Source organism: Stenotrophomonas sp. STEN063, from assembly GCF_056854515.1.
Map to the genome: position 1 here is coordinate 1 of NZ_JBXFWF010000008.1, position 85,397 is coordinate 85,397.

General features: G+C 64.4%; 69 protein-coding genes, 2 tRNA genes and 1 pseudogene. 41 read left to right on the forward strand and 31 right to left on the reverse strand.

Annotated features, from left to right (window positions below):
- The first annotated feature begins 293 nt into the window (after window positions 1-293).
- Window positions 294-1,238, forward strand: coding sequence for a TraB/GumN family protein (locus AC1VWL_RS03665; protein WP_482985802.1), 945 nt, complete (start codon window positions 294-296; stop codon window positions 1,236-1,238).
- Between the two features lie 333 nt (window positions 1,239-1,571).
- On the opposite strand, the gene dxs is transcribed toward AC1VWL_RS03665, so the two are convergent.
- The 4 genes from dxs to AC1VWL_RS03685 all read right to left on the reverse strand — a co-directional run bounded on the left by dxs (window position 1,572) and on the right by AC1VWL_RS03685 (window position 6,957).
- Window positions 1,572-3,482 (reverse strand): 1-deoxy-D-xylulose-5-phosphate synthase, encoded by a 1,911-nt coding sequence (gene dxs, locus AC1VWL_RS03670; protein ID WP_482985803.1) that lies wholly within the window; start codon window positions 3,480-3,482, stop codon window positions 1,572-1,574.
- Between the two features lie 166 nt (window positions 3,483-3,648).
- Window positions 3,649-4,314 carry an HNH endonuclease gene (locus AC1VWL_RS03675; protein ID WP_282266789.1) on the reverse strand — a complete coding sequence of 222 codons (666 nt, stop codon included), beginning with the start codon at window positions 4,312-4,314 and terminating at the stop codon, window positions 3,649-3,651.
- A gap of 338 nt (window positions 4,315-4,652) precedes the next feature.
- Window positions 4,653-6,443: an acyl-CoA dehydrogenase C-terminal domain-containing protein gene (locus AC1VWL_RS03680; RefSeq protein WP_482985804.1), complete on the reverse strand. Its 1,791-nt coding sequence runs from the start codon at window positions 6,441-6,443 to the stop codon at window positions 4,653-4,655.
- 37 nt (window positions 6,444-6,480) lie between these two features.
- A complete protein-coding gene (locus tag AC1VWL_RS03685; RefSeq protein ID WP_481532999.1) occupies window positions 6,481-6,957 on the reverse strand; it encodes an LEA/WHy family protein in 477 nt (158 codons plus the stop codon).
- 185 nt (window positions 6,958-7,142) lie between these two features.
- Here AC1VWL_RS03685 and AC1VWL_RS03690 point away from each other — a divergent pair, with 185 nt between their 5' ends.
- Genes AC1VWL_RS03690 through AC1VWL_RS03710 form a run of 5 tightly spaced genes read left to right on the forward strand, consistent with a single transcriptional unit; the run spans window position 7,143 to window position 15,422 of the window.
- The gene (locus tag AC1VWL_RS03690; protein ID WP_482985805.1) at window positions 7,143-10,508 is read left to right on the forward strand and encodes a TonB-dependent receptor; all 3,366 of its coding nucleotides are present in this window, start codon (window positions 7,143-7,145) and stop codon (window positions 10,506-10,508) included.
- A gap of 52 nt (window positions 10,509-10,560) precedes the next feature.
- Complete coding sequence (locus tag AC1VWL_RS03695) at window positions 10,561-11,148, forward strand: RNA polymerase sigma factor (RefSeq protein WP_296253322.1); 588 nt, start codon at window positions 10,561-10,563, stop codon at window positions 11,146-11,148.
- Entirely contained in the window at window positions 11,132-12,136 is a 1,005-nt protein-coding gene (locus tag AC1VWL_RS03700; RefSeq protein WP_481533001.1) for a FecR family protein, read from the forward strand. Before AC1VWL_RS03695 ends, AC1VWL_RS03700 begins: the two co-directional genes overlap by 17 nt.
- 14 nt (window positions 12,137-12,150) lie before the next feature.
- The gene (locus AC1VWL_RS03705; protein WP_482985806.1) at window positions 12,151-13,962 is read left to right on the forward strand and encodes an amidohydrolase family protein; all 1,812 of its coding nucleotides are present in this window, start codon (window positions 12,151-12,153) and stop codon (window positions 13,960-13,962) included.
- A 17-nt stretch (window positions 13,963-13,979) separates the two neighbouring features.
- Window positions 13,980-15,422, forward strand: a complete 1,443-nt coding sequence (locus AC1VWL_RS03710; protein ID WP_482985807.1) for an amidohydrolase — start codon at window positions 13,980-13,982, stop codon at window positions 15,420-15,422.
- A 564-nt stretch (window positions 15,423-15,986) separates the two neighbouring features.
- On the opposite strand, the gene AC1VWL_RS03715 is transcribed toward AC1VWL_RS03710, so the two are convergent.
- Window positions 15,987-17,078: a putative capsular polysaccharide synthesis family protein gene (locus AC1VWL_RS03715; protein WP_482985808.1), complete on the reverse strand. Its 1,092-nt coding sequence runs from the start codon at window positions 17,076-17,078 to the stop codon at window positions 15,987-15,989.
- 539 nt (window positions 17,079-17,617) lie between these two features.
- On the opposite strand from AC1VWL_RS03715, the gene AC1VWL_RS03720 reads away from it, so the two are divergent.
- The 3 genes from AC1VWL_RS03720 (at window position 17,618) to AC1VWL_RS03730 (ending at window position 18,603) form a co-directional block, all read left to right on the forward strand.
- Complete coding sequence (locus AC1VWL_RS03720) at window positions 17,618-18,016, forward strand: hypothetical protein (protein WP_482985809.1); 399 nt, start codon at window positions 17,618-17,620, stop codon at window positions 18,014-18,016.
- Between the two features lie 185 nt (window positions 18,017-18,201).
- Window positions 18,202-18,277, forward strand: a tRNA-Ala gene (locus AC1VWL_RS03725).
- A gap of 250 nt (window positions 18,278-18,527) precedes the next feature.
- A tRNA-Phe gene (locus AC1VWL_RS03730) sits at window positions 18,528-18,603 on the forward strand.
- 105 nt (window positions 18,604-18,708) lie between these two features.
- Here AC1VWL_RS03730 and AC1VWL_RS03735 read toward each other — a convergent pair.
- The 9 genes from AC1VWL_RS03735 to AC1VWL_RS03775 all read right to left on the reverse strand — a co-directional run bounded on the left by AC1VWL_RS03735 (window position 18,709) and on the right by AC1VWL_RS03775 (window position 29,316).
- Window positions 18,709-19,674 (reverse strand): ABC transporter substrate-binding protein, encoded by a 966-nt coding sequence (locus tag AC1VWL_RS03735; RefSeq protein ID WP_482985810.1) that lies wholly within the window; start codon window positions 19,672-19,674, stop codon window positions 18,709-18,711.
- A 26-nt stretch (window positions 19,675-19,700) separates the two neighbouring features.
- The gene (locus AC1VWL_RS03740) at window positions 19,701-21,290 is read right to left on the reverse strand and encodes an amino acid ABC transporter permease/ATP-binding protein (protein WP_482985851.1); all 1,590 of its coding nucleotides are present in this window, start codon (window positions 21,288-21,290) and stop codon (window positions 19,701-19,703) included.
- A gap of 122 nt (window positions 21,291-21,412) precedes the next feature.
- Complete coding sequence (locus AC1VWL_RS03745; RefSeq protein WP_482985811.1) at window positions 21,413-21,943, reverse strand: GNAT family N-acetyltransferase; 531 nt, start codon at window positions 21,941-21,943, stop codon at window positions 21,413-21,415.
- Window positions 21,940-23,118, reverse strand: coding sequence for a M20 aminoacylase family protein (locus AC1VWL_RS03750; RefSeq protein ID WP_482985812.1), 1,179 nt, complete (start codon window positions 23,116-23,118; stop codon window positions 21,940-21,942). The genes AC1VWL_RS03745 and AC1VWL_RS03750 overlap by 4 nt, the downstream gene beginning before the upstream one ends.
- Window positions 23,119-23,127: 9 nt before the next feature.
- The gene (locus AC1VWL_RS03755) at window positions 23,128-24,504 is read right to left on the reverse strand and encodes an LLM class flavin-dependent oxidoreductase (RefSeq protein WP_482985813.1); all 1,377 of its coding nucleotides are present in this window, start codon (window positions 24,502-24,504) and stop codon (window positions 23,128-23,130) included.
- A 45-nt stretch (window positions 24,505-24,549) separates the two neighbouring features.
- Window positions 24,550-25,647: an MsnO8 family LLM class oxidoreductase gene (locus AC1VWL_RS03760; RefSeq protein WP_482985814.1), complete on the reverse strand. Its 1,098-nt coding sequence runs from the start codon at window positions 25,645-25,647 to the stop codon at window positions 24,550-24,552.
- A gap of 8 nt (window positions 25,648-25,655) precedes the next feature.
- Window positions 25,656-26,018: a DUF3088 family protein gene (locus AC1VWL_RS03765; protein WP_482985815.1), complete on the reverse strand. Its 363-nt coding sequence runs from the start codon at window positions 26,016-26,018 to the stop codon at window positions 25,656-25,658.
- Window positions 26,019-26,237: 219 nt separating this feature from the next.
- Window positions 26,238-26,804, reverse strand: coding sequence for an FMN reductase (msuE, locus tag AC1VWL_RS03770; RefSeq protein ID WP_482985816.1), 567 nt, complete (start codon window positions 26,802-26,804; stop codon window positions 26,238-26,240).
- A gap of 28 nt (window positions 26,805-26,832) precedes the next feature.
- Window positions 26,833-29,316: a TonB-dependent receptor plug domain-containing protein gene (locus AC1VWL_RS03775; RefSeq protein WP_482985817.1), complete on the reverse strand. Its 2,484-nt coding sequence runs from the start codon at window positions 29,314-29,316 to the stop codon at window positions 26,833-26,835.
- A 200-nt stretch (window positions 29,317-29,516) separates the two neighbouring features.
- On the opposite strand from AC1VWL_RS03775, the gene ftrA reads away from it, so the two are divergent.
- Entirely contained in the window at window positions 29,517-30,545 is a 1,029-nt protein-coding gene (ftrA, locus tag AC1VWL_RS03780) for a transcriptional regulator FtrA (protein WP_482985818.1), read from the forward strand.
- Between the two features lie 71 nt (window positions 30,546-30,616).
- On the opposite strand, the gene rnd is transcribed toward ftrA, so the two are convergent.
- On the reverse strand, window positions 30,617-31,699 hold the full coding sequence (gene rnd / locus AC1VWL_RS03785; RefSeq protein ID WP_482985819.1) for a ribonuclease D: 1,083 nt from the start codon (window positions 31,697-31,699) through the stop codon (window positions 30,617-30,619).
- A gap of 84 nt (window positions 31,700-31,783) precedes the next feature.
- Between rnd and AC1VWL_RS03790 the strand changes: the two genes are divergently transcribed.
- The 3 genes from AC1VWL_RS03790 to AC1VWL_RS03800 all read left to right on the forward strand — a co-directional run bounded on the left by AC1VWL_RS03790 (window position 31,784) and on the right by AC1VWL_RS03800 (window position 36,014).
- The gene (locus AC1VWL_RS03790) at window positions 31,784-33,733 is read left to right on the forward strand and encodes an SUMF1/EgtB/PvdO family nonheme iron enzyme (protein WP_482985820.1); all 1,950 of its coding nucleotides are present in this window, start codon (window positions 31,784-31,786) and stop codon (window positions 33,731-33,733) included.
- Between the two features lie 66 nt (window positions 33,734-33,799).
- Window positions 33,800-34,714, forward strand: a complete 915-nt coding sequence (locus tag AC1VWL_RS03795) for a M48 family metallopeptidase (protein ID WP_481509276.1) — start codon at window positions 33,800-33,802, stop codon at window positions 34,712-34,714.
- Window positions 34,715-34,799: 85 nt separating this feature from the next.
- Window positions 34,800-36,014 carry a virulence factor family protein gene (locus AC1VWL_RS03800; protein WP_482985821.1) on the forward strand — a complete coding sequence of 405 codons (1,215 nt, stop codon included), beginning with the start codon at window positions 34,800-34,802 and terminating at the stop codon, window positions 36,012-36,014.
- Here AC1VWL_RS03800 and xseA read toward each other — a convergent pair.
- The 3 genes from xseA to queG form a co-directional block, all read right to left on the reverse strand.
- Complete coding sequence (gene xseA, locus AC1VWL_RS03805; protein ID WP_482985822.1) at window positions 36,005-37,375, reverse strand: exodeoxyribonuclease VII large subunit; 1,371 nt, start codon at window positions 37,373-37,375, stop codon at window positions 36,005-36,007. The two genes, AC1VWL_RS03800 and xseA, sit on opposite strands and share 10 nt — an antisense overlap.
- Window positions 37,376-37,460: 85 nt before the next feature.
- A complete protein-coding gene (locus AC1VWL_RS03810) occupies window positions 37,461-37,835 on the reverse strand; it encodes a DUF6559 family protein (RefSeq protein WP_296248743.1) in 375 nt (124 codons plus the stop codon).
- Between the two features lie 53 nt (window positions 37,836-37,888).
- A complete protein-coding gene (gene queG / locus AC1VWL_RS03815) occupies window positions 37,889-38,971 on the reverse strand; it encodes a tRNA epoxyqueuosine(34) reductase QueG (protein ID WP_482985823.1) in 1,083 nt (360 codons plus the stop codon).
- A 23-nt stretch (window positions 38,972-38,994) separates the two neighbouring features.
- On the opposite strand from queG, the gene AC1VWL_RS03820 reads away from it, so the two are divergent.
- From AC1VWL_RS03820 to AC1VWL_RS03845, 6 genes are all read left to right on the forward strand, one after another.
- Window positions 38,995-40,467, forward strand: a complete 1,473-nt coding sequence (locus tag AC1VWL_RS03820) for an NAD(P)H-hydrate dehydratase (RefSeq protein WP_482985824.1) — start codon at window positions 38,995-38,997, stop codon at window positions 40,465-40,467.
- An 8-nt stretch (window positions 40,468-40,475) separates the two neighbouring features.
- Complete coding sequence (gene tsaE / locus AC1VWL_RS03825) at window positions 40,476-40,955, forward strand: tRNA (adenosine(37)-N6)-threonylcarbamoyltransferase complex ATPase subunit type 1 TsaE (RefSeq protein ID WP_482985825.1); 480 nt, start codon at window positions 40,476-40,478, stop codon at window positions 40,953-40,955.
- Window positions 40,956-41,035: 80 nt separating this feature from the next.
- Entirely contained in the window at window positions 41,036-42,646 is a 1,611-nt protein-coding gene (locus tag AC1VWL_RS03830; RefSeq protein WP_482985826.1) for an N-acetylmuramoyl-L-alanine amidase, read from the forward strand.
- 307 nt (window positions 42,647-42,953) lie between these two features.
- Window positions 42,954-44,816, forward strand: a complete 1,863-nt coding sequence (gene mutL / locus AC1VWL_RS03835) for a DNA mismatch repair endonuclease MutL (protein ID WP_482985827.1) — start codon at window positions 42,954-42,956, stop codon at window positions 44,814-44,816.
- Window positions 44,816-45,757: a DUF1684 domain-containing protein gene (locus AC1VWL_RS03840; RefSeq protein WP_482985828.1), complete on the forward strand. Its 942-nt coding sequence runs from the start codon at window positions 44,816-44,818 to the stop codon at window positions 45,755-45,757. The genes mutL and AC1VWL_RS03840 overlap by 1 nt, the downstream gene beginning before the upstream one ends.
- Entirely contained in the window at window positions 45,754-46,689 is a 936-nt protein-coding gene (locus AC1VWL_RS03845; RefSeq protein ID WP_482985829.1) for a TraB/GumN family protein, read from the forward strand. The genes AC1VWL_RS03840 and AC1VWL_RS03845 overlap by 4 nt, the downstream gene beginning before the upstream one ends.
- 143 nt (window positions 46,690-46,832) lie before the next feature.
- Here AC1VWL_RS03845 and phaR read toward each other — a convergent pair whose 3' ends face one another.
- The 3 genes from phaR to gluQRS form a co-directional block, all read right to left on the reverse strand.
- Window positions 46,833-47,357, reverse strand: coding sequence for a polyhydroxyalkanoate synthesis repressor PhaR (phaR, locus tag AC1VWL_RS03850; RefSeq protein ID WP_481533023.1), 525 nt, complete (start codon window positions 47,355-47,357; stop codon window positions 46,833-46,835).
- 160 nt (window positions 47,358-47,517) lie between these two features.
- Complete coding sequence (phbB, locus tag AC1VWL_RS03855) at window positions 47,518-48,258, reverse strand: beta-ketoacyl-ACP reductase (protein WP_282266756.1); 741 nt, start codon at window positions 48,256-48,258, stop codon at window positions 47,518-47,520.
- A gap of 56 nt (window positions 48,259-48,314) precedes the next feature.
- A complete protein-coding gene (gluQRS, locus tag AC1VWL_RS03860; RefSeq protein WP_482985830.1) occupies window positions 48,315-49,202 on the reverse strand; it encodes a tRNA glutamyl-Q(34) synthetase GluQRS in 888 nt (295 codons plus the stop codon).
- Between the two features lie 92 nt (window positions 49,203-49,294).
- Here gluQRS and htpX point away from each other — a divergent pair, with 92 nt between their 5' ends.
- Both htpX and AC1VWL_RS03870 read left to right on the forward strand, forming a co-directional pair.
- Window positions 49,295-50,161 carry a protease HtpX gene (gene htpX, locus AC1VWL_RS03865; protein ID WP_296248767.1) on the forward strand — a complete coding sequence of 289 codons (867 nt, stop codon included), beginning with the start codon at window positions 49,295-49,297 and terminating at the stop codon, window positions 50,159-50,161.
- 283 nt (window positions 50,162-50,444) lie between these two features.
- Entirely contained in the window at window positions 50,445-51,236 is a 792-nt protein-coding gene (locus AC1VWL_RS03870) for a hypothetical protein (protein WP_481533025.1), read from the forward strand.
- A 204-nt stretch (window positions 51,237-51,440) separates the two neighbouring features.
- Here the strand turns inward: AC1VWL_RS03870 and AC1VWL_RS03875 are convergent, their stop codons facing one another.
- Window positions 51,441-52,268 carry an inositol monophosphatase family protein gene (locus tag AC1VWL_RS03875; RefSeq protein ID WP_282266749.1) on the reverse strand — a complete coding sequence of 276 codons (828 nt, stop codon included), beginning with the start codon at window positions 52,266-52,268 and terminating at the stop codon, window positions 51,441-51,443.
- 119 nt (window positions 52,269-52,387) lie between these two features.
- On the opposite strand from AC1VWL_RS03875, the gene AC1VWL_RS03880 reads away from it, so the two are divergent.
- The 3 genes from AC1VWL_RS03880 to AC1VWL_RS03890 are packed head-to-tail and all read left to right on the forward strand — an operon-like array spanning window position 52,388 to window position 56,277.
- Window positions 52,388-53,155, forward strand: a complete 768-nt coding sequence (locus tag AC1VWL_RS03880; RefSeq protein ID WP_482985831.1) for an RNA methyltransferase — start codon at window positions 52,388-52,390, stop codon at window positions 53,153-53,155.
- Between the two features lie 60 nt (window positions 53,156-53,215).
- On the forward strand, window positions 53,216-54,133 hold the full coding sequence (locus tag AC1VWL_RS03885; RefSeq protein WP_482985832.1) for a phosphate/phosphite/phosphonate ABC transporter substrate-binding protein: 918 nt from the start codon (window positions 53,216-53,218) through the stop codon (window positions 54,131-54,133).
- Window positions 54,130-56,277: a putative bifunctional diguanylate cyclase/phosphodiesterase gene (locus AC1VWL_RS03890; protein ID WP_482985833.1), complete on the forward strand. Its 2,148-nt coding sequence runs from the start codon at window positions 54,130-54,132 to the stop codon at window positions 56,275-56,277. Before AC1VWL_RS03885 ends, AC1VWL_RS03890 begins: the two co-directional genes overlap by 4 nt.
- Window positions 56,278-56,319: 42 nt before the next feature.
- On the opposite strand, the gene epmB is transcribed toward AC1VWL_RS03890, so the two are convergent.
- Window positions 56,320-57,348 (reverse strand): EF-P beta-lysylation protein EpmB, encoded by a 1,029-nt coding sequence (gene epmB, locus AC1VWL_RS03895; RefSeq protein ID WP_482985834.1) that lies wholly within the window; start codon window positions 57,346-57,348, stop codon window positions 56,320-56,322.
- Between the two features lie 100 nt (window positions 57,349-57,448).
- Between epmB and efp the strand changes: the two genes are divergently transcribed.
- The 5 genes from efp (at window position 57,449) to AC1VWL_RS03920 (ending at window position 61,812) form a co-directional block, all read left to right on the forward strand.
- Window positions 57,449-58,015 (forward strand): elongation factor P, encoded by a 567-nt coding sequence (efp, locus tag AC1VWL_RS03900; RefSeq protein WP_282266739.1) that lies wholly within the window; start codon window positions 57,449-57,451, stop codon window positions 58,013-58,015.
- A 307-nt stretch (window positions 58,016-58,322) separates the two neighbouring features.
- A complete protein-coding gene (locus tag AC1VWL_RS03905; protein ID WP_481533030.1) occupies window positions 58,323-59,660 on the forward strand; it encodes a TRZ/ATZ family hydrolase in 1,338 nt (445 codons plus the stop codon).
- Between the two features lie 43 nt (window positions 59,661-59,703).
- Entirely contained in the window at window positions 59,704-60,426 is a 723-nt protein-coding gene (ubiG, locus tag AC1VWL_RS03910) for a bifunctional 2-polyprenyl-6-hydroxyphenol methylase/3-demethylubiquinol 3-O-methyltransferase UbiG (RefSeq protein ID WP_282266737.1), read from the forward strand.
- On the forward strand, window positions 60,423-61,112 hold the full coding sequence (locus AC1VWL_RS03915; protein WP_482985835.1) for a phosphoglycolate phosphatase: 690 nt from the start codon (window positions 60,423-60,425) through the stop codon (window positions 61,110-61,112). The genes ubiG and AC1VWL_RS03915 overlap by 4 nt, the downstream gene beginning before the upstream one ends.
- Window positions 61,113-61,131: 19 nt before the next feature.
- Window positions 61,132-61,812: a phytoene/squalene synthase family protein gene (locus AC1VWL_RS03920; protein WP_482985836.1), complete on the forward strand. Its 681-nt coding sequence runs from the start codon at window positions 61,132-61,134 to the stop codon at window positions 61,810-61,812.
- Window positions 61,813-62,088: 276 nt separating this feature from the next.
- Here the strand turns inward: AC1VWL_RS03920 and AC1VWL_RS03925 are convergent, their stop codons facing one another.
- The 3 genes from AC1VWL_RS03925 to yidD are packed head-to-tail and all read right to left on the reverse strand — an operon-like array spanning window position 62,089 to window position 64,560.
- Entirely contained in the window at window positions 62,089-62,940 is an 852-nt protein-coding gene (locus AC1VWL_RS03925; RefSeq protein ID WP_482985837.1) for a M23 family metallopeptidase, read from the reverse strand.
- Window positions 62,940-64,286, reverse strand: coding sequence for a dihydroorotase (locus tag AC1VWL_RS03930; protein ID WP_482985838.1), 1,347 nt, complete (start codon window positions 64,284-64,286; stop codon window positions 62,940-62,942). Before AC1VWL_RS03930 ends, AC1VWL_RS03925 begins: the two co-directional genes overlap by 1 nt.
- Before the next feature lies 1 nt (window position 64,287).
- On the reverse strand, window positions 64,288-64,560 hold the full coding sequence (yidD, locus tag AC1VWL_RS03935; protein WP_282269833.1) for a membrane protein insertion efficiency factor YidD: 273 nt from the start codon (window positions 64,558-64,560) through the stop codon (window positions 64,288-64,290).
- Window positions 64,561-64,819: 259 nt separating this feature from the next.
- On the opposite strand from yidD, the gene dksA reads away from it, so the two are divergent.
- Window positions 64,820-65,962, forward strand: a complete 1,143-nt coding sequence (dksA, locus tag AC1VWL_RS03940) for an RNA polymerase-binding protein DksA (RefSeq protein ID WP_482985839.1) — start codon at window positions 64,820-64,822, stop codon at window positions 65,960-65,962.
- 284 nt (window positions 65,963-66,246) lie between these two features.
- Window positions 66,247-69,273: an ATP-binding protein gene (locus AC1VWL_RS03945; RefSeq protein ID WP_482985840.1), complete on the forward strand. Its 3,027-nt coding sequence runs from the start codon at window positions 66,247-66,249 to the stop codon at window positions 69,271-69,273.
- 16 nt (window positions 69,274-69,289) lie between these two features.
- Here the strand turns inward: AC1VWL_RS03945 and AC1VWL_RS03950 are convergent, their stop codons facing one another.
- Together AC1VWL_RS03950 and AC1VWL_RS03955 are read right to left on the reverse strand one after the other, a co-directional pair.
- On the reverse strand, window positions 69,290-69,820 hold the full coding sequence (locus AC1VWL_RS03950; RefSeq protein WP_482985841.1) for a TetR family transcriptional regulator C-terminal domain-containing protein: 531 nt from the start codon (window positions 69,818-69,820) through the stop codon (window positions 69,290-69,292).
- A gap of 124 nt (window positions 69,821-69,944) precedes the next feature.
- A pseudogene (locus AC1VWL_RS03955) lies at window positions 69,945-70,232 on the reverse strand (TetR/AcrR family transcriptional regulator); the annotation flags it as partial.
- A gap of 235 nt (window positions 70,233-70,467) precedes the next feature.
- Between AC1VWL_RS03955 and AC1VWL_RS03960 the strand changes: the two are divergent.
- Entirely contained in the window at window positions 70,468-72,780 is a 2,313-nt protein-coding gene (locus AC1VWL_RS03960; protein ID WP_482985842.1) for a beta-glucosidase family protein, read from the forward strand.
- Between the two features lie 65 nt (window positions 72,781-72,845).
- Here the strand turns inward: AC1VWL_RS03960 and AC1VWL_RS03965 are convergent, their stop codons facing one another.
- From AC1VWL_RS03965 to cysS, 3 genes are all read right to left on the reverse strand, one after another.
- On the reverse strand, window positions 72,846-74,081 hold the full coding sequence (locus AC1VWL_RS03965) for an MFS transporter (RefSeq protein WP_482985843.1): 1,236 nt from the start codon (window positions 74,079-74,081) through the stop codon (window positions 72,846-72,848).
- On the reverse strand, window positions 74,078-74,515 hold the full coding sequence (locus AC1VWL_RS03970; protein ID WP_481533038.1) for a SufE family protein: 438 nt from the start codon (window positions 74,513-74,515) through the stop codon (window positions 74,078-74,080). The genes AC1VWL_RS03965 and AC1VWL_RS03970 overlap by 4 nt, the downstream gene beginning before the upstream one ends.
- Window positions 74,516-74,721: 206 nt before the next feature.
- Entirely contained in the window at window positions 74,722-76,089 is a 1,368-nt protein-coding gene (gene cysS, locus AC1VWL_RS03975) for a cysteine--tRNA ligase (RefSeq protein WP_482985844.1), read from the reverse strand.
- Window positions 76,090-76,253: 164 nt separating this feature from the next.
- Here cysS and AC1VWL_RS03980 point away from each other — a divergent pair, with 164 nt between their 5' ends.
- From AC1VWL_RS03980 to AC1VWL_RS04020, 9 genes are all read left to right on the forward strand, one after another.
- Entirely contained in the window at window positions 76,254-76,811 is a 558-nt protein-coding gene (locus AC1VWL_RS03980; RefSeq protein WP_482985845.1) for a hypothetical protein, read from the forward strand.
- Between the two features lie 302 nt (window positions 76,812-77,113).
- The gene (locus tag AC1VWL_RS03985; protein WP_481533041.1) at window positions 77,114-78,124 is read left to right on the forward strand and encodes an N-acetylornithine carbamoyltransferase; all 1,011 of its coding nucleotides are present in this window, start codon (window positions 77,114-77,116) and stop codon (window positions 78,122-78,124) included.
- 149 nt (window positions 78,125-78,273) lie between these two features.
- Window positions 78,274-79,464 (forward strand): argininosuccinate synthase, encoded by a 1,191-nt coding sequence (locus AC1VWL_RS03990; protein ID WP_282269815.1) that lies wholly within the window; start codon window positions 78,274-78,276, stop codon window positions 79,462-79,464.
- 159 nt (window positions 79,465-79,623) lie between these two features.
- Window positions 79,624-80,721, forward strand: a complete 1,098-nt coding sequence (locus AC1VWL_RS03995; protein WP_482985846.1) for an acetylornithine deacetylase — start codon at window positions 79,624-79,626, stop codon at window positions 80,719-80,721.
- 72 nt (window positions 80,722-80,793) lie between these two features.
- Window positions 80,794-82,122 carry an acetylglutamate kinase gene (locus AC1VWL_RS04000; protein WP_282269811.1) on the forward strand — a complete coding sequence of 443 codons (1,329 nt, stop codon included), beginning with the start codon at window positions 80,794-80,796 and terminating at the stop codon, window positions 82,120-82,122.
- The gene (locus AC1VWL_RS04005) at window positions 82,119-82,733 is read left to right on the forward strand and encodes a GNAT family N-acetyltransferase (RefSeq protein ID WP_482985847.1); all 615 of its coding nucleotides are present in this window, start codon (window positions 82,119-82,121) and stop codon (window positions 82,731-82,733) included. The genes AC1VWL_RS04000 and AC1VWL_RS04005 overlap by 4 nt, the downstream gene beginning before the upstream one ends.
- Window positions 82,730-83,683: an N-acetyl-gamma-glutamyl-phosphate reductase gene (gene argC / locus AC1VWL_RS04010; RefSeq protein ID WP_482985848.1), complete on the forward strand. Its 954-nt coding sequence runs from the start codon at window positions 82,730-82,732 to the stop codon at window positions 83,681-83,683. The genes AC1VWL_RS04005 and argC overlap by 4 nt, the downstream gene beginning before the upstream one ends.
- Window positions 83,684-83,765: 82 nt before the next feature.
- Window positions 83,766-85,064, forward strand: a complete 1,299-nt coding sequence (locus tag AC1VWL_RS04015; protein ID WP_482985849.1) for an argininosuccinate lyase — start codon at window positions 83,766-83,768, stop codon at window positions 85,062-85,064.
- 7 nt (window positions 85,065-85,071) lie between these two features.
- Window positions 85,072-85,296 (forward strand): hypothetical protein, encoded by a 225-nt coding sequence (locus tag AC1VWL_RS04020; protein ID WP_482985850.1) that lies wholly within the window; start codon window positions 85,072-85,074, stop codon window positions 85,294-85,296.
- Window positions 85,297-85,397 lie beyond the last annotated feature (101 nt).

The following is an 85,397-nucleotide window of genomic DNA, read 5'->3' on the forward strand; positions in this document are numbered from 1 at the left end:
TCGGTTGTGCTGTTCCGCCTGTGCTGCGTCGCTCTCGCCCTCCCCCTCCCCGCCATGGCCCGTCGCCGGTCCCCCCCCCCCCCCCCCCCCCCCCCCCCCCCCCCCCCACTACATGGTTGGCTGGCAATTTATTGCACTTGAAGAACGATGTTCTAACGCATCGATGCAACGAAATGGCTAATGTCCCCAGCCAGATCGTCCCAGGGAAGACAGGTATGTCGGTAGTGCAGGGCTTGCGTGGTTGCTGTCTGTTGATGTGCTTGCTTGCAGGAGGGGCTTCGGCGCAGGAGGTGATGGACGTGCCTGCGGATGCGGGAGCGGCACCGATCCGCGATATGGAGGCGGTCGTCGTCCATGGGGTGCAGCCCGGGCCGGGCTTGTGGCGGGTCAGCAAGGACGGGCATGTGCTTTGGGTCCTGGGCACGGTGTCGCCCTTGCCCAACCAGATAGATTGGCGGGCCGATGAGGTACGAGCGGTTATCGCGCGCTCGGGGCAGGTGTTGCTGTCACCTGGCGTGGTGTTTGATGCCGACGTGGGCTTCTTTGGCAAGCTGGCGTTGGCGCCATCGGTCTGGAAGGTGATGCGCAACGAAGACGGCGCAGAGCTGGCCGATGTGCTGGCGCCGCCGCTGTATGCGCGCTGGCGTGCGGTGAAACAACGTTACCTGCCGCGCGATGGCGGGGTCGAGCGCAAACGGCCGATGTTCGCGGCCGGTGAGTTGCAGGCGGCCGCGATGAAATCCATCGGCCTCGGTCAGAAGCCGGTGGTCTGGCCGGTGGTGGAGGCTGCCGCGAAGGCGGCAGGCATCACGCCGACGTCAACGAGCTGGAAGATCAAGATCGAGGACCCGAAGGCAGCGGTCCGCGAGTTCCGCGAGGGTGGCATGGACGATGCGGTGTGCCTCGAACGGACCGTGGACTTGGTCGAGAACGATCTGCCGACCTTGGTCGAGCGTGCGAATGCCTGGGCAATGGGCGATGTGGAGGCGTTGCGGCGCTCACCGTATGAGGACGCGAGTGCGGCCTGCATGCAGGCGATCACGCAGTCGGGCTTCGTGCGCAATCGCGGTTTCGGTGATCTGAAGGCGGGTGTGCGCCAGCATTGGTTGTCGATTGCGGAAGCCGCCGTACAGCGCAATGAAGAAACGTTTGCGATGTTGCCGGTGGATCGGTTGCTGGAAGCCGATGGCTATCTGGCAGCGCTGCAGGCGCGTGGGTATGAGGTTGAGTCGCCCTGAAAAGCAGTTCTGTGGTGACAGCGCGGAGCTGATGCAAGGACTGTGGGTACAGTCCAAGTAGCCCGGGTAAGCGGGAGCGCACCCGGGGCTGTTCGCGGTGATCTAGGCGGCCGCTGGAGAATGACTTTCCCGGGTGCGCTGCGCTTACCCGGGCTACGGTGTTGCTGGTTTAAGGGAGCGGCGTAAGCCGCGAAGCTGGGATAGCTCGAGCAGCCAGTTTTCGTATCGCCGGATGGTGCTTTTGCTTCGCGGCTTACGCCGCTCCCACAAAAGAAAAAACCGATGCCAGGGGCTGGCATCGGATTTCGGGATACTCACTAATTGGAGTCCAGCTCAGCTCGCTGCACTCAAAGGTGCCGTGCTGTCCTGCAGCTTCGGCCAGCGCTTCAGGATGGCGGCGCGAATACCTGCTGCATCAATCCCGGCCTCGGCCAGCAGGTCTTCGCGGCTGGCGTGGTGCTGGTAGCTGTCGGGTAGGCCGAGGTGCAGCATCGGCATCAGCACGGCTTCGGCGTTGAGCAGTTCGGAGACGCCCGAACCAGCACCGCCGGCAACCACGTTGTCTTCAACGGTGACAAAGCCGTCGTGCGTGCGCGCCAGATCCAGCAGCATCGCCTTGTCCAGCGGCTTGATGAAACGCATGTTGACCACGCTCAGGCCCAGCTCGCGGCCAACCTGTTCGGCTGCCGGCACGCTGGCGCCGAAGGCGAGGATGGCGATGCGGCTGCCTTGCACGCGCAGCTGCGCCTTGCCGATTTCCAGCGTGGACAGGTCGGTGCCAACGGCTGCGCCGGGACCGGTGCCGCGCGGGTAGCGCACCGCCGCCGGGCCCTTGTACTGCAGGCCGGTGCTCAGCATCTGCCGGCATTCGGCTTCATCGCCTGGCGCCATGACCACCATGTTGGGCACGCAGCGCAGGTAGCTCAGGTCGAGATTGCCGGCATGGGTGGCGCCGTCCGGGCCGACCACGCCGGCGCGGTCGATGGCGAAGAGCACATCCAGATCCTGGGTGGCGACGTCATGCACCAACTGGTCGTAGGCGCGCTGCAGGAAGGTGGAATAGATGGCGACCACGGGCTTGGCGCCCTGCGTGGCCATGCCAGCGGCCAATGTCACCGCGTGTTGCTCGGCGATGGCAACGTCGAAGTAGCGCTGCGGGTATTCCTTGCTGAAACGCACCAGCCCTGAGCCTTCGCGCATGGCCGGGGTGATTGCCAGCAGCTTCGGGTCGGCTGCGGCGGCGTCACACAGCCAGTCGCCGAAGATGTCGGTATAGGTCGGCTTCTTGGGCGCGCCCTTTTCCGGCAGGCCCTTGCTGGGGTCGAACGGACCGACGGCGTGGTAGCCGATCTGGTCGTCCTCGGCCGGCTCGTAGCCTTTGCCCTTGGTGGTCATGATGTGCAGCAGGTGCGGGCCCTTGGCGTCTTTCAGGTGCTTTAGGGTCGATACCAGCAGCGGCAAGTCATGGCCATCGATCGGACCGGTGTAATGGAAGCCCATCTGCTCGAAGGCTGTGGAGGGCACGAACATGCCTTTCCACTGTTCTTCCCAGCGCTTCACGAAGCGCGCAGGCGGGCTGTGGCGCTTGTCGCCGAGGATCTTCTTGCCGCTCTCGCGCAGGGCGTTGAGCGTGCGGCTGGCGGTTGCCCGGCCCAGCATCTTGGTCAGTCCACCGACGGCTTCGGAGATGGACATGTTGTTGTCGTTGAGGATGACCAGCACGTTCGGCTCGTCGTCCATGCCGCCTGCGTGGGCCAGCGCTTCAAACGCCATGCCGGCGGTCATCGCGCCATCGCCGATCACCGCGATCACCTTGCGATCATCGCCCTGGCGCTGGCGCGCGATGGCCATGCCCAGTGCGGCGGAGATCGAGGTCGAGGAGTGGCCGACGCCAAAGGTGTCGAACTCGCTTTCCTCGCGCTTGGGGAACGGCGCTACGCCGTCCTTCTGCTTGACGGTGTGGATGCTGTCGCGACGACCGGTGAGGATCTTGTGCGGGTAGGTCTGGTGGCCCACGTCCCACACCAACTGGTCGACCGGGGTGTCATACAGATAGTGCAGGGCAACGGTAAGCTCGATCACGCCCAGGCCGGCCGCGAAGTGACCGCCGCTCTTGCCCACCGATTCGATCAGGTAGGCGCGCAGTTCGCCGGCAATGGCCCCCAGTTCGCTCTCGTCGAACAGACGCAGGTCATCGGGAGTCTTGATGCGCGACAGGCGCGGATAGCTGGCAGAGTCGATCATGGTCTTCGCGTTTCACTCGAAACGGTATTTTCCCCGTCCGGAGAGGGTGGGGCAAGCAAAGCACATCATCAATGAGTGCCGGATGAGGTGGTTTGGCACCAAGCTGAAGGCCGTGTTCAGTCTGGATGGCAGTTTCGCATGAATACGCGAGACCGCAGCGTGGGGCTCAGAGCCCGCGTTGCAGGGCTTTGCGCGGCAACTGCGACTTCAGGAAGGCCATCTGGTCGGCGAGGATGTTGCGGTTGGACAGGATCAGGTGCTCGATCCAGCTGGGCCGGTACGGCACTGCCAGCAACGGCATATTGGCCTGGGCCGGGGTGCGGTTGCTCTTGCGCGAGTTGCAGTGGAAGCAGGCGCTGACCACGTTCTCCCAGGTGTCCTTGCCGCCCTTGGAGACGGGCAGGACGTGGTCGCGGGTCAGTTGCGGGCGGCTGAAGTGCTGGCCGCAATACAGGCAGAGCTGGGCGTCGCGCGCGAACAGCGCAGGATTGGTGAGGTTGGGCGTGGGGTCGATCGCGCGCGAGCGGGCGTGGCCGCGCGAGGCGATGATCGGGTGCAGGTCCATGCCGCTGCGCAGGCCGGTCAGCCGCGATATTGCGCCGTGTACGTGCAGGCAGGGATCGCCCATGGTCCAGGCGACGGCGCCGCGTGCATACAGGCAGGCGGCATCCTGCCAGTTGATCCAGTCCAGCACGCGGCCATGCGCATCCAGCGACAGCAGTCGCACGGAGCCGAGGCGGTGCAGGGAGGGCGGAAGTGAAAACCCGTCTGTCGGAGCGGAAGTCCCGGCTCCGGTATCGATCAGACTACGCGGTGTAGTGTCTGTCTCCATCGGGTTAACAGCTTATACACGATGCGTGACAGTTTGTGTAAAGGCGGGTGAAGCTCAGGTTTTGTGGGAGCGGCGTTAGCCGCGAAGCTGATGGTGTTTCGGACGCCTGAGAGCTTACCCCTCCCCAGCCCTCCCCTCCGCCTTCGGCGCAAGGGAGGGAGCTAAGCAAGAGCTGCCCTCACCCCAACCCCTCTCCCGCAGGCGGGAGAGGGGCTCCAGGGTCGCAGGCTTTCCTGATCGTTCCCTTCTCCCGCGTGCGCGACTGCAGCCCCCTTCTTGGGGGAAGGTGCCCCGAAGGGGCGGATGAGGGGAGCTTTGCCCCTGCTTTCGCTTCCGGATCAGTCGCCGAAGCGGACCGAATCCATGTCCATCAGCGAGTCGGCGCCAGCGGCGATGCCGGCGGCGTGGCTCAGGGTGCGCGGCAGGATGCGGGCGTAGTAGAAACGCGCGGTCTCCAGCTTGGCCTGGTTGAAGGCTTCCGGGTGGCTGGAAGCCTGCGCGGCGACCACCGAGCGGGCCCACCAGTAGGCCACGGCGACGTAGCCGCTGTAGAACAGGTAATCCCAGCTGGCCGCGCCCAGTTCTTCCGGGTTGGCGGCGGCGCGCTGCAGCACGTCGATGGTCAGCTTGCCCCATTCCTTGGCCTTGCCGCCCAGCACCGGCAGGAACTCGGCGACGGCCGGGTTGCTGGCATTGGCGGCGATGAACTGCTCGATCTCGGCCAGGAACAGCTTCAGGCCGGCGCCCTGCGAGGCGGCGGTCTTGCGGCCGATCAGGTCCAGCGCCTGGATACCGGTGGTGCCTTCATACAAGGTGGTGATGCGGGCATCGCGGGCGTACTGCTCCATGCCGTGCTCGGCGATGTAGCCGTGGCCGCCGAACACCTGCTGGCCGTTGTACGTAGCCTCGATGCTCCACTCGGTCAGGCAGGCCTTGACGATGGGGGTGAGGAAACTGACCAGCGTGTCGGCGTCGGCGCGTGCCTGCGCATCGGCGCTGCTGTGTGCGGCATCGAGCTGGGTGTAGGCGTGTGCGGCGAGCAGGCGGCCACCTTCGGTCAGTGCCTTGGTGGTCAGCAGCATGCGGCGCACATCGGGCTGGGCGATGATCGGATCGGCCGGCTTGTCCGGCTGCACGGCACCCTTGGGTGCGCGCGACTGCAGGCGCTCGCGGGCATAGGCCAGTGCGCCCTGGTAGGCACGCTCGGACTGCGCCAGGCCCTGCACGCCAACGCCGAGGCGGGCGGAGTTCATCATCACGAACATCGCCTGCAGGCCCTTGTGCGGCTGGCCGACGAGGTAGCCCTGGGCGCCGTCGAAGTTCATCACGCAGGTGGACGAACCGTGGATGCCCATCTTGTGTTCCAGCGCGCCGCAATGCAGTTCATTGCGTTCGCCCTGCTTGCCGTCGCGGTCGACCTTGTACTTCGGGGTGACGAACAGCGAGATGCCCTTCGGGCCGGCCGGTGCGTCGGGCAGCTTGGCCAGCACCAGGTGCACGATGTTGTCGGCGAGGTCGTGCTCGCCGGCGGTGATGAAGATCTTGGTGCCGGTGATTGAATAGCTGCCGTCGGCGTTCGGCTCGGCGCGGGTCTTGAGCAGGCCCAGGTCGGTGCCGGCGTGCGGCTCGGTCAGGCACATGGTGCCGGTCCAGTTGCCGGCCACCAGCGGCTTGAGGAAGGCTTCCTTCTGCCAGTCTTCGCCGTAGTGCTTGAGCGCTTCAACAGCGCCGTGCGACAGCATCGGGAACAGGCTCCAGGCCAGGTTGGCCGAGGACACCATTTCGCTCAAGGCCATGCCCATGGTTTCCGGCATGCCCTGGCCGCCGAAATCCGGCGACGCGGTCAGGCCGGTCCAGCCGCCTTCGACGAACTGTGCATAGGCTTCCTTGAAGCCCGGGGCGGTGGTGACTTCGTTGGTGGCCTTGTCGAGCTTGCAGCCGGTCTGGTCGCCGATCGCATTGAGCGGGGCCAGCACGCTGGTGCTGAAGCGGCCGGCTTCTTCCAGCACCGCGTCGATGACGTCCGCGGTAGCGTCTTCGAAGCCCATCGATGCAAACAGGGACTCGGCCTTCAATACGTCGTGCAGGGCGAAACGGAGATCGGTAACAGGGGCTTTGTAGTTGCTCATCAGGCGGCTCTCGAACAATGCGGGAACGGATGGGGGATCAGCGCAGTACGCCGGGCAGGCCGGGGGCCTGGTTGAGGCTGTTGCGCGATTTGATGTCGAAACTGCGTTGCTTCTTTTCTTCCGGGGTGGCGCTGACGCTGCCTTCCAGTTCGTAGAACAGCGAGCGGCCACCGGCCAGTGCATCGGCCACGACGATGCGTGCCGAGGACGCGGGCTGCAGGCGGACCTTGATGACGTCGGCCGATTCCGGGCCGATCGAAAGCGCCGGGCTGGCGCTGAGCGTGCCGGCGGCTTCATCGCCAACCTTCACCGCCAGCGATACGTTGTCGAAACGCATCGGCATCGAGCTGTAGTTGCGCAGGCGCAGTTCCACTTCCCAGTTGCCGTCATTGCCGACGCTCAATTGCTGGATGCTGGCGGCCGGTTCGGAGACGCGCTTCACCGGACCATTGCCGCAGGCGGTGAGTACAAGTGCGAGTACGGCCATCAAGGCGTACTGGGGGCGAAAACGCATGGGGCGTGGTCCTCGGGTCCTGAGCTTATCTCCCAAGAATACTACGGCGTATGGCGGCCTGCTGGGTACAGGTCTGCAAGATCAGCCAATATGACGATGGGATGGCGGAACCGCCGCGGTCATGCATCGACTAGTGCAGGGGGCAGAGGTTGCCGTCATTCGCGTCATTTTCTGGGGATTCATCCATGCGTTCATTCAAGTTGTTGCCGCTTGCAAGCGCTATCCGCGGCGGTCTGGCAGTTGTGGCGCTGTGCGCCTCCGTTCCGGCGCTGGCAGCGCCACCACAGTTCGATCTTCAGGCCGGCAGCATCGAGGAGGTATTGCCGGAGTTCGCCCGACAGGCCGGCGTGCAGATCATCGCCCCGGCGCATTCAGGTGGCGCCCAGCGCATTGAAGTAGCCGAGTTGAAAGGGCAGATGGAGCCGCGCCAGGCGCTGGCCCGCCTGCTTACCGGTACCGGCCTGAGCGTGGCCTCGGACGACGGTCGCACCATTACCCTGCGCGCGGCAACGCCGATGCTGGCCTCACTCGGTGGTTTGGGTGGACTTGCCGCAGGGCAGGCTGCAGCGCCGGTTGCGCCACAGGAAGCCGCTGAACCCGCGCCGGCAGCGGCCAGCCCCAGCGTCAGCACGCTGGACCAGATCACCGTGGTCGGCAGCCAGATCAAGGGCGCCAAGACCGCCGCGATCCTGCCGGTGGCAACCTTGCAGGCCGAGCAGATCGAGGCCACCGGCGCTGTGTCCGGCGACGAGTTGTACCGCTCCATCCCGCAGATGGGCGATGTCTCGTTCAGTGGCACCAATGGTGGCAACAGCTCCAACTACGCCCGCGGCGACATCGCCTCGGTCAATCTGCGCGGCCTCGGTGTCGGCAATACCCTGCTGCTGATCAATGGCCGCCGCACCGTGGTCCATCCCACCAGCCAGGCCGACGGCAACCTGGTGCCGGTGCTGACCTACAACGCCAATGCGGTGCCGGTGTCCAACCTGCGTCGCGTTGAGGTGCTGCTGGACGGCGCGGCCGCCATCTACGGCACCGATGCGGTGGCCGGCGTGGTCAACAACGTGCTGCGCGACGACATGGACGGCGGCACCATCAGCGTGCAGAAGGGGTTCGGTGAAGGTACCGACCTGCGCGATATCGGCGTCAACGGCATGTGGGGCAAGAATTCCGAGGACCTGCGCTCCAACATCACCATCGCCTTCAATTACTACAACACCACCGGCTTGAACTCGCTGGACCAGGACTGGACCAAAAACGGTAACCGTGCGGCCGACTTCCTCGGCACGCCGTTTGAAGGCCTGGCCGGCACCGACAATCGCAATACCAACAGTCCGTGGGGCAACTTCACCGTGGTTGGCCCGCGCGTGTCGCAGAACGGAACCTGGCTGACCACCACCGCCGGTGCCTTCCATGTGCAGCCGACCAGCAACAGCGGCTGTGCGGCGACCATTGCCGATGGCCTGTGCGTGCAGTCCGGCAGCAAGGCCACCTCGGGTGCCGACGCCAATCTGCGCGACAACCAGCAGGGCCAATATCCGCTGTCGATCAGCCCGGACGTGCGTCGTCTGAACCTGTTCGTCACCGGCAAGCATGATTTCGACAACGGCTTGTCGTTCTTCAGCGAGGCTGGCATCTACAACTCGCGCGCCTACAGCCTGCAGAACGGCGTCAACACCATCACCGCCTTGCCGATGACGGTGGCAGCCAGCAACTACTGGAACCCCTTCGGCGCGATGTACCTGCCCGACGGTTCGCTCAACCCGAACCGCCTGCAGGGCTTGAACATCGACGCCAACGGCGTGCCGGTGACCATCACCAGCTACCGCTTCGAGCGACCGACCCGCATCGAGGTCAACAACACCCAGGTGCGTGCCTTGGCCGGCCTGCGTGGCTTCCACTACGGCTTTGACTGGGAAAGCGCTGCGCTGTACTCGGCGGCAAGGGTCAAGGACACGCAGGATGCAGTGAGCATGTCGCTGTTCCAGCAGGCCCTGGCCAATCCCACCGCATCGGCTTACAACCCGTTCTGCGGCGGCTGCAATGACTGGGACAAGCTGGACCAGTTCTTCTACAAGGCACAGCGCCAGAGCAAGACCGAGCTGTTCCTGTGGGACTTCAAGGCCTCGCGCGCGGACCTGTTCAAGACCTGGGCCGGCGATGTCGGCATGGCCGCGGGCCTGGAAGTGCGCCACGAAACCCAGCGCGATGATCGCGATGCACGGGTCGATGGTTCGGTGACCTTCACCGATGCGATCACCGGCGTTGCCTATCCCAGCGACATGTACGGCGTCAGCCCGACCCCGGATACCTATGGCTCGCGCACCGTCGCCGGCCTGTTCGCCGAGTTCTCGGTGCCGCTGGTATCGCCGGAAATGAACATCCCGCTGGTGCGCTCGCTGGACCTGCAGGTGGCCGGCCGCGCCGAGCGCTACAACGATTTCGGCAATGTCGCCAAGCCGAAGCTGGCGCTGGGCTGGCAGGTGTTTGATGGCCTGACCCTGCGTTCGTCCTGGGCCAAGGGTTTCCGTGCGCCCAACCTGGAGCAGATCAACGCCACAGTGGTGAGCCGTTCCAACACCCGCACCGACTACATCCAGTGCGAGGCGGACAAGCGCAGCGGTGCACAGCCGGCGTTCGCCAACTGCGGCGGCTACAGCTACTCCACCACCGCACGGCGCTCGGGCAACCCGGACCTGAAGCCGGAAACCTCGACCAACACCAGCGCCGGCCTGGTCTTCCAGCCGCGCTTCATCCCGGAAAACTACGGTCGCTTCACCTTCGCCGTCGATTACTACAAGTACGAGCAGGAGGGCATCATCGGCCTGTTCGGCGAAGGCAATGCGCTGATCCTGGACTACATGCTGCGCCAGCAGGGCGGTAGCAACTCGGCGGTGGTGCGTGCAGATGCGACCGCTGACGACATCGCCCGCTTCGCCGGCACCGGTCTGGCTGCTGCCGGCAAGGTGCTGTACGTCACCGACCAGTACGTCAACCTGGAGCCGCAGACCCTGCGCGGCGTGGACTACAACTTCAGCTGGAACTCGCCGGAAACCGCGATCGGCCGCTTCGATCTTTCGGTCACCGGTACCCACCTGATCGAGTTCTACCGCCAGCGTTCGCCGGCACTGCAGGCGCTGGAAGATGCCAAGTCCGCAGGGCTGGTGGATCCGTCGATCCGCATCACCGGTGGTGGTGACCTGATCGGCAATGGCGGTAACCCGGAATGGAAGTGGTCCGGCACGCTGACCTGGCGTTACCAGCAGCTGTCGGTGGGCGCGAGCGCGCGTTATGCCAGCTCCTACGTCGAGAACGGCCTGACCCTGGCCGATGGCACGCCGTGGACGGTGAAGTCGCAGACGCTGGCCAATGCCTTCGTCAAGTACGACTTCGCACGCGAAGGTTGGCTCAACAACGTGGCGGTCAAGGTCGGTGCCAACAACATCGCCAACAAGCGCCCGCCGATCTCCGACGATGTCTTCGGTTACCCGTCGGGTGTTTACCAGGCCAATCCGCGTTACTGGTACGTCAACGTGAGCAAGGCGTTCTGATGCAGAAAAAAGTTTCATTCCGCCACGTGGCGGGAGCCGGGCAGGTGCCGCGATGAACGCGGCGCTTGCCCGGGAGCGTGCCGGCTGGTTGGCCGAGCACATATTGCCTTGCGAGCCCGCGCTGCGGGACTGGCTGCGGCGGCGATTGTCGCTGCGCCAGGACGTGGATGACGTGATCCAGGAGACCTACGCCATCCTCGCCGGAATGGCGGATGTATCGCACATCCTGCAGCCCAAGGCCTACGTGTACTCGGTCGCCCACTCGGTGGTGCTGCAGCAGTTGCGGCGCGCGCAGGTGGTGTCGATCGAGGCCGTTGCCGAGATCGACCGTGTCGCCATTGTTGGCGACGAAGTCAGCCCGGAGCGGATGGCGTCGTCACGACAGGAGCTGGCGCGCATAGGCGCCTTGATCGAAAGCCTGCCGGACAAGTGTCGGCAGGCGTTCGTGCTGCGGCGTGTGGAGGGCTACTCGCAGCGCGAGATCGCCGAACGCATGCAGATCAGCGAGAACACCGTGGAGAAACACATCTGCAAGGGAATCCGGGTATTGATGGATTCGATGAAGCGTGATGACGACGTAATGCAGAAGAGTAGTGAGCGGTTCGCCGCGGAAGGAGCAAGGCATGCGCGTCGGCGCTGATGCGAGTATTGATGATGTAGCCGCCAGTTGGGTGGCGCGCGAGGACCGCGCGCAACTCACGGTGGAGGAACGTGCGCAACGTGATGCCTGGCTGGAAGCCGATACGCGCCACTTTGGCGCTTATGCCCGCGCCCATGCAGTGCTGGCACGTACTGATCGCGCACGCGCGCTGTCGGCCGGCGAAATGGACCGTGCATTCACCGCACGCGCGCCACGACGGGCGCGGCGCGTACTGCGCTGGGCAATGGGCCTGGCTGCCGTGGTTGGCGTGCTCGCCATCGGCGTGCAACGCCAGGACGATGGGGTCGAGTACTTCGCCACCCGCAAGGGCGAGATCCTGCGCGTGCCGCTGCAGGACGGCTCGGCGATCACACTGGATTCGGACTCGCAGGTGCGGGTGCAGTTCAGTGCGACCCGCCGTGATATCCACCTGCTGCAGGGCGAGGCCTTGTTCGACGTGGCCAAGAACCCGCAACGCCCGTTCGTGGTGCGCGCGGAGGAAACCGATGTCACCGCGGTAGGCACCAGTTTCGCGGTCAGCCTCACCGAGCGCCGCAGCGGTGGCGTGGAAGTGCTGGTGCGCGAAGGCATCGTCGATGTGACCGATACCCAGGGCGCGGTCGCTCCAGCACGATTGGTAGCCAACTATCGAGCGCTGGCCAACCGCAGCCACGGCATTCGCATCGAGGCGGTGCCCACGGATGATGTGGATCAGCAGTTGGCCTGGCGCGAAGGCATGTTGTCCTTCAACGGCGACACCTTGTCGGTCGCGGCGGCGCAGTTCCTGCGCTACAGCGATACCCGCATCGTCATCGATGACCCGCTGGTTGGCAGTCGCCGCATCGTTGGCTTGTATTCGGCCAGTGACCCGCGCGGTTTTGCCAACAGTGTCGCGCTGAGCCTTGGCCTGGTGGTTCAGCAGCGCGGAGACGTGGTGCGGCTGAGCTCCCCTGATGCCGCGCCGCAGGCGGCGCGGTCCATGCAATGAATCTGGATAAGAACATGCATTACAACAGCAAGCGTGGTTTCGCCTTGGCGGTGCTCGCCGCGGCATTACTGGGGGCAGGGCAGGCCAGCATGGCCGCTACTGCCGGCGACAAGGCCGTGTTGATCCGCGACGCAATGGTCTTCGATGGCACTGGCCGCGCTCCCTATGCGGCCAGCGTGCTGGTCAAGGACGGTCGCATTGCTGCGATCGGCGCTGAACTGACGGCCCCCAAGGGCGCACGTGTGGTCAATGCACGTGGCCAGGCGTTGCTGCCGGGTCTGTTCGATCTGCACACGCACTGGACGCCGAACGCCACGCCGTCGGAACTGCCGCAGGTGGCGAATCTCTACATGGCGGCCGGCGTCACCACGGTCAGCGATTTCCACGAGCCGCCGGAGGCCTATGCGCCACGCCGTGCCTGGCTGGCCTCGATCGCCGCACCCGACGTCAAGTTCGCCGCGCGCATGAGCACGCCGCTCGGCCATGGCGCGGATTGGGGTGACGAGAACACCACCCGCTGGGTGAACTCACCCGAGGCCGCGCGTGCTGGCGTGCGTGCGGTTGCCGCCTACAAGCCGGACTTCATCAAGGCCTTCACCGATGGCTGGCGCTATTCCAATGCTGCCGACAACAGCAGCATGGACGAGGAAACCCTCACTGCGCTGGTCGACGAAGCCCACAAGAACGGCCTAAAGGTGTTCACTCATACGGTGATGGTCAAGCGCGGCAAGGCCGCCGCTCGAGCGGGCGTGGACGTGATCGCACACAGCGTGCAGGACGGTGCGGTTGACGATGAGTTGATCGCGTTGATGCGTGAGCACGGTACCGCCTATGCCCCCTCGCTGGCGGTGTATCTGCCCGAGCGCGTCGATGGCAGCGGACGCAACAACGCCAAGCCGGATGTGCTGGCCCAGCGCGAGCAGAACTTCGCAAATGCCTTGCACAACGTCAAGACGCTGCACGATGCGGGTATCCTGGTCGTGGTGGGTACCGATGCAGGCATGACCGGTACGCCGCATGGCACATCGACCCTGCGCGAACTGGAGCTGCTGGTGCAGGCCGGGCTGACCCCCAGCGAGGCGCTGCTGGCTGGTACCTCGGCCAGCGCCAAGGCGCTGGGCGTGAATGATCGCGGCAGCATCGAGGTCGGCAAGCGTGCGGATCTGTTGCTGGTAAGCGGTCGCCCGTGGGAGCGTATCGGCGACGTTCGCAATACGCAGCAGGTGTATGTTGGCGGTCGCCAGGTGCAAGGCAAGGGCGCTGTGTTGCCGGCCGGCAACAAGGCCTTGGCCTTGCCAGCGCAGCCGGTGCAGGCCCTGGTTGATGACTTCGAGCGCAGCGATGGCCGTACCGCCCTGGACACGCTGCGCGTGGACGAGGCCGATGGCGGTAACGACCGCACCGCGCAGGTCACCGAGATCGTCGCACGCGAAATCGGCGGCAACGCGCTGGCAACCCAGGCCAAGCTGTCCAGCAAGGACACTGCCTTCGCTGCGACGATCCTGCCGCTGAGCCGTGGTTCGGTGGCGCCGGTGGATGCGCGTGCCTATCGCGGCATCCGCTTGGAGCTGCGCGGCAGCGCACCGGAATTGCGGCTGGAGGTACGGGCCTTGGGCAACCGTCGTTTCGTTGCGCCACTGCAGGCTGGGGCGCAATGGCAGACGGTGGAGATTCCCTTCACCGCACTGCAGGGCCAGCCCCCGTATCGCGCCAAGGCACCCGTGGCGGTGTGGAAGGGCGATGACCTGCAGCAGCTGGTTGTCTCCGGCAGCGGCGAACCGGGCAGCAAGCTGTGGTTCGAGATCGACAACGTCAGTTTCTATTGATGCGTGAGGCTGGCTGGATGAAGACCCGTTATCTGCGTGCCGCGTTGCTGGCAGCGTTGCTTCCTCTTACAGGAACCACGCTTGCCGCGGACGTGATCAGTACGCTGGACAGCTACGCGCAGCGGCAGGCTGAGGTTGGGCAACAGTTGTGGCAGCAGCCCGAGCTCGGCTATCTGGAACATGCATCATCCGCGCTGTTGCAGAAGGAGTTGCAACAGGCCGGCTTCCATATCCAGGCCAATGTTGCCGGCATGCCGACGGCCTTCGTCGCAAGCTTTCGCAACGGCAGCAAGGGCCCGGTGATCGGGCTGCTGGCAGAAATGGATGCGCTGCCCGGCATGGCCCAGGCGGCGGAGCCGGTGCGCAGCCTCATCGCCGGCCAGGATGCGGGTCAGGCCTGTGGCCACAATCTGTTTGGTGCGGCATCGGTGGGCGCAGCCCGCGCCTTGGCGCAGTGGATGCAGCAGACCGGTACGCCCGGCGAAGTGCGGCTGTACGGAACGCCGGCGGAGGAGGGCGGCTCCGGCAAGGTATACATGACCAAGGCGGGGCTGTTCGATGATGTGGATGTGGTGCTGCATTGGCATCCGTCCGCGGAGAACTCAGCTGCGCAAGGCACGACGCTGGCCAACATCAGCGGCAAGTTCCGTTTCCACGGGCGTGCCGCCCACGCCGCCATCGCTCCCGAGCGCGGCCGCTCCGCGCTGGACGGCGTTGAGGCCTTCAACTACATGGCCAATCTGATGCGTGAGCACGTGCCCGATGGCACCCGCATCCATTACGTCATCAGCAACGGCGGCGCCGCTCCCAACGTGGTGCCGGATGCGGCCGAGGCGTATTACTACGTGCGCCATACCGACCCGGCGGTGGTGCGCGATGTGATCGAACGCCTGCAGAAGGCAGCCGAAGGCGCGGCAATGGGCACGGGTACCACGGCCGAATTCGAGCCGACCGGTGGTGTGTACTCGCTGTTGCCCAATGACACGCTTGGGCAGGTGATGCAGGCAGCACTGCAGCAGGTTGGCGGCGTGCAATACGACCCGGCCGAGCAGGCATTCGCAAAGAAGCTGCAGGAGAGCCTGGAAAAGCGCCCGGACCTGCAGGTGGCAACACAGCTGCAGCCCTACCGTGCGGATCAGGCGGGCAGCGCATCCACCGATGTTGGCGATGTCAGCTGGAACGTGCCCACGGCTGGGGTCAGCACCGCAACCTGGGTGCCCGGAACCCCGGCGCACAGCTGGCAGGCAGTTGCCGCATCGGGCATGTCGATCGGTAACAAAGGTGCGTTGAACGCAGCCAAGATAATGGCCCTGGCCGGCGTGCAGCTGCTGCAGTCGCCGGAGACCATCGCTAAGGCAAAGCAGGAGTTCTTGAACCGTAGAGGTACAAAATTCCAGTATGTACCATTGTTGCAACGTGACCATGCACCACTGGGCTACCGAGACAAGCCGGAAATCTGACCCGAGGGTCGTGACACTGAGATGCTGGGGGGCATGGGCTCCACTGCGGCACCGCCAAAGTTGGAGACGATCGATACTGCTGGTAGCCCATCGGCCCAGTTTCTGCATTCGGGTACCGGTCGGCATCTGCGAGGCACCGTACGCTGTTAATGCGTAGTTGGCCTTTTGTTCCAGGTACGCGAGCCGTCAAAGGGCGGCGCGTTTTTCGCTGCAAGGCTTCGGCCCAAGCGTCGAAACTCAAGAAAATTCTGAATAGCTGCCTCGAACAATCCGGTTTGCGTTGTTCGCGACGGAGCTACGCACTACAGGCTGAAAAGCGCGAGTCTGCCTGCCTGTACCCGCGTTGCAGGGCGGGAAAAATCGTCCGGCAGTACGGTGGCTCTGGAAGAATGTTGGTGGATCTCGTTCTGCTATCAGCTGTGCCAGTTCCATCGCTGCAAAGAGATGGGGCTGGTTGTTCGGGCCCGCTATGGGTAGTGGCGGCAATTGATTATTCAAGCTGCAAAGCCGCCCCTCCCCGGTCGTCATCGATCGCGGTCCGCGATTCCCCGTGACGATGGTCGCTTATCGTGGCCTGTCAGTTGCGCGAGGTGAAGACCAGTAACTGATCAGGTTTCTTCTTTCATCGTCGCTGAAGAAAAATTGCATATAGTCAGTGCTGTATATCTCCCTCAGTACCTCCTTTGGCAGGACGAACTTCCTCATGAAATATCGATAGCTTTCTCCGTAATTTTTTGAGTTTGATGCGTTGTCGTGATTTAGTCGGAGCTCTGGTAGTTCGAGGAACTGTGCCAATGGAGCTTCAATCTGGTTGATGTTCTCCTGGCGGTATAGAAATAGATCCATATGGCTGTTGCCAATGTGTGTATAGCCTTTTTGATGGTCGAAGCGATGTTTGTAGATATCAAGTCCGCAATGGAATTGGTGGTCAAACCAGCCGGTCACTACGTCGCAGTCATGCAGGAATGTATCCTCTAGGTGGCTTGTCATCCTCGCTACATCGATATCAGTTTCATTGCTTTCAAGTGATTCCATAAACTGGAATGCGCCGGAAATGACGCGTGAAACAACTTCACGGCCGGCCGAAATTACCCGCAGCGGCTTTTCGCGTTGACTTCCGAGGATGAAGGAGTAAGGGAGCGAGCATGCTGGGTGGTACAGCGCCATGTCGGAGCGCCAATGCATATGTGCTACCGAGCCCGAGAAGTTTCCTTTCAGTGCTGCAGCAATTGAATGGGATCCGACGCGCCCATGTTGGTATATGTGCAGGTCGACGTTGTACATTTGCTCGGTGTCAGCATTGGCGAATCTATTTTCATAGTAGCCAGAGTAACAGTAGTGGAACTGTGCTTGATCATCCGTTTCAAGCAGCAGTTCAGGGTAGCGTTTTCGATAGTAACCAGGGTCCAAGCGTTTGCAGCGATCGGGATCAAAAAGGCGTCCTTCACGGTAGCCGTTGTAGATAAGATGCCAGCGTGCCTGCAGGTCGCTGTCGAAACGCAGATCCGGGTACGCGCGCATGTATTCCTGCCACCGAAAATCGCGCAGAATCTCGTCTGTCCACCGATTCTGGAGCATTGTTGCGTATGCGTCGCCATGCCGAGTGGTACGGTGGACGTTCAATTCAAGGGCATCATCGGTTTTGACCAGTTCCATTTTTTTGTCCCCCTTTGTGTGGGAAATTCCCAATCTCTTATTTTGGCAATGATATGTCATCTCTCTGTAGCATGGTTTTCAATGTGACCAATTCATGATTCCGTCTGTCGCCCTTCCATGCATGATTTGTGACTATGATCAGGATTCTCGCGCTAGGATTGAAGTGCGTGAATGACCAATAAGTGGCCCACGGCGGTTACAGGTGTTCAGTCGTTGGCGGTGGACGCGCTTTTTCTTCCATATCGGGGAGGCGGATGTCAGCTGTTACACGCCGTGAACGCCAAGCTCGAGATCCTGGGGGTGTCCCTTGGGCAAAGTGCTTGTGGATGGCACGGCGACCTTCGATAACAGGTCAGCAGAACTTCGGGAGTGGTCTGGTCAGCCCATCGGAAAACTGCGACGACTGCATTGCTTGATGGTGCAGTGGCATCTGTTTGCAGTTGAGTATGTTCAAGACAGCTTTGTGCGTAGAGTTCGTCAGCGCGCCGCGGTTGGCTTCAACGAGGTATCGTGCGGTGCAGGGGTTTTCTGGAGGGTAAATGAAGCTGCCGTTCAAACTGGCTGTTCTGTTGGTCTGCCTAGCAGTCGTTGCCGTTGCCGCATGTGACTATCGCTCGACTGCGACGGTGGAAACACCGGCGCTAGCTGCTCAGCTTGTCCCCATCCCGCAATCCATCGAAGTAAGCGCTGGCAAATTGCGCTTCTCCGGGCTGGGTCTCGCGAAGGAGGGCCTGAACGCGCCCAATGCCGAGCATGCACTGGACGAGATGTTCGTCGGCGGCATCTCCAACGGCATCACCGGTGTGCCGAACAGTGATCGCGGTGCAGGCATCAGCTTCGCCCCAGGCCCGGACTTGGAGCCGTGGCGTTCGGTGGAACAGTGGATTCCGCACACAGCCTGGATGCTGTTCGCAGTGATGGCTCCCAGTGAGGACTGAGTTGCTGGCGGCTGAAACGTTGGGGCAGGATCAAAAGCGGATGCGGAGTACAGGCAACCGTTGGTGATGCTGTGAGGATAGGCTGCAGTCTGCCGCTTGGGTGCTGCCTGGAGTGAGGTGGTGAGGGAGAGGCAGCGGTCTAGTGGCGAAGGTGCCGATGCCGCGCTATGCTCGGCTGACCGTGTGGGGCGGTAGCTCAGCTGGGAGAGCGTCGCGTTCGCAATGCGAAGGTCGGGAGTTCGATCCTCCTCCGCTCCACCAAGTCTTCAAGCAAAGAAGCCGCATCGGATGATGCGGCTTCTTTGCGTTTTTGCGCTGGGAACAGGCGCTTTGGCGATTTTTTCGCCATGCGGCGGCGCGGCTTCTGCGTCTGAAGCCTCGCTACACAAGGCATTTCGAGGAATTTTCGGCGGATGTGAAAATTTTTGTGAAATTGGCTTGCCGAAACCGAAATAGCTCCGTAATATACGCCTCCTCGACGGCAGCAACGCCGACGAAAACAAGACAAAGTGGCCGAGTAGCTCAGTTGGTAGAGCAGGGGATTGAAAATCCCCGTGTCGGCGGTTCGATTCCGTCCTCGGCCACCAAAATTTCAAGGGTTCGCAGAAATGCGAGCCCTTTTTGTTGTCCGTTTGCACTGTTTTCGTGCCAGTTGCTGTGGGGTGTTTGCCCTGTGCATGGCGCTGCTGCCATTACAGATCCGCCAGCCCCGGCGGATTGGTCTGCGAACGTGGCACGGCTTCCGATTGCAGGTTCCAGCGTGCCAGCGCGGTGGCGTAGTTGCCGTTGTCGATCTGGGTGTTGAGGCTCTGGGTGATGGCCGCGGCCAGTCCACTGCCTTTGCGGGTGGCAACCGAGATGGACGCTGCGTTTGGCCAGCCACCGGGGAACAGGCCAACCTGACGCACCTTGCCGTCGCGTGCGGCGTAGGCGCCGGTGGCATTGGGCTCGAATGAGATATCCGCGCGCCCGGTGATCACCGCCAGACGGCCAACCGTCGGATCGTCGAGGTATTGATACTCCACCGGCGCCAATCCGGCGGCCACGTTCTGTGCATCCCAGCGGCGAAGTATCTGGTCCTGGTTGGTGCTGGCGCCGACGACGACCTTCAGCCCAGCAACGTCGCGCGGCTGGGTGATTGCTCGAATCGGGCCGCCGCTACGCGTGTAGACGCCGAGCAGGTCGTAGCGGTAGCTGGAAAAGTCGAACTTGCGCTTCCTGCTCTCGGTGACGGTGATGTTGGAGATCACCGCGTCGTACTTGCCCGACTCCAGTCCCAACGGCCAGTCCGGCCAGGCTACCGGAACCAGGTTCAAACGCAGGCCCAGCGAGTCAGCGATCAGTCTGGCGATGTCCGGTTCAATGCCGATCACCTGCTTGCCATCGGCGGCGTAGTCGCCCAGCGGTAGCGCACCAGGGGTGGTGGCGATGGTGAGGGCGCCGGGTGTGGCGAAGACATGGTCTTTCGGTAGCAGGGCGATTGCGGCAGCGTCGGCGTGTGCATGCGGCACCGGTTTGTCTGCTGCATCCGGCCCAGGCGCGGCGACGGCGTTGTCCGGCGCAGCGCCCACGCGGGTGTAGAGGATCAGGCCGACACCTGCGGCCAGCGCCGAGATGACGATGAGCGTGCCGAGATGGCGGCGGATGGGGGCAGGCATTGTGGGCTCCGATGGCAGAAATGGGTTCAAAGCACGCTTGCAAGAAACTCGGCGGTGCGGGCCTGTCGTGGTTGTTCGAACAGCTGTGTAGGTGTCCCCACCTCCACCACGCGGCCGCCTTCCATGAAGACCACCTTGTCTGCGATGCGACGCGCGAAGCCGATCTCGTGGGTGACGATCACCAGCGTGGTGCCCGAGCGAGCCAGTTCCTCGATGAGTGCCAGCACTTCGTTGACCAGTTCCGGATCCAGTGCCGAGGTGGGCTCGTCAAACAGCAGCACCTTGGGTTGCAGTGCCAGCGCCCGGGCGATGGCGACGCGTTGCTGCTGACCGCCAGAGAGCTGGCGGGGATAGGTGTCTGCCTTGTCCAGCAGGCCAATACGTGCCAGCAGCGCCAGCGCCAATGATTCGGCGTCTGCCTGTGTCGCGCCGCGTACCGCGATTGGTGCCTCGATGAGGTTCTGCAGGACGGTGAGATGCGGGAACAGGTTGAAGTTCTGGAACACCATGCCGATGTCGGCACGTCGCCGGCGTACATCGGCTTCTTTCAATTCATGCAGGACATCGCCGTCGCGGCGGTAACCGACCAGCTCACCGTCGACACTGACGAAGCCGGCGTCCACCCGTTCCAGGTGATTGAGGGTACGCAGCAGCGTGGATTTGCCGGCACCAGAGGGGCCGATGATGGCGGTGACGCTGCCCGCGCCAAGCTCCAATGAAACGTCATCGAGTACCTGCAGCTCCGCGTAGAACTTGTCGACGCGCTGGATCGAGATGCTGCCGCCTGCGCGCAGCGCCAACGACGCGCTGCTTGCCGCCGGCGGGCGTCGGTCCCGCTGCCTGCGGGGGCGTGCGTTGCGATTGCTCCCACGTGCGAACGCCCGTTCAACACCGACCTGTATCACCGACAGGAAGGTCAGCAGCACCAGGTACCAGACGGTGGCCACCATCAGCAGCGGCACGACGTCCAGGTTGCGGCGGTAGATCACCTGGATGGTGTAGAACAGTTCCGGCAACGCCAGTACATAGACCACCGAGGTGGCCTTGGCCAAGCCGATGATGTCATTGAAGGCGGCCGGCAGGATGCTGCGCATGGCCTGTGGCAGCACGATACGGCGAACTTCGCGGTGACGCGGCAGGCCGAGCGCCGCAGCGGCTTCCAGTTGACCTGGGTCAACCGACAGGATGCCGCCTCGGATGACCTCGGCCGAAAATGCAGCCTGGTTCATCGCCAAGCCAAGGATCGCGGCGGTCAGCTGGGTGATCAATTGTGTGGTCGGGTAGCTGAAAAGCAGGATGTCGGTGAACGGCACCTTCAACTGGATGGTTTCGTAGAGATAGCCCAGGTTGTTGAGCAGCAACAACAGCACCAGCAGCGGGATGGAGCGGAACAACCACACATAGCCCCAGGACAGGCGCGCAAGCAGTGGCGAGCCGGAGACGCGCGCCAAGGCCAGGGCAGTGCCCAGCGCGAACCCGAGCACGGTGCCGCTGGCGGTCAGCAGCAGGGTCAAAGCCAAGCCTTTGAGTACCTGGTCAGCGAAGAACCACTGGGCGAAGACCGACCAGCCCCAGCGCGGGTTGCCCAGCACCGATTGCATGATGGCCAGGAGCATGACGATGGCCGCGACGGTGCCAAGTGCGCGCAGTGGATGGCGTGCGGGCACGATGCGCGGTGTGGCGGTGAGGGTTGCGTGGTCGGCGTGCTGCCGGAGCTGCGCAAGCGTCTGTGCGTTCATCAGGCGTGGGCTCCCGCAACGGTAGCGAGGTTGACTGTGTTGCTGAGCTGCTTTTCGAACGGCAGGTGCACGACGCGTTCGGCGGCTTCATCCAGGTCGAACAAGGCTTGGTAGCCATGCTTCAGGTACAACTGCACGGCTTCGGGTTGACGGAATCCAGTGGTCAAGTAGATGCGCTCATAGCCTTGCCGGGCTGCATTGCGCTCCAGTTCGGCAAGTACGCGCGATGCAATGCCTTGGCGGCGTACGTCGTAACGGGTCCAGATGCGTTTGAACTCGGCGGTACCGGCATCGTGATGGGCCATGAAGGCGCCGCCAGCGATGGCCTGGCCATCGCGCAGCAACAGCAGGAACGCGCCGTGCGGTGCGCTGAAGGCGGCGGCTGGGTAGCGCTCAAGCTCCTCACGGGCGCTGCCACCAATCTGCTTGATGACATCGTGGTAGCGATCGCCGTATTCCTGCTCCAGGCCTTCGAACAGCGGTGCAGCCCGGGGGTCATCCACCGAGGTGAGGACGAAGTGTTCGCTCATGCCGGCTGCTCCAGGAATCGTTCGGTGAGGTGGGCCCAGTAACTGGCGGCCGGAACGATGCTCGCGTCGTTGAACACGTAGCGTGGGCTGTGCAGCGGCGCGCTGTCGCCATTGCCGACGAACAGGAAGCTGCCCGGGCGCTGCTGCAGCAGGAAGGCGAAGTCCTCGCTGGCGGTACGCGGCGGCAGCTGGTCTATCACCGTGTCGGCACCGAACAGCTGCCGTGCGGCGGTGCGCGCAAAGGCGGTTTCTGCAGGGTGATTGAGCACACTGGGGAAGCCCACCGGGAAGTCGATCTGCACGTCCGCGCCGAAGCTGCTGACCAGCGCGGTAGTCAGTGTCTTGATACGTTCGCGCAGGTGCTGGCGGACTTCGGGCAGGAACGCGCGGACGGTCAGCTTCAACTCCACGCTGTCGGGGATGACGTTGGCGGCGTTGCCACCGTGGATGGCACCGACGGTAACCACCGCCATCTCGCGCGGGTCGACGTTGCGCGACACCAGGCTTTGCAAGGCGGTCACCAGATGCGCCGCTACCAGGATCGGGTCTACGCCGGTATGCGGCTCGGCACCATGTCCGCCGTTGCCGATGATGCGAATGCCGGCCCAGTCCACCGACGCCATCGCCGGGCCATCAACAAAGCCAAGCCGGCCGGCGGCGATCCCCGGCCAGTTGTGCAGGCCGAAGATCGCATCCACCGGGAAGCGCTCGAACAAGCCGTCTTCGATCATCCGGGTTGCGCCCTTGCCGGTTTCTTCGGCCGGTTGGAACACCAGTTGCACGCTGCCTTCGAAACGACCATGGCGGGCCAGATGGTGGGCGGCGGTCAGCAGGATGGTGGTATGGCCGTCATGGCCGCAGGCGTGCATCACCCCTGGCGTGCTGCTGGCATAAGGCAGGCCCGAGTCCTCGCTGATCGGCAACGCGTCGAAGTCCGCACGCAGCCCGATGCTGCGCGTGGCGCTGCCACGGCGCAGCGTGCCCACCACGCCGGTGCCGCCGACGCCGGTGGTCACGTCATAGCCCCAGTCCGCCAGCAGATTGGCGATGCGGGCACTGGTGCGGTGCTCCTCGAATGCAAGCTCGGGATGCTGATGCAGGTCATGGCGGATGGCGATGGCCTGGTCCGCAAAGGCTGCGATATGCCGGTTGTGGGACGGGGCTGGGCTGGTCATCGGCTTGGCTCAACTCGCGGTGCGCAGGGCTGCTGGCGGCTGTTCGGCATGGCGGCTGGTCTTGTAGGGCAGGCCCAGGTGCTCGCGCAGTGTCTGTCCCGGCAGGTCCGGCTGGTGGTAGCCACGTGCCTGCAGGATTGGCAGCACGTACTGGACGAAGTCATCCAGGCCCTGTGCCTGCACCGGGAAGGCTAGAATGAAGCCATCGCAGGCATCGGCCTGGATCCAGCGGATGATTTCATCAGCGACGGATTCTGCACTGCCGATGAAGGCACTGCGCGGGGTCACCGACTGCAGCGCAACCTGGCGCAGGGTTGCTCCCTGTTCGCGGGCTTGCTGTTTGATGCTGTCGGTTGTGGAGCGGAAGCTGTTGCTGCCCAGCTCGCCAAGCTCGGGAAACGGGCCGTCCACGGGGTACTGGCTGAAGTCGTGGTGGTCGAAGAAACGGCCGAGATTGGCAAGCGCATCATCGATATCCGCCAGCGCCACAATCTGCTGATACTTGCGCTCCGCTTCTTCGGCGTCGCGGCCTACGATGGGCGAAATGCCAGGCAGCACCTTGACGTCGGTAGCGCTGCGCTGGTGGCCGAGCGCGGCCTGCCGCACCCGTTGGGTGAAGGTGCGGGTGGCCTCCAGCGAGAGCGATGGGGTGAATACCGCATCGGCATATTTGCCGGCCAGGCTGATACCGGCATCGGAGGCGCCGGCCTGGAACAGCACCGGTTGACCCTGCGGCGAACGCTGGATATTCAACGGGCCTTCTACCTGGAAGAACCTGCCCTTGTGCGCCAACGGGCGGAAACTGCCCGGGCTGACATAGCGGCCGGTTTCGCGGTCACGGACGAAGGCATCGTCATCCCAGGAATCCCACAGTTCCTGCGTCACCTGCAGATATTCATCGGCGATCTCGTAGCGCAGCGCGTGGTCGGGATGCGCGCGGCCGTAGTTGCGGCCTGAACCTTCCAGCGGCGAGGTGACGACGTTCCAGCCCGCGCGGCCGCCGCTGATCAGGTCCAACGAGGCGAACTGGCGCGCGACGGTGAACGGATCGCTGTACGAGGTGGACAACGTGCCTGCGAGGCCGAGCCTGGTGGTGGCCGTGGCCAATGCCGACAGAATGGTCAGTGGCTCGAAGCGGTTGAGGAAATGCGGGATGGATGTCTCGGTGATGTACAAACCGTCGGCGACGAAAGCGAAGGCAATGCCGTTTGCTTCGGCTTTGCGCGCGATGTCGATGAAGAAGCTCAGGTTGACGCTGGCATCGCTGGGATTGGAAGGGTGCTTCCAGGCATTTACATGGCCGCCAGGCCCTTGCAGCATGATGCCGAACGGAATGGGCCGTGATGGAACAGCGCCAGCTGCTACAGGGTTTGAGGTGGTACTCATCAGGCAACTCCAGGGCGGGGGAGGGCGTCGGTAGCCGAAGATCAGTCAGAGCAGCGCGGGTTCGGGCTGGTTGGCGGTAGTTGCTGCTGCGTTGCTTGCGGGCGATGGCGTCTGCGGCGATGTGGAAGGGGCCAGCAGCTCCAATGAGCGCAGTCGTATCTGGGCGTCGGCGACGGGAGCATCCAGTACGAATTCCTCGATGCCGAAGTAGGTATGCAGGCGATCCAGTTCGCGGCGTACATGCTGTGCCGTGCCGGCCAATACGCTGGGCTGCAGCTCTTCCACGTTGTAGTCGGTGATGCCGGCTTGCCGCGCATAGTCGGCAGCAGCTTGTGACGAGGGCAGATTGATCGTCTGCCTGTCGCCGAAGTGCAGCCTGTGGATGCGCAGCTCACCAATGTGGCGAGCGGCTTCGGCAGCGCTATCGGCGGCAAGTGCGATGACGGCGAGCAGGGGTGCGAGATTGCTGTCGCGGCGATAGGCAGAGAGCGCACGCTCGATGCTGCGGGGATCACCGTCGAACTGCCCGGCATAGACGAAGCGCCAGCCCAGGCTGGCAGCCAGCTCGGCACTTTCGACGCTGGCACCCAACAGGAAACGTTCCGCCTGGACGCCAGCGGTGGGCGTGGCAATGGCATCGGCGTGGCGATGCCACGGCGGCAGGTTGCCGCTGAGGAAGCCCTCCAGATCGGTGAGCTGGGTGACGAAATCCAGTGGCGTTTCACGACCATAGGCCAGGGCCTGGCTTGCGGCCGGCAGCCCGCCCGGTGCCTTGCCAACACCGAGGTCAACCCGGCCCGGGGCAAGATTGGCCAGTAGATTGAAAACCTCGGCCACCTTGTACGGGGAGTAGTGGCGCAGCATCACACCGCCGGTGCCAATGCGGATGCGTTGGGTCTGCGCCAGCACGAAGGCCGCCAGCACTTCCGGTGCGGGCCCGGCCGACTGCGGGAGTGCATGGTGCTCGGCAAACCAATAGCGGTGGTAGCCCAGCTGTTCGGCGCGTTGCGCCCGCACCACGCTGTCGCGCAATGCCTGCTCGGCGCTGCTGCCATCGGCAACGAGGCTCTTGTCGAGGATGCTCAGGTGATAGGTCATGGTCGCCGTGCTGGTTGGGTTGCCGACGCGTTGCTGCGCGGACAAATGGGGTATCAGGGATGTGGCTGGGCGATGCCGTACAGCTCGCCCAACGTGGCGAAGATGCGTTCGGCACCGGACACGTATTGGCGCGCGGCGTGGTGGCCGCTGGCATGTTGGCTTTGGACGTCGACAGGCAACACCAGCTTGGGCAGCGACTGATCGGCGTCACCCACAAAGTCGATCACTGCATCACGCGGGCGCTGGAAGCCGACATGGCGCACATCCAGTTGCTCGCGCAGGCCGGGCAGTTGGGTCAGCGCGCCTTCGAGCAGAAGGGAGTGGCGACAGAAGAAGCGTTGATCCTCGATGGCGGGATCCTGGAACTCGGGTTCCAGCAGCAACAGGATGGGTTTTGCAGTGGGCGTGACTGGCATGGGGCTGCTCGCTTGCGGCAGGGACAGCGTCGGCGCTGTGGATTCATCCTAGGCAAGCGCTCGGCCGGCGGCGCTGTGCAACTCGTCAATCAGCGGTCAGATCCGGCCATGACCATGCGCAGTAGGAATAAGTACATGCCATTGCTGGTTGGCGTTGAGTGTTGCGCAGCTGATGGTTGCAGTTGCCGCAGAAACCTGCAGCAGTCTGCCTAGCCGCGCTCAGGCAATCCTGCGCAACTGTGAACCCCGGGCGACACCCAGAACACCGGCCGCACGCTCGGCGGCCAGTGCAATGCGTTCCTGCAGCTGGCCTGCCGGCCGCTGGTCAGCGTCGAAGTCCGCAGCGGTTGCATAGACCCCGATTGGCAGCGTCAGTGCCTGCAGGAATCCGAACAGTGGCCGTAGCTGATGCTCGAGCATCAGTGCATGGCGCTCGCTGCCGCCTGTGGCTGCCAGCAACACCGGTGTGTTGATCAAGGCATCCATGTCGATCAGGTCGAACAGATGCTTGAACAAACCCGGGTACGCGCCGCGGTATACAGGTGCGGCGGCCAGCACAAGATCGGCATTCTCTATCCTGCGCAGCTGCAGCTCGACCTCGGCAGTCAGCTCACTGCGCTGCAGGGCGCTGCCCAGCGGGCGGGCGATGTTGACCAGCTCCACCAGCTGGATGTCCAGTGGCAGATGCTGCTGCAGCTGTTGCAGGATGCTCAGCGCAAGGCTGCGGGTGCGCGAAGCGGACGAGGTACTGCCGATGACGGCGACGGCTTTCAGTGCGGTGGACATGCGCGGCTCCAGATGAAGGGCGGGGCGATCAGAAGCGATAATTGATGCGGCCATACCAGTAGCCGCCGGTTGTGCCGACGCTGTCGACGCTGGCGTAGTTGAAAACGTAGTTGGCTTTTTCGCTGGCACTGCGCGAGGCGTCCGGGCGCTTGCGCTGGCGTTCGTCAAACAGGTTGTTGATGCCTGCATCCACACTCCAGCCGCGGCCGATGTCGTAGCTGCCGCCCAGGTTGGTTACCAGCAGCGGTGCGAGCTGGTATTTGTAGCCGTTGTTGATGCTCTTGATCGGCCCGAAGTAGCTTGCATCCAGACTCAGCTGCCATGGGCCGTTGCTCCAGTGCACGCCGGCCAATTGGGTGTAGCGCGGGGTGTGATAGCGCAGCGCGTACTCGGCCGTCTCATTGAGCAGGTCGATGTTTGGCAACTGCTTCAGGGCGGCCGGTACGCTCGCCACCTGGCGGATGTTTGTGCGGCCGAGGTTTGCCGCATAGTTGTAGCGAAGTTGTCCGATTGCGGTGTGCTGGGTGGCTTCCAGGGTGAGCTCGACGCCACGGGTACGGGTGCTGCCTACATTGGTGATGTAGCTGGCGTAATAGGCTTGGCCAGGTGTGATGCTGACGCCGGCGGCACCAAGCAGGTTGTCGATGATGGCCTTCTGGCTGGCGTCCAGCGGGCTACCGCTGTTGTCGGTGATCGCGTTGGGATTGGTGGAGTCGTAGCCGATCTGGCTGGATTGACCCAGCTGGTTGCGGATGTTGATCTGGTACACGTCCACGGCCGCATTGAAGCTGGCGTTGGGCGCGAAGGTGATGCCCAGGCTGTAGTTGGTGGCCTTTTCCGGTTTGAGCGCTGTGGCTCCGAGGGCCAGCGCCGTTGGCGAATTCACCCGCGCCACCACGGTGGTGCCGCAAGGGCAGTTGCCGGTGGCCTGGTAGAACTGTCCACCCAGACTGGGGGCATGGAAACCATTGCTGATCGTGCCGCGCACCGCCACGGCATCGGTGAAGTCGAAGCGGGTGGATAGCCGTCCGGTGGAGACACTGCCAAAGTCGGAGTGGTCTTCGTAGCGCCCGGCCAGGTCCACAAACCAACGCGCGGTGACGTTGGTCGATACGCCGGCATAGATGGCCTTGCTGTTGCGGCTGGCGTCTACGGCGTCATCGGCCGAGTAACCAACGAAGCTTGCCGCGCCATAGCCAAGGTAGGACTCGGGTTGCCCAGGCAGGCGCTTGTACTGTTCATGCTGGTATTCCGCGCCAATGCTGACTTCAAGCGGTGAAGAAAACACGCTGGTGTCGAAGGCGCGGCGCAGGTCCAGGTTGTTGACCAGTTGCTGGTAATCGACTTTTCCGTCGTACAGATCGGTGGGCGAGCCCGGGTAGGGCAGCGAAAAATTGAGCGTGTCGCGGGTATAGGTACGGATGGTGTCGCGATTCCAGGTAGCGCTGAAGTCGTAGTTCCACTGCGACAGATTGCCTTTGACGCCTACGGTGCCGCTGTACTGCTGCTCCTTGCTCTCGATCGAAGGCGAGAAGCCATCCGGGTACACCGCCAATGCGGCGGGATTGAGCGCGGCAATCGTGCCGGGAAGGCGATAGTTCTGGATGGCACTGCCGGTGCGATCCGCGGCGTTGAGCGTGACGTAGAAATCTGCTCCAGCGCCGAGCGGGTGGCCAGCGCTGATCACCGCCGACGTCAGGCGGTAGGACGGGCTGCTGAAGATCTTGTTGGCATCGCTGCCGGCGCTGCCGTCGTACCAGCTGGCCGGGTACAGGATGCGCCGGATCGCATGCTGTTGCACGGTGTTCTCCGCCGACACATTGACGAAGCCGGTGGTCCCCCATGGCAGGCCAAGATTGCCGCGTACACTCGTGCGGCTACCGTCGCCGTCGTAGCTTTGCCCGCTCTCCACGGCCAGCGCGCCGCCGCTGGCCTGTGTCTTCAGGATCACGTTGATCACACCGGCAACGGCATCGGAGCCGTAGATGGCTGATGCGCCATCACGCAGTACTTCAACGTGGTCAATCGCAGATAGCGGGATCAACCCCAGGTCGGCCCAGGAATGGCCGGGGAAGGCACCGCCATTGGCGCCGCTGACATAGGCGCTGGCGTTGCGCCGTTTGCCATTGATCAGCACCAGCGTGTAGCCCGGGGAGAGATTGCGCAGCTGGTAGCCGCGGATCAGGCTTTCCTGGTCGGATTGGTAGCCACCTACCTGGCTCAATGAGGGCAGTGCACGCTGCAGGGCCTCAAGCAGGGTGGCTTGGCCGGTAGCGGCCAGCGCGTCGGCGGAAATGACATCGATCGGGGTGGAGCTGTTCGCCACCGTGCGGGTACTGTTGCGCGAGCCGGTGACGACTACCGTGTTCAAGGTCGAGGCTGCGGCGGCCGGTGCCAGCACATCATTGGCGCTGGCGGTTGATGAGAGCACCGCGGCCAGCAGCAGTGCTGCCGATGCAGCGCGCTGGGGCGGGTGGGAAGTGGGGTTCGGCAACTGCCGGTCGGCGGACATCGTGGCGGGACTCGTCGTTTGGGGGGGGCGGGTCCTATTCAAGTTGCAGTTGACGCTGGCGAACATGCGCAAAGGCGCCAGCGGGCGGTCAAGTCCGGCCACGCATATGACGGAGCGTCATCTGTAAACAGCCTGCGGATGTAAACGATCGCATGTTCTGGATACGTGCAGGCCGCTCGCCATGCGTAGTATCGATGCCCATGAACATCCTCGCCGAACCGGATTCCTCAGCGCCGCTGGTGGCGATTCTGGCTTACGACCAGATGGGAATGTTCGAGTTCGGGTGTGCCGTGGGCATGTTCGCGCCGGTACGCCCCGAACTGCAGGTGGACTGGTACCGCACCGGCATCTTCGCCTGCGAACCCGGGCCGCTGCGGGCCTTGGGTGGTATCTCGGTAGAGGTGCCACATGGCCTGGAGTTGATCGATGAAGCCGATACCGTGCTGATTCCTGGTTGGCGCAATCCTGACGAAATGCCGCCGCCACGACTTCTGGATGCGCTGCGCCGTGCGCATGCGCGTGGTGCGCGTCTGGCCAGTATCTGCTCCGGCGCATTCGTGCTGGCGTGGGCGGGCTTGCTCGATGGTGGCAGTGCAACCACCCATTGGCGGCTGACCGAACGACTGGCGCAGCTGTTCCCGGACGTGGCGGTGCGTGCCGACGTGTTGTACGTCGACAGCGGCCAGATCATCACCTCGGCCGGCTCCGCAACCGGCATGGACATGATGCTGCACATGGTGCAGAGGGATTACGGCAGGCGGGTTGCGAATCTGGTGGCGCAGCGCCTGGTGCTGGCGCCTTGGCGCGACGGCGATCGCAGCCAGCTGGTTCCACGGGCCATTCCGCATGGCGAGCCCAGCCGTCTGGCGCGGCTGATGGAATGGACACGCGAGAATCTTTCGCAGGAGCACACGCTGGCCAGCCTGGCCACGCAGGCGCTGCTCAGTCAGCGCACCCTGCAACGGCAGTTCTTGGATGCCACCGGGGTGTCACCGATTGACTGGGTGATACGCGAGCGTGTGGCTTACGCCAAGGAGTTGCTGGAGACCACCGCGCGGCCGTTGCAGTGGATCTGCGAGCAGGCCGGGTTTGGATCACCGGAGTCATTCAGGCGGCATTTCCGGGCCGCTACCGGTACCAGTCCGGCCGCTTACCGTGCAGGTCTTGCTGTAGCGGCCGATGCTGCAGCAGGGCTGCAATCCCCGCCAGGCGTGATTGCCGCGCGCTGAGCTGCCAGTGGTGCAGTAGTCTGGCCGGGCGCAGAGGACTGCACCCGGCGCGGACGATTCGGCGCGGAGGATCAGGCGGCGGGCAACAACGGCCGCAGCACCGGCTCCAGCTGTTCGCGGCGCCAGCCGGCGAGGGCCGTGGGCCAGTTGCCACTTTCCAGCAAGGCCTCCAGGTGCTTGCGAGAGGCGAGCAGGCCGTCCGGCAGCCCCAGCTCGGCGGTGCGCTTGCTGACGGCGTCCTGCAGGCGCTTGAGTGCGCTCTTGTTGCTGTCGGTGGCCGGCAGGGCCATCGGTGCATCGGCTTCGTCGGCAAGCGGGGTGTTCAGTGCTTCCCATACCTGCTGGGCCAGCTTGCGCGGGGCCTTGGGGAAGCGGCCGAACAGCTTCAGCATGGCGTCGTAGTCGGCTGGCGGGGTGCGCGCCAGCACGTTGGCAAGTTCATTGTCCAGGATCCAGCTGCGCGGCTTGTCGCTGCTGCGGGCCTGCTGGTCGCGCCAGCGCAACAGGCGCAACAGGCGCAGCTGGGCGTCGCGCTCCAGCACCTGTGAGGAGCGCATGGACAGGTGCGGCCAATGCTCGCCTTCGTCACCCTCGACGCTGGCCAGCAGGCGTTCGCCATCGTCCTGCAGCCATTGCATGCGATCAGCAGCCTGCAGCTTGGCGCTGATGGTGTCGTGCATGGCGAACAGGTATTCGACGTCGTCGGCGGCGTACTCCAGCTGCGCGTCGCTGAGCGGGCGCTTGAGCCAGTCCGAGCGGGTCTCGCCCTTGGGCAGGGTAATGCCGGTGATCTCGGCAACCAGCTTCTGGTAGCCCATGCCGCCGCCGATGCCGGCCAGTGCGGCACCGATCTGGGTGTCGAACAGCGGCCGCGGCAGCGCGTCGCAGGCGCACTTGAAGGCCACCAGGTCTTCGCTGGCGCTGTGCATGATCTTGGTGATCGAGGTATCGGTCAGCCAGGGCTTCAGTGCCTCGCACATGCCGGGGATCAGCGGGTCGATCAGCAGGATTTCATCGCCGACCGCCATCTGTACCAGGGCCAGCTGCGGCCAATAGGTGCGTTCGCGGATGAATTCGGTGTCCAGCCCGATCCGGCTCGGGCGCTGGCGGTAGCGTTCTTCCAACTCCGCCGGGTGTTTGATCCAGTAAGCCACGTGGGGTTCCGTCAACTGCAGGGTTTGCTCAGGCAGGCGAGAATAGCCTAACGTCGGGCCGCTCCCGGGAAAGTGTGCAAGGTAATGGAGGCGTTTTTGGGTAAAACCGGCCAATTGTTGGGTCTGACGGCGCTGTTGCTGGCGCTGGCGGGGTGTAGCGGCAGCGCGCCGCAAGCGCCGTTGGCTGCGCCAAATGCCGAGCCAGCGAAGAAGCCAAGCCTGGCCGAGCGGCTGGAGGCGAGGGCTGAGGCACGTGCCGAAGCCAAGGCCGAGGCAGCTGCGGCAGCAAAGGGCGAACCCGCAACGCCGGACCCCACCCCGCAGCTTGAGGACATCACGTTGCCGGTCTGGAGCGCGCCGGAAGTCAGCCTGCAGCCCGGGCAACTGGCCGAAGCGCGCAAAGCGGCCGACAAGGCGCTGGCCGAGGACAGGCTGTACCGCGAGGCCGAGGATGCCATTCCGCTCTACCTGGCGATCCTGGCCCAGCAGCCGAAGGACCGGGCCGCGCAGCGCGGCCTGGACAAGGCCCGGCAGCGTCTGCGCGCGCAGGCAAGCGCCTTGATGGCGCAACCGGAGAATCAACGCCAGGCCCTGGCCCAGGCTGCCGAGATCGCTGGCGTAGCGGTGGCGTTGGCGCCCGAGGGCAAGGCCGAGCAGGCCTTGCAGCAGCGCATCGCAGTGGCGCGGCGGTTGCTGGCGCTGAACCGCGCCGGCGAACAGGCGCTGCGCCAACACCAGTTTGGCGAGGATGGCGGCGGCGCACAGGCGGCGTTCCGCGAAGTGCTGGCGTCCGATCCACTCAACAGCCGCGCCCGGCAGGGCTTGGCGGCGGTGGAAAGCGGCCTGATCCGCCGTGCCGAACATGCCGCGGCAATGGACTCGGACTTCGAGGCGGCCGCGCGCTGGCTGGACAAGGCCACCACTATCCGTGGCGAGGCCGTGACCTTGAAGGATGCACGTGCGCGCATCGAAGGCATCCGCACCGCCCAGCTTGATGCGCTGCGCGAAGGCGGCCTGCGTGATCTGGTTTCATCCAAGGGGCTGAAGGATGCGCGGCTGAAGCTGGCCCAGGCCGAGCGGATCGCGCGGCCCGGCGACCGCACCGTGGCCCTGCTGCGCGAGCGCATCGAGCTGGTCACCCATTACGGCAGCTTCCGCCCGGGGCAGGTGTTCAGCGATGCCCTGGCCGACGGCAGCCGTGGTCCGCAGATGGTGGTGGTGCCCTATGGCAGCTTCCAGATGGGGGCGACGGAGGGCGAGATCGGTAGCGCCGATGCCGAACGTCCGCAGCATCTGGTGAGCTTCGAGCGCGGTTTTGCGATGTCGATCACCGAGGTTACCGTCGCCGACTTCCGTCGCTTCGTGGAGGCCGCCAAGGCGCGCCCGCGCGCGACCCGGCGCGGCCATTCGATTGTCTATGACGAGCGTAGCGGCAACTTCATCCGTCGCAGCGGGGTGGATTGGCAGTCCGATTACAACGGTGCCAAGGCCGCTCCCAATAGCCCGGTGATGCATGTCAGCGTCCGCGATGCTGAAGCCTATGCGGCTTGGCTGTCCGATCAGACCGGGCGCTACTACCGCCTGCCCAGCGAGTCGGAGTTCGAGTACGCATTGCGGGCTGGCAGCCAGGGCCGCTATCCGTGGGGGCGATCGATGACGCCGCCGGAGAACGCCGGCAACTTCACTGGCAGCCTGGATGTATCGCCCAGTGGTCGGCACTGGAACAATGCCTTCGTCGGCTATGGCGATGGCTTCTGGGGCACCGCGCCGGTGGCGATGTTCAGTGCCAATGCCTGGGGCCTGCACGACATCAGCGGCAACGTCAGCGAGTGGGTGGCCGATTGCTGGCACGCCAGCTACCGGCGTGCGCCGGCCGATGGCGCGGCCTGGTACAACCCGGGTTGCCGGCAACGGGTGATCCGCGGTGGCAACTGGGCCAATGCGCCGGAGCAGACCCGTGCGGCGTGGCGGCAATCACAGGACTCGGACGTCACCTCGGCGCGCATCGGTTTCCGCCTGGTACGCGGAATTTGACCTTGCAGCGGCGTGCGCTGGCGGTACCATCGGCGAGGGCCAGCCCGGCCCAGACGGAATCCAACCATGCGACAAGATCCTTTCGGTAACCAAGGCAATGGCGGTCAACGTCGGCGTGGCGGCGGCCTGTTCGGGAATATCCGCTGGGTGATCCTGCTGGGCTTCGCGGTCTATGGCGGCTGCTATTACTTCGGCAACCGCTCGGTGGACCCGTATACCGGGGAGAAGGTGCTGATCGACAGCTCGCTCAATGCCAGTGAAGAGAAGGCGATGGGCCTGCAGGCCTACCAGGAGATCCTGGCGCAGGAGCGGCCGGTCGATCCCAATTCGCAGATCGCCCGCCAAGTGCGGGAGATCGCCAGTCGCCTGATCGCCAAGGTCGACGTGGTGGAAACCTCACTGGCGCAGGAGCACGGCCTGCAGCCGCAGCACTTCGCCAAGGACTTCGAGTGGGACGTGAACGTGCTGCAGTCCGATGAAGCCAATGCGTTCTGCCTGCCCGGCGGCAAGATGGCGGTCTATACCGGGCTGATTCCGGTTGCACAGAACGCAGATGCCCTGGCGGTGGTGATGGGGCACGAAATCGCCCACGCCTTGTTACGGCATGGCGCCCAGCGCATGGCCCAGCAGAAGCTGACCCAGATCGGGCAGATGGCTGGCGCGGCCAGCGGCATGGATGTTCAACAGCAGCAGATGATGATGTCGGCCATGGGCTACGGCTACCTGCTGCCGTATGCGCGCTCGCATGAAACCCAGGCAGATGAAGTCGGGCTGATGCTGGCCGCAGCTGCCTGCTTCAACCCGGAAGAAGCGGTGCCGCTATGGCAGCGCATGAGCCAGGCCAGTGGCGGGCAGGCGCCGCCGGAGTTCTCATCCACCCATCCCAATCCCGGCACCCGCATCCAGAACCTGCAGGCCTTGATGCCCAAGGCGCTGGAGTACAAGCAGCGCTTCTGCACCGCCGGCGCTGCAGCCAGGTAACACGCGGCGCGGCGGACTGCACAGGGACATAACGAACGCCGGAGGATGCTCGCCGGCGTTCTTGCTTTGTGGCCAGAGGTTACGGATGCGACGTGGTGCGTTGTTGGCTCTTGGTGTGTTGTTGATCGTGGTGGCGCTTGGCTGGGGCCGGGCGGCATACGCCAGGCAGTTGTCCGCAGGTCGCTACGGCCGTGTGCAGGTGGTGGAGCCGTCGGTCGCGCCGCGTGGTCTGGTGATCTACTTCGCAGACCCGGCCTTGCCACGTGCGCAGCGCAGGCAGTTTGCCGGGCAGCTGGCACACGCCGGCGCATGGGTGGCGGTGGTGGACGCAGCGCGTTATCGACAGCGGCTGCAGAAGGGCAATGGCAGCTGCCGGGCGATGGCCGATGATGCGGCGCTGCTTGCCCAGAAGCTGCTCAAACGCGAGCGTGCCGAGCAGTTCTACCTGCCGGTATTGGTCGGTCAGGGCAGCAGTGCAGGCTTGGTGCGCGACAGCGCAGCCGGTGCCGCAGCCGGCGAATTCGCCGCTGTCCTGGTTGCTGCGGATGGCGCAGCAGCGAGTGACGCGGGTTGTGTTGGCGGAACGGCCACCGTGCAGGTCAAGTCCTTGCCGACGGATGCGCTGTTGGCGGCGGTGCCGGCGGCGCTGCACGCTGCACCTGCATCGGGGGTGGCGACGCTGCCCTTGGTGGAGATGCCCGTTGCAGGCAGCAAGCGGCTGGTGGTGTTGATCTCCGGTGACGGCGGTTGGCGTGACCTGGACAAGGGGCTGGCGCACGAGCTCAACCAGCGCGGCATTTCCGTGGTCGGCTGGAACAGCCTGCGCTACTTCTGGAAGAAACGTACTGCTGCCCAGATAGGTACCGATCTGGACAATGTGGTGCGTACCTATCGGCAGCGCTGGCAGGCTGACGACGTGGCGCTGGTTGGCTATTCGTTTGGCGCGGATGTGCTGCCTTTCGCCTATCCGCTGCTCAGCGGGGAGCAGCGCAGCGCGGTACGGTTGGTGTCGCTGTTGGGGCTTGCCCACGGTGCTGACTTCGAGGTGCGCGTAGGCGGCTGGCTGGGCTGGTTCCGTGCCCAGGAAGTGCCTGTGCAGCCTGCGTTGGCCGACTTGCAGCTGGTCGCGCACCAGTGCATTTACGGCGTCGATGAGAAAGACAGCCTTTGCCGCGACCTGCGAGGTGATGCGCACATGCAGGTGGTTGAGCTCCCTGGTGGGCATCACTTCGATCGTGACCCGGGCAAGCTGGCGCGGATCATTGTCGATCGTTGGGATGCGGCGCCGGCTCAGCCCTGAGTGGAATCGCCGGGCGCTGGTTTTGCGCTGATCTGCTCAACCCTCAATTGCAGCTCGCCTTCGGCCAGACGGGCGCGCAGCTGTTCGCCGGGCTTGACCTGCTCGGCGCTGCGGACAAGGGCGCCGTCCTCAAGCGTGGTCAGGATCGAATAACCACGCGCCACGGTAGCCAGGGGGCTCACCGCTTCCAGTGAGCGGGCGATACCGCGCAGACGCAATGCATCGCGCTGCAACTGGCGCGCCATCGCCGCATGGGCGCGCGGTGCCAGGGTTGCCAGCTTCTCGGCCAATGCGTTCAAGCGTCGCTGTGGCTGGGTGCTGCGCAATACGGTGGCGGCGTGGCGGAGTCGAGATGCGCGACGTTCCTGTTGCCGCTGCCAGGTGGCGTGCAGGCGTGCGAAGGCGGCTTCCTGTCGATGCTTGAGCAGGTTCAGTCGTGCCTGCGGGCTATGCGCCTGCAGCCGCAAGGCGGCACGGTCGGCGCGCTGCATGGCCTGGCTCATTGCGTGTACCTGCAGCTGCTGCAGGCGTTGCGCCAACCGGCGTACCCGCAGCGCAAGATCGCGCTGGTCCGGGACCAGCAGCTCGGCGGCCACGGAAGGCGTCGGTGCGCGCAGATCGGCGGCGAAGTCGCTCAGGCTGAAGTCGGTTTCGTGGCCTACCGCCGAGACCACCGGCGTGTTGCTGGCGGCGACCGCACGCGCCAGCTGTTCGTCGTTGAAGGCCCACAGATCTTCCAGTGAACCACCGCCGCGGGTCAGCAGGATGACGTCGTAGCGGCCACTGGCATCGGCCTGGCGCAGCAGCGAGGTGATCTGCGGAGCGGCGGTGGCGCCCTGTACCAGCGACGGCAGCAGCTCGACTTCCAGCATCGGGAAACGCCGCTCCAGCACGCTCAGTACGTCGCGCACCGCCGCGCCACTGGGTGAGGTGATCACCGCTAGGCGGCGCACGTGCGCTGGCAGCGGACGCTTGCGCGCCGGATCAAACAGGCCCTCGGCTTCGAGCCGGGCCTTGAGTTCGTCGTAGGCACGGCGCAGCGCGCCTTCGCCGGCTTCCTCCATGTGGTCGAGGATCAGCTGGTAGTCGCCGCGTGCTTCGTACAGGGTCAACCGGCCACGCACCAACACGCGCATGCCTTCGCGCGGGAGGAACTTCAGCCACTGGCTCTTGGGCTTGAACATCGCTGCACGCACCTGGGCGCGCGCGTCCTTCAAGGTGAAGTACAGATGTCCGGAGGCGGGCCGGCTGACACTGCCCAGTTCGCCTTCCACCCAGACCGTCGGGAACGTGCTCTCCAGAAGGTCGCGCGCCAAGGTGTTGAGTTGGTTGGGGGTGAGGACGTCGTTGCTGGAGGTCATGGTTGAACTGCTATGCCGGTGGGACGCTCGGCCGCGCCGGGGGCGCAGACGAGCTGACGGCCGCTATCTTACGGGAGCGACTGTGCTAGTCGAAGAAATCGAACAGGGAGATGTCCAGATCGGGGAAATCCAGCCAGGATAGGTCGAAATCAAACCAGCTCGAGCTACTGTCGGTCGCCATCGAGCGCAGCATTTCTGCTTTCATTGCGGCGTAGTCGCAGGCTTCACCACTGGCTGCATGTAACTGGTCAAAGTCGGAATGGGTGTTGAACAGGGCGTGTGACCAACATTCGAGATCGATGTTGATCTTGCTGCGCCGGTTGGCGTCGCGCACCTGTTGCACCGAGTAGAAGTTGCGCTTGCCGTAGTGGCGAAGCAGGTCGTCGCCGACCAGTTGGGCTTGGCGGCGCTTGTCCTCAGGCGCGATGGCGCAGGGGGTGGGCAATAGTTCGTTGCTCATTCACATTCCTTGTGGCGATTGCGGGGAGCGATGGTGTTGGAATCGAAAGGGGACTAACGCTTCTGCGCCGCGTCAGCGTGCCGCTGCAGGGCCCATTGCACATGCTCACGCACCACTTCGGAAGCGTGCGACTGACGACTCAGCAGTGCGTTCTGCGCGGCAGCCGAAGGTGTTGCATTGCCCAGCGCCACGGCAATATTGCGCAGCCAACGCTCATGGCCGCTGCGGCGGATCGGGCTGCCTTCCGTGCGGCGCAGGAACTCGTCTTCTTCCCAGGCGAACAGCTCGGGCAGGGTGGCGGTGTCCAGATTGTTGCGGGCGCGGAAGTCCGGCTCGTCGGTGCGCCGGGCGAACTTGTTCCACGGGCATACCAGCTGGCAGTCATCGCAGCCATAGATGCGATTGCCCATCAGTGGACGCATTTCCAGCGGAATCGCGCCTTCATGCTCGATGGTCAGATAGGAAATGCAGCGGCGTGCATCCAGCCGGTGCGGGGCAATGATGGCGGCAGTGGGGCAGACATCGATGCAGCGCGTGCAGCTGCCGCAATGCGCGGTGGCCGGCACATCCACCGGCAATGGCAGGTCAACGTAGATCTCGCCGAGGAAGAACCAGGAGCCGCCGTTGCGGTCGATCAGGCAGGTGTGTTTGCCGATCCAGCCCAGCCCGGCATTGCGCGCGAGTGCGCGCTCCAGCACAGGAGCGGAGTCGACGAAGACCCGGTAGCCGAATTGCCCGATCTCGCCGGCGATGCGCTCGGCCAGCTTCTGCAGGCGGTTGCGCATCAGCTTGTGGTAATCGCGGCCCAGCGCGTAGCGCGCCACATAGGCGCGCTCGCCATCATTCAAGGTTGCCCAGGCCTCGGCATCGTCCTTGTGGCCGTAATCCAGACCAACCGAGATCACCCGTAGCGTGCCGGGCAGCAGTTCCTGTGGGCGTGCCCGCAAGGTGCCGTGGCGCGCCATCCATTCCATCGTCCCGTACAGGCCCTTGCCCAGCCAGTCGGCCAGGTGCGCTTCATCCTCGCCCAGCTCGATGCCGCTGACCCCGCAGCGCTGGAAGCCTGCCTCACGGGCAAGCTGGCGGATGCGCAGCGACAACTGCGCCGGATTTGCGGCGGTAACGGCTTCAGACATGGCGCAAGTATAGAATTGCCGGCATGTCAGAGCCCGTCGAATTGTTCGATATCGCCGCTGCCCGCCAGATTGATGGGCAAGCGACCGCTGCCCTGGGTGGCGATGCGTACCTGCTGATGCAGCGGGCCGGCCACGCTGCGTGGCAGACCGCACTGCAGTATTGGCCGCAGGCGCGGCGCATCGTGGTGGTGTGCGGACCCGGCAACAACGGCGGCGACGGCTATGTACTGGCCCGTCACGCCCGCCAGTCCGGACGTGACGTCAGTGTGCTGCACCTGCCGGAGGCGTCGCCGCGCACGGCCTTGGCGCAGCGCGCCTGCACCGATTACCTGGCTGTTGGCGGCCACGTTGAGATTTTGCCGCATTGCCTGCAGCAGGCCGATCTGATCGTCGATGCGCTGTATGGCATCGGCTTCAGCCGCGCGCCAGATACCGAAGACGCGGCCCTGATTGCAGCAATGAATGCTGCGTCTGCGCCGGTGTTCGCGCTGGATGTGCCCAGTGGCGTTGATGCGCTCAGCGGTAACGTAATGGGTGCCGCGGTGCGTGCGGCGCGGGTATTGCAGTTCATCGTGCCGCACCAGGGGCTGCACACCGGTGCGGCGCTGGAGCATGCCGGGCAGCGCCTGCTGGCTGATCTGGAGGTGCCCGCGGTCGCGTTCGACGGTGTCAGTGCGAGCGCGCTGCGCTGGGCCAGGCCGCAGTTGCTGTCGATGCTGCCACCGCGTCGGCTCAATACCCATAAAGGCGAATCCGGGCATGTGCTGTGCGTCGGCGGCAACCATGGCAGTGGCGGCGCGGTGATGCTTGCAGCCGAGGCTGCGCTGCGCAGTGGTGCCGGTCTATGCAGCGTTGCAACGCGCGCGCTGCATGTGGCGCCGTTGTTGGCGCGTTGTCCCGAAGCGATGGTGCACGCCGTCGATAGTTCCGAGGATTTCGCGCCATTGCTGGCACGCGCGACTGTCATCGCGCTTGGGCCCGGACTGGGCCAGGATGATTGGGCGCATGCCTTGTGGTCGGCGGTGCTGGGCAGCGGCAAGCCGCTGGTGCTGGATGCCGATGGTTTGAATCTGCTGGCCGCTGAGCCGCGGCCGCTGCCGCAGGCGATTCTCACCCCGCACCCGGGCGAGGCCGCGCGCCTGCTTGGTACCGATACCGCCAGCATCCAGCGTGATCGTTTTGCTGCAGCGCATGCCTTGGCAGCGCGCCATGCGGCAGTGGTTGTGCTCAAGGGCGCCGGTACGGTGATCGCCGCGCCCGGGCAGCTGCCGCGGGTGATTGCCGCGGGAAATCCTGGCATGGCGGTCGGCGGCATGGGCGATCTGCTGACCGGCGCCATCGGCGCCGTGTTGGCGCAGGGCCTGTCGCTGTTTGATGCGGCCAGCACCGGCGCGTTGCTGCACAGCCTGGCCGGCGATGCGGCAGCCGCCGAAGGTGAGCGCGGGCTGTTGCCGCGCGATCTATTGCCGCACCTGCGGGCGCTGGCCAATCCATAATGTCTCCCATGATCGAATTGTCATTGCCCCACGCCGAGAGCACCGACCTGCTGGGTCAGGCCTTGGCACAGACCCGGCCCGCGCAGGCGGTGGTTCACCTGCAAGGTGATCTTGGCGCCGGGAAATCCACCTTGGCCCGGGCCCTGCTGCGCGCGCTGGGCGTGCAGGGGCCTATCCGCAGCCCGACCTACACCTTGATCGAGCGTTACCCGCTGGATGCCGGCGAAGCCTGGCATCTGGATCTGTACCGGATCGGCAACGCCGGTGAGCTGGATTTCCTGGGGCTGGACGATGCCAGCGCCGACCTGTGGCTGATCGAATGGCCCGAGCGCGGGGCTGGCGGATTGCCGCCGTTGGACCTGGTGGTGGCGCTGGAGATCGACGGCCATGGCCGCCGTGCGCGGCTGCAGGCATATAGCCCGACCGGTGAGGCCTGGCTGCAGCGGTTGCGCAAAACGCAACACTTGCAGGGGCTTTCTGCCCTGTAACAACAGGAAGTTACGGCAGGTTGCGGATTATTAAGGGAAAAAATGTTGCAATTACCGAAATCCGGTGATTGAATCCGCCCATGACTACGGGAAACCGCCTGTTCGCATTGTCTGTCGCCGTTGCCGGCCTGTGCCTGGCCAGCGCTTCCGCGTGGGCCGGTGAGGTCCGTGGGCTCGGTTTGAGCGCTGGCGCAACCGGCACCCGCGCCGAGATCCAGCTGGCTGGTGGTGGCAGCTACAAGACCATCAGCTTGGCCGGCCCCAACCGTCTGGTCATCGATTTCCCCGAATCCACCGGCGTGCGCGGCCTCAAGATGCCTGCACCTGCAGGTGTGGTCACCGCGGTGCGCACCGGGAACCCGGTCCCCGGTACCTTCCGCATCGTGTTCGACCTGGCCGAATCCGTGGCTGCCTTCAAGCCGCAGATGCAGGGGCAGGGCGCCGAATCCAAGTTGCTGATCGAATGGCCGGGTGAAACCGCGCCGCGGGCAGCTGTTGCTGCCGCGCCCAGCGCAAGCTCGCCAGCGCTGGTGCCCGCTGCCGCTCCCGTGGTGAATCCAGAGCAGGCACGTGCCGAAGCCGCCCGCGCCACCGCTGCATTGACCGCTGCGGTGCGTCAGCAGGCGACCACACCGCCACCGGTGCCGGTCCAGGCGACTCCAGGTCCGGCAGCTGCAGGCGCGACGACCGTCGTCGCCAGCAGCGGCAATACGCCGGTTGCCGCTTCGACATCTTCACCGGCTGCGATCCTCAATGGACAGGGCACCCCGGTCCGCACCACCATCGCTACCGGCGTGCCCACTCCGATCGTGGCAAGTCCGGCTGCTGCAGCACCTGCGGCTGCCGCACCGGTCGCTGCAGCGCAGACGCCTGCGCCGCGCCCGGTCATGCCAAGTGACGCGTCACGAATTCGGATGGCGCCGGGAATGCGCAATCTGGTGGTTGCCATCGATCCGGGCCACGGTGGCCAGGATCCGGGTGCCGTCGGCCCCACTGGCAAGCGCGAGAAGGACGTGACGTTGGCGGTTGCACGTGAACTTGCCCGCCAGGTCAATGCAACGCCGGGCCTGCGCGCGTTCCTGACCCGCGACACCGACGTGTTCATCCCGCTGCCGATGCGCGCCCAGCGTGCACGTGCGGCCAGGGCTGACATCTTCATCTCGATCCACGCCGATGCGGCCGAGAATCGCTCAGCGACGGGTTCTTCGGTCTATGTGCTGTCGACCAAGGGTGCGTCCTCGCAGCGTGCGCGTTGGCTGGCGGACAAGGAAAACGCCGCCGATCTGATTGGTGGCGTCAGCCTCAGCCGTACCGAAGGTACCTTGGCCAACGTACTGCTGGATCTGGCCCAGAGCGGCAACATGAAGGCGTCGGAAGACGCGGCCGGGCACGTGCTCGGCGGCCTCAAGCGTATCGGCAACAACCACAAGCCCAACCTTGAGCGGGCCAACTTCGCCGTGCTGCGCACCTCCGACATGCCGGCAATGCTGGTCGAAACCGCGTTCATCTCCAACCCGGATGAAGAGCGCCGCCTGATTGATCCGGCCTACCAGCGCCGCATCGCCGGTGCCGTGCTCGATGGCGTGCACACCTTCTTCAGTCGTCAGCCACCGCCGGGCACCTTGTTCGCCGCCCGCGCCCAGGCCGAGATGGATGCTGCCGCTGGCACCGTTGCGGGTGGTAGCAAGTAAGACTGCGCTTGTTTGAAGCCCCTCTCCCTGCGGGAGAGGAGTTGGGGTGAGGGTGGGGCGAAGTAAGGATCGATGAACTACCAGTCCTTGTCCGGCTTTTCTGCTGAAATCTCACATTGTCAGCAGGCTTGCCCTCATCCGCCCCTTCGGGGCACCTTCTCCCGAAGGGAGAAAGGATTGGCGCCTTGGTCGCGGTGTTCGGTCCATGCTCGGCTATCATCGTCGGCATGCATGAAGTCAGCCTGATCCCCCGCCAAGCCTCGTTCCTCTATCGCGCCACAGCCTCGCTATTGACCGGCGGTGCGGCATGAATGCGATCCGTCCGCTGCCGGAAATCCTGATCAACCAGATCGCCGCCGGCGAAGTGGTCGAGCGGCCCGCCTCGGTGGTCAAGGAGCTGGTCGAGAACGCGCTTGATGCCGGTGCCACCCGTGTCGATATCGACCTGGAGGAGGGCGGGGTACGCCTGATCCGCATCCGCGACAACGGTGGTGGCATCGCCGCCGAGCAGCTGCCGCTGGCAGTGTCGCGTCACGCCACCAGCAAGATCGCCAGCCTGGATGACCTGGAATCGGTGGCCACGCTGGGCTTCCGTGGTGAAGCGCTGCCGTCGATTGCCTCGGTCAGCCGCTTCACCCTCGCTTCGCGCCGTGCCGATGACGAGCACGGCTCCGCGTTGCAGATCGAGGGCGGCAAGCTCGGTGATGTCACCCCGCGTGCGCATGCACCCGGCACCACGGTCGAGGTGCGCGAGCTGTTCTACAACGTGCCGGCACGGCGCAAGTTCCTGCGCGCCGAACGCACCGAGCTTGGCCACATCGAGGAGTGGCTGCGTTCACTGGCGTTGGCCCGTCCAGACGTGGAACTCCGTGTCTCGCACAATGGCAAGCCTTCGCGCCGCTACAAGCCCGGTGATCTGTATTCGGATGCGCGTCTGGGCGAAACCCTGGGCGAGGACTTCGCACGCCAGGCGCTGCGCGTGGATCACAGTGCGGCCGGCCTGCGCCTGCATGGGTGGATCGCGCAGCCGCAGTATTCCCGCGCCAGCGCGGACCAGCAGTACCTCTACGTCAATGGTCGCTCGGTGCGTGATCGCAGCGTCAGCCATGCGGTGAAGATGGCCTACGGCGATGTGCTGTACCACGGCCGGCAGCCGGCCTACGTATTGTTCCTGGAGCTGGACCCGACCCGGGTCGACGTCAACGTGCATCCGGCCAAGCACGAAGTGCGCTTCCGTGATTCGCGGTTGATCCATGATTTCGTCTACCGCACTCTGAAAGACGCGCTGGCGGAAACCCGCGCCGGCATGGAGCCAGCTGCAGTGCAGACACACCCGGCTGACCCACAGGCGCAGCCAACGCCTGGTTACAGCGCAGCTGGCTACATGCTGTCGCGCCCTGGCGGCGGCAGCGCAGGTGGTGGTGGCAATGGCAACTGGCAGGCGCGGCAATCGCCGCTGGGCCTGCAGGTGGCAGAAGCGCCCTCGGCATATGCGGCGCTGTACTCATCCGTGAATGGCGACGCGGATCTGCCGCGGCAGATGGATACAGGTCCATCCCTGCCAGCCACTTCCAATGATGCCGGTGTGCCACCGCTCGGCTACGCGATCGCCCAGTTGCACGGCATCTATATCCTGGCCGAAAACGCCGAAGGCCTGATCGTGGTGGACATGCATGCCGCCCACGAGCGCATCGGCTACGAACGCCTGAAGAACGCGCACGACGGTATCGGCCTGCACGCGCAGCCGCTGCTGGTGCCGATGACGTTGGCGGTTGGCGAGCGTGATGCCGATACCGCCGAGCGTGAGGCCGCCACCTTGGCCGCGTTGGGTTTCGAAGTCACCCGTTCCGGGCCCGGCTCGCTGCATGTGCGCAGCATTCCGGCGCTGCTGGCCAATGCCGAGCCGGAGGGCCTGCTGCGCGATGTGCTCGGTGATCTTCGCGAGCACGGCCAGAGCCGCCGCATCGCCACCGCGCGCGACGAACTGTTGTCGACGATGGCCTGCCACGGTGCGGTGCGCGCCAACCGGCGCCTGACCATTCCGGAAATGAATGCCTTGTTGCGCGATATGGAAATCACCGAGCGCTCCGGGCAATGCAACCACGGCCGCCCGACCTGGGCGCGCTTTTCCTTGGCTGAAATTGATCGCTGGTTCCTGCGGGGGCGTTGATGAAACACGTAATGGGGTGTGTGGCATTGCTCGCTGCGGTGCTGCTCGGTGGCTGTGGTGATGACGCGAAGAACGCAGCGCCGACGGCGAAGGTTGATCCGGCGTTCGCGCAGGACAATGAACGCTGGCGCGAGCAACGGTTGACCGAATTGCTGGCTCCGGATGGCTGGACCAGTCTGGTTGGGCTGCATTGGCTGGACCTGAAAGCGCATTACATCGGCAGCGGCAGTACCAGTGGCGTCCGCCTGGCGGCAGGTCCACCGCGCATGGGAATGGTCACGCGCGTAGGCGACGGATGGTTCTTTACCCCGGAAGCAGGTGTGTCGGTGACAGTGGACGGGCAGGTGGTGAAGGGCCGCATCCCGCTGCACAGCGACCATGCCGAGGCGCCAACGCTGATTCATTTCGACGAAGGCAAGGGCACCTTGAGCCTGATCGAACGCGGGCCGCGTTTCGGGCTGCGGGTGAAGCATGCCGATGCACCCGCACGTGTGGATTTCACCCATCTGGATTACTGGCCGGCAGATCCAAGCTGGCGCATCACCGCGCGGTTCGTGCCGCATGACGTCAACAAGACCATTCCGATCGTCGATATCACCGGCTTGACCACCGAGCTGGCCAATGCCGGGGCGATCGAGTTCGAGCGTGACGGACGAACCTGGCGGCTGGAAGCGCTGGGTGATGTGGGCCGCCCATTGCAGGTGATCTTCGCCGACCGCACCAGCGGCCGTGGCAGTTATGCGGCCGGGCGCTACATCGACGTGGATGTGCCGGATGCAAAAAGCCAGGTGGTGATTGATTTCAACCGTGCCTACAACCCGCCGTGTGCATTCACCCCGTTTGCGACCTGCCCGTTGCCGCCGCCGGAGAACCGCTTGGACATGGAAGTGACGGCTGGTGAAAAAGCCTATGCCAAGCACAAGCAGGAGCCAGCTGCATGAAGTGGATCACGCGTATGGGCATGTTGCTGGCCACCGGTCTGCTGCTTGCAGCACCCTTGTTGGCAAGTGCAGCCACGCCAAAGCCGGCCGCGAAGCAGCCACCGGTACCGCTGCTGTGGAAAGTGAGCGGCGGCCAGGGCAGCGATCTGTATCTGCTGGGTTCCTTCCATCTGCTCAAGGCCGATGACTATCCGTTGTCCGCCGATGTCGACCGGGCGTTCGCAGGAGCGCAGCGCCTGTTGTTCGAGCTGTCGCCGGAGGAAATGAACTCGCCGCAGCTGGCCACGCAGATGATGCAGGCGGCGCTGCGTCGTGATGGTCGCCAACTCAAGGATGATCTTGATCCGGCCACCTGGCAGCAGCTGGAACGATGGGGGGCGGCCAACAACATGCCGGTCGATCGGCTGGCTGGATTCAAACCCTGGTTCGTCGGCCTGACCATCAGCATCGCGCAGATGACCCGGCAAGGCTTGGACCCGAAGTCCGGGCTGGATCGGCATCTGATGGACCGTGCTGCGCAGGCCAGCAAGCCGGCTTCCGGTCTTGAAAGTGCGGCATCGCAGATCACCATGCTCGACAGCATGAGCATCGATGAGCAGCGCCAGTTGCTGCGCGAAGCCTTGGAACAGGTCGACAAGGGCGACGAGCAGAGCCGCCAGCTGCACGATGCCTGGCGCCGCGGCGATGATGTGATGTTGTGGCGGGACATGGCCGCGCAGATGAAACGCGAGTACCCGGGCCTGTATCAGCGGATCAACGTGGACCGCAACAATGCCTGGCTGCCCAGCCTGCAGCAGTGGTTGCAGCCAGGGCGCGGGAATACGCTGGTGGTGGTCGGTGCACTGCACCTGCTGGGCAGCGATGGCGTGGTCGAGAAGTTGCGCGCGCAGGGCTACAAGGTCGAGCGGATCTGCAGCGCCTGCAAGCGTTGAGTCTTTTTTGTGGGAGCGGCGTCAGCCGCGAAGCTCCCGCAGTTTCAGGCCTATGTGGTTTCGCGGCTTACGCCGCTCCCACAAAATGAAACAGGGCGCCACAAAGCAAAAGGCCGACGCTTGCGTCGGCCTTTTCGTTGCCCTCAGCGACCGCTGCGGGTCTTGCTTCCGGTGCCGCTCGGCGGCGGATCGGTTGGCTTGCTGGTGCCTGCCGGCGGGCGGGCGCCGCCAAAACCACCGCCCATGTTGCGCTGGAATTCCTGCCACAGCTCCAGGTTGCGCTCGGTGAGCTGGTTCATCATCGCCCACGGCGTCTGCCCGAGCAGGTTGCCCATCTGCTGGCGGAACTGCTGCTGCTGGTCCAGGAACACCTGCATGCTGCGCTCCAGGTAATTGCCCATGAAGCCCTGCAACGAGTCACCGTAGAAACGGATCAACTGGCTCAACAGCTGGGTGGACAGCATCGGCTCGCCGTCCTGCTCCTTGTCCGCGATGATCTGCAGCAGCACCGAACGGGTCAGGTCGTCGCCACTCTTGGCGTCGCGGACTTCGAAGTCCTCGCCGTCGAGGATCAACTGACGGACGTCTTCGATGGTGATGTAGCTGGAAATCTCGGTGTCGTAGAGCCGGCGATTCGGATACTTCTTGATGATGCGGGTCGCAGCCATTAAGCAGTCACTCGTCACGGTAGGTGCGCAGCATGGCGCAGTGCAGCAGGGCTTGCAACCGCCAAAAGTACAGGTTGCAAGCGTCGGGGAACTCCAGGTTTGTTGCGCAACATGAATCGCCATGGTGTGCAACATGGCGTGGGCGGTCAGCAGCTGGCTGTCACCAGCCCATGTGGTGACCACCGTTGATGTCCAGATTCGAGCCGGTGATCCAGCTGGCTTCCTCGGCAACCAGGAAGGCGACCGCGTAGGCGATCTCCTCCGGCTTGCCCAGGCGCCCGGTGGGAATGTCGGCAATGATCTTTGCCCGGACTTCCTCGGGAACGGCCATCACCATGTCGGTGGCCACATAGCCCGGCGAGATGGTGTTGACGGTAATGCCGAAGCCGGCATTCTCGCGCGCCAGGGAGATGGTGAAGCCATGCATGCCGGCCTTGGCGGCGGCGTAGTTGGCCTGGCCGTACTGGCCCTTGAGGCCGTTGATCGAGCTGATCTGGATCACCCGGCCCCAGCCGCGCTTGCGCATGCCCTCGATCACCGGACGGGTGACGTTGAACACGGAGTTGAGGTTGGTGTTGATCACCTCATGCCACTGTTCCGGGCTCATCCGATGGAAGGTGGTGTCGCGGGTGATGCCGGCGTTGTTGACCAGTATCTCCACCGGCCCCAGTCCGGCTTCCACGGCCTGGATCAGGGCGCGGCCGCTGTCCGGGTGCGCCACGTCGCCTTCGAACAATGCGATGTCATAGCCCTTGCTGCGCATGGTCTGCTGCCACTGCTGCGCCTTTTCGGCGTTGCGGTAGTTGGTGGCGACGCGGTGCCCTTGGTCGACCAGGCGTTGGCAGATGGCAGTACCGATGCCGCCGGTACCACCGGTGACCAGTGCGACGCGCGATGTCATGGGCTCAACTCCAGGGCAGATGTGCAGGGCAGTCCCCGATTCTAATGAAACTGCGCTCAGCCCGGGGGCTGCAGCGGGGCCAGAAGCGAGGTTTTTTGCAGCCGGGTCGGCTCGAAGGCGGCGGCCGCGTGCTGCAGCGCCTCGGCAACGCTGGTTGCAGCATCCAGGGCAGGCGGCGGCTGGCCCAATGCCGCCCACAGCCAGCGCAGCACGGGCAGGGGCTGGGCGCTGTCCACGGGGATGGCGGCCTGCGACTTGGACAGCTTCTGTCCGGCACTGTCCAGCAGCAACGGCAGGTGCAGATAGTGCGGGGTGGGCAGGCACAGCGCCTGCTGCAGCAGGATCTGCCGGGCAGTGGAGTCGATCAGGTCAGCGCCACGTACCACGTGGGTGATGCCCTGATCGGCGTCGTCCACCACCACGGCCAGCTGATAGGCCCAATAACCATCGGCGCGCAGCAGGACCACGTCGCCGACGTCGCGGTCCACGTCCTGTTGCTGCCGGCCCTGCAGGGCGTCGTCGAAGCTGACGTGGCTGCCGTCGGCCACGCGTAGACGGATTGCTGGTTGCGGGCGCTGTTGGCTGGCAGCGCAGTGGCGGTGGATGCCGCCCTGGCTGGCGAGGTCGGCGCGGCTGCAGTGGCAGGCAAAGGCCTTGCCCTGATCCAGCAGTTGTTCGATGGCTGCCTGGTAAAGGGCGTTGCGCTGGCTCTGGAATTGCACCGGCAAGTCCGACGTCAGTCCGAACGCGCTGAGCGTGGCCAGCTGTGAATCGACCGCGCCGGGGACTTCACGAGGGGGGTCTACGTCCTCCACGCGCACCAGCCAGTGGCCACCGGCATGGCGGGCCAGCAACCAGCTGCCGAAGGCGGCCAGCATGGAACCCAGGTGCAAAGGGCCGGTCGGGGAGGGCGCAAAGCGGCCGCGGTAGGGAATAGCTGGCATCGAAACTGAATCGTCGGTCAGATTAATGCTTGAATTCAAGCTGTCTGCGCCGCAAATTGCCTCTATCTCCAATCCTTATGGATCTGTTTCCCATGTTTACCCGTATCGGGCTGTTTCTTCTGACCAACTTGGCAGTGCTGGCATTGGCCAGCGTCGTCATGTCTCTGCTGGGGACTGACCCCTCGAAGATGAGCGGCTTGCTGGTCATGGCGGCCATCTTTGGCTTCGGTGGCTCGATCATCTCGCTGCTGCTGTCCAAGTTCATGGCCAAGCGCGGCACCGGCGCGGTCGTGATCACCGAGCCGCGCAACCAGACCGAGCGCTGGCTGCTGGACACCGTGGCCCGCCAGGCCAAGGCGGCCGGCATCGGCATGCCGGAAGTGGCGGTGTACGACGCTCCCGAGATCAATGCCTTTGCGACCGGCGCCAACCGCAACAACGCACTGGTGGCGGTGTCCACCGGCCTGCTGCACAACATGAGCGAGGACGAGGCCGAGGCGGTGCTGGGCCATGAAATCGCCCACGTTGCCAATGGCGACATGATCACCATGGCGCTGCTGCAGGGCGTGTTGAACACCTTCGTCATCGTGCTGGCGCGCGTGGTCGGCGGCATCATCGACAGTGCGCTGTCGGGCAATCGCGAAGGCGGCGGCCGTGGTTTTGCGTACTACATCATCGTGTTCGTGCTTGAGATGGTGTTCGGCCTGTTCGCAACGATGATCGCGATGTGGTTCTCGCGCCGTCGCGAGTTCCGCGCCGACCACGGCGGTGCGTCGCTGGCGGGTCGCCAGAAGATGATCGCCGCACTGGAGCGCTTGAAGCTCAACCACGGCCAGAGCACCTTGCCGACCCAGATCGCGGCATTCGGTATTGCCGGCTCCACGGCCAAGAAGTTGTTCTTGAGCCATCCGCCGCTGGAAGAGCGTATCGCCGCGCTGCGTTCCTCGACGGTGGCCTGAGCCGGCAATTGAAGCTGCTGCGCGCAGCGCGTGCGGCAACTGTCCCGGTTCCAGCACGGTTCGCAAGTGATTGACGACAACGCCCCGTAAGGGGCGTTGTCTGTTTTGCCGCCGCGGCTGTAGCTGTGCCCTCGTCGCTGACTGTGCATGCACGTAGCAGTTTTGCTTTTTGCCGTCCGTAGAAACCAGACACTTGTATTCTCGGTCCACGGGTTTGTGTCTACCCTTCTGGGCACTGCAGACGAATGGGGAGCATGTGGTGCAGGACGCGCAATATTGGGCAATGGAATTCTGGAATGGGCTGAGCGTGCTGGATTTGATCGGCGGCTCATTGCTTGGAGCGGTTCTTGGGCTGGCCTTGGGTGTGGCAGTGTGGATCGCTCTGGCGCGAAGGGGGGGCCTTGCCCGACGACGGCGTTGGCATCACTGGCTGATTGCCAGCTATGTGGTGGTGTTGCCGCTGCTGTTTGCCTTCATTGGGTTGCAGGTTGGGCTGGTTGCTGGTGGGCAGCGTGCGCTGTACAAACAGATCGATCACTTCCAGCCACATCTGCAGGCTGCGACCGAGCATTGGCTGCTCGAATTCGGGCAGTCGCTGGATACGCCGGAGTTGGAGGCAATGCTGCGCGATGATGTCACCGCGCACGATGCCGCGCGCATGGCCGTGGAGTCCTATCTGAGTGAGCATCGGCTGGCCGACGTGAGCATGCTCAGTGGCGAAAGCATGCCGCAACGCTTGGCGCGCAAGGGCATCGAGCACCTGCGCAGCGAAGTGATGCTGCAATGGGTGGAGGACAGCCTGGTGAAGGAGGTTGGTGGCCGCAGTGGGCTTGATAAAGCCGTGTTCCGCGAGGCGCTGGGCATGCGCATGAGCGAGCTGCTGCATACCAAGGGCGTGATCCGTCTATTGAAGGCGCAGATCAGCTCGATGATGCCGGGTATCTACTTTGGCTTGCTGTTGCCGCTGCTGATCGTGATGGCGCTGGTGGTGCTGGAGATCTGGTTGGCCGCCCGCCATGGCTGGGGCCGGCAGCCTGTGGCGGGTGCGGTGGTTCCTGCGGTGCCGGCTGGCTGATTGGCCCGACGTTGTGGGAGCCGCGTCAGCTGCGAAGCCGGCATTGCTGGGGCGCCGGCGGCTTGTGTCATCTGATGGATTTCCTGCTTCGCGGCTTGCGCAGCTCCCACAAGACAATCGGTGAACAGAGCTTTACCCACAAAAAATCCGATGCCAGGAGCCTGGCATCGGATTTCGAATGACTCGCTGCTTGTGGCAGCTGAATCAGAACTTCGGGTCGAACTCGGCAGCGTAGCCGGTGTTGACGATGACCTTCTGCAGGGCCTCGCACACCTTGATATTGCCGGCCACGACCTGCTGGGTCTCCGGGCCGCGCGAGTCCATGCGGTCCAGTGGCGCGCCGCGGTAGTTGCAGACCTTGCCGCCGGCTTCGCGAACCAGCAGCACGCCGGCAGCGATGTCCCATGCCTTCACGCCAGCCTCGAAGTAGGCGTCGGCACGGCCGCAGGCCACGTAGGCCAGGTCCAGCGCGGCTGAGCCGGTGCGGCGCACGTCTTCAGCCTGCACCAGCAGGGTATCGACGGTCTTGAGCTGGGTGCTGGCACGGCTGCGTTCGCGCGGGGCGAAGCCGGTGTGGATCATCGTGCCTTCCAGGTCCTTGCGGTCGGCCACGCGCAGGCGGCGGTCGTTGAGCACGGCGCCATTGCCCTTGGAGGCAGTGAACAGCTCGTTGCGCAGCGGATCGAAGATCACCGCATCGGTCGGCTCGCCGTTTTCAACCAGGGCGATGGAGACGCAGTAGTGCGGGAAGCCGCGCAGGTAGTTGCTGGTGCCATCGAGCGGGTCGATCACCCACATCATGCGGTTGACGCCCTGGATGCCACCTTCTTCACCGAAGATGCCGTATTCCGGATAGGCGCGCTTGAGTTCCTTGACGATTACCTTTTCAGCGTCGGCATCGACTTCGCTGGCGTAATCCATCCGACCCTTCTGTACCACGTTCAGGGCTTCAAGCTTGTTGATGTTGCGGAGCAGGACGTTGCCGGCGAGGCGGGCGGCCTTGACCATGACGGTTACGGCGGGTTTCTGCATGGCGAAAGGCTCCCGTGAAGGCAGAGATCGGATTGGCGGGGGAAAAGAGCGGGTCCGGCGCATTGACCGGCCGCGCAGTTTACCATCTACAGCTGTCTCGCTCCTGATTTTTTAACGCCATGTCTGTTTCCGCTCATATTCGCTTCGTTCTTGTTGGCACCCAGCACCCCGGCAACATCGGCGCGGCGGCCCGTGCGATGAAGACCATGGGGCTGGCACGGCTGGTCCTGGTGGCCCCGGAAAAGCCCCTGGACGAGGACGCCTTCCGGCGCTCGGCCGGTGCCGAGGACGTGCTCGGCGATGCGCCGGTGTTCGCCAGCCTTGCCGAAGCGGTGGCCGATTGCCGCCTGGTGATGGGCTGTACCGCGCGCGCGCGGCGGGTGCAGCTGGAAGAGCTGCTGCCGGAAGTGGCCGGACAACGCGCCGTGGCCAAGGCAGCCGAACCGGCGGAAGTGGCCTTTGTGTTCGGTCGCGAGCGCACCGGTTTGACCAATGAGGAGCTGCAGCTCTGCCATGCCGCCGTGCACATCCCGTCCGATCCCGAGTTCAGCTCGCTGAACCTGGCCGCCGCGGTCCAGGTCCTGGCCTACGAGGTTCGCATGGCGGTGCTGGAAGCGCAGCCCGGCGTGGCAGCGCCGGTAGTGGCTGAGCCTGGCCGCGACGAAGCCCCTGCCAGCCATGCCCAGTTGGAAGGGATGTTCGGCCAGCTGGGCGATACCCTGGACCAGATTGACTTCCACAAGGGCCGCGCTCCGGAATCGGCCATGCGCAAGCTCCGTCGTCTGTTCATGAAAGCTGACCTGTCCGAACAGGAGGTCAGGCTGATGCGCGGCATCCTGTCCGATGCCCAGCGCATGGCCCGACTGGCCTCGACAGACAAGGGCTGAGGACTGCATCACGCTTTGCTAAAAGCGGTACTCTGTGGGGATGGATTAGGGGGTGTCGTTTTGGGTGTCTTGCGATGGCTTTGGGGAGCCGCACTGACACTGGCTGCACTGCAGCCCGTAGCGGTGGCGGCGGTTGATCGTTCGGTATTGGTCTTGGGGCGGATCAGCGATGATCCGAAGTCGCATTACGACCAACTCAAGCCACTGCTGGACTATGTGGTGCCGCGCATGCGCGATGTCGGGATCGTCGAAGGACGCATCCTGATGGCCAAGGACGCGCAGCAGATGGGCAGCTATCTGCGGCGCGGCCGGGTCGATTGGGTCACCGAGACTTCGGGCACGGCGATGGCGCTGGGCCAGCGGGCGGGCGCCAAGCCCTTGCTGCTGACCGAGCGCAATGGCGTGGGCACGTATCACAGCGTGTTCTTCGTGCGCCGCGACAGCCCGATCACCACGCTGGAGGGGTTGCGCGGGCGTACCCTGGCACTGCAGAGCGCGCTGTCCACCAGTGCCTACCTGGTGCCGGCCATGGAGCTGCTCGACCACGACCTGCAGCCTGAAATCCTGCTGGACCCGCGCGACACCCCGGTCGAGGACTCGGTGGGGTATGTGTTCGTGCGCACGGAACTGAACATCTCCACCTATGTACACAAGCGGGTGGTGGATGCCGGGGTGATCAGCAGCATCGACTGGAGTGACGACCAGGCCATGCCGCCAGCCTTCCGCCAGGACATGCGGGTGCTGTATCGCAGCGAGCCGATCCCGCGTGCAGTGGAAATGGTGCGCGCCGACCTCGATCCGGCGGTACGTGATCGCCTGCAGCAGGTGTTGCTGCAGGCCAGTAGTGACCCGGTGGCCGGGCCGGCGCTGGCCAAGTTTTTTGGAACCACGGGCTTTCACCCCGTCGACCCGGACAACCTGCGCGCGCTGGAGCGTCTGCGCCGTGGTCTGGTCCGTATCCGGATGGAGGTGGAATGAGCACGCCCCGGTTTGGATTGCAGGCCCGCTTCCTGGCAGGCAGTGCCGTGGTGCTGCTGGTGGTGGTGGCGATTGTCGGGCTGATGCTGGTGCGCCAGGCTGCTGCCCAGCGCGAGGCCTTGCGCAACAGTGGCGAGGTGCTGAGCCAGGTGTTCGACCAGGGCGTGCGTGAGCGCGGCACCGCCCTGGCCAATGCCTTGGCCGATACGCTGATAAATCCACTGTATTACGCCGATTTTGCTGCCATCGGTGCAGCGGTGCGCAATACGGCGCGGCAGAAGTCGGTCAGCTACGTGCTGGTCTACGACCCGGAAGGGCGGCTGATCCATGATGGTTCGTTCGATGTGGCCGGTTATGGCCAGCCGATGAATGACCCCTTTGCCAACGCGGCGGTGCGTTCGCGCAAACCGCTGGTGCAGGAGTCGCCGTCGATACTCGAGGTCGATGTACCGCTGGCGATTGGTGACCAGCCGCTGGGCGGGCTGCGTGTAGGCATGAACCTGGCGCCGGTGCGTGCCCAGGAAGCCAAGTCCATGCAGGCGCTGGAACAGCGCATGCAGGAGACACAGCGGCGGGAACTGGGCTGGGCCTTGGGCCTGATGCTGCTGTTGCTCGGTTTTGTCTGCGTAATGGCGTTCTACGTGCAGTACACGCTGGTGCGGCCGATCCGCTGGTTGGGCGCGGCGGCGCAGCGTATCGAGCGCGGCGATTACCTGATCGAGGCGCAGGCGACCCGACGCGGCGACGAGGTCGGGGAGTTGCTGCGCACCTTCGATCGGATGAGCCAGAGCATTGCCCGGCACGATCGTGACGTGCGCCAGATGGCCTATACCGATGCACTCACCGGCTTGACCAACCGGCTCGCTTTCCGTGAAGCCCTGGACCACCGCTTGCTGCGCGCGCAGGCGGCTGGGCGTGGGTTGGCGCTGCTGTTCATTGATATCGATGAGTTCAAGCGGGTCAATGACACGCTGGGGCATGAGGCCGGCGACGATGCCCTGCTGCAGTTTGCGCAGCACATCTCCAGCGCCGTTGAGCAGATTGGTGGGGACGACGCCTTGCTGGCGCGGTTCGGCGGTGATGAGTTCGTCATCCTGATCAGCCAGGGCCAAAGCAGCGCTGCCGAGATCGCCAAGCAGCTGGCCGAGCGGCTGGTGGTTGATCTGGGCAAGCCGCTGCACGTGCAGCAGCGCGAGATCTTCCTCGGTAGCTCGATTGGCATCACCTTGTTCCCGGAGGATGCAGTTGACGCCACCGCGCTGCTGAAAAATGGCGATATCGCGATGTACCAGGCCAAATTGGCCGGCAAGAACTGTTTCCGTTACTACAACCTGGCCATGGACCATGCGGTGGAGCGGCGCCTGCACCTGGAGCAGGAACTGCGTGGAGCCTGGGAGCGCAACGAGCTGCGTCTGGTTTACCAGCCGATCTTCCGCACCCGCGATCGCATGCTGTGTGGCGTGGAGGTGCTGCTGCGCTGGGATCACCCGGCGCTGGGCGCAATCCCACCGTCGGTGTTCATCGACGTGGCCGAGCAGAGCGGCCTGATCCAGATGATCGGCCCCAAGGTGTTGCGCGCGGCCTGTGAGCAGGCCCAGCAGTGGCCGCGCAATGCGCTGGGCGAGGAGTTGTTCATCTCGGTCAATGTCTCGCCCAAGCAACTGCGTAACGGTGACCTGCTGCAGGAGGTTGAAAGCAGCTTGCTCGGATCGGGGCTGGCGGCCTCGCGCCTGCATCTGGAACTGACCGAAACGGCGGTCATCGGCGATGAGATGCTGGCGGTGTCCCTGCTGGAAAAGCTGCACCGGGCCGGGGTGAAGGTGTGGCTGGACGACTTCGGCACCGGCTTCTCCGGGCTCAGCCACCTGCGCCAGGTACCGGTGGACGGGGTCAAGATCGACCGCAGCTTTGTTGCCGACATGGAGCGCGATCCCGACGATCTGGCCTTGACCACGGCCATCATCGCCATGGCCCACGCGCTGGGCATTACCGTGGTGGCCGAGGGGGTGGAGCAGGAGGCGCAGTTCGAGCTGCTCAGCCAGCGAGGCTGCGATCTGGTCCAGGGTTACTGGCTGGGACGGCCGTTGGAGGCGGCTGGCCTGGTGAGCCTGCTCGAACGCGGTGCGATGGCGGCGGTGCGCTGACCTGGCCGCCTGGTTGGCCCGCGGAAACCCGGCCGCTCTGTCTCAGAGCGGTCGCTTGCTGGTGTCGCCGGCGATCTCGCGCACCAGCTTGGGCACCAGATAACCGGACAGCCGGGCCATCAGCGCGGCGTGCAGGGCCAGCGCCTGCTCGTCACTGACTTCAAAGTGGGCCGCGCCTTGTACCTTGTCCAGCTGGTACAGGTAGTAAGGCATCACGCCGGCAGCAAAGCTGCGCTCGCTCAATGCCGCCAGTGCGTCCAGCTCGTCGTTGACGCCGCGTAGCAATACCGCCTGGTTGAGCAGTTGTGCGCCGGTGCGGCGGATGCGGGCCAGGGCGGCATCCACCTGGGCGTCGAATTCATTGGCATGGTTGGCATGCAGCACGAAGGCCACCGGCCAGGGCAGGCTGGCCAGCCATTGCACCAGGCCGTCGTCCACGCGCTCGGGCAGGACCACCGGCAGGCGGCTGTGGATGCGCAGGCGTTTGATGTGCGGGATGGCGGCCAGGGCATCGGTCAGCTCGGCCAGCTTGGAGGTGTTCAGCGACAGCGGGTCGCCACCGGAGAGGATGACCTCGTCGATGCCCGGGTCGGCGGCGATCGCCGCCACCGCCTCGCGCCAGCCGCCCTTGGCGGCGTTCTCGCCGGCATAGTCGAAGTGGCGGCGGAAGCAGTAACGGCAGTTGATCGCGCAGCTGCCGGTGGTGACCAGCAGGGCGCGGCCGCGGTACTTCTGGATCACGCCGGTGGCTTTCTTGGCCGCACCGTCGCCGACGGCGTCGAAGCTGAACCCGGGCACGATCTGCATCTCGTCGGTGATCGGCAATACCTGTCGCAGCAGGGGGTCGGTCGGGTCGCCAGGGCGCATGCGGGCGACAAAGCCGCGCGGCACCCGCAGCGCGAACTGCGCCAGTGCCTCGGCCGAAACCCCGACCGCTTCGGCATCCAGTCCCAGCATGGCCAGCAGCTCCGCCGGATCGCGGATGGCCTGGCGCCAGTGCGCCTGCCAGCGGTCGTCGGGCAGGGTCAGGATGGCTTTTTCTGGAGTGAGGGCGGGGGCTGCGGTTATCATTGGCGGTCAGAAAAACAGATGGCCCACCAGACGGCGGGCGTTCCATTCTAATCCGGCCGTCCGCAACACGCGGCGGTTTTGCCAATTCAGGAGTTTCAGCATGGCCAGTTACGGCATGAACGACGTAAAGAACGGGATGAAAATCCTGGTCAACAACCAGCCGGCTGTCATCATCGACACCGAATACGTCAAGCCGGGCAAGGGCCAGGCCTTCACCCGCGTGAAGTACCGCCTGATCAAGGACGGCCGTACCCAGGAAGTGACCATGAAGTCGACCGATTCGCTGGATGCAGCGGACGTGGTCGATACCGACATGAACTTCATGTACAGCGATGGCGAGTACTGGCACTTCATGGACCCGGAATCCTTCGAGCAGGTGCAGGCTGACAAGGCCGGCATGAACGGCGCCGAGAAGTGGCTCAAGGGCGAAGAGTCCTGCGTGGTGACCCTGTGGAACGGCACCCCGATCGACGTGACCCCGCCGAACTTCGTCGAGCTGAAGATCGTCGAGACCGATCCGGGCGTGCGTGGTGACACCTCGGGCGGCGGCGGCAAGCCGGCCACCCTGGAGTCGGGCGCCGTGGTGCGCGTGCCGCTGTTCGTCAACCAGGATGAAATCATCCGCGTTGATACGCGTTCGGGCGAATACTCAGCCCGCGTCAAGTGACGTAATGGCGCGTTTGCGCAAGCGCAAACGCTTTTGCCATTACGTCATCCCCGCGCAGGCGGGGATCGCTCTTGCCTTGGCTTTGGCTCCAGCACTTGCGCTGGCTCCGGCATTTGCATCGGCTGGTCATCCCCGCGCAGGCGGGGGGCGCTCTGGCTTCGGCATTTGCCTTTGCGCGATCCCCGCCAAGGCCGGCATAGCGACGCAGGTAACATTGGGCTTCGGGCGACCTTAGGGAAGCTCGAAGCCTTTTTCGCATCCAGCCTTGGCTGGATGAATACAGCAACAGATCCAGAGGTGAGCCGGCATGAGTGATATCCAACCCCAGCAATGCGATCTGTTGATCGAAGCCGGTTACGTGGTGCCGGTAGAGCCGCATGCAGTGGTGCTTGAGGACCACGCGGTGGCGGTCAGCAACGGTGTCATCGTCGCGGTGCTGCCGCGTACCGAGGCCCGCGCGCGTTTCAGCGCCAGGCAGGTCGTATCGCGCCCGGAAGCGGCGCTGATCCCGGGCCTGGTCAATGCCCACACCCATAACCCGATGACGCTGCTGCGCGGCGTTGCCGACGACCTGCCGCTGATGACCTGGTTGCGCGAGCACATCTGGCCGGTGGAAGCGGCGGTGATCGGGCCGGAATTCGTTGCCGACGGCACCACCCTGGCCATCGCCGAGATGTTGCGCGGTGGCACCACCTGTGCGAACGAAAACTACTTCTTCGCCGACGTACAGGCCGCCGTCTACAAGAAGCATGGCTTCCGTGCGCTGGTGGGCTCGGTGATCATCGATTTCCCCAGCGCCTGGGCCAGGACCGACGACGAGTACTTCGCCCGCGCCACCGAACTGCACGATACCTGGCGCGACGATGCGCTGATCGGCACCGCCTTCGCGCCGCATGCGCCGTACACGGTGAGCGATGCCAATTTCGAGCGGGTGCGGATGCTGTCCGACCAGCTCGACAGCCGCGTTCACCTGCACACGCATGAGACCGCACAGGAAATCACCGATTCCATCGCGCTGCACGGGCAGCGCCCATTGGCGCGACTGGATCGCCTTGGCCTGGTCAACGAGCGCCTGATCGCGGTGCACATGACCCAGCTGACCGAGGCCGAGATCCACCTGTGCGGCGAGCGTGGGGTCAGCGTGGTGCATTGCCCGGAATCCAACCTGAAGCTGGCGTCGGGCTTCTGCCCGGCCTGTGCGCTGGTCAGGGCCGGCGTCAATCTGGCGATCGGCACCGACGGCTGCGCCAGCAACAACGATCTGGACATGTTCAGCGAGAACCGCACCGCGGCCATCCTCGCCAAGGCCGTGGCCAATGACGCCACCGCCCTGGACGCGGCCACCACGTTGCGTGCGTCGACGCTGGGCGGCGCACGCGCGCTGGGTTTCGGCGACCGCATCGGCTCGATCGAAGTCGGCAAGCAGGCCGATCTGGCCTGCGTGGACCTGTCCGCGCTGGAGACCCAGCCGCTGCATCATGTGCTGTCACAGCTGGTGTATGCCGCTGGCCGTCACCAGGTCAGCGACGTGTGGATCGCCGGCAAGCCCAAGCTGGTCCAGCGTCAGCTGGTCGACATGGACATTGCCGCGATCACCGCCAATGCGCGCCAGTGGCGCGACCGCATCCGTACCATCCGCGCCTGACCGCGCAACCGGCCGCCCCACGCGGCCGCACGAGGAAACCGATATGAGTGCAGCTTCCACCTCCACCAATTTCGATCAGGCCGAACTGGACAAGTTCGCCGCATTGGCCACCCGCTGGTGGGACGCCGACGGCCCGCAGAAGCCGCTGCACGCACTGAATCCGGTGCGCCTGAAGTATGTGGCTGATCGCGCGCCCCTGCGCGGCGCCAAGGTGCTGGATATCGGCTGCGGCGGCGGCCTGCTCAGCGAAGCGCTGGCAAAGGAAGGCGCGCAGGTTACCGCCATCGACCTGGCCCCGGAGCTGGTGAAGGTCGCGCGCTTGCACGGTCTGGAATCCGGCGTCAGCGTTGATTACCGGGTGCAGGCAGCCGAGGACCTGGCCGCAGAACAGCCGGGCAGCTACGACGTGGTGACCTGCATGGAGATGCTGGAGCACGTACCGGACCCGGGCGCGATCATCGCTGCCTGCCATCGCCTGCTGCGTCCGGGTGGCAAGCTGTTCCTGTCCACCATCAACCGCACCCCGGCGGCGTTTGCGGTCGCCATCGTCGGTGCCGAGTACATCGCCCGGCTGCTGCCCAAGGGCACGCACCACTACCAGGAATTCATCAAGCCAGCCGAGCTGGGCGCATGGCTGCGCGCTGCTGATTTCTCGCTGCAGGACGTCAGTGGCATGGCCTACGAGCCGTGGCGCAATCGCGCCCGCCTGAGCAGCCGCACCGACATCAACTACCTGGCCTACGCGGTCAAGCCGGAACAGGCATGAGTGCGGGCAGGTTCCCGGCAGCGGTGCTGTTCGACCTGGACGGCACCTTGCTGGACAGCGCGCCGGACTTCGTCGTTACCGCCAACCGCATGCTGCAGGCTCGCGGCATGGGCAAGGTGACGCTGGAGCAGCTGCGCCCGGCGGTGTCCAAGGGCGCGCGGGCGATGCTGACGGTTGCCTTCCCGCACATGGCCGATGCCGAACGGCATGCGCTGGTGCCGGAGTTCCTCGAAATCTACGAGGCGCTGATCGGCCAGTACGCGACGCTCTTCGATGGCGTTGAGACCATGCTGCAGGCGCTGGAAAACGCGGGCACCACCTGGGGCATCGTGACCAACAAGCCGGAGTACCTGGCCCGCCTGATCCTGCCGCAGCTCGGCTGGGAGCAGCGCTGCGCGGTGCTGATCGGTGGCGACACCCTGGCCGAGCGCAAGCCGCACCCGTTGCCGCTGGAGGTGGCTGCGCAGCGGATCAATACCGCCGCCAGTGCCTGCGTCTATGTCGGCGACGACGAGCGCGACATCATCGCCGCGCGCGCTGCGGGGATGCCGTCGGTGGCCGTGTTGTGGGGTTACCGTCCCGAAGGGGATGACCCGTCGACGTGGCAGGCCGACGGTATTTGTGAGCTACCGCAGGAACTTTGGCAGCCAGCCGCATGGCCAGCTACCCAACCGGCTTCGGCCTGATTCAACAACGAGGTTTGATGTGAGCAGTGCGCTGGACAGCTTCCTGGACAAGTGGCGTGAGCGTTGGCCGGAATGGGCCTTCGTGGAGCGCTTTGTCGATGAGGCCGATCGTGAGCGCAGCGTGGCCTGGTTCGCGCTGTTGCAGGAATTCGATGACATCTTGAACGCCAGTGGCGACACCACGCCACAGGACGCCAAGCTGGCCTGGTGGGGCGAGGAGCTGCGCAGCTGGGAGCTGCAGCGCTCGCGGCATCCGCTGGGCCGCGTGCTGGAGCCGGTGCGTGCACCGTGGGCACAGTTGGCCGATGCCTTGCCGAGCTTGATCGACGCGCGTGATCCTGTGGCCGATGCCGCGCAGGCGCGCAAGGGGTTGGCGCAGTACGCCGCGGCGGCGGCGGCGGTGGAGGCGGCGATGTTTGGTAGCAAGCCGTCACCGTCTGCTGCCGAGGCGTTGACCACGCAGATGCTGGCGCTGCGCCTGCAGGAACAGGCGGCTTCGGTGCCGCAGGCCTTCAGCAATGAAATGGAATGGGACAAGGCCCTGCAGGCGGCTTGGCCGTCGCGCGTTGCCGGCCCACGTCCACGTCGCGTCTATGCCGTGCTGGCGCGTGGTCGCCAGCAGGCGCGCATTCGTGGCGGTGAGTACCAGCCGAGCCCGGCGGGCCTGCTGTGGCGTAGCTGGTGGGCTGCGCGGGGCTGAGGCGATAGGGCGGAGTCTGCAGGAGTCGCTCCCTTCTCCCGTTTACGGGAGAAGGTGCCCGAAGGGCGGATGAGGGGGCTCTGCGCTGTTGATCTATTTGCTTCGCGGCTTGCGTTGCTCCCACGGGTAGAGCCGAGCCAAGCTCGGCTGAGGCTCTGCCGGGAAGGCCTTTTCCGAGCCTGGCTCGGCCCGACAGGTGAAGCCTTTGCCGAGCATGGCTCGGCGCTACAGGTGGAGCATCTGCCGAGCATGGCTCGGCGCTACAGGCGCTTTGCCCTATTTGCCGCGTTCCAGCACCAGCAGCGGGTCGATGCGGGTGTCGAACCAGTTCATGCCCCAGTGCAGGTGCGGGCCGGTTGCGCGGCCGGTTGCGCCAACTGCGGCGATGCTCTGCCCTTGTTCGATCCTGTCGCCGACCTTCACGTCGATCCGCGACAGGTGCAGGAAGTTGGAGCTGATGCCGAAGCCGTGGTCCAGCACCAAGGTGCCGCCAGTCAGGTACAGGTCCGGGCCCACAAATGTCACCACGCCGGCTGCCGGCGCCTTCACCGGCGTACCGGTGGGCACGGCGATATCCATGCCCGAATGGCCGCTGCCCGGCTGTCCGTTGTAGACGCGGGCATTGCCGAAGCGGCCGCTGATGCGGCCCTGCACCGGCCAGATGAAGGTCTGGGTGAAGTCGGTGCGGTTGTCGTCGCGCTTGCGCGATTCGGTCACCTGCGCCTGCTCACGGGCAATGCGTTCGGCGATTGCCGGCGGCGGATTCACCGTCTTCGGCGGTACGCCGTTGACCCGTTCCACCGGCCAGTCGCGCGCAGCGACCGCAATCGAAACGCTCTCGCTGCCGCCATCCGGGCGCTGCACCTGTACCTGCAGCGGACCTTTCTCATCGCGGCCGATACCGAACACCACGCTGCCGTAGCCACTGACCCGCAGCTCGCGACCCGCGTAGCGGACCGTGCTGCCGGCCGGGACCTTGCCGATCACCATTGCGCCCTGTGAGGCACTGGCAGGGAACACGACCCGGTTGTCGAGCAGGTTGCCGATGCCATCCTGGGCCTGCGCGGGCAGGGCGGTGAGCAGGGGCGCTGCAAGCAGCAGCGCACCCATCATCAGGACCGAACGCATCAACGGTCGTAGGTCATGCGCTGGCCGGCCGGTGCGCCCACCAGCTTGCTGCCGTCCCATACCTGCTGGCCATTGACCCAGGTGGAAGCGATGCGCGAGCGGAAGGTGGTGCCTTCGAACGGCGACCAGCCGCACTTGGACAGCACGTCCTCACGCTTGACCGTGAACGGCACGTCCTCGACCAGCACCAGGTCGGCGAAGTAACCCTCGCGCAGGAAGCCGCGTTCTTCGACGTCGAACAGCTGTGCCGGGGCGTGGGCGAACTTCTGCACCACCTGTTCGCGGCTCAGCTTGCCTTCGTGCACGCGCTCCAGCGCGGCAACCAGCGCGTACTGGACCAGCGGCAGGCCGGACGGCGCCTGAGCGTACGGCTTCTGCTTCTCTTCCCAGGTGTGCGGGGCATGGTCGGTGGCCAGTACGTCGAGCACGTCATCGGCCAGGGCGGCAGTGATGGCCTCGCGGTCGGACACTTCCTTGATCGCCGGGTTGCACTTGATCAGGTTGCCCTTGGTGGCATAGTCCGGGCGCGCGAAATGCAGGAAGTGCACGCAGGTCTCGGCGGTGATCTGCTTGCGGCTGCCGTCGGCCCGGATCAGCGGCCCCTTCTCGAACAGCGCCAATTCATCTGCGGTGGAGATATGCAGCACGTGCAGGCGGGTGCCGTGCTTGCGTGCCAGCGACATCGCCAGCCGGGTGGACTTTATGCAGGCCTCGCGCGAGCGGATGTCCGGGTGCATGTCCGGGGTCAAGGCGTCGCCGTATTTCTCCTGGAACGCCTTCATGTTGGCGTCGATCATCGGCGTGTCTTCGCAGTGCGTGATGATCGGGGTCGGGCATTCGCGGAAGATCGCGTCCAGGGTTTCCGGGTTGTCGACCAGCATGTTGCCGGTGGAGGCTCCCATGAACACCTTCACGCCCGGCGCCTTCTTCGGGTCGAGCACGCGGATTGCTTCCAGGTTGTCGTTGCTGGCGCCGTGGTAGAAGCCGTAATTGGCCCAGGCGCGGCCCTTCGCCAGCTCGTACTTGGCTTCGAGGATGGTCGAGTCCAGGGTTGGCGGGTTGGTGTTGGGCATGTCCATGAAGCTGGTCAGGCCGCCGGCCACCGCGGCAGCCGACTCGCTGGCGATGTCGCCCTTGTGGGTCAGGCCGGGTTCGCGGAAGTGCACCTGGTCGTCGATCATGCCCGGCAGCAGCCAACGGCCAGCCGCGTCCACCACCTGCTCGCCGTCGCGCGGGGTCAGGCCACTGCCGATCTGCGCGATACGGTCGTTCTCGATGCGCAGGTCGCCGTCGAAGGTACGGCCTTCGTTGACCATGCGGGCATTGCGGATAAGCGTGGAGGACATGTCAGTGTTTTCCTGTGCAGCGGCAAGAGGGGGAATCGGCGCGCTCCGGGACCGGATCCAGTCCGCCCGGGTGGAACGGATGGCAGCGCCCCAGCCGGCGCAGGGTAAGCCAACACCCCCGTAGCGGACCGTGTATACGGATCGCGTCCATGGAGTATTCCGAGCAGCTGGGATAGAAACGGCAGCGCGGCCCGAGCAGGGGGCTGATGAAGCGCTTGTAGGAGCGCAGTACGGCAATGAGGAGTCGGCCGATCACGGTTGAATGATAAGCCACTTGGCAAGCGAGCAGGATTTGTCGCAGGATGCGGGATGGCGCCGGTAAAGACGACGTGCTTTCCGCTGCCAGCCAGGGGCGATGGCGCGCCTGGTTACGTTCCGAACTGCGCGAAACGGTCCGGTGACGCCACCGGACCTGGACTGCACGGGTCGGGCATCCGTTCACATACGGTGCCCGGCGCGGTTGCTGCTGCTGGTCGGGTAGGCTATAAAGGCCCGCTTTCCCGGGCCCCGGGGGAAACAAGGAAGAGCGTTTCGTGGCTGCTAAAAAACCTGCAAAAAAGGCCGTCAAGGTCGCCAAGAAAACCGCCAAACCTGTAGTCAAGAAGGCGGTGTCCAAGCCGGTTGCAAGCAAGCCGGTGGCCAAGGCTGCCAAGCCGGCCGCGAAGAAAGCACCCGCCACCAAGGCGGTTGCAAAGAAAACGCCGGTCAAGCCAGCAGCACCTGCCAGCAAACCCGTCGCCAAGAAGGCTGCGGTTAAGACGGCAGTCGCTAAAAAGGCGGCCCCTGCCAAGAAGGCGGCGGTCAAGAAGGTGACCAAGCCGGTTGCCGCGCCAGTTGCCAAGAAAGCAGCTGCGCCGGTTGCCAAGGCCACCAAGCCCGTTGCCAAACCCGTAGTCAAGAAGGCGGCCGAACCAGTGGCTGCCAAACCGCTCAAGACTGCTGTCAAACCCGTGGTCAAGTCCGTACCGAAGCCTGCTGCAAAGCCGGCGGCGGCCAAGTCTGTCCCGGTCGAAGTCGCCAAGACGGCCCCAGCTCCGGCACCTGCGCCGGTTGCTGCCAAGCCGGCTCCAGCGGCCAAGGCCCCGCAATCCAAGAATCCCGTGCCTGTTTCGAAATCCAACGTCAAAACTCCCGTCAAATCCACCGCTCCTGTTGCCGTCCGTCCCGTGGGCAAGGTTGCAGTCGCTGTAACCGCGCGTTCGACCGCCCCGGCACCGCGCAGCAAGTACAAGGTTGTCGAATACAACGTCGACGAGGCCACTGGCCGTCCGATCCTGCCGGCTGGCTACAAGCCGTCTGCAGATGAGGAATACATGAGCACGCTGCAGCAGGAGTACTTCCGCCAGCGCCTGCTCAACTGGCGTGCGGACCTGGTCGAGGAATCGAAGCAGACCATCGAGAACCTGCGCGAGGAAGTGCGTGACATCGGCGATGAAGCCGAGCGTGCAACCCGTGAGACGGAAAATTCGCTGGAACTGCGTACCCGCGACCGTTACCGCAAGCTGATCGGCAAGATCGACAGCACGCTGAAGCGTCTGGAAGCCGGCGACTATGGTTTCTGCGTGGATACCGGCGAGGACATCGGTCTGGATCGCCTGGAAGCCCGCCTCACCGCCGAACGCACGATTGATGCGCAGGAGCGTTGGGAGCACCTGCAGAAGCAGCAGGGCGACTGAGGCCTGCCGCAGCTGTTGAACACAGGAACCCCGCTTCGGCGGGGTTTTTGTTGGCCGCTGCTTCAGCCTGTCTGGTTGCTGGAGCTCGAATCGGGCGTGGCGAGTAGCTGCTCCCGGCGCGGTGGCGCGTCGGCTACGAGGGCGCAGGGCCGGGCTGGCCTCCTGCGGGCATCCAGTTCAAGGGGTATTTGACTGACGCATCCCGCCTGCTTGCCCGCTGCGGATCGTCAGAATGTCGCTGCGGGAATCTATGATGGGGCAACTTCCGGCCAAGGCATGGACAGATGGCAGCGCAATCAGTTGGCCCTTCGCAGGTTTCCGGCACAGAGAGCGGGGCGTCCTCGGACGGCAGCCCGCTCAGCCTCCTGAGCCGACATCAGCGGTTGCTGCTATACGTTGGCGGGCTGGTGACTTCATTGGTACTGATTGCCGTCACCGTGGTGATGGTGCAATCGCAGGTAAAGGACTATGTCGCCGGTCGCCATACCGAATACGTACTGCGCAGGACAACGTTGCGGGCGATGTTTGCGGTACGTGAAGCGTCACTCCGTATCGGTGTGCGGCAGGAGGAGTACGTGTGGTCGATGCGGCAGGAGCCGGATCCCTCGCTGATGAAGCGCTTCGCCGATGCGAACGGACGGATGGTCCTGCAACGGAACAGCAGCCTCCCGCCTGCACTTGTCATCGGCGACATCAGCCTGGATTACCCGGCTGAGCGTTTCGGCGCCTACCTGCGGATGGCGGACGATGTGAGCTACCAGTCGGGTGCGTATTCCCAGGAGCTGGCAGCAGCGGGCTACCTCTTCAGTCCCGATCGGCGCTTCATCGTCCTGGGGCCGCTACCTGACGGTGCGGTAGCGCAGCAGATGAAGGAGGCGAGCGCTGCCAGTCTGCTTGAGCGCATCGTGCCGGACCTTGGGGATCTGGGCACGCCGGCGGCCCAAGCTCGCCTGCTCGATACCAAGGTCCCCCTGTGGTTGCCACCTGAGCCGGATCCACTGACCGGCATCTCCTCGATACGGCTCGTGCAGGGCGCGGCGTCGGAAGGCAAGCTTTTTGCCGTGTTCGTGGCATCCTATCCGACCCAGATGCTGGCACCGTTGCTGGCTGGCGAGGATCCGAACGAGGCATCGCTCATTGTCGGCCCAACAGGGGAGCTTCTGCTCGGCTCGGCAAAGGAGGGCACCACGGCTGACGTGCTGCGTATTTCGAGTGGCGTTCCGCACGAGGCGTTGCAGAGGCTGAGCTATCGCGACGGCTACTTCATCGTCAGTGACGAAATATCCAGTTCGGGCTGGAGGTTGTTGCATGCCTTCTCATGGCGCACGGTCATGGCGGCATTGTGGCCTCGCCTGGTCAGCTACATCGGTGCAATGCTGTTGATGATTGGTTTTGTATGGACGGTGCTGCTGCTCATTGACCGGAAGGTGTTCAAGCCAGGCTTCGCGCGCTCACAGCGCATCATCGAGAGTGAGGATCTCAATCGAACGATTGTGACCACCGCGCCCTTTGGCTTGGCACTGCTTTCCGTGTCCAGTGGTCAGGTCCTGTTGCAGAACGCCACGATGCTTGATTATGCGGAAGCCGCGCGGCGAGGCGATCCGCCCTTGCATAGCCGCTTTCTTGCGCTGTTCAACAGTGTCACGGGTGGTGGTCAAAGTGAGCGGGAGTTCGAGCTTGCCTTGGAAGATGGGTCCAGCTGCGATCTATTGGTCAGCAGTGTGCGTACCAAGTACCTGGGTCTGGATGTCCTTCTGTGCAACTTCAAGGACATCACCCTGCGCAAGAAAACCCAGCACGAGCTGGAGCAAGCCCGCCAGTTGGCCGAGGATGCCAGCCATGCGAAGTCCGCATTTCTGGCGACGATGAGCCATGAGATACGGACGCCGCTCAATACCATTCTTGGGAACCTCGAGTTGCTGGAGCGCACGCCGCTTTCGGAAGATCAGCTGCAGCAGCTGCGAATCGTGGCGTCATCGTCTTCGACCTTGCTGGGCGTCATCAACGACATTCTGGACTTCTCGAAAGTCGAATCCGGCCAGATGAGTATCGAGGCGATCAGTTTCGATATGAAAGCGCTGGCACAACAGGCAGTTGAGTTCTTTCTGCCATCTGCACACGCTAAAGGGCTGCAGCTGGACCTGAGCATGGATGATTCACTTGCGGCGGCGTATATCGGCGATCCCATCCGCATTCGGCAGATCATCTATAACCTGCTCGGCAATGCCATCAAGTTCACGGAACAAGGTGACGTGTTGCTGGAGATCTATCTGCGGGACGAGCATCGACGGGATTCGGATATTGTTATCGGCGTCAGTGATACCGGCATAGGCATGACTCCGGAACAGCAGAAGTCGCTGTTCCAGACCTTCAGCCAGGCAGACTCAACCATCACCCGTCGTTATGGTGGTAGCGGCCTGGGCTTGGCGCTGTGCCGTCGTCTGGCCGACCTGATGAACGGGACGATCAGCGTGCACAGCGAGGCCGGTGCCGGTAGCACGTTCCTGGTTACCCTGCCTCTGCCGGCGAGTGAGGACGCTCCCGTGCAGCTCGAAGCCGCTGCCGCGGCCAAGCCATCCGAGGCCGTTGCATCATCGGGCTTGCGGATGTTGGTGGTTGATGACCATCCGGCCAACCGGCAGCTGATACGCCTTCAGTTGCAGACATTGGGCCATGTGTCGGATCAGGCAGGGGATGGTCATGAGGCACTCATCCTGCTCGCTGAACGGGAGTACGACCTGGTGATGACGGACCTCAACATGCCGGGCATGGACGGCTATACATTGGCGCGCAAATTGCGGGAACAGGGTGCTGGCATCCCGATAATTGCGATCACCGCGCATGCCTCCGAACGCGATCGCCAGCGCTGCAAGGACATCGGCATCGATGAGGTCGCTACCAAGCCTATTCTGCTGGACGCGCTGGACAAGATGATTCGGCGGCACCTGCATGGCAGGCAGTCGTCACTTGAAGCTAGGAAGGAGGGCGGCTTGATGAAAGGTCCCCTGCCTGTGGAAGTGCATCAGGCGCTGCTCGATTCGCTGGACGATTCGCTGCACAGCTTGCATGACGAGTTGGCGGCTTTCACCGCGGCTGCGGCGATGACCAACACCGGCCGGGCGCGGATTGGCGCGGAGCTGCACTCGATCCGTGGCGCATTTGCGATGATTCATGCGACAGAGGTTGCTGATGCCTGCGGGGATCTTGAGCGGCTTCTTGGCCAAGGTGACTTCAGTTCGCTCGCTGCAGGCATCGAAGCACTGGATGCCAGTTCCCATGCTGTGCTCAGGCAGCGCTCACCCTCATCATGAGCAGCCTCGTCGGTGTTCATGCTTTCCCTGCTGGGTGGGTGGCGTGTGCAGTCGTTCTCGTCGATTTTGCTTGCAACAAGCGCGCTTTTGCTTGCCGGGTTGGAGATGCAACCAGCAATTCGTGACATCGGCTTGCTGCTGGGCGCGGTATCTCCCGACGCGTTCTGGTGTGCGTGTTGGGCATTGCCCACGTTGGATTCGCAGCTGTCGCATCAACGCGATGCCAATGCTTGCCCCAGTCGGTGAAGGTAGTCCTCGAAGTACCTGACGAGCTGGACCTTGTCGGGGGGCGCAGCCATAGCAATTGCAAACCATCCATCATCGCGATGAGTTCGGCTGCGATCTGGTCCGGATCGATGGTGGGATCTATCTCTCCGGATTCCTGACCGTGGCGCAGGCTGTGCGCGATGTGTTGGAGCATCAGTCCTGAGCGCTGGTGGAACCAACCCTGTGCAGGATGATCCTCGCCAAGGCTCTCGGCGCTGAGCAGCGAGAATGCGCGGATCACGCCGGGTATCTCGGCATTGGCGCGATTGACCAGACGCAATTGATCCGCCACCTGCGACCACGGAAGCGGTGGTCCTGCGGGCTGCGTCCTCAAGCGTGTAGTCCTGCGGATAGTCCGGCAGGCGCGGACTGCGTTGATCGCGGACCTCCAGAACCGCCAACAGCATGTCGGTCTTGCAGGGAAAGTAATGCAATAGGCCGGGCAGGGTCAGGCCGACATTGCTTGCGACCTCGGCAATGGATGCATTGCTGTAGCCATCGCGGGCGAACACGCGCGTTGCGGCATAGAGAATCTGTTGATGCCGCTTGTCGCCCTTGGGCGAGCATCGGCGTGCAGGTGATGGGCAAGGTCGGTATGGCGCGTGGCAACGTTCGGCCCGATTGCGGAACAGCGCCCGGTGTAGTGATGCCGTCCGCTCGCGCCATCTGCCAGGAAACTGTACCCCTATCACAGTTTTTGACAAGCGTACTTGCAGCTAGGTTTACTGCCTCGTCCTCGGCAGCTTCGCTGGTAGGACTTTCGTACCGCAACAGGGCAGGCAGCGCCAAGACGGCGTTGGCGGTGGAGTGTTGCCTGCAGTTTCACCTGAATGATTGTGCGCTGCCTGTTTGTGGGCGCTTCACTTCCAAAACGCAGCACCTGGCGCAAAGAGCCAGGTGAGAACCGGAGCACGTGGAATGGCAACAATGCAGAAAAATCCTGGATTCACGCCGCTGTTGATCAGCACCGTGATAACGGCCTTGGTGATGAACGCGGCGCAGGCCACGGAGCTCCCGCAATTGGGCAAAGCACCAATGGCGCAGGTGATAGCGGCATTGACCCTGCAGGAGAAGGTCGAGCTGGCGACTGGGCAGGGCATGAATATTCCTGGTCTGTCCGAGGACATGCAGGCCCCGGTAGTGGGTGCGATGGAGGACAAGGTGCCCGGTGCTGCGGGCGCAACCGTGGCGGTACCACGGCTTGGCATTCCTTCGCTGGTGTTGGCTGATGGTCCGGCGGGGGTGCGTATCGAACCTGCCCGAAAGGATGCCCCGGGCAGAACCTTCCATGCCACCGCATTCCCGATTGGCAGCGCCCTGGCCAGTTCCTGGGACCTTGCTCTGGTGCGCAAGGTAGGTGCCGCCATCGGCGATGAGGCTGCTGCCTATGGCATCGACGTGATGCTGACACCGGCGCAGAACATCCATCGCTATCCGTTGGGCGGGCGAAATTTCGAGTACTACTCCGAAGATCCGGTGGTCAGCGGCGAAATGGCGGCAGCGCTGGTGAGTGGGTTGCAGGTTCGCGGTGTCGGCGCATCCCTCAAGCACTTCGCCGTCAACAACCACGAATGGAACCGCAACACCATCAATGCAAAAGTAGATGAGCGGTCGTTGCGTGAGATCTACCTGAAGGGTTTCGAGATCTCAATACGCAAAGGCCAGCCATGGACGGTGATGACCAGCTACAACAAGCTCAATGGCAGCTACACCTCGGAGAGCAAATGGCTGCTGACGGATGTGTTGCGCGCCCAATGGGGTTACCAGGGGGTGGTGATGACCGATTGGTTCGGTGGCTCGAATGCGGTCGCGCAGATGCAGGCCGGCAACGAGATGCTGATGCCAGGTACGGGCAAGCAGCGTGCCGCGATCCTGGCCGCGGTGAGCAGCGGTGCGCTGGACGAGGCGGTGCTGGATCGCAATGTGCAGCGCGTGCTGGAGTTGGTGTTGCGCAGTCGTGCCTTCAAACAGCTGCCACGCTCGGACCAGCCGGATTTACCGGCCAACGCAGCGATTTCCCGGAATGCGGCCACGCAAGGCATGGTGTTGCTGAAGAACAACGCGGCGGCGCTGCCGCTTGCCAGCAAAGCCCGGCTGGCTTTGCTTGGCCACGGCAGCTACGAAGTGAACATCGGCGGGACCGGCAGCGGTGACGTCAACGAGGCATATGCCATCACGCTTGCCCGTGGATTGGAAAACGCAGGCTTCAGCAATGCAGGTGGGCTGGAGCAGGACTACACGCGTTACATCGATGAAGAGGTGTCGAAGCTTCCGAAGACCGAGTGGTACCTGAGCAAGCCACGTATCGCAGAAAAGGGCGTGAGTGATGACGAGTTGCAGGCACTGGCGCGGCAGCAGGATGTGGCTGTGGTGACCATCGGCCGTGGCTCGGGCGAGTTCATTGATCGCAAGGCTGAAGGTGATTTCAAACTGACCGCTGTCGAATACGCACTGCTGGAACGCACTTCCAGGGCATTCCATGCGCAAGGCAAGAAGCTGGTGGTGGTGCTCAACATCGGTGGTGTGATCGAGACAGCCAGCTGGAGCCACTTCGCCGATGCCATCCTGTTGGCGTGGCAGCCCGGCCAGGAGGCAGGCAATGCCATTGCTGATGTGCTGTCCGGCGCGGTGAACCCGTCGGGCAAACTTGTCGATACGTTTGCGATGGAACTGGATGACTATCCGGCCAGCAAAGGTTTTCCAGGCAAGGAATTGTTGGGCCCGGATCCAAACGCGAACTCGATCTTCGGTCACGTCGCGCGTGCTGCCGAGGTGGAGTACACCGACGGTATCTGGGTGGGCTATCGCCACTTTGATACGCGCAAGGTGGAGGTGGCCTATCCATTTGGTTTCGGCCTGTCTTACACCACGTTCGGCTATACCGACCTGAAAGTGGATGTCAGTGGCACCGGAACGGTGCGGGCCAGTGTGAAAGTCACCAACACCGGCAAGGTGGCGGGCAGCGAAGTCGCACAGGTTTATGTCAGCGCGCCGCAGGGCGTGTTTGAGAAGCCGAGTCAGGAGTTGCGCGCATTCGGAAAAACGGGCGTGCTGCAACCGGGTCAGTCGCAGGTGCTGCAGTTCGAGATCGAAGGCAGGGATCTGGCCTCGTTCGACACAGGCCGCGGCCGCTGGGTGGCGGACGCGGGTACCTACAATCTGCGTGTAGGCGCGTCATCGCGTGATATCCGTGCGCAGCAGGCCTTCGAGAAAGCCCAGGCCAGCGACTACGCACCCTGATGCGTGCTTCTGCTTGAGAGGGATGCGCCGGGGCAGGTGTGCTGCTTGCCCCGGCGTCGATCTGGCTAGAGATCCTGCAGGTTGTCCAGTTTGCGCAGCTGCGGCGCTTTCCATGCGGTGACCGCGGCCACGCCGAGCACCGCGCAACCGCCGATCACCACGGCTGTCACCAGGCCCAGCAGACGCGCCATGCTGCCGCCGTAGAACGCGCCCAGCTCGTTGGACGAGCTGATGAAGATGCCGTTGATCGACGACACCCGGCCGCGCATTTCATCCGGGGTCACCAGCTGCATGATGGTCGAGCGCACCACCACCGACACGCCGTCGCAGGCACCGTAGAACACAAGGATCGCCGCCGACAGCCAGAAGCTCCTGGACAGGCCGAAGGCAATCACGCACAGGCCGAAACCCGCCACTGCAAACAGCAGTACACGGCCAGCATTGCGCCGCAGGGGATGGCGGGCCAGCCACAGGCCGACCGCGATCGAGCCCAGTGCCGGTGCCGCGCGCAGGATGCCCAGGCCTTCCGGGCCGTAGTGCAGGATGTCCTGGATGAAGGCCGGCAGCATCGCCACCACGCCGCCCAGCAGCACCGAGAACATGTCCAGCGCCATCGCGCCAAGCATGATCTGGTTGGACAGCACGAATCGTGCGCCCTCGGCGATGCTGGTGAAGATCGGTGCACGGGTCTGCGGCGGTGCCGGCTCGCTGACCTTGAGCGAGGCCAGTGCAACCAGCGCCAGCACTGCCATCGTCGCCGCCACGCCATAGGACAGGCCCTTGCCGCCAACGGCGACCAGTACGCCGCCCAGCGCAGGGCCAATGACCATGCCCATCTGGAACACCACCGTGCCGAAACCGGCACCACGCGCAAACTGCTCACGCTTGAGCACCCGCGCGAACAATGCGTTGTAGACCGGCGACAGGAAGGCGCGGACCATGCCGGTCAAGGCCACCGCCAGATAGATCGGCCACACGCCTTTGACCGGCAACCAGCCGGTAGCCACGGCGACCAGCATCAAGGCGGTGGCGATCAGCCCGAGGCAGGCGGTCATGCCCAGCTTGCGGCGTGGCAGGTGATCGACCAGGTAGCCGGCGAACGGTGCCACGCAGAAGTAGGGCAGTACCTCGGCGAGGCCGATCAGGCCCAGCGAGAATGGATTGCGAGTGACTTCATAGATATGCCAGCCGACCGTGACCGCGACGATCTGGTAGGACAGCATGCCAGCGATGCGGTACAGCAGCAGCTGGACGTAGCCGGGCTGGCGCAACAACTCGGAGATGGAACCGGTGTTGTTCACTGCTTGGCTTGGGCGGTATCGCGGATGAAGGCCAGCATCGCGGCAAGGCCGTTGCTGCGGGTCGGCGACAGGTGCTTGGCGAGGCCAATGGCGGATACATAGTCCGGATCGGTGGCGAGGATCTCAGTGGCCGAGCGGCCCGAGTACACGCGCAGCGCCAGGTAGATCAGGCCCGAGACAATGGCCGAGTCGCTGATCGCATGGAACACCAGCTTGTCGGCATCGCCTTCGGGGACGATCCAGACCATGGACTGGCAGCCGAGCAGGCGGTGTTCTTCGGTCTTCCATTCCTCCGGGAAGGCGGGCAGCTTGCGACCGAGGTCGATCAGGTACTGGTAGCGCTCGGACCAGTCACCGAAGAAGGAAAACTCCTCGGCAATGGCGGCCTGGGCTTCGGCGGGGCTGGGTTCGAGCGGGAAGGGGGAGTTGATCATCGTTGGTCCTGTGCTTGGCCGGTCGCGTTGGCGGCGAGGGGCTTTGGAGTGGGTCGGGGCGTTGTTGCCCTCACCCCAACCCCTCTCCCGGTGGGAGAGGGGCTCAGTGCGCCGCGAGCCGACGCCATGTGTGCGATTGCAGCTTTCGCTTTAGCCCCTCTCCCTCCGGGAGATGGGTTGGGGTGAGGGTGCGGCGAAAGGAGGCGTCAACCCCGCTTCCAGCGCACACCCTGCGGCGTGTCTTCCAGCACGATGTTCTCCGCAGCCAGCTGGTCGCGGATGGCATCGGCACGGCCGAAATCGCGTGCCTGCTTGGCGGCGATGCGTTCGTCGATCAAGGCCTGGATACGTGCATCGTCGCCGGCTTCGGCACCACGCCCGAACCATTCGGCCGGCGCCTGCTGCAGCAGGCCAAGAGCGAGGCCTGCGCCGAGCAGCTCACGCTTCAGGCGCGACTTCTCTTCGCTGGACTCGGCCTTGCGCGCTTCGCTGGCGATACGGGCCACTTCGGCCAGTGCCAACGGTGTGTTGAGGTCGTCGTCCAGCGCCGCCTCGACGCCGGCTGGAATAGCGCCCTCAATGCTGACATCAACCAGGTCACGCAAGGTGCCGTACAAACGGTCCAGCGTGCGCACCGACTGCTCGATCAGCGCATCGGACCACTCCAACGGCTGCCGGTAATGCGCCGACAGCAGCGCATAGCGCAGCGCTTCCGGCGGGTGCTGGCGCACCAGGTCGTGCACCCGCTCGATGTTGCCGATCGACTTGCTCATCTTGGTGCCGCCGAAGTTGAGCATGCCGTTGTGCAGCCAGAAGCGGGCGAAGGTCTGTCCGCCGTGGGCGCAGACGCTTTGCGCGATCTCGTTCTCGTGGTGCGGGAACTGCAGGTCGACGCCGCCGGCGTGGATATCGATGGTCGGGCCCAGGTGCGCCGCGGCCATCGCCGAGCACTCGATATGCCAGCCCGGACGGCCACGGCCCCAGGGCGAGTCCCAGCCCGGCAGGTCGTCGCTGGAGGGCTTCCACAGCACGAAGTCGCCGGCGTCACGCTTGTAGGGGGCTACCTCGACGCGCGCGCCAGCCAGCATTTCCTCCGGGTCGCGGCGCGAGAGCTTGCCGTAGTCGGCGAAGCTGCTGACCGAGAACAGCACATGGCCCTCGGCGGCATAGGCGTGGCCGGTGCTGATCAGCTGCTCGATCATGGCGATGATCTGCGGCATGTGCGCGGTGGCCTCCGGCTCGATCTCCGGCGGCACCACGCCCAGCGCGGCCATGTCCTCGCGGTAGGCGGCGGCAAAACGGTCGGTGATGGCCGAGATCGGCACCCCCTGATCCTTGGCCGCGGCATTGATCTTGTCGTCAACGTCGGTGATGTTGCGGGCGTAGCGCAGTTTTCCGTACCGGCGACGCAGCAGGTCGGCCAGCACCCCGAACACCACCGGGCCGCGCGCATTGCCGATATGTACATAGTTGTAGACCGTGGGGCCGCACACATACATGGTGGGGGCGGCGGGGTCGAGCGGAGCAAACGGCTCCAGCTGCCGCGTCAGGTTGTTGTGCAGGCGCAGGGTCATGGCAATCCGGGGGTAAACGAACCCGCCAATTCTAGCGGTCCGGGCCGGGTCGGGCATCCCCGGGCTGGGCAATACGCGTACGGATGGGTAATGTTCAGGCCCGGGGCAGCTGTGCTGCCTACACTAGTACCCGTCACCCGCGCCCTGTTCCTGCCGATATCTTGATGAAACCTGCTCCATTGCTGTCGACGATCTGCCTGTTGGCTGGTGCCGCCGTGCCCGCGTTCGCGCAGGAGCCGGAGCAGCGCAATCGCGTGGTGATCGTGGAAAACGTGCGCTACGACTACGCGCAGGTGCTCAATGTCGAGCCGGTCTTCCAGACCCTGCGCGCAAGTCGTACCGAGGAGCATTGCGAGCCGGTGTCGACCCGCACGCTGGCGCCGGTGCAGGTGAAGGGTGAGGAGGACAAAGGCGGTTTCCGCCGCTTCTGGGACTCGGTGCGTGGCATTTTCAGCCAGCACGAAGGGCAGGCCCGGGAAGAGGAGATGACGCTTGCCCCACAGGGTTCAGGCGGTTCTCCCGCGCTGCTGACCCCGGAGTGCAAGATCGTCGAGGTTGGGCGTGAATTCCGCCGGCCCATCGCCTACGACGTGGATTACGTCTACAAGGGCATCAAATTCCGCTCACGGCTGCCGGAGGACCCCGGTAACCGGCTCAAGCTGCGGGTGTCGATCACCCCGGATATCGGCCAGGCGCCGCCGGCCGCGAACAGCGTTCCGTGATGTTGCACCGCGACACTTGCGCCGGCCTGACCCGCGTGCGAGTATGCGCGACGATGAAAGCAACCAGCTTCCAGCACGAAACCAGCACCGCCCGGATGGCCACCGGCATGACCTCGCGTGCCCGCCGACCGGAATCCCACATATTCGCTGGGTGACCGGAGCTTCGTGCTGTCTGTTCGGAAAACCCAGCCCAGGCTGGGTTTTTTCGTTTCTGGTTCGGCAAAAGTTTCAAACGCAATGAGCCGCGCGCATGCGCATCCGCCCACCGGCGACGGTGGATCTCCGCAATAAAGGATGGATCGATGTCTCTGAAGCACTTTTTGAACACCCAGGACTGGAGCCGCGCCGAGCTCGACGCGCTGCTTACCCAAGCGTCGTTGTTCAAGCAGAACAAGCTGGGTGATGACCTGAAGGGCAAGTCGATCGCCCTGGTGTTCTTCAACCCGTCCATGCGCACCCGCACCAGCTTCGAGCTGGGCGCGTTCCAGCTGGGCGGCCACGCGGTGGTGCTGCAGCCGGGCAAGGACGCATGGCCGATCGAGTTCAACCTCGGCACGGTGATGGACGGCGATACCGAAGAGCACATTGCCGAAGTGGCCAAGGTGCTGGGCCGTTACGTCGACCTGATCGGCGTGCGCGCGTTCCCGAAGTTCGTGGACTGGAGCAAGGACCGCGAGGACCAGGTGCTCAAGAGCTTCGCCAAGTACTCGCCGGTGCCGGTCATCAACATGGAGACCATCACCCATCCGTGCCAGGAGCTGGCGCACATCCTGGCGCTGCAGGAGCACTTCGGCACCAGCGACCTGCGTGGCAAGAAGTACGTGCTGACCTGGACCTACCATCCCAAGCCGCTGAACACCGCCGTGGCCAACTCGGCGCTGACCATTGCCACCCGCATGGGCATGGACGTGACCCTGCTGTGCCCGACCCCGGACTACATCCTGGACGAGCGCTACATGGGCTGGGCCGAGCAGAACGTGGCCGAAAGCGGTGGTTCGCTGCAGGTCAGCCACGACATCCAGAGTGCGTATGCCGGCGCCGACGTGGTCTACGCCAAGAGCTGGGGCGCGCTGCCGTTCTTCGGCAACTGGGAGCCGGAAAAGCCGATCCGCGACCAGTACAAGCACTTCATCGTCGATGAAGCCAAGATGGCGCTGACCAACAATGGCGTGTTCAGCCACTGCCTGCCGCTGCGCCGCAACGTCAAGGCCACCGACGGCGTGATGGATTCGCCGCAATGTATTGCAATCAACGAAGCCGAGAATCGCCTGCACGTGCAGAAGGCGATCATGGCGGCAGTGATCGGCAAGTAATGCTCGAAGCCCCTCTCCCTCCGGGAGAGGGGTTGGGGTGAGGGTAAAGCTCCTCACTCCAGATGCATCCTCATATACGCCAACCCCCTCCCCAACCCCTCCCCCGGAGGGAGAGGGGCTCAAAGATCAAAAGCAGAGATTCCTTCCCCATGAGCAAAGACATCGTCCTCGCCTTCTCCGGCGGCCTCGACACCAGCTTCTGCGTGCCTTACCTGCAGGAGCGCGGTTACAACGTGCACACCGTGTTCGCCGACACCGGCGGCGTGGATGCCGACGAACGTGACTTCATCGAAAAGCGTGCGGCCGAGCTGGGCGTCACCAGCCACGTCACCGTCGATGGCGGCCCGGCCATCTGGAATGGTTTCGTCAAGCCGTTCGTGTGGGCAGGCGAGGGCTATCAGGGCCAGTACCCGCTGCTGGTCTCCGACCGTTACCTGATCGTCGATGCCGCGCTCAAGCGCGCCGCCGAGCTGGGCACCAACATCATCGCCCACGGCTGCACCGGCATGGGCAACGACCAGGTGCGTTTCGACCTGGCAGTGAAGGCGCTGGGCGACTACCAGATCGTCGCGCCGATCCGTGAAATCCAGAAGGAACACACCCAGACCCGCGCCTACGAGCAGAAGTACCTGGAAGCGCGTGGCTTCGGCGTGCGCGCCAAGCAGCAGGCCTACACCATCAACGAGAACCTGCTGGGCCTGACCATGTCCGGTGGCGAGATCGACAAGTGGGAAGCCCCGGGCGAAGGCGCCCGTGGCTGGTGCGCACCGCGCAGCGCCTGGCCGATCGAGCCACTGACCGTGACCCTGAAGTTCGTCGAAGGCGAAGCGGTTGCGCTGGACGGCAAGGAACTGCCGGGTGAGCAGATCCTGGCCAAGCTCAACAAGCTGTTCGCGCAGTACGGCGTCGGCCGTGGTGTTTACACCGGCGACACCGTGATCGGCCTGAAGGGCCGCATCGTGTTCGAAGCCCCGGGCCTGGTCTCGCTGTTGGCGGCGCACCGCGCGCTGGAAGACACCGTGCTGACCAAGCAGCAGAACCGCTTCAAGCCCGAAGTCGCGCGCAAGTGGGTGGAGCTGGTGTACGAAGGCTTCTACCACGACCCGCTCAAGACCGACATCGAAGCCTTCCTGAAGGCCTCGCAGGCCAAGGTCACCGGCGAGGTGGTGCTGGAAACCCGCGGCGGCCGCGTTGATGCGGTGGCGGTGCGTTCGGAACACATCCTCAACGCCAAGGGCGCAACCTATGCGCAGTCGGCCGATTGGGGCGTGGAAGAAGCTGAAGGCTTCATCAAGCTGTTCGGCATGAGCTCGACGCTGTACGCGCAGGTGAATCGCTAAGCGCACAAAGCCCCTCTCCCACCGGGAGAGGGGTTGGGGTGAGGGAAGGGGCGCGGCTGCATGCAACGGCGGCGCAGCCTTACCCTCATCCGCCCCTTTGGGGCACCTTCTCCCGCAGGGAGAAGGGAGCTTCGTCCGCCTCCGCCATGAACTGAAACCATGACCAAGCTGCTCCAATCCACCCTCGATCACCTGGAAAAGCTGGTGTCCTACGACACCCGCAATCCGCCGCGTGCCATCACCACCGGTGGCATCTTTGATTACCTGCGCGACAACCTGCCGGGCTTCAATGTCGAGGTGATCGACCACGGTGCCGGTGCGGTCAGCTTCTACGCGGTGCGTGGCACGCCGAAATACCTGTTCAACGTGCATCTGGACACCGTGCCGGATTCTCCGCACTGGTCGGCCGATCCGCATGTGATGCGTCGCTTGGACGACCGCGTGGTCGGCCTCGGCGTCTGCGACATCAAGGGCGCCGCCGCAGCGCTGGTGGCCGCCGCCAACCTGAGCGATGGCGATGCTGCCTTCCTGTTCTCCAGTGATGAAGAAGCCAATGATCCGCGTTGCATCGCTGCCTTCCTGGCGCGTGGCATCGCCTATGAAGCGGTGATCGTCGCCGAGCCGACCATGAGTGAAGCGGTGCTCGCGCACCGTGGCATCAGCTCGGTGCTGATGAAGTTCCAGGGCCGCGCCGGCCACGCTTCGGGCAAGCAGGACCCGTCCGCCAGTGCCTTGCACCAGGCGATGCGTTGGGGCGGCAAGGCGCTGGAGCATGTCGAGTCGCTGGCGCATGCGCGCTTTGGTGGCCTGACCGGCCTGCGCTTCAACATCGGCCGCGTCGAAGGCGGCATCAAGGCCAACATGATCGCGCCCGAGGCCGAGCTGCGCTTTGGCTTCCGGCCGTTGCCGTCGATGGATATCGACGCGCTGCTCGGTACCTTTGCCGGCTTCGCCGAGCCGCAGGCCGCGCATTTCGAAGAAACCTTCCGTGGCCCCAGCCTGCCATCCGGTGATATCGCCCGCGCCGAGGAACGTCGCCTGGCCGCGCGCGACATCGCCGACGAGCTGGGCCTGCCGATCGGCAATGCCGTGGATTTCTGGACCGAGGCGTCGCTGTTCTCGGCCGGTGGCTACACAACCATGGTGTACGGCCCTGGCGATATCGCCCAGGCCCACACCGCCGATGAGTTCGTCACGCTGGAGCAGTTGCAGCGCTACGCCGAATCGGTGCTGCAGATCCTGCAACGCGGCGCCTGAGCCGCTCGTGGCCCGGCGGCTTGCCGCCGGCTCCTTTCCGCGACCCTCAAGGTCGCCACGTAGATACAAGCAATGTCCCCAGCCATGCAGCCGCACCGCCAGACCCGCCAGACCATCGTCCGCCTGCTTTCGAGCATGGCCAGCGCGAAGGAAATCAGCCAGTACCTCAAGCGCTTCTCGCAGCTTGATGCCAAGCGCTTTGCCGTGGTCAAGGTCGGTGGCGCGGTGCTGCGCGACGATCTGGAAGCGCTGACCTCTTCGCTGTCCTTCCTGCAGGAGGTCGGCCTGACCCCGATCGTGCTGCACGGCGCCGGCCCGCAGCTGGATGCCGAGCTGTCCGCTGCCGGCATCGAGAAGAAGACCGTCGATGGCCTGCGCGTGACCTCGCCCGAGGCACTGGCGATCGTGCGCAAGGTGTTCCAGCAGTCCAATCTCAAGCTGGTGGAAGCGCTGCAGCAGAACGGTGCACGCGCCACCTCGATCACCGGTGGTGTGTTCGAGGCCGAGTACCTGGACGTGGACACCTACGGCCTGGTCGGCGAAGTGAAGAAGGTCAACCTGGCGCCGATCGAAGCCAGCCTGCGTGCCGGCTCGATCCCGGTGATCACCAGCCTGGGCGAAACCCCGAGCGGGCAGATCCTCAACGTCAACGCCGACTTTGCCGCCAACGAGCTGGTGCAGGAACTGCAGCCGTACAAGATCATCTTCCTGACCGGTACCGGCGGCCTGCTCGACGAGGAAGGCAAGCTGATCGACTCGATCAACCTGTCCACCGAGTATGACCAGCTGATGCAGCAGCCGTGGATCCACGGCGGCATGCGGGTCAAGATCGAGCAGATCAAGGACCTGCTGGATCGTTTGCCGGAAGAGTCCTCGGTATCGATCACGCGCCCGGCCGACCTGGCCAAGGAGCTGTTCACCCACAAGGGTTCCGGCACGCTGGTACGCCGTGGTGAAAAGGTGCTGAAGGCGACGTCGTGGGACCAGCTGGATACCGCGCGATTGAAGTCGCTGATCGAGTCGAGCTTCGGCCGCACCCTGGTGCCGGACTATTTCGAGAAAACCAAGCTGCTGCGCGCCTACGTCAGCGAGAACTATCGCACTGCGGTGGTGCTGACCGATGAAGCCGAGGGCGTGTACCTGGACAAGTTCGCCGTGCTCGATGACGCGCAGGGCGAAGGCCTGGGCCGCGCGGTGTGGAACGTGATGCTGGAAGAAACCCCGCAGCTGTTCTGGCGCTCGCGCAACGGCAACCCGGTCAACCATTTCTACTATTCCGAGTCGGATGGCTGCTACAAGCTCGATCACTGGAAGGTGTTCTGGTTCGGCGCCAATGACTTCGACAGCATCAAGGGCTACGTCGCGCACTGCGGCGAGCGCAAACCGAGCCTGCAGGGATGAGCATGGATCTGGCCGCCGCCGGACATTGGGGTCAGGTGCCCATCCTGAAGGGGCGGCATGTGACCTTGGAGCCGTTGCAGCTTGCGCATGTGCCGGCTCTGCAGCGCGCCTTGGGTGATGGCGAGTTGTCGCGCTGCTGGTACACCAATGTGCCGACCCCCGAGCACGCCGGTCACTACGTCGTTGCTGCGTTGGAAGCGCAGTCGCAGGGCAGGGTGCTGGCGTTCGTGGTCCGCGATGCCAGCGGCGAGGTGGTTGGCAGCACCCGCTTCTACGCGCTGGAAGCCGACGTGCCACGCCTGAACATCGGCTACACCTGGTACCACCCGCGCGTGCAGCGCAGCGGGCTGAACACCGAAGCCAAGCTGCTGTTGTTGCTTCACGCCTTCGAAACCCTCGGTTGCATCAGCGTGGGCTTCGAGACCAGCTGGTTCAACCATGCCTCGCGCACCGCCATCGCCCGCCTCGGCGCGAAGCAGGATGGCGTGCTGCGCAGCCACAAGCGTCACGCCGATGGGTCGCGCCGCGATACCGTGGTGTTCTCCATCATCGACACGGAGTGGCCGGCGGTGAAAGCCCACCTGCAATTCCTTCTGGATTCGCATTCATGACTGACAAGAAATTCTCGGTAGGCATTGTTGGCGCGCGTGGTTACACCGGCGCCGAGTTGATCCGCCTGCTGGCCGCACACCCGCGTATCGAGCTGGCCTTCGTGTCCTCTCGCGAGCTCGATGGGCAACGCATGGCCGACCATAACGAGGACTACAAGGGCGAGTTGCGCTACGAAAGCCTTGGTCCGGACGCGGTTGCCGCCAAGGGTGTGGACGCGGTGGTGCTGGCATTGCCCAACGGCAAGGGCGAACCGTTTGTGGCCGCGCTGGATGCAGACGCGCCGGGTACGGTGATCGTTGATCTGTCAGCGGACTATCGTTTTGACAACAGTTGGTACTACGGTCTGCCGGAATTGACCCGCGCCCGCTATGCCGGGCAGAAGCGGATCAGCAACCCGGGCTGCTACGCCACCGCGATGCAGCTGGCGATCGCGCCACTGCTGAGCCAGCTGGCCGGTCCACCGACCTGTTTCGGCGTTTCCGGTTGGTCCGGTGCCGGCACCACGCCGTCGGACAAGAACAACCCCGAACTGCTGCGTGACAACCTGATGCCGTATGCGCTGACCAACCACGTGCACGAGCGCGAGGTGTCGGCCCAGCTCGGCGTACCGGTCGAGTTCATGCCGCATGTCGCGCCGCATTTCCGCGGCATCACCATGACCGTCAACCTGTGGCTGCAGCAGCCGCGCAGTCGCGAGGAAGTGATGGCGCTGTACCAGCAGCGCTACGCCAACGAGCCGCTGGTTGAAGTGATGGATGAGGCGCCGTGGGTCAGTCGCATTGCCGGCAAGCACGGCGTGCAGATTGGTGGCTTCACCATGGCGCCGGGCAACAAGCGCGTGGTGGTGGTGGCGACCATCGACAACCTGCTCAAGGGTGCGGCCACGCAGGCATTGCAGAACCTCAACCGGGCGTTGGGGCTGGATGAGCTGATGGCGGTTCCGTACTGATTCTGGTGGGTAGCGGCGACTGGGAGGTTGCCAGCTTCGCGGCCTATGCCGCTCCTACATGGCTGCATTTAGAGAGATCGACATGACTAATTTGCTTTGGCAGAAACCCGGCGTTGCGGTGGACGCGAAGATCCAGACCTTCCTGGCCGGTGACGATGTCATCCTGGACCGCGAGTTCTTCCTGCACGACATCCAGGCCAGCGCCGCGCATGCCGAAGGCCTCCAGCACATCGGCATCCTCAGTGCCGACGAGTTGGCAGCACTGAAGCGCGAGCTGGCGATCCTGGCTGACGATTTCCGCAGTGGTGCCTTCGTGCTGGACGAGCAGTACGAGGATTGCCACTCGGCCATCGAGGCGCGGCTGACCGAGCGTCTGGGCGATGCTGGCCGCAAGATCCACACCGGCCGCAGCCGCAACGACCAGATCCTGGTCGCTACCCGGTTGTGGCTGAAGGACAAGCTGGAGCGTGTTGCGCAGATCAGCACCGAAGTTGCGAAGGTCGCGCTGGACCGCGCCGCTGCTGAACAGCTGCAGCCCTTGCCGGGTTACACGCATATCCAGCGCGCCGTGGTTTCCTCTGCTGGCATGTGGTGGGCCGGCTGGGCCGAGGCCTTCATCGACAATGCCATCCGTGCCCGCGACACCCGCGCGCTGATCGACACCAATCCGCTGGGTACGGCCGCCGGTTACGGCGTCAACCTGCCGCTTGACCGCGAACACACCACGGCGGCGCTGGGTTTCTCGCGCATGCAGATCAGCCCGATCTACGCGCAGCTCTCGCGCGGCAAGTTCGAGCTCGCCGCATTGGAAGCCCTGGGCGGGGCGACGCTGGACCTGCGTCGTATCGCATGGGATCTGTCGCTGTTCACCACGGGCGAGTTCGCTTTCGTCGCGTTGCCGGCGCAGTACACCACTGGCAGCTCGATCATGCCGAACAAGCGCAACCCTGACGTGATCGAGTTGATGCGCGCTACCCACGCCAGCATCGCTGCCGCGCGTACCGAGATCGAGCAGCTGCTGTCGCTGCCATCCGGTTACCAGCGCGACCTGCAGAACTCCAAGGGGGCAATCGTGCACGGCTTTGGTCGTGGACTGGCCGCGCTGGAACTGCTGCCTGCCTTGCTGTCGAATCTGGATTGGCGCGATGACAACATCCGCGCAGCGATTGATTCGGGCATGTATGCGACCGACGTTGCGGTGGAAGCCGCGGTGGCGGGCGTGCCGTTCCGTGATGCTTACAAAGCCGCAGCAGAGGCGGCGGATACGGCGGGGCAGGGGCGTACGCCTGAAGGCAGTCTGGCGGCGCGCGTGTCGCCCGGTGCTGCCGCGGACCTGCGACTGGAAGAGCTCAGTGCGCGCTGGAGCGCGTTGCTGGGCTGATGGTTTGATGCGGGCGCCGAAAGGCGCCCGTATTGTTTTTGGCGTTGCTGTTGCTGTTGCTGTTGCTGTTGCTGTTGCTGTTGCTTTGGCCTTGGCCTTGGCCTTGGCCTTGGCCTTGGCTTTGGCTTTGGCTTTGGCTGTGGTTTTGATTTTGATTTTGGCTTTGGCTTTGGCTTTGGCTTTGGCTGTCCCTTCTCCCGCCTGCGGGAGAAGGTGCCCGAAGGGCGGATGAGGGCGGCTTTTGACTTTTCTCGGCTAGAAGCTTGGCAGCACCCCAACCCCACAACCGCCGGCCCGGGCGGGGGGTTATCAAATGAAAAAGAAAAAACAAAC

Excerpts from the sequence above, each read along its gene's own strand:
- AC1VWL_RS03905 (WP_481533030.1), top strand. The coding sequence starts at position 58,323 with ATGAGTGATATCCAACCCCAGCAATGCGATCTGTTGATCGAAGCCGGT.
- AC1VWL_RS04005 (WP_482985847.1), top strand. The coding sequence starts at position 82,119 with ATGAGCATGGATCTGGCCGCCGCCGGACATTGGGGTCAGGTGCCCATC.
- AC1VWL_RS03800 (WP_482985821.1), top strand. The coding sequence starts at position 34,800 with ATGCGACGTGGTGCGTTGTTGGCTCTTGGTGTGTTGTTGATCGTGGTG.
- AC1VWL_RS04020 (WP_482985850.1), top strand. The coding sequence starts at position 85,072 with ATGCGGGCGCCGAAAGGCGCCCGTATTGTTTTTGGCGTTGCTGTTGCT.
- AC1VWL_RS03820 (WP_482985824.1), top strand. The coding sequence starts at position 38,995 with ATGTCAGAGCCCGTCGAATTGTTCGATATCGCCGCTGCCCGCCAGATT.
- AC1VWL_RS03915 (WP_482985835.1), top strand. The coding sequence starts at position 60,423 with ATGAGTGCGGGCAGGTTCCCGGCAGCGGTGCTGTTCGACCTGGACGGC.
- queG (WP_482985823.1), bottom strand. The coding sequence starts at position 38,971 with ATGTCTGAAGCCGTTACCGCCGCAAATCCGGCGCAGTTGTCGCTGCGC.
- AC1VWL_RS03985 (WP_481533041.1), top strand. The coding sequence starts at position 77,114 with ATGTCTCTGAAGCACTTTTTGAACACCCAGGACTGGAGCCGCGCCGAG.
- AC1VWL_RS03830 (WP_482985826.1), top strand. The coding sequence starts at position 41,036 with ATGACTACGGGAAACCGCCTGTTCGCATTGTCTGTCGCCGTTGCCGGC.
- AC1VWL_RS03890 (WP_482985833.1), top strand. The coding sequence starts at position 54,130 with ATGAGCACGCCCCGGTTTGGATTGCAGGCCCGCTTCCTGGCAGGCAGT.
- AC1VWL_RS03880 (WP_482985831.1), top strand. The coding sequence starts at position 52,388 with ATGTCTGTTTCCGCTCATATTCGCTTCGTTCTTGTTGGCACCCAGCAC.
- AC1VWL_RS03990 (WP_282269815.1), top strand. The coding sequence starts at position 78,274 with ATGAGCAAAGACATCGTCCTCGCCTTCTCCGGCGGCCTCGACACCAGC.
- efp (WP_282266739.1), top strand. The coding sequence starts at position 57,449 with ATGGCCAGTTACGGCATGAACGACGTAAAGAACGGGATGAAAATCCTG.
- AC1VWL_RS03675 (WP_282266789.1), bottom strand. The coding sequence starts at position 4,314 with ATGGAGACAGACACTACACCGCGTAGTCTGATCGATACCGGAGCCGGG.
- AC1VWL_RS03790 (WP_482985820.1), top strand. The coding sequence starts at position 31,784 with ATGGAGGCGTTTTTGGGTAAAACCGGCCAATTGTTGGGTCTGACGGCG.
- ftrA (WP_482985818.1), top strand. The coding sequence starts at position 29,517 with ATGAACATCCTCGCCGAACCGGATTCCTCAGCGCCGCTGGTGGCGATT.
- AC1VWL_RS03705 (WP_482985806.1), top strand. The coding sequence starts at position 12,151 with ATGCATTACAACAGCAAGCGTGGTTTCGCCTTGGCGGTGCTCGCCGCG.
- AC1VWL_RS03795 (WP_481509276.1), top strand. The coding sequence starts at position 33,800 with ATGCGACAAGATCCTTTCGGTAACCAAGGCAATGGCGGTCAACGTCGG.
- mutL (WP_482985827.1), top strand. The coding sequence starts at position 42,954 with ATGAATGCGATCCGTCCGCTGCCGGAAATCCTGATCAACCAGATCGCC.
- AC1VWL_RS03845 (WP_482985829.1), top strand. The coding sequence starts at position 45,754 with ATGAAGTGGATCACGCGTATGGGCATGTTGCTGGCCACCGGTCTGCTG.
- htpX (WP_296248767.1), top strand. The coding sequence starts at position 49,295 with ATGTTTACCCGTATCGGGCTGTTTCTTCTGACCAACTTGGCAGTGCTG.
- AC1VWL_RS03930 (WP_482985838.1), bottom strand. The coding sequence starts at position 64,286 with ATGTCCTCCACGCTTATCCGCAATGCCCGCATGGTCAACGAAGGCCGT.
- AC1VWL_RS03740 (WP_482985851.1), bottom strand. The coding sequence starts at position 21,290 with ATGCTCCTGGCCATCATGCAATCGGTGCTGGGCAACCCGCGCTGGGGC.
- AC1VWL_RS03775 (WP_482985817.1), bottom strand. The coding sequence starts at position 29,316 with ATGTCCGCCGACCGGCAGTTGCCGAACCCCACTTCCCACCCGCCCCAG.
- msuE (WP_482985816.1), bottom strand. The coding sequence starts at position 26,804 with ATGTCCACCGCACTGAAAGCCGTCGCCGTCATCGGCAGTACCTCGTCC.
- AC1VWL_RS04015 (WP_482985849.1), top strand. The coding sequence starts at position 83,766 with ATGACTAATTTGCTTTGGCAGAAACCCGGCGTTGCGGTGGACGCGAAG.
- phaR (WP_481533023.1), bottom strand. The coding sequence starts at position 47,357 with ATGGCTGCGACCCGCATCATCAAGAAGTATCCGAATCGCCGGCTCTAC.
- AC1VWL_RS03680 (WP_482985804.1), bottom strand. The coding sequence starts at position 6,443 with ATGAGCAACTACAAAGCCCCTGTTACCGATCTCCGTTTCGCCCTGCAC.
- AC1VWL_RS03995 (WP_482985846.1), top strand. The coding sequence starts at position 79,624 with ATGACCAAGCTGCTCCAATCCACCCTCGATCACCTGGAAAAGCTGGTG.
- AC1VWL_RS03665 (WP_482985802.1), top strand. The coding sequence starts at position 294 with ATGGACGTGCCTGCGGATGCGGGAGCGGCACCGATCCGCGATATGGAG.
- AC1VWL_RS03870 (WP_481533025.1), top strand. The coding sequence starts at position 50,445 with ATGGAATTCTGGAATGGGCTGAGCGTGCTGGATTTGATCGGCGGCTCA.
- ubiG (WP_282266737.1), top strand. The coding sequence starts at position 59,704 with ATGAGTGCAGCTTCCACCTCCACCAATTTCGATCAGGCCGAACTGGAC.
- AC1VWL_RS03810 (WP_296248743.1), bottom strand. The coding sequence starts at position 37,835 with ATGAGCAACGAACTATTGCCCACCCCCTGCGCCATCGCGCCTGAGGAC.
- AC1VWL_RS03695 (WP_296253322.1), top strand. The coding sequence starts at position 10,561 with ATGAACGCGGCGCTTGCCCGGGAGCGTGCCGGCTGGTTGGCCGAGCAC.
- AC1VWL_RS03735 (WP_482985810.1), bottom strand. The coding sequence starts at position 19,674 with ATGCCTGCCCCCATCCGCCGCCATCTCGGCACGCTCATCGTCATCTCG.
- AC1VWL_RS03750 (WP_482985812.1), bottom strand. The coding sequence starts at position 23,118 with ATGACCAGCCCAGCCCCGTCCCACAACCGGCATATCGCAGCCTTTGCG.
- argC (WP_482985848.1), top strand. The coding sequence starts at position 82,730 with ATGACTGACAAGAAATTCTCGGTAGGCATTGTTGGCGCGCGTGGTTAC.
- AC1VWL_RS04000 (WP_282269811.1), top strand. The coding sequence starts at position 80,794 with ATGTCCCCAGCCATGCAGCCGCACCGCCAGACCCGCCAGACCATCGTC.
- AC1VWL_RS03700 (WP_481533001.1), top strand. The coding sequence starts at position 11,132 with ATGCGCGTCGGCGCTGATGCGAGTATTGATGATGTAGCCGCCAGTTGG.
- xseA (WP_482985822.1), bottom strand. The coding sequence starts at position 37,375 with ATGACCTCCAGCAACGACGTCCTCACCCCCAACCAACTCAACACCTTG.
- tsaE (WP_482985825.1), top strand. The coding sequence starts at position 40,476 with ATGATCGAATTGTCATTGCCCCACGCCGAGAGCACCGACCTGCTGGGT.
- epmB (WP_482985834.1), bottom strand. The coding sequence starts at position 57,348 with ATGATAACCGCAGCCCCCGCCCTCACTCCAGAAAAAGCCATCCTGACC.
- AC1VWL_RS03715 (WP_482985808.1), bottom strand. The coding sequence starts at position 17,078 with ATGGAACTGGTCAAAACCGATGATGCCCTTGAATTGAACGTCCACCGT.
- AC1VWL_RS03690 (WP_482985805.1), top strand. The coding sequence starts at position 7,143 with ATGCGTTCATTCAAGTTGTTGCCGCTTGCAAGCGCTATCCGCGGCGGT.
- AC1VWL_RS03710 (WP_482985807.1), top strand. The coding sequence starts at position 13,980 with ATGAAGACCCGTTATCTGCGTGCCGCGTTGCTGGCAGCGTTGCTTCCT.
- AC1VWL_RS03980 (WP_482985845.1), top strand. The coding sequence starts at position 76,254 with ATGAAACCTGCTCCATTGCTGTCGACGATCTGCCTGTTGGCTGGTGCC.
- AC1VWL_RS03945 (WP_482985840.1), top strand. The coding sequence starts at position 66,247 with ATGGCAGCGCAATCAGTTGGCCCTTCGCAGGTTTCCGGCACAGAGAGC.
- AC1VWL_RS03685 (WP_481532999.1), bottom strand. The coding sequence starts at position 6,957 with ATGCGTTTTCGCCCCCAGTACGCCTTGATGGCCGTACTCGCACTTGTA.
- dxs (WP_482985803.1), bottom strand. The coding sequence starts at position 3,482 with ATGATCGACTCTGCCAGCTATCCGCGCCTGTCGCGCATCAAGACTCCC.
- AC1VWL_RS03745 (WP_482985811.1), bottom strand. The coding sequence starts at position 21,943 with ATGAGCGAACACTTCGTCCTCACCTCGGTGGATGACCCCCGGGCTGCA.
- AC1VWL_RS03765 (WP_482985815.1), bottom strand. The coding sequence starts at position 26,018 with ATGCCAGTCACGCCCACTGCAAAACCCATCCTGTTGCTGCTGGAACCC.
- AC1VWL_RS03720 (WP_482985809.1), top strand. The coding sequence starts at position 17,618 with ATGAAGCTGCCGTTCAAACTGGCTGTTCTGTTGGTCTGCCTAGCAGTC.
- AC1VWL_RS03925 (WP_482985837.1), bottom strand. The coding sequence starts at position 62,940 with ATGCGTTCGGTCCTGATGATGGGTGCGCTGCTGCTTGCAGCGCCCCTG.
- cysS (WP_482985844.1), bottom strand. The coding sequence starts at position 76,089 with ATGACCCTGCGCCTGCACAACAACCTGACGCGGCAGCTGGAGCCGTTT.
- AC1VWL_RS03755 (WP_482985813.1), bottom strand. The coding sequence starts at position 24,504 with ATGAGTACCACCTCAAACCCTGTAGCAGCTGGCGCTGTTCCATCACGG.
- AC1VWL_RS03970 (WP_481533038.1), bottom strand. The coding sequence starts at position 74,515 with ATGATCAACTCCCCCTTCCCGCTCGAACCCAGCCCCGCCGAAGCCCAG.
- gluQRS (WP_482985830.1), bottom strand. The coding sequence starts at position 49,202 with ATGCCAGCTATTCCCTACCGCGGCCGCTTTGCGCCCTCCCCGACCGGC.
- AC1VWL_RS03840 (WP_482985828.1), top strand. The coding sequence starts at position 44,816 with ATGAAACACGTAATGGGGTGTGTGGCATTGCTCGCTGCGGTGCTGCTC.
- AC1VWL_RS03960 (WP_482985842.1), top strand. The coding sequence starts at position 70,468 with ATGCAGAAAAATCCTGGATTCACGCCGCTGTTGATCAGCACCGTGATA.
- AC1VWL_RS03875 (WP_282266749.1), bottom strand. The coding sequence starts at position 52,268 with ATGCAGAAACCCGCCGTAACCGTCATGGTCAAGGCCGCCCGCCTCGCC.
- phbB (WP_282266756.1), bottom strand. The coding sequence starts at position 48,258 with ATGACATCGCGCGTCGCACTGGTCACCGGTGGTACCGGCGGCATCGGT.